This window comes from Phocaeicola sp. ICN-14070, assembly GCF_037892625.1.
Taxonomy (GTDB): domain Bacteria; phylum Bacteroidota; class Bacteroidia; order Bacteroidales; family Bacteroidaceae; genus Phocaeicola; species Phocaeicola plebeius.
In genome coordinates this window covers 1-115,343 of record NZ_JBBKBF010000003.1, presented here as the reverse complement: position 1 = coordinate 115,343, position 115,343 = coordinate 1, and the positions used below count along the sequence as shown (strand labels likewise).

At 43.3% G+C, this 115,343-nt stretch carries 95 protein-coding genes, 1 tRNA gene and 2 pseudogenes (1 of these 98 running past the window's edge); 52 read left to right on the top strand and 46 right to left on the bottom strand.

Features of this window, described 5'->3' with window-relative positions; translation table 11 throughout:
* Positions 1 to 520, top strand: the 3' portion of a protein-coding gene (locus WKT20_RS01795) for a Maf-like protein (RefSeq protein WP_117700713.1). The gene continues 77 nt to the left of window position 1, outside the view; 520 of the gene's 597 nt are visible here — the last part of the coding sequence; its start codon lies off the left edge, out of view; it ends in the stop codon at positions 518 to 520.
* On the opposite strand, the gene WKT20_RS01790 is transcribed toward WKT20_RS01795, so the two are convergent.
* Positions 517 to 1,539 carry a glycosyltransferase family 2 protein gene (locus tag WKT20_RS01790; protein WP_278454090.1) on the bottom strand — a complete coding sequence of 341 codons (1,023 nt, stop codon included), beginning with the start codon at positions 1,537 to 1,539 and terminating at the stop codon, positions 517 to 519. The two genes, WKT20_RS01795 and WKT20_RS01790, sit on opposite strands and share 4 nt — an antisense overlap.
* On the bottom strand, positions 1,536 to 2,852 hold the full coding sequence (mtaB, locus tag WKT20_RS01785; RefSeq protein ID WP_340416721.1) for a tRNA (N(6)-L-threonylcarbamoyladenosine(37)-C(2))-methylthiotransferase MtaB: 1,317 nt from the start codon (positions 2,850 to 2,852) through the stop codon (positions 1,536 to 1,538). Before mtaB ends, WKT20_RS01790 begins: the two co-directional genes overlap by 4 nt.
* Positions 2,853 to 3,154: 302 nt before the next feature.
* On the opposite strand from mtaB, the gene WKT20_RS01780 reads away from it, so the two are divergent.
* Positions 3,155 to 3,355, top strand: a complete 201-nt coding sequence (locus tag WKT20_RS01780; protein ID WP_117700716.1) for a PG1828 family lipoprotein — start codon at positions 3,155 to 3,157, stop codon at positions 3,353 to 3,355.
* A gap of 354 nt (positions 3,356 to 3,709) precedes the next feature.
* On the opposite strand, the gene rplI is transcribed toward WKT20_RS01780, so the two are convergent.
* The 3 genes from rplI to rpsF are packed head-to-tail and all read right to left on the bottom strand — an operon-like array spanning position 3,710 to position 4,797.
* Positions 3,710 to 4,159: a 50S ribosomal protein L9 gene (rplI, locus tag WKT20_RS01775; protein ID WP_340416720.1), complete on the bottom strand. Its 450-nt coding sequence runs from the start codon at positions 4,157 to 4,159 to the stop codon at positions 3,710 to 3,712.
* Positions 4,160 to 4,177: 18 nt separating this feature from the next.
* A complete protein-coding gene (gene rpsR / locus WKT20_RS01770; RefSeq protein WP_005841178.1) occupies positions 4,178 to 4,447 on the bottom strand; it encodes a 30S ribosomal protein S18 in 270 nt (89 codons plus the stop codon).
* 2 nt (positions 4,448 to 4,449) lie between these two features.
* Positions 4,450 to 4,797 (bottom strand): 30S ribosomal protein S6, encoded by a 348-nt coding sequence (rpsF, locus tag WKT20_RS01765; protein ID WP_007563184.1) that lies wholly within the window; start codon positions 4,795 to 4,797, stop codon positions 4,450 to 4,452.
* A 206-nt stretch (positions 4,798 to 5,003) separates the two neighbouring features.
* On the opposite strand from rpsF, the gene WKT20_RS01760 reads away from it, so the two are divergent.
* Both WKT20_RS01760 and WKT20_RS01755 read left to right on the top strand, forming a co-directional pair.
* Positions 5,004 to 5,450: a MarR family winged helix-turn-helix transcriptional regulator gene (locus WKT20_RS01760; protein ID WP_007563189.1), complete on the top strand. Its 447-nt coding sequence runs from the start codon at positions 5,004 to 5,006 to the stop codon at positions 5,448 to 5,450.
* A gap of 190 nt (positions 5,451 to 5,640) precedes the next feature.
* Positions 5,641 to 5,817, top strand: a complete 177-nt coding sequence (locus WKT20_RS01755) for a hypothetical protein (RefSeq protein WP_007563191.1) — start codon at positions 5,641 to 5,643, stop codon at positions 5,815 to 5,817.
* Positions 5,818 to 5,891: 74 nt separating this feature from the next.
* Here WKT20_RS01755 and rprY read toward each other — a convergent pair whose 3' ends face one another.
* The 3 genes from rprY to WKT20_RS01740 form a co-directional block, all read right to left on the bottom strand.
* Positions 5,892 to 6,590, bottom strand: coding sequence for a response regulator transcription factor RprY (gene rprY, locus WKT20_RS01750; protein ID WP_007563193.1), 699 nt, complete (start codon positions 6,588 to 6,590; stop codon positions 5,892 to 5,894).
* Positions 6,591 to 6,593: 3 nt separating this feature from the next.
* Positions 6,594 to 8,144, bottom strand: coding sequence for a sensor histidine kinase (locus WKT20_RS01745; protein WP_117700717.1), 1,551 nt, complete (start codon positions 8,142 to 8,144; stop codon positions 6,594 to 6,596).
* Positions 8,145 to 8,409: 265 nt separating this feature from the next.
* A complete protein-coding gene (locus tag WKT20_RS01740) occupies positions 8,410 to 10,569 on the bottom strand; it encodes an elongation factor G (RefSeq protein WP_340416719.1) in 2,160 nt (719 codons plus the stop codon).
* A 218-nt stretch (positions 10,570 to 10,787) separates the two neighbouring features.
* On the opposite strand from WKT20_RS01740, the gene hemW reads away from it, so the two are divergent.
* Positions 10,788 to 11,921, top strand: a complete 1,134-nt coding sequence (gene hemW / locus WKT20_RS01735; protein ID WP_118243635.1) for a radical SAM family heme chaperone HemW — start codon at positions 10,788 to 10,790, stop codon at positions 11,919 to 11,921.
* A gap of 77 nt (positions 11,922 to 11,998) precedes the next feature.
* A complete protein-coding gene (locus WKT20_RS01730) occupies positions 11,999 to 12,157 on the top strand; it encodes a hypothetical protein (RefSeq protein ID WP_181976277.1) in 159 nt (52 codons plus the stop codon).
* A gap of 120 nt (positions 12,158 to 12,277) precedes the next feature.
* On the opposite strand, the gene glmM is transcribed toward WKT20_RS01730, so the two are convergent.
* From glmM to WKT20_RS01695, 7 genes are all read right to left on the bottom strand, one after another.
* Positions 12,278 to 13,666 carry a phosphoglucosamine mutase gene (gene glmM / locus WKT20_RS01725; protein WP_118163407.1) on the bottom strand — a complete coding sequence of 463 codons (1,389 nt, stop codon included), beginning with the start codon at positions 13,664 to 13,666 and terminating at the stop codon, positions 12,278 to 12,280.
* 25 nt (positions 13,667 to 13,691) lie between these two features.
* Positions 13,692 to 14,360 carry a DUF4827 domain-containing protein gene (locus WKT20_RS01720; protein ID WP_340416718.1) on the bottom strand — a complete coding sequence of 223 codons (669 nt, stop codon included), beginning with the start codon at positions 14,358 to 14,360 and terminating at the stop codon, positions 13,692 to 13,694.
* Between the two features lie 105 nt (positions 14,361 to 14,465).
* Positions 14,466 to 15,503, bottom strand: a complete 1,038-nt coding sequence (locus WKT20_RS01715) for a DHH family phosphoesterase (RefSeq protein ID WP_340416717.1) — start codon at positions 15,501 to 15,503, stop codon at positions 14,466 to 14,468.
* 60 nt (positions 15,504 to 15,563) lie between these two features.
* On the bottom strand, positions 15,564 to 17,453 hold the full coding sequence (locus WKT20_RS01710; RefSeq protein WP_278454192.1) for a ComEC/Rec2 family competence protein: 1,890 nt from the start codon (positions 17,451 to 17,453) through the stop codon (positions 15,564 to 15,566).
* An 87-nt stretch (positions 17,454 to 17,540) separates the two neighbouring features.
* Positions 17,541 to 18,197, bottom strand: coding sequence for a ribulose-phosphate 3-epimerase (rpe, locus tag WKT20_RS01705; protein WP_118163400.1), 657 nt, complete (start codon positions 18,195 to 18,197; stop codon positions 17,541 to 17,543).
* A gap of 72 nt (positions 18,198 to 18,269) precedes the next feature.
* Entirely contained in the window at positions 18,270 to 19,562 is a 1,293-nt protein-coding gene (locus WKT20_RS01700) for a porin family protein (protein WP_118163398.1), read from the bottom strand.
* A 3-nt stretch (positions 19,563 to 19,565) separates the two neighbouring features.
* Positions 19,566 to 20,108, bottom strand: a complete 543-nt coding sequence (locus WKT20_RS01695; protein WP_118163395.1) for an RNA polymerase sigma factor — start codon at positions 20,106 to 20,108, stop codon at positions 19,566 to 19,568.
* A gap of 153 nt (positions 20,109 to 20,261) precedes the next feature.
* Between WKT20_RS01695 and WKT20_RS01690 the strand changes: the two genes are divergently transcribed.
* Positions 20,262 to 20,981, top strand: a complete 720-nt coding sequence (locus tag WKT20_RS01690; protein WP_117700724.1) for a NigD1/NigD2 family lipoprotein — start codon at positions 20,262 to 20,264, stop codon at positions 20,979 to 20,981.
* A gap of 15 nt (positions 20,982 to 20,996) precedes the next feature.
* Here the strand turns inward: WKT20_RS01690 and fmt are convergent, their stop codons facing one another.
* Genes fmt through WKT20_RS01675 form a run of 3 tightly spaced genes read right to left on the bottom strand, consistent with a single transcriptional unit; the run spans position 20,997 to position 24,359 of the window.
* The gene (gene fmt, locus WKT20_RS01685; RefSeq protein WP_270653052.1) at positions 20,997 to 21,968 is read right to left on the bottom strand and encodes a methionyl-tRNA formyltransferase; all 972 of its coding nucleotides are present in this window, start codon (positions 21,966 to 21,968) and stop codon (positions 20,997 to 20,999) included.
* A 15-nt stretch (positions 21,969 to 21,983) separates the two neighbouring features.
* Positions 21,984 to 23,783 (bottom strand): chloride channel protein, encoded by a 1,800-nt coding sequence (locus WKT20_RS01680; RefSeq protein WP_117672573.1) that lies wholly within the window; start codon positions 23,781 to 23,783, stop codon positions 21,984 to 21,986.
* Between the two features lie 12 nt (positions 23,784 to 23,795).
* On the bottom strand, positions 23,796 to 24,359 hold the full coding sequence (locus tag WKT20_RS01675; RefSeq protein ID WP_040313312.1) for an L-threonylcarbamoyladenylate synthase: 564 nt from the start codon (positions 24,357 to 24,359) through the stop codon (positions 23,796 to 23,798).
* A gap of 127 nt (positions 24,360 to 24,486) precedes the next feature.
* Here WKT20_RS01675 and dinB point away from each other — a divergent pair, with 127 nt between their 5' ends.
* Positions 24,487 to 25,593 carry a DNA polymerase IV gene (dinB, locus tag WKT20_RS01670; RefSeq protein ID WP_204505815.1) on the top strand — a complete coding sequence of 369 codons (1,107 nt, stop codon included), beginning with the start codon at positions 24,487 to 24,489 and terminating at the stop codon, positions 25,591 to 25,593.
* A 443-nt stretch (positions 25,594 to 26,036) separates the two neighbouring features.
* On the opposite strand, the gene WKT20_RS01665 is transcribed toward dinB, so the two are convergent.
* Both WKT20_RS01665 and trmB read right to left on the bottom strand, forming a co-directional pair.
* On the bottom strand, positions 26,037 to 27,134 hold the full coding sequence (locus WKT20_RS01665; RefSeq protein ID WP_022052682.1) for an Mrp/NBP35 family ATP-binding protein: 1,098 nt from the start codon (positions 27,132 to 27,134) through the stop codon (positions 26,037 to 26,039).
* A gap of 19 nt (positions 27,135 to 27,153) precedes the next feature.
* The gene (trmB, locus tag WKT20_RS01660; protein WP_118163380.1) at positions 27,154 to 27,912 is read right to left on the bottom strand and encodes a tRNA (guanosine(46)-N7)-methyltransferase TrmB; all 759 of its coding nucleotides are present in this window, start codon (positions 27,910 to 27,912) and stop codon (positions 27,154 to 27,156) included.
* A gap of 133 nt (positions 27,913 to 28,045) precedes the next feature.
* Between trmB and WKT20_RS01655 the strand changes: the two genes are divergently transcribed.
* From WKT20_RS01655 to WKT20_RS01605, 11 genes are all read left to right on the top strand, one after another.
* A complete protein-coding gene (locus WKT20_RS01655; protein WP_340416716.1) occupies positions 28,046 to 29,785 on the top strand; it encodes a fimbrillin family protein in 1,740 nt (579 codons plus the stop codon).
* Positions 29,786 to 29,854: 69 nt separating this feature from the next.
* Positions 29,855 to 30,724, top strand: coding sequence for a hypothetical protein (locus tag WKT20_RS01650; protein ID WP_007563227.1), 870 nt, complete (start codon positions 29,855 to 29,857; stop codon positions 30,722 to 30,724).
* A gap of 11 nt (positions 30,725 to 30,735) precedes the next feature.
* Positions 30,736 to 32,151: a S41 family peptidase gene (locus WKT20_RS01645; protein WP_340416715.1), complete on the top strand. Its 1,416-nt coding sequence runs from the start codon at positions 30,736 to 30,738 to the stop codon at positions 32,149 to 32,151.
* Positions 32,152 to 32,288: 137 nt separating this feature from the next.
* The gene (locus WKT20_RS01640) at positions 32,289 to 33,782 is read left to right on the top strand and encodes a TolC family protein (RefSeq protein ID WP_340416714.1); all 1,494 of its coding nucleotides are present in this window, start codon (positions 32,289 to 32,291) and stop codon (positions 33,780 to 33,782) included.
* A 9-nt stretch (positions 33,783 to 33,791) separates the two neighbouring features.
* Positions 33,792 to 34,775, top strand: coding sequence for an HlyD family secretion protein (locus WKT20_RS01635; RefSeq protein ID WP_117700730.1), 984 nt, complete (start codon positions 33,792 to 33,794; stop codon positions 34,773 to 34,775).
* A 6-nt stretch (positions 34,776 to 34,781) separates the two neighbouring features.
* Complete coding sequence (locus WKT20_RS01630) at positions 34,782 to 35,957, top strand: ABC transporter permease (RefSeq protein WP_022052676.1); 1,176 nt, start codon at positions 34,782 to 34,784, stop codon at positions 35,955 to 35,957.
* Between the two features lie 12 nt (positions 35,958 to 35,969).
* Positions 35,970 to 37,226: an ABC transporter permease gene (locus WKT20_RS01625; protein ID WP_117700731.1), complete on the top strand. Its 1,257-nt coding sequence runs from the start codon at positions 35,970 to 35,972 to the stop codon at positions 37,224 to 37,226.
* Positions 37,227 to 37,354: 128 nt separating this feature from the next.
* Entirely contained in the window at positions 37,355 to 38,668 is a 1,314-nt protein-coding gene (locus WKT20_RS01620; RefSeq protein ID WP_118163372.1) for an energy transducer TonB, read from the top strand.
* Positions 38,669 to 38,692: 24 nt separating this feature from the next.
* Positions 38,693 to 40,891: a S9 family peptidase gene (locus WKT20_RS01615; RefSeq protein WP_118163370.1), complete on the top strand. Its 2,199-nt coding sequence runs from the start codon at positions 38,693 to 38,695 to the stop codon at positions 40,889 to 40,891.
* A 77-nt stretch (positions 40,892 to 40,968) separates the two neighbouring features.
* Positions 40,969 to 41,817 (top strand): lipoyl synthase, encoded by an 849-nt coding sequence (gene lipA, locus WKT20_RS01610; protein ID WP_302462436.1) that lies wholly within the window; start codon positions 40,969 to 40,971, stop codon positions 41,815 to 41,817.
* A 55-nt stretch (positions 41,818 to 41,872) separates the two neighbouring features.
* On the top strand, positions 41,873 to 42,862 hold the full coding sequence (locus tag WKT20_RS01605) for a hypothetical protein (protein WP_118441137.1): 990 nt from the start codon (positions 41,873 to 41,875) through the stop codon (positions 42,860 to 42,862).
* Positions 42,863 to 42,865: 3 nt separating this feature from the next.
* Here WKT20_RS01605 and WKT20_RS01600 read toward each other — a convergent pair whose 3' ends face one another.
* Genes WKT20_RS01600 through WKT20_RS01590 form a run of 3 tightly spaced genes read right to left on the bottom strand, consistent with a single transcriptional unit; the run spans position 42,866 to position 45,446 of the window.
* Positions 42,866 to 43,570, bottom strand: a complete 705-nt coding sequence (locus WKT20_RS01600; RefSeq protein ID WP_118243618.1) for an SAM-dependent methyltransferase — start codon at positions 43,568 to 43,570, stop codon at positions 42,866 to 42,868.
* 19 nt (positions 43,571 to 43,589) lie between these two features.
* Complete coding sequence (locus tag WKT20_RS01595; protein WP_340416713.1) at positions 43,590 to 44,582, bottom strand: gliding motility protein GldB-related protein; 993 nt, start codon at positions 44,580 to 44,582, stop codon at positions 43,590 to 43,592.
* A 6-nt stretch (positions 44,583 to 44,588) separates the two neighbouring features.
* Positions 44,589 to 45,446 (bottom strand): enoyl-ACP reductase FabI, encoded by an 858-nt coding sequence (locus WKT20_RS01590; RefSeq protein WP_007563250.1) that lies wholly within the window; start codon positions 45,444 to 45,446, stop codon positions 44,589 to 44,591.
* A gap of 318 nt (positions 45,447 to 45,764) precedes the next feature.
* On the opposite strand from WKT20_RS01590, the gene WKT20_RS01585 reads away from it, so the two are divergent.
* Complete coding sequence (locus WKT20_RS01585) at positions 45,765 to 46,988, top strand: DUF4861 domain-containing protein (protein WP_340416712.1); 1,224 nt, start codon at positions 45,765 to 45,767, stop codon at positions 46,986 to 46,988.
* A gap of 58 nt (positions 46,989 to 47,046) precedes the next feature.
* On the opposite strand, the gene WKT20_RS01580 is transcribed toward WKT20_RS01585, so the two are convergent.
* Positions 47,047 to 48,021, bottom strand: coding sequence for an ROK family protein (locus WKT20_RS01580; RefSeq protein WP_117700739.1), 975 nt, complete (start codon positions 48,019 to 48,021; stop codon positions 47,047 to 47,049).
* A 148-nt stretch (positions 48,022 to 48,169) separates the two neighbouring features.
* Here WKT20_RS01580 and WKT20_RS01575 point away from each other — a divergent pair, with 148 nt between their 5' ends.
* Genes WKT20_RS01575 through WKT20_RS01555 form a run of 5 tightly spaced genes read left to right on the top strand, consistent with a single transcriptional unit; the run spans position 48,170 to position 53,868 of the window.
* Positions 48,170 to 48,889 (top strand): ABC transporter ATP-binding protein, encoded by a 720-nt coding sequence (locus tag WKT20_RS01575; RefSeq protein ID WP_007563257.1) that lies wholly within the window; start codon positions 48,170 to 48,172, stop codon positions 48,887 to 48,889.
* Between the two features lie 10 nt (positions 48,890 to 48,899).
* Entirely contained in the window at positions 48,900 to 50,150 is a 1,251-nt protein-coding gene (locus WKT20_RS01570; protein WP_117700740.1) for an ABC transporter permease, read from the top strand.
* 2 nt (positions 50,151 to 50,152) lie between these two features.
* Positions 50,153 to 51,397: an ABC transporter permease gene (locus WKT20_RS01565; RefSeq protein WP_117700741.1), complete on the top strand. Its 1,245-nt coding sequence runs from the start codon at positions 50,153 to 50,155 to the stop codon at positions 51,395 to 51,397.
* Between the two features lie 35 nt (positions 51,398 to 51,432).
* Positions 51,433 to 52,530, top strand: coding sequence for an efflux RND transporter periplasmic adaptor subunit (locus WKT20_RS01560; protein ID WP_118163367.1), 1,098 nt, complete (start codon positions 51,433 to 51,435; stop codon positions 52,528 to 52,530).
* A 3-nt stretch (positions 52,531 to 52,533) separates the two neighbouring features.
* Positions 52,534 to 53,868, top strand: a complete 1,335-nt coding sequence (locus tag WKT20_RS01555; protein WP_340416711.1) for a TolC family protein — start codon at positions 52,534 to 52,536, stop codon at positions 53,866 to 53,868.
* Positions 53,869 to 54,058: 190 nt separating this feature from the next.
* Here WKT20_RS01555 and WKT20_RS01550 read toward each other — a convergent pair whose 3' ends face one another.
* Positions 54,059 to 55,471 (bottom strand): methyltransferase RsmF C-terminal domain-like protein, encoded by a 1,413-nt coding sequence (locus tag WKT20_RS01550; protein ID WP_117700744.1) that lies wholly within the window; start codon positions 55,469 to 55,471, stop codon positions 54,059 to 54,061.
* Positions 55,472 to 55,546: 75 nt separating this feature from the next.
* Here WKT20_RS01550 and WKT20_RS01545 point away from each other — a divergent pair, with 75 nt between their 5' ends.
* Together WKT20_RS01545 and WKT20_RS01540 are read left to right on the top strand one after the other, a co-directional pair.
* A complete protein-coding gene (locus tag WKT20_RS01545) occupies positions 55,547 to 56,341 on the top strand; it encodes a thymidylate synthase (RefSeq protein ID WP_007563267.1) in 795 nt (264 codons plus the stop codon).
* 18 nt (positions 56,342 to 56,359) lie between these two features.
* Entirely contained in the window at positions 56,360 to 56,854 is a 495-nt protein-coding gene (locus WKT20_RS01540; RefSeq protein ID WP_270765106.1) for a dihydrofolate reductase, read from the top strand.
* 11 nt (positions 56,855 to 56,865) lie between these two features.
* Here the strand turns inward: WKT20_RS01540 and WKT20_RS01535 are convergent, their stop codons facing one another.
* The 5 genes from WKT20_RS01535 to WKT20_RS01515 form a co-directional block, all read right to left on the bottom strand.
* Positions 56,866 to 57,345: an Lrp/AsnC family transcriptional regulator gene (locus tag WKT20_RS01535; RefSeq protein WP_117700746.1), complete on the bottom strand. Its 480-nt coding sequence runs from the start codon at positions 57,343 to 57,345 to the stop codon at positions 56,866 to 56,868.
* Positions 57,346 to 57,535: 190 nt separating this feature from the next.
* Positions 57,536 to 61,846, bottom strand: coding sequence for a hybrid sensor histidine kinase/response regulator transcription factor (locus tag WKT20_RS01530; protein ID WP_340416710.1), 4,311 nt, complete (start codon positions 61,844 to 61,846; stop codon positions 57,536 to 57,538).
* A gap of 98 nt (positions 61,847 to 61,944) precedes the next feature.
* Complete coding sequence (rhaM, locus tag WKT20_RS01525; protein WP_040313315.1) at positions 61,945 to 62,259, bottom strand: L-rhamnose mutarotase; 315 nt, start codon at positions 62,257 to 62,259, stop codon at positions 61,945 to 61,947.
* A gap of 11 nt (positions 62,260 to 62,270) precedes the next feature.
* Complete coding sequence (locus WKT20_RS01520) at positions 62,271 to 63,917, bottom strand: rhamnogalacturonan acetylesterase (RefSeq protein ID WP_278560251.1); 1,647 nt, start codon at positions 63,915 to 63,917, stop codon at positions 62,271 to 62,273.
* A 216-nt stretch (positions 63,918 to 64,133) separates the two neighbouring features.
* The gene (locus WKT20_RS01515) at positions 64,134 to 65,363 is read right to left on the bottom strand and encodes a rhamnogalacturonan acetylesterase (RefSeq protein WP_340416726.1); all 1,230 of its coding nucleotides are present in this window, start codon (positions 65,361 to 65,363) and stop codon (positions 64,134 to 64,136) included.
* A 237-nt stretch (positions 65,364 to 65,600) separates the two neighbouring features.
* Here WKT20_RS01515 and WKT20_RS01510 point away from each other — a divergent pair, with 237 nt between their 5' ends.
* Complete coding sequence (locus WKT20_RS01510) at positions 65,601 to 67,028, top strand: alpha-d-galacturonidase (RefSeq protein ID WP_418823693.1); 1,428 nt, start codon at positions 65,601 to 65,603, stop codon at positions 67,026 to 67,028.
* Between the two features lie 64 nt (positions 67,029 to 67,092).
* On the opposite strand, the gene WKT20_RS01505 is transcribed toward WKT20_RS01510, so the two are convergent.
* Both WKT20_RS01505 and WKT20_RS01500 read right to left on the bottom strand, forming a co-directional pair.
* Entirely contained in the window at positions 67,093 to 68,334 is a 1,242-nt protein-coding gene (locus WKT20_RS01505) for a hypothetical protein (protein WP_117700749.1), read from the bottom strand.
* A 67-nt stretch (positions 68,335 to 68,401) separates the two neighbouring features.
* Entirely contained in the window at positions 68,402 to 69,832 is a 1,431-nt protein-coding gene (locus WKT20_RS01500; protein WP_118163354.1) for a carbon starvation CstA family protein, read from the bottom strand.
* 177 nt (positions 69,833 to 70,009) lie between these two features.
* Here WKT20_RS01500 and WKT20_RS01495 point away from each other — a divergent pair, with 177 nt between their 5' ends.
* From WKT20_RS01495 to miaA, 9 genes are all read left to right on the top strand, one after another.
* The gene (locus WKT20_RS01495; RefSeq protein WP_340416709.1) at positions 70,010 to 71,668 is read left to right on the top strand and encodes a glycoside hydrolase family 10 protein; all 1,659 of its coding nucleotides are present in this window, start codon (positions 70,010 to 70,012) and stop codon (positions 71,666 to 71,668) included.
* A gap of 82 nt (positions 71,669 to 71,750) precedes the next feature.
* On the top strand, positions 71,751 to 72,920 hold the full coding sequence (locus WKT20_RS01490; protein WP_118163349.1) for an AIR synthase-related protein: 1,170 nt from the start codon (positions 71,751 to 71,753) through the stop codon (positions 72,918 to 72,920).
* 375 nt (positions 72,921 to 73,295) lie between these two features.
* Positions 73,296 to 74,405, top strand: coding sequence for a peptide chain release factor 1 (prfA, locus tag WKT20_RS01485; RefSeq protein ID WP_117700754.1), 1,110 nt, complete (start codon positions 73,296 to 73,298; stop codon positions 74,403 to 74,405).
* Between the two features lie 70 nt (positions 74,406 to 74,475).
* Positions 74,476 to 75,300: an orotidine-5'-phosphate decarboxylase gene (gene pyrF / locus WKT20_RS01480; RefSeq protein WP_340416708.1), complete on the top strand. Its 825-nt coding sequence runs from the start codon at positions 74,476 to 74,478 to the stop codon at positions 75,298 to 75,300.
* 271 nt (positions 75,301 to 75,571) lie between these two features.
* Positions 75,572 to 76,612 (top strand): UDP-3-O-(3-hydroxymyristoyl)glucosamine N-acyltransferase, encoded by a 1,041-nt coding sequence (gene lpxD / locus WKT20_RS01475; RefSeq protein ID WP_117672510.1) that lies wholly within the window; start codon positions 75,572 to 75,574, stop codon positions 76,610 to 76,612.
* A gap of 4 nt (positions 76,613 to 76,616) precedes the next feature.
* Positions 76,617 to 78,002, top strand: coding sequence for a bifunctional UDP-3-O-[3-hydroxymyristoyl] N-acetylglucosamine deacetylase/3-hydroxyacyl-ACP dehydratase (locus tag WKT20_RS01470; protein WP_340416707.1), 1,386 nt, complete (start codon positions 76,617 to 76,619; stop codon positions 78,000 to 78,002).
* A gap of 1 nt (position 78,003) precedes the next feature.
* The gene (gene lpxA / locus WKT20_RS01465) at positions 78,004 to 78,771 is read left to right on the top strand and encodes an acyl-ACP--UDP-N-acetylglucosamine O-acyltransferase (RefSeq protein ID WP_118243397.1); all 768 of its coding nucleotides are present in this window, start codon (positions 78,004 to 78,006) and stop codon (positions 78,769 to 78,771) included.
* Positions 78,772 to 78,816: 45 nt separating this feature from the next.
* Positions 78,817 to 79,374 (top strand): IS1096 element passenger TnpR family protein, encoded by a 558-nt coding sequence (locus WKT20_RS01460; RefSeq protein ID WP_007563307.1) that lies wholly within the window; start codon positions 78,817 to 78,819, stop codon positions 79,372 to 79,374.
* A 110-nt stretch (positions 79,375 to 79,484) separates the two neighbouring features.
* Positions 79,485 to 80,396 carry a tRNA (adenosine(37)-N6)-dimethylallyltransferase MiaA gene (miaA, locus tag WKT20_RS01455; protein ID WP_340416706.1) on the top strand — a complete coding sequence of 304 codons (912 nt, stop codon included), beginning with the start codon at positions 79,485 to 79,487 and terminating at the stop codon, positions 80,394 to 80,396.
* On the opposite strand, the gene WKT20_RS01450 is transcribed toward miaA, so the two are convergent.
* The 3 genes from WKT20_RS01450 to WKT20_RS01440 are packed head-to-tail and all read right to left on the bottom strand — an operon-like array spanning position 80,383 to position 82,067.
* Complete coding sequence (locus WKT20_RS01450) at positions 80,383 to 81,399, bottom strand: AI-2E family transporter (protein WP_118163341.1); 1,017 nt, start codon at positions 81,397 to 81,399, stop codon at positions 80,383 to 80,385. The two genes, miaA and WKT20_RS01450, sit on opposite strands and share 14 nt — an antisense overlap.
* A 24-nt stretch (positions 81,400 to 81,423) precedes the next feature.
* Positions 81,424 to 81,765, bottom strand: a complete 342-nt coding sequence (locus WKT20_RS01445) for a hypothetical protein (protein ID WP_340416704.1) — start codon at positions 81,763 to 81,765, stop codon at positions 81,424 to 81,426.
* Complete coding sequence (locus WKT20_RS01440; RefSeq protein WP_007563314.1) at positions 81,765 to 82,067, bottom strand: FtsB family cell division protein; 303 nt, start codon at positions 82,065 to 82,067, stop codon at positions 81,765 to 81,767. Before WKT20_RS01440 ends, WKT20_RS01445 begins: the two co-directional genes overlap by 1 nt.
* A gap of 120 nt (positions 82,068 to 82,187) precedes the next feature.
* On the opposite strand from WKT20_RS01440, the gene WKT20_RS01435 reads away from it, so the two are divergent.
* On the top strand, positions 82,188 to 84,026 hold the full coding sequence (locus WKT20_RS01435) for a DNA polymerase III subunit gamma/tau (protein WP_340416703.1): 1,839 nt from the start codon (positions 82,188 to 82,190) through the stop codon (positions 84,024 to 84,026).
* A gap of 88 nt (positions 84,027 to 84,114) precedes the next feature.
* On the opposite strand, the gene queF is transcribed toward WKT20_RS01435, so the two are convergent.
* From queF to WKT20_RS01400, 7 genes are all read right to left on the bottom strand, one after another.
* Positions 84,115 to 84,573, bottom strand: coding sequence for a preQ(1) synthase (gene queF, locus WKT20_RS01430; protein WP_007563319.1), 459 nt, complete (start codon positions 84,571 to 84,573; stop codon positions 84,115 to 84,117).
* A 2-nt stretch (positions 84,574 to 84,575) separates the two neighbouring features.
* Positions 84,576 to 85,241, bottom strand: coding sequence for a 7-cyano-7-deazaguanine synthase QueC (gene queC, locus WKT20_RS01425; protein WP_007563321.1), 666 nt, complete (start codon positions 85,239 to 85,241; stop codon positions 84,576 to 84,578).
* Positions 85,242 to 85,246: 5 nt separating this feature from the next.
* Complete coding sequence (locus tag WKT20_RS01420) at positions 85,247 to 85,933, bottom strand: queuosine precursor transporter (RefSeq protein WP_007563322.1); 687 nt, start codon at positions 85,931 to 85,933, stop codon at positions 85,247 to 85,249.
* A 192-nt stretch (positions 85,934 to 86,125) separates the two neighbouring features.
* On the bottom strand, positions 86,126 to 87,661 hold the full coding sequence (locus tag WKT20_RS01415; RefSeq protein WP_340416702.1) for an arylsulfatase: 1,536 nt from the start codon (positions 87,659 to 87,661) through the stop codon (positions 86,126 to 86,128).
* 4 nt (positions 87,662 to 87,665) lie between these two features.
* Complete coding sequence (locus WKT20_RS01410; RefSeq protein WP_340416701.1) at positions 87,666 to 89,480, bottom strand: alpha-L-fucosidase; 1,815 nt, start codon at positions 89,478 to 89,480, stop codon at positions 87,666 to 87,668.
* A gap of 78 nt (positions 89,481 to 89,558) precedes the next feature.
* Positions 89,559 to 91,442: a RagB/SusD family nutrient uptake outer membrane protein gene (locus WKT20_RS01405; protein WP_340416700.1), complete on the bottom strand. Its 1,884-nt coding sequence runs from the start codon at positions 91,440 to 91,442 to the stop codon at positions 89,559 to 89,561.
* A 10-nt stretch (positions 91,443 to 91,452) separates the two neighbouring features.
* Positions 91,453 to 94,671: a SusC/RagA family TonB-linked outer membrane protein gene (locus tag WKT20_RS01400; RefSeq protein ID WP_445323255.1), complete on the bottom strand. Its 3,219-nt coding sequence runs from the start codon at positions 94,669 to 94,671 to the stop codon at positions 91,453 to 91,455.
* A 609-nt stretch (positions 94,672 to 95,280) separates the two neighbouring features.
* Between WKT20_RS01400 and WKT20_RS01395 the strand changes: the two genes are divergently transcribed.
* Genes WKT20_RS01395 through nth form a run of 3 tightly spaced genes read left to right on the top strand, consistent with a single transcriptional unit; the run spans position 95,281 to position 97,873 of the window.
* Positions 95,281 to 96,138 (top strand): nitroreductase family protein, encoded by an 858-nt coding sequence (locus WKT20_RS01395; RefSeq protein ID WP_117672496.1) that lies wholly within the window; start codon positions 95,281 to 95,283, stop codon positions 96,136 to 96,138.
* 12 nt (positions 96,139 to 96,150) lie between these two features.
* A complete protein-coding gene (gene corA / locus WKT20_RS01390) occupies positions 96,151 to 97,191 on the top strand; it encodes a magnesium/cobalt transporter CorA (protein WP_117700762.1) in 1,041 nt (346 codons plus the stop codon).
* 34 nt (positions 97,192 to 97,225) lie between these two features.
* The gene (nth, locus tag WKT20_RS01385) at positions 97,226 to 97,873 is read left to right on the top strand and encodes an endonuclease III (protein ID WP_117700763.1); all 648 of its coding nucleotides are present in this window, start codon (positions 97,226 to 97,228) and stop codon (positions 97,871 to 97,873) included.
* A gap of 64 nt (positions 97,874 to 97,937) precedes the next feature.
* Here nth and WKT20_RS01380 read toward each other — a convergent pair whose 3' ends face one another.
* Together WKT20_RS01380 and WKT20_RS01375 are read right to left on the bottom strand one after the other, a co-directional pair.
* Entirely contained in the window at positions 97,938 to 98,285 is a 348-nt protein-coding gene (locus tag WKT20_RS01380; protein ID WP_007563336.1) for a MerR family transcriptional regulator, read from the bottom strand.
* A gap of 15 nt (positions 98,286 to 98,300) precedes the next feature.
* Entirely contained in the window at positions 98,301 to 99,266 is a 966-nt protein-coding gene (locus WKT20_RS01375) for a M23 family metallopeptidase (protein WP_117700764.1), read from the bottom strand.
* A 133-nt stretch (positions 99,267 to 99,399) separates the two neighbouring features.
* Between WKT20_RS01375 and alaS the strand changes: the two genes are divergently transcribed.
* Together alaS and WKT20_RS01365 are read left to right on the top strand one after the other, a co-directional pair.
* Positions 99,400 to 102,018 carry an alanine--tRNA ligase gene (alaS, locus tag WKT20_RS01370; RefSeq protein WP_118441126.1) on the top strand — a complete coding sequence of 873 codons (2,619 nt, stop codon included), beginning with the start codon at positions 99,400 to 99,402 and terminating at the stop codon, positions 102,016 to 102,018.
* 121 nt (positions 102,019 to 102,139) lie between these two features.
* Positions 102,140 to 103,507 (top strand): MATE family efflux transporter, encoded by a 1,368-nt coding sequence (locus WKT20_RS01365; RefSeq protein ID WP_223804929.1) that lies wholly within the window; start codon positions 102,140 to 102,142, stop codon positions 103,505 to 103,507.
* Between the two features lie 12 nt (positions 103,508 to 103,519).
* Here the strand turns inward: WKT20_RS01365 and WKT20_RS01360 are convergent, their stop codons facing one another.
* Together WKT20_RS01360 and WKT20_RS01355 are read right to left on the bottom strand one after the other, a co-directional pair.
* A complete protein-coding gene (locus tag WKT20_RS01360) occupies positions 103,520 to 103,867 on the bottom strand; it encodes a helix-turn-helix transcriptional regulator (RefSeq protein ID WP_223804928.1) in 348 nt (115 codons plus the stop codon).
* Positions 103,868 to 103,914: 47 nt separating this feature from the next.
* Positions 103,915 to 104,427: a hypothetical protein gene (locus tag WKT20_RS01355; RefSeq protein WP_223804927.1), complete on the bottom strand. Its 513-nt coding sequence runs from the start codon at positions 104,425 to 104,427 to the stop codon at positions 103,915 to 103,917.
* A 157-nt stretch (positions 104,428 to 104,584) separates the two neighbouring features.
* On the opposite strand from WKT20_RS01355, the gene WKT20_RS01350 reads away from it, so the two are divergent.
* The 9 genes and pseudogenes from WKT20_RS01350 (at position 104,585) to WKT20_RS01310 (ending at position 115,261) form a co-directional block, all read left to right on the top strand.
* Positions 104,585 to 105,931, top strand: coding sequence for a TolC family protein (locus WKT20_RS01350; protein WP_278613504.1), 1,347 nt, complete (start codon positions 104,585 to 104,587; stop codon positions 105,929 to 105,931).
* Between the two features lie 14 nt (positions 105,932 to 105,945).
* A pseudogene (locus WKT20_RS01345) lies at positions 105,946 to 107,390 on the top strand (ATP-binding cassette domain-containing protein).
* Positions 107,387 to 108,308: pseudogene (locus tag WKT20_RS01340) on the top strand (ABC transporter permease). The pseudogenes WKT20_RS01345 and WKT20_RS01340 overlap by 4 nt, the downstream one beginning before the upstream one ends.
* A gap of 15 nt (positions 108,309 to 108,323) precedes the next feature.
* A complete protein-coding gene (locus WKT20_RS01335; RefSeq protein WP_340416725.1) occupies positions 108,324 to 108,908 on the top strand; it encodes an ABC transporter permease in 585 nt (194 codons plus the stop codon).
* A 238-nt stretch (positions 108,909 to 109,146) separates the two neighbouring features.
* Positions 109,147 to 111,792 (top strand): DNA gyrase/topoisomerase IV subunit A, encoded by a 2,646-nt coding sequence (locus tag WKT20_RS01330; RefSeq protein ID WP_340416698.1) that lies wholly within the window; start codon positions 109,147 to 109,149, stop codon positions 111,790 to 111,792.
* 6 nt (positions 111,793 to 111,798) lie between these two features.
* Positions 111,799 to 112,647 carry a DUF3316 domain-containing protein gene (locus tag WKT20_RS01325; RefSeq protein WP_007563357.1) on the top strand — a complete coding sequence of 283 codons (849 nt, stop codon included), beginning with the start codon at positions 111,799 to 111,801 and terminating at the stop codon, positions 112,645 to 112,647.
* 1 nt (position 112,648) lies between these two features.
* Positions 112,649 to 113,674 (top strand): S41 family peptidase, encoded by a 1,026-nt coding sequence (locus tag WKT20_RS01320; RefSeq protein WP_117700768.1) that lies wholly within the window; start codon positions 112,649 to 112,651, stop codon positions 113,672 to 113,674.
* Between the two features lie 73 nt (positions 113,675 to 113,747).
* Positions 113,748 to 113,829 (top strand) — tRNA-Leu (locus WKT20_RS01315).
* A 73-nt stretch (positions 113,830 to 113,902) separates the two neighbouring features.
* Positions 113,903 to 115,261, top strand: coding sequence for an MATE family efflux transporter (locus WKT20_RS01310; RefSeq protein ID WP_118441121.1), 1,359 nt, complete (start codon positions 113,903 to 113,905; stop codon positions 115,259 to 115,261).
* The last annotated feature ends 82 nt before the right edge of the window (positions 115,262 to 115,343 follow it).

Sequence of the window (115,343 nt, the reverse complement as noted above, 5' to 3'; positions counted from 1 at the left end):
ATTGCTGAGCGGACTGAATTTAGAATATACGGTCAGGGTACTTCCGGATATAGATGAAAGCTATCCTGATACGTTGAAAGGGGAAGAAATTCCAATGTACATCTCACGTGAAAAAGCGAAAGCTTATCGTAACTCCATGGCGGAAGACGAGTTAATCATTACAGCCGACACGGTGGTGTGCATCAACGAAAAGGTATTGGGAAAGCCCCGGACACAGGAAGAAGCCAAAGAAATGTTACGGGAACTTTCCGGCAAAACACACCAGGTAATTACCGGAGTATGTCTGATGACCTGTGGCCTGCAACGTACGTTTTCGGCTACAACTCAAGTGACATTCGACGTACTGACAGAGGATGAAATTGAATTTTATGTAGAAAAATTCCGCCCACTGGACAAAGCTGGGGCATACGGAGTACAAGAATGGATTGGCTTTGTGGGAGTTTCCCGACTGGAAGGCTCCTATTTCAATGTCATGGGCCTTCCGGTGCAACGTTTGTATCAGGAACTCAAGAAACTTTAATGTGAAAGGGCTGAAAAGTTTTTTCGGCCCTTTACTTTTACCTGCCACACCAAACTGAAGGAATAGCGTTCGGGAATGGTCTTCAATACTGTATGGGCCAGGTTTTGTTGACGGTCGGCAGTAAACTGGCTGCGAATCCGGAAGAACTCCCGACGGGCATTCCACACAGCTTTGGCATTGGCAAAATCTCCTTTCAAAACCCAGACTGCAGCGGCACAATAATCCAGGAAAGTACGGACACGCATCACAGGCTTTAATTCTTCTTCCGGCAGGTTCTTATACAGCATCAGCAAATTGTTTCGGAAATTCAGGAAAGTTTTACGGGGATTTTCCTTTTTCAAGGTAGCCCCTCCCACATGATATACCGTACTTGAAGGAATACAGACAAGCTGATAGTCTCGACTGCGTAAACGCCAGCACAAGTCTATTTCTTCCATGTGTGCAAAGAAACGTCCGTCCAGTCCCCCCACATTCCGATATACGTCCAGACGAATCATCAAAGCTGCCCCCGTAGCCCAGAACACAGGAATCACCTCGTCATACTGCCCTTTGTCTTCCTCTACACTCTCAAAAACGCGTCCACGACAGAAAGGATAACCATAACGGTCAATAAAGCCTCCACTTGCTCCGGCATATTCAAACAGGTTCCGGTGACGATACGCACGAATTTTGGGCTGACAGGCCACAGTCTCCGGATGAGTATCCAAATAATCGACCATTGGCTGAAGCCATCCTTCCGTCACTTCTACATCACTGTTGAGCAGGACAACGTATTCCGCATCTATTTTCTGCAAAGCATAGTTGTAGCCATCGGCAAAACCATAATTCTTGTCCAGGCGTATCAGATGGACAGAAGGAAATTCTTTTTCTACCACCTCACACGAAGCATCCGTGGAAGCATTGTCGGCTACATAAATTTCCGTTCCCTCCAAACGCGAACAAGCAATCACTGAGGGCAAGAACTGGCGAAGCATGGCTTCCCCATTCCAGTTTAAGATGACTACAGCTGTCTTTATCATAAAATAGTTCCTTTAAGCGACGTTCCGTCTTCATTAAAATCACCCAAACGCACTTTTACCAGATGGTTATCCAGTTTTTCATCGTGCGCCAGTTCCACCCGAATGTAGTTTTTCGTAAAACCGTGCATGGGTGTACCTGCTTTAGATTTCTCCATCAGCACTTCTGCTTCTGCACCAATATGACGGGCATAGAAAGCTTTCGTCTTTTCACCTGAAAGCTCCAGTAAACGCTGGCTTCTGGCATGCTTTTCCTGAGCAGGAACCACATAATCAATTTTCAAAGCCTGAGTTCCCGGACGTTCTGAGTAACTGAACACATGCAGCTGAGTTACATCCAACCCCTTAATAAACTCATAAGCTTTTTCAAAATATTCAGGAGTCTCTCCGCGAGTACCCACGATGACATCTACTCCAATAAAAGCATCAGGCATCAGAGACTTTATCTTTGCAATCTTGGCTGCAAACAAAGCCGTATCATAACGACGGCGCATCAACTTCAGCACCTCATCGCATCCGGATTGCAAAGGAATATGGAAATGAGGCATGAAACGACGGGATTGAACTACATATTCAATGATTTCATCCGCCAGAAGATTGGGTTCGATAGAAGAAATACGGTAACGATCAATGCCTTCTACTTCATCTAAAGCCTTCACTAAATCAAAGAAGGTTTCACCCGTTGACTTTCCAAAATCACCGATATTCACTCCGGTCAGCACAATTTCTTTTCCTCCTTCAGCTGCTGCCTGGCGAGCTTGTGCCACCAAATCTTCTATCTTTCCATTACGGCTTCTTCCTCGTGCAAATGGAATGGTACAGTAAGAGCAGAAATAATCACATCCATCCTGTACCTTCAGGAAATAACGGGTACGATCCCCACGAGAACAAGAAGGAGAAAAAGTACGAATATCTTTGGTAGCAGTAACTACAGCCTCTCCATGCATATGTTTCTGCAAGTTGCCTAAATAATTCATCAGCTCACCCTTCTGTTCTGCTCCTAATACCAAATCCACTCCTTCTATATCAGCCACCTGCCCAGGTTTCAGCTGAGCATAGCAGCCTGTTACCACAATAAATGCATCAGGATGCTGACGAGAAAGACGATGAATGGCTTGCCGACATTTTTTATCTGCCATTTCTGTCACCGAACAGGTATTAATCACACAAATATCTGCTTTTTCACCTTTTCTGGCTGTCCGAACTCCTGCTTCCTTTAACGTTTTTCCGATAGAAGAGGTTTCTGCAAAATTAAGCTTACAGCCCAACGTATAATAAACAGCTACTTTATCCTGAAAAATAGTTGTATCAATCATATCTCTTTACAATTTTAGAAGTTTGCAAAGGTACACATTATTCACGATTTCTGAAACGGGTTTCTAAATTTGCAACCTCTATTCACTGCTTCTATACATATTTCTTCATCTTTTAAGAAATTTCTCAGAATACGAAGAAAAAAATTATGTTTTGCAACATATTACAATTCAAGCAAACAGGTTATAAAACATATTTTTTTTGAAAAAAGTGACTAAAAAGAGAACAACGTATTGAAAAAGTCTATATCTTTGCAACGTTTTAAGAAAACAACATAAGTATTACAGATTAAAAAGCAAAGAAAATGAAAAAATTAGTATTCTTGTTCGTAGCATTTGCTGCAGTTTCTTTCGCTTCTTGCGGAAACAAAGCAGCTAACAGTGAAGTTGCATCTGATTCAGATTCAGTAGCAGTAGTTGAAGAAGCAGCTCCGGTTGTTGATTCAGCAGCAGTAGCTTGCGATTCAGCTGCAGTCAGCGCTGACTCAGCAGTAGTAGCTGAATAATCTCGAACATCGGAGAGAATTGAAAGTCTGTAAGCTCAGCCTACAGACTTTTTTTATACCCTTTTGCTAACTACTAATACCCTATCTTATATTTTTATCACACACTTATTCCTCACTCATACAAACATATTTTATCCCCAGATTTATCTTATTCAAGCAACAGCCCCCATTCTTCACTCCACTTTTTTTCACATCATACCTCCATTCACTACTAAACTTTTACAGACTAAAAGAAAGAAGACTCGAAGCCACAGTCGTCACTATGATCAATTTCTCCAATTCCATACAAATAAAAAAACCCCGAACAGATCATTGTCCATTCGGGGGATTTATTAAAGTATTTACAGATACAAATTAAGCTTCTTCTGCAACTACTTCGAAAGGAATTTCTACAGAAACTTCCTTGTGAAGTTTAACCACAGCTTTGTAGTGTCCAACTTCTTTTACGTTATCTTTAACAACGATAATCTTACGATCGATGTTGTGACCCAACTTAGCCAATTCATCAGCAATCTGAATATTACCTACTGAACCATAGATAACACCTGTTGCACTTACCTTTGTAGCGATAGTCAAAGAAACACCCTTCAATGTTTCTGCAACAGCTTCAGCATCTTTCTTAATCTTCTCCAATTTGTGAGCACGCTGTTTCAATTCTTCAGCCAGCATTTTCTTTGCAGCCAGAGAAGCAATCACAGCTTTACCTGTCGGAATAAGATAGTTACGACCATAACCAGACTTAACGGTTACAATATCATTCTTGTAGCCCAAGTTAACTACGTCTTCTTTCAAAATCAGTTCCATATTCTTATTCCTCCTTTATTATTTCATCATATCAGTTACGAAAGGCAGCAAAGCCAAGTGACGAGCTCTCTTAACAGCCTGCGCAATACGACGCTGGAACTTCAATGAAGTACCTGTAATACGGCGCGGAAGGATTTTACCCTGTTCGTTCAAGAATTTCTTCAAGAATTCAGGATCTTTGTAGTCGATGTACTTAATACCGCTCTTTTTGAAACGACAGTATTTTTTCTTCTTAACGTCTACTGAAGGCGGAGTTAAATATCTGATTTCTGATTGTTGCTGTGCCATGATTAGTTTTCCTCCTTTTTAGTTGATTTTACATTTCTTCTCTTAGCAGCGTATTCCGCAGCATACTTATCCATCTTGAAAGTCAAGAAACGGATTACACGTTCGTCACGACGGTAGTTAACTTCCAACTTCTCGATTACAGACGGTTCTGCTTTGAATTCAATCAGTTGATAGAATCCTGTAGATTTTTTCTGAATTGGGTAAGCCAATTTTTTCAATCCCCAGTTTTCTTCATTGATGATCTCCGCACCTTCCTGAGTAAGGATAGCTTTGAACTTCTCTACCGCTTCCTTCATCTGAACATCAGACAAAACGGGAGTTAAAATGAAAACGGTTTCGTATTGATTCATACTATTCGTTAATTAAATTAATTAATAATGATTTTTTATTTGCGCGGCAAAGGTACGACTTTTCAATTAAGAATCCAAGACTTCTCATATATTTATGCAATAAAGATTCTTAAAAAAAGAGAGATTTATCTTCCAAACTCTCCTCTCCCTACTTTATATATAGGTGAAATGTCGTATATTTGCAAAGTTGTTTAAACAATAATTACATGATAGAACAATTCAATTTTGACATTCAGCTGATATTTGCCATTTTAAACGGAAAAGTATCGGCCGCCATTAACAGAAAACTGAGCCGGAACTTCCGATTAAATGACATGGAAATTACACCGGAGCAATGGACCGTGCTACTCTACCTTTGGGAAAAGGACGGAGTTACCCAGCAAGAGTTATGCAATGCAACCTTTAAAGACAAACCCAGTATGACCCGTCTGATCGACAATATGGAAAAACTGCACCTAGTCATACGTGTATCAGACAAAAAAGACCGTCGGACCAATAAAATTCATCTGACAGAAACTGGTAAAAAATTAGAGGAGAAAGCACGCTTTATAGCCAACAAGACATTAAAAGAAGCTTTGCACGGACTAACATTAGAAGAATTGAGAATTAGTCAAGAAGTACTTCGAAAAATCTTCAATAACACAAAAGACTAAAAAACGGAAGTTTTTTACCTATCTGGCATTTAATAGAAACATAAAAATCATTTCATTTGTCAAGCTTTTATAAAACGACCTACATATATGCTCAAATTTCCGTTTTTTTTCACGAAATAATTTTTCGGATAAAAGAATTATGCTTTAATTTGTAACCATGAATAAATAAACCATAAAAAAGAAGACACACATGAAAAGCTTATTACAGAATTTAGGAGTGATATTGGTTATCATCGGTGCTGTGATTCTCATTGCAAGCTATGCAACAGGTAATGTGAACAACAACGCAGTATTGGGAGTTTCTTTGTTACTCGTTGTTGCCGGATTGATTTCATATATCATCCTGAACAAAAGAATTACAGATTGATTTTTCAATCAACAGCAATAAAAAAGCCTGAATTAAACATTCAGGCTTTTTTATTGCTCACTTCCGAAAAGTCTTTATTCACCTTCCGGAGTAATCAATTTATATCCCTTTCCGTGAATATTGATAATTTCAATTGAATCATCTTCTTTCAGGTGCTTACGCAATTTTGTAATATATACATCCATGCTTCTTGCATTGAAGTAATTGTCATCAATCCAGATAGTTTTCAATGCAAAATCTCTCTGAAGAATTTCATTTGCATGTGCACAAAGTAAGCCTAACAATTCAGATTCTTTTGTAGTCAACTTAGTCTGTTTGTCACCAATTGACAAAATCTGTTTCTGAGTATCAAAGGTAAAACGACCAATCTTGTACACTGTACTTTCACGGTTACGTTTTCCACGTACACGACGCAAGATAGCTTCAATACGGAATGTCAGCTCTTCCATACTGAAAGGCTTCGTAATATAATCATCCGCACCAATCTTAAATCCTTCCAGAATATCTTCTTTCAGCGTTTTAGCAGTCAAGAAAATAATAGGAACTTCTGCATTTGCCTGACGAATCTCTTGCGCCAAAGTAAAACCATCCTTTCTAGGCATCATCACGTCAGTTACTACCAAATCATATTTACTCTTCAGAAAAGCCTTGAATCCAACTTCTCCATCTGGGAAAAGATCAGCATTGTAACCTTTTGCCTGCAAATATTCTCTCAAAAGCATGCCAAGATTCTCATCATCTTCGCACAGCAAAATACGCAATTTGTCGTCCATATCTTATTCTTCTTTAAATAATGGTATAGTAATTATAAATTTTGTTCCTACATTCAATTCGCTTTCAGCCCGGATAGAGCCCTTATGATCTGCGATTATTTTTTTCACATAAGCCAAGCCAAGTCCAAAACCTTTCACATCATGCAAGTTTCCGGTATGAACCCGATAGAACTTGTCGAATATCTTTTTCAAATTTTCTTTTTTAATCCCGATACCGTTATCCTCAATAGAAATACATAGTTTTCCACTTTCATTCCACGTACGGATTTTCAATGCAATGTCACGATCCGGACTCTTATACTTCACCGCATTATCTAACAAATTGAATACCACATTGGTGAAATGCATCTCATCCACAAAAATCACCGGATCCTGCGCATTTAATTCCGCCTCTAACGTACCATTGTTTTTCTCTACTTTCAAACGGAAAGTATTCACAACTCCATTGATCAATTCATGCGCGTCAATCTCCTTTTTCTTAAGTGTTACACTCTGCCTTTCAAACATAGACATCTGCAACACCTTTTCTACCTGAAAACGCAAACGCTTTGTTTCATCATTAATAACTCCTGATATATGCTTAAACATTACAGGCGACTTACCTACAGCCGGATCATTCAGCATTTGAGCAGCCAATGATATGGTAGAAATCGGAGTTTTAAACTCATGCGTCATATTATTGATGAAATCATTCTTAATTTCAGTCAACCGTTTTTGACGGAAAATAATATAGATCGTAAAAATGAACGTAATCAACAACACGACTGTAAAGATGATAGACGGAATCATAAACTTCACAGAACTGAATATGTAATTATCCAGTGTGGGGAAGAAAATATTCACAAAGCCCATCTTCGCAGGAGGATCTTTTTCAAAGAGCAAACGAGAGTAGATTTTTTCATCGTCATGCACATAATCCGAACAACGGTACACTTCTTTCCCATCCCGGTCTGTCACCGAAAAGTGATAGGGAATATCGATACCATTATTAAATAGTTCTGTTTTCAGAAAATGATCAAGCTGTTTAAAGTTGACTCTTTCTTTCAAAGGCTTGTCATTTGCCGTATAAAGAATATTGTACACTACCTCATCCAGCAATGCACGTTGATATACATAACGTTCTTTAAGGACCTCCTGCAATGCACGTGATGTCTGCGGAATAGTTCTTCCTGTAGAGATGACCACCTTCGGCACATTTGATGGCCGATTCATAATAGTCTTCAACTCAAAAGTAGAGTAAGTAGAGCCATCAGGTGCCGTAATCGTATACTGATGATGTTCTACCACATTTTCACCGGCTTCATTCTTTTCCTGGTATTGCCTGGACAACAACGCAGCACGTTCTTGTGCCGCTACATCCTTCTCCAAATATTTTTTTGTTTCAACCAGTTCCAAGTTATGCACAGCCTTTCCCAAACTGCGGTTTACATTCTCTTCAAACTGACTACGCCGCATTTTGACCATCTCCTCAATATAGCTTACCTGCAAATAGAGCAAGCTCAAGAAAGACAGTCCCATTACAACTCCTAATATCCAAATAGTCGATTTTTTCATATGGACAAATTTAACAACCTGACAAATACGACGCTAATAGATTAACAAGCTTTAAATAAGATTTTGTCGCATATTAACCATAAATCAAATTTTACCTAATAAAATCTTCACTATCTATTATTTTAAGCACCTATACATTACAAAAATAATAGAATTTTAGATTAATAACAAATAAACAGAGGGTTTTGTTTAAGCTAAGTTAAACAAAAAAAGCCGTGCTTTTTAAGAAACACGGCTTTTTTATCTATAAAAATCACAACTAATATTATGCTTCGTCCTTTTCTTGCTCTTCAAATTCCTTCATCAGCTTGGTCTGTACATCCGTCGGAACCAGTTCATAGCTGGCAAATTTCATAATGAATGAAGCACGACCTCCAGTCAATGAACTCAAAGCTGTAGAGTAATTCGACATTTCTTTCAATGGAACTTTAGCGCTCAACTTTTCATATCCTTTTTCACTGGTCATACCCATAATCATACCGCGACGACCTTGCATGTCACTCATCACGTCACCCAACTTGTCACTCGGAGCGAATACTTCCACATCATAAATCGGTTCCAAAATCTTCGGACCTGCATTCTTAAATGCTTCACTAAACGCATGGCGACCAGCCAGCATGAAGGAAATTTCATTCGAATCTACCGGGTGCATCTTACCGTCGTACACAATAACACGTACATCACGTGCATACGAACCAGTCAGCGGTCCTTGTTCCATACGACTCACGATTCCTTTCAAAATAGCTGGCATGAAACGAGCATCAATTGCTCCACCAACTACACTGTTGACAAACACGAGTTTACCACCCCATTCCAAGTCAATTACTTCCGTACCCTTCACGTTCATCTTATACTCCTGACCGTTGAACTTGTACACTTCCGGAGCAGGCATACCCTCATAATAAGGTTCTACAATCAAGTGAACTTCACCAAACTGTCCGGCACCACCCGACTGTTTCTTATGACGATAGTCTGCACGAGCCGACTTAGTAATTGTTTCACGATATGGAATCTTAGGTTCATAGAACTGAATCTGCAACTTTTCGTTGTTTTCCAGACGCCATTTCAATGTACGCAAATGGAATTCTCCCTGACCGTGTACCAGAATCTGACGCAATTCCTTAGACTGTTCTACAATCCAAGTCGGGTCTTCTTCACGCATACGGTTCAATACCGCCATCATCTTTTCTGTGTCGGCTTCATTTACTGGCTTGATAGCTCTCGTATACTTCGGATTCGGATATTTAATGAAATTGAATCGGTTCTCACAATCCTTGCCATTCAAGGTATTACCCGTCTTCACATCTTTCAATTTTACTGTACAGCCAATATCTCCCGCACGCAGTTCGTCCACTTTTTCACGGTTAGCACCTGCACATACATAAAGCTGTGCCATACGTTCTTTCGAACCTCTGTCAGCGTTGCTCAAATCATCACCTTCATGCACCACACCACTCATCACCTTAAAGTACTGTACATCTCCGATATGAGGTTCCACAGCTGTCTTAAAGAAGTAAAGTGAAGTAGGACCATTCGGATCGGGAGGAACAGGAACACCACGTGTATTGTGAACTACCGGCATTTCATCCACGAACGGTACCACATTACCCAAGAATTCCATCAAGCGGCGCACGCCCATGTCCTTACCTGCACATACACAGAATACCGGGAACATACCTCTGGCAGCCAAACCCTTACGAATACCTTCACGCATTTCATCTTCTGTCAGCGATTCAGATTCAAAGAATTTTTCCATCAGGCTTTCGTCGTGTTCAGCCGCAGCTTCCACCAGCGTCTTATGCCATTCCTGCGCTTTTTCCATTTCTTCTGCCGGAATGTCTTCAATGGTTGGAGCACCGCCGTCCGGTCCCCAAGAATATTTCTTCATTAAAAGTACATCAATCAACGAATTGAAGTCGGGTCCTGTACTAAGCGGATACTGAACCGGAACAACTTTAGAACCATAATTCTCTTTCAACTGTTCAAGCACATGGTCAAAATCGCATTTTTCACTATCCAACTGGTTTACCAGGAAAATCACCGGCTTACCCAGTTTTTCAGTATAACGGAAGTGATTCTGTGTACCCACTTCCGGACCATATTGCCCGTTCAACAACAAAATGGCTGTATCAGTCACATTCAATGCGGTAATGGCAGCTCCCACGAAGTCATCACTTCCCGGACAGTCGATAATATTCAACTTCTTTCCGTTCCATTCTACATGATATACAGTAGAAAATACCGAATATCCGTATTCCTGCTCTACCGGGAAATAATCACTCACCGTATTCTTGGCAGTAATTCTTCCGCGACGTTTTATAATACCACTCTCATAGAGCAAAGCTTCTGTGAGAGTGGTTTTACCTGAGCCATCATTACCGAGAAGGGCAATGTTCTTGATTTCGTTTGTTTGATATACTTTCATGGTATTTCAAGATTTAGTTTAGTAACGAAAGGATATGCTTTTCATATCTCTTATTTTTTAACGAAGCGCAAATTAGAGATTATAATTCAGAAAAACAATAAAAAGTTTCGTGTTACTAAACTATGTTTTCAGACATACAAAATCTGTATTCCTTCTTTCCTCCCATAAATTATCCGTATCTTTACACCCGTAAAACAACTTCTTACAGTAGATTAATTATGGCTGGAATCTATCTTCATATCCCTTTTTGCAAACGACGTTGCATTTACTGCGACTTCTTTTCTACAACAGAAAATGATAAAAAAAGCACATACGTACAGGCTCTGTCCAAAGAACTTGAGCTGCGGAAAGCCTATCTGGATGGAGAAATTATTGACACCATCTACTTTGGTGGAGGTACGCCTTCACAATTAGAAGGAAAAGATTTCATTCAGCTTTTTGAAACCATCTATAAGATATATACTGTAAATCCGGAAGCCGAAATTACAATTGAAGCAAATCCCGACGATCTGACACCTGAATACATAGCCATGTTACGTACCCTCCCGTTTAACCGATTAAGCATGGGCATACAAACCTTCAAGGAAGACACCCTTCGTCTGCTTCACCGCCGGCACACGGCTGCTCAGGCTCAACAAGCATACCAACATTGCCGAGAAGTTGGTTTTCAGAATATCAGTATCGACTTGATGTACGGACTGCCTGGAGAAACATTAGAAGACTGGCAAAAAGACCTTCAAACAGCCCTTCAGATGCATCCGGAGCATATTTCAGCCTATCATCTGATTTATGAAGAAGGCACTCCTTTATGGAACTTGAAAGAAGCACATCAAGTGGAAGAAACGGATGAAGATTTAAGTGTCTCCTTATTCAAGGAGTTGATACATACCCTCAAGAGCAACGGATATGAACATTATGAAATATCCAATTTCTGTCTCCCGGGATTCCATTCACGTCACAACTCCAGTTACTGGACAGGCAAAGAATACCTGGGCTGCGGTCCTTCTGCCCATTCATATGACGGGACTTCCAGACAATGGAACGTAGCTTCTCTTTCTCAGTATATACAAGGTATTCAAAAAGGAACACCTTATCAGGAAAAGGAAGAGCTTGATCTGTATACGCGCTATAATGATTTTATCATTACCCGTCTGCGCACTGCTTACGGTATCCCCACCCATATACTGAAAGAGACATTTGGAGAAACCTTATTCGATTATTGCATGCGCATGGCTTCTCCCCATCTGAAACAAGGATTCCTGACACTCGACAATCACGTCATGAAGCTCACAGAAAAAGGGATATTTATTTCTGATGGAATTATGAGCGACCTGTTATGGGTAGACGATTAGATTATTTAACACTTTTCAGATAGGGGGGATATTCATATTTTGGCGTTTTCATTATAAATCCCTAAAAACAACGCATTATGGAAACTCAAAAAGTTATTCTGCCCTTCTTTTACGCATTATTCCATGCTGGTTTCTCGTCAGAAGAAAACTCGTCCCCTATTCTTTCACCACAAAAAGAATCAGCATTACATTCAGAATTAATCCCCATCCCTTCAGAAGAATCTGAAAAGGAATAACCCTACACACATTTTCTCTATCACACATTCACAAAAAAAATTCCGGAATGAAAACCAGCTAACCGCTTTATTTCATTCCGGAATTCATTTTATTTTCAGAAGAATGCGCTAACGCCTCTCTTATTTAGCCAGACTGTATACAATGTCCATAATCTGCTTACCGATTTCATCAGCAGCTTCCATTGTAGAAGCTTCTGAGTATACACGAATAATCGGTTCTGTGTTACTCTTACGCAGGTGAACCCACTTATCAGGGAAATCAATCTTCACACCGTCAATGTCATTGATTTCTTCATTCTTGTAAAGTTCTTTTACCTTCGCCAAAATAGCATCTACATCTGTTTCCGGAGTCAGATCAATACGATTCTTCGCAATGAAATAGTTAGGAAAAGTAGCACGCAATTCGCTTACTTTCTTTCCTTCGTGTGCCAGATGACTCAAGAACAAAGCAATACCCACCAATGCATCACGTCCGTAGTGAGATTCCGGATAAATCACTCCACCATTACCTTCACCACCGATAACCGCATTAGTAGCTTTCATCTTGGTTACTACATTTACTTCACCCACTGCAGAAGCATTGTATTCCATGCCATATTTGCGAGTGACGTCACGCAACGCACGAGTAGAACTCAAGTTAGAAACTGTATTTCCCGGAGTATGCTTCAATACATAATCAGCTACTGTTACCAGCGTATATTCTTCACCATACATAGCTCCATTTTCACAGATAATAGCCAGACGGTCTACGTCAGGGTCTACCACAAAGGCTACATCACAAGTACCTTTCTTCATCAAGCCCATGATGTCACCCAAGTTCTTTTCCAGAGGTTCTGGATTATGCTGGAAGTCGCCAGTCGGTTCGCAATACAACTTTTCCACATGCTGTACGCCCAGCTGCTCCAACAACTGAGGTAGTACTACACCACCTACAGAGTTCACACAATCAATTGCCACGCGGAAATTAGCCTTACGGATAGCTTCTACGTCTACCAGTTTCAATGCCAATACGCTGTCAATATGTTTCTGGTTGTATGTATTATCTTCACGATACTTACCAATATGTTCGATATCTGCAAATTCAAATTCTTCTGCAGCAGCAATACGCAAAACCTCATTACCTTCGGCCGCATTCAGGAACTCACCATGCTCATTCAACAACTTCAAGGCATTCCATTGTCTCGGATTATGGCTGGCTGTCAGAATGATACCACCACATGCACCTTCCATAGTTACTGCAAGTTCTGTAGTCGGAGTAGAAGCCAATCCGATATTTACTACATCGAATCCCATTCCCATCAACGTTCCGCAAACCACATTCTTCACCATCTCACCAGAGATACGCGCATCACGGCCTACTACAATCTTATTTGATTTATTGGTCGTAGTCTTACGAATCAATGTAGCATACGCTGAAGTGAATTTCACGATGTCCAAAGGATTCAATCCTTCGCCGGCATGGCCGCCTATAGTGCCACGAATTCCGGAAATAGATTTAATAAGTGTCATAAATAAAGGTTTTTAATTATTTAGGTTATCTTGTCATGTTATAGGTCAATTCATAAAAACATGGATATACGGACTGAGTAGCCGAAGAAGTACCTTCACTATGCGGCACAATCAATTTCACACGTGCTATTTTCTCTGCATCATTTGTCCTTCCCGGTTTCAGATAACGCAGCGGAATCAACCACCCAGAAGGAACAGCTACTGTTTTATACATGCCATACATACTATAAGAATCATTACGAGTAAACGAAGCCGAATAAGAATCACCGCTAATTGTCAGTTTAAAATCCTCGCCCTTGATTGTATAAGAAGGATTGGCTACGTGAAAATTAGCCAGCAAAGTATCTCCAGCTGTCATACCTAAATCAGTGCGCGTCTGGAGTGCCACTTCCACAAAACGGGCTACCATATCATAGGTTCCATCTCCCAACACAGCCTGACCAGCTCCTCGATTATCCACATGCATATAGACTCCACTTTCGTCCAACAACACATATTCATTTTCTTTCGTCGTAGAATCCTGTGCAGCAAAATCAGCCTCAGAAATAACTTTTATGTCATTTTCCAAAATGTACTTATTAATGGCATCTGCCTCCTCTTCTTTCATTTCAGCATATGTCTTTCTGTTATTACAACTTTGCAGCGCCAGCATTATCAGGGCAGTTACAGCCCACAGCAAATAATTCTTTTTCATCTTAATAAGCATGTTTACACGGGCAAATGTAGTAAAATGTCTATAAAACATCTTTCCTATTTTGTCCAATTATGTCTAATATTGTTCAAGAATAAAAATTTCTCACTAATTTTTCAATAACAAACTCTCATATTTCACCAAGGCCTGCTTAAATAAATCCACAGCCTCATCCATTGTACCATAAAACTCTCCTCCAGAAGCATTCAAATGCCCCCCTCCGTTAAAGAATTCTGTCGCAACCTGATTACATGGGAAAGCCCCAACCGAACGAAGTGAAACCTTAATCATATTCTTTTCCGTATCTTCACGCAAGAATACCGAAAAGCAGATTCCCTTCATCTGAAGAGGAATATTTACGAATCCTTCCGTATCTCCTTTCACGTAACGGAATCTACCCTGCTCTTCCTTTGACAGACAGATTAAAGCCGCACGGAACTGAGGATATACTTGCATTTTTTCATAAAGCACATACCCCATCAAACGAAGACGACCTTCTGAATATGTATTGAATACTTTACGATAAATATCATCCTTATCAATGCCTTTAGACAGCAGTTCACTTATAATGAAATAAATTTCACGGTTATTGGAATTATAAGTAAAACCTCCCGTATCCGTCATCATTCCGGTATAAATACATTCTGCTCCTTCCAATGTAATGTCATCAAAACATCCCAGACGGCATATCAGCCTAAAAATCAATTCTGAAGTAGAAGATATTTCCGGATGTGAAATAGTCACCCTACAGAATGGTTCCGGATTCAAATGATGGTCAATCATGACCTTTCTCCCTTGAGCTGTTCTGACGGCTTCTGCCATCCGGTCAATACGAGACAAGGCATTAAAATCAAGACAACAAATCACGTCTGCTTCTGCAATCAGTTTATCGGCAAACTCAGCATATTTATCATAACGGATAATATCTTTTGCTCCAGGCATCCATCGTAAAAAGTCAGGAAACGCATTAGGCACAATTACATTTACAGTCTTGTCATGTACAGACAAAAAATGATACAAGCCCAACGAAGAACCCAACGCATCTCCGTCAGGAGAAACGTGAGTCACAATCACCACTTTATCAGCCCGTTCAAAATAAGCCTCAACTTTATCAATATGGGCCTGAAGAATTACTTTTGACAACATATTCTTTTTCTTAAACTTACACTTTTGAAAGGAGCAAAAGTACAAATTTATTTTTAGAAACTACAGCACAACAGAATAAGAACCGTGAATAGAAAGGTCTGTATAAGATATTTTAAGTAATTGACATTCCCTTATAAGCTTTTCTCGGAAAGCATCACTCAATGAACTGTCCAAAATAACCTGCCGAATAACAAACAGTTTGTCCAACTGTGAAAGACTCCCCTTAAATCCCCTACAGATATATGCATATTCCAAAGGTAAACGTAATGAAGACTCACATGTTCTCCAGCGAGCATCATCCAGTACTGCAATATGCACATTTCTGATACATAGCAATCCCGTTTCAGAGCGATGAGTAGAAACACAATCTCTTTTACGGGTGTATACTTCCGAGCGGAAAAAGTACAACTGTTCCGGAGCTTCACCTGTATATTCCACACAAGACACCACTACAAACAGATTGCAAACCATCAGTAAACGAATCCAGTCAGAAGCCTTACGGTGTATACCGGATGCCCAGCATAAATAGAAGCAAATAATTACCGCAGTCAGCAGACAGGCCTGAGAAGAGGATAAATAAACAGAAGTAATCTGAGACCCGTCCAGTTGCTGAACCCACCGGGTGGATTCATTCAAAACCGATGTACACCATTCCAATAAGGTCATCACCGTACTTCCTACCATAGGTACGGAAGCTACACATAATGCAACCAGCGTCAACATCAGTATTCCACCTGCCAATATAACAACAACCAGATTGGCCAGTAGAAAATAAGTCGGAAAACTTCCGAAATAATACAGAATAAAAGGTAGCGTACCTAACTGAGCCGAGATAGATAGGCTGAGTGTGTTCCACACATAACGCAACACACAATTTTTTATGCATAACCAACGTGAAAACAAAGGATAAAACGCCAAAATAGAAAAGACAGCTGTAAACGAGAGTTGAAAACTTATATCAAAAAGAAAAAACGGATTATATATCAACATCAGAAAAGCAGCCAACACCAAGGAATGCATACCCGAAAAACGCTCCTCTGAACAAAATGAAGCAAAAGTATATAAACTATACATTACTACTGCACGTACCACCGACGAACTTAGCCCGGAAATAAAGGCAAAAAGCCATAACAAACAGACTACCAGAAAAGCTAAAATCTTACGCCCATGCTTTAAATAAGTCAACGGATAAAACAACCACAAAAGAATACACGAAAGAATACCCACATGCAGTCCTGATAACGCTAATACATGACTGACCCCAGCTGCACTATACATTGCTTTTAATTCAGGAGTCAAATCCGTTTTCTCCCCAATAGTCAACGCCGATACTACAGCCTGCACGTCCTGATCAAATCCCCAACTCCGATATACATCCACAACCTGTTGTTGACATACCTTTGCCAACTGGCTGACAGATAATGAACGAGGTTTTCCCGTACAACGCCAATTCCCGGCATAAGCCAAAGCCGTTCCGCTAATACTCTTTCGTAAAAGATAGTCACCGTAATCGAATCTTGTCAGTTCTTTCCCAGAAAAAGGATACGAAACTTTTGCATAAAAACACACACTGTCTCCACAAGCCAAAGGTTTTGATAAAGAATCCGGCATCCATGACAAAAGAATATTCCGGTCTATTCTTTTCCAGTTTCCGTTTGACAACCGTTGGACATCTACACGCACTTCCGCCCGAAATGTTTTCCCCCTGACTTCCGGCACACTTTCCACTATACCTTTATATATAGCAGGCTCTCCATCCCAATCATATTGCACTGTTTCTCTTTGATGGACTACCGATATTCCTCCCCATAAGAAAAAAGCCATGCCAGCCATCACTCCAAAGAGCCAGCGCCATCTCCATCGGGAAAACCAAAACACTCCTCCGCAAACAATAACCAAAAGTAACCATATCGCAACCCAATATGACCATGAAAAATTTTCCGGCCACAATGTGTCGAATAAAAAAATTCCGGTTGCCAGACAAATAGTCAACCGGAACAATGGGTATGCTATTAAAGAATGCAAGGCTCCCAATACTTACTCCACATATTTCAATTGCTGAATAGCTTTAATCATGTCTGGAGAATTAAATACAGAACTGCCGGCCACCAGCACATCTGCTCCAGCGCGCCGCAGAAGAGGGGCATTTTCCTGATTAACACCTCCATCCACCTCGATAAGGGCAGAAGCCCCGTTACGCGTTATCATTTCGCGAAGCTGCGCAATCTTTTTAAATGTATTAGGAATAAATTTCTGGCCACCGAATCCTGGATTGACACTCATCAGCAACACCATATCCACCTCTGTGATAATATCCTCCAATACAGATATCGGAGTAGCCGGATTCAGCGTAACTCCCGCCTTCATTCCAGCTTCCTTAATCTGCTGGATAACGCGATGCAGATAAGGACAAGCTTCATAGTGTACATTCATCATCATGGCTCCCAAATTCTTTACTTCACGAATAAATTTTTCCGGCTGCACAATCATCAGATGCACATCCAACGGCTTCTGACTAATTTCAGCCACATATTTTAATACAGGAAAACCAAATGAAATATTGGGCACAAACACACCGTCCATAATGTCCAGATGCAACCAGTCCGCCTCACTTTGATTTATTTTTTCCAAGTCACTCTTCAAATCAGCAAAATTTGCAGAGAGCAAGGAAGGAGCTACCATAATTTTTTCCATCGATTTATTTTAGTTAATCAGATTCTTTTCAACAAAGATAAGCATCTTTTCTAATAAATCAACTATAAAAACTTATTTGGTCACATTGAAGCGTAAGCCTAACTGCAAATTAAAATTAAGAGGGTGTTCTTTTCGTATGGTTTCTACTCCGCTATGGTCATCAAAATAATATGCAATTCCGGGCTCTACATATAATCCAAAACGTGAGGTAAAATTCACTTGCGCTCCGGCTGCTGCAGTCACTGACCACTGAAGCGGATCCACATCCAATGATGTGTTCTCAGACGTACGATTACCTCCATTCGTCACGGTAACAGTTTCCAGCTTACCTGATACACATTTCTCCATTACTCCTCCGGCAGACGCATATACAGAGAGCCAGCTATTTTTCCAAATAGAACGATGCAGTTTTACCGGTATACCCACATAATGCAATTTCTGGGTCTCTTCCACATACGATTTGGAACCGGAATAAATATCTGAAGATAAAAGTGTATAATTTAATCCTGTTTCCAATGCCCAGTCTTTATGAAAATGCCAGGCAACTGTCAGCCCCACCGTGACAGGCATATGATGCTTCACACTCGTCTGAGGAGTTTGTATCGCATTCTCCAACAAGACCTGACTGTAAGCCAGTCCTCCATTACTTATTGGAGACATATTCAAATCAGAAGAAGTATAATAAGCCGAACGAGCCACAAAACTACCCATTCCATCAAATGTATTCAACGAGCTATAAGGCGTATTGCCTGCTCCAACTCCAACCGAGAATCCAGAAGACTTATCCGACTTATTTTTCAGTGCCATGGCATTACGTTCCATACGTTCACGATCAGCTGCCCGATTTTCTTTCATGCTTCTGCTTCGTTCTGTTGGTGTTCTGGTAACCTCTTGTTCTACATTCACATTCTCTTTCGCCACTTCTTCAGGTTCTTCCTGATCCATTTCCGAAATAGCAGAAACTGGATCTACCTCTTCTTTATTCTCCACAGACTGTATAAGCGGAGTATGAGCTAAGAGAGAGACTGATTTTTCAGAAGATGTTTCTACAAGCTCAGTTTCTGCCATCCGCTCCTCTTGAAGAGGCACATACTCTGGCAAAGGAGTATCCTTCACCTTTACGGCCAGTTCCTGATTACGAAAATCAGCCTGCGGAAAAGACCAGAACCAATATGTCAGTGAAGACACCAGCAGCACCAGCACCGCCGCAGCCACTTGCCAACGTTTCCATAGAGGAATTACCTTCGGAACTTTAGGTTCCTCCAGTTCCTTGGACAACTTATCCCAAAGCCCCTCAGGAAGAGGTTCAGAATAGCCCTCCATCTGGTTACGTAAATTATCTATCCATTCTTTCTCGCTCTTCATTGCCTATAATTTCTTTCTATATTCATTTATTTTCTTTGCCAATAAAGTCTTTGCACGATAAAACTGAGAAGAAGAAGTATGCTCAGTTATTCCCAGCATCTGCGCAATTTCCTTATGACTTTTATCTTCAAACACATATAAGTTGAATACCGTACGATACCCATCGGGAAGTCCAGCAATCATTTTCATCAATTCAGCTTGAGGAATATCACCCACTCCCTCATCATCCTCTTCCGTATCAGGCAACTGCTCCATCAAAACTTCCTGCTGAGCCAGTTGATTGCGTTTTCGCAAATGCCCCAACGCTTCATTGACCATCACACGCGAAAGCCAAGCTTTTAAAGAACCTACACCTTGATAAGTAAACTGCCCAATTGATTGGAATATCCGGACAAACCCATCATGTAACACATCCTCTGCAGCCTCCCGGTCCCCGATATAACGAAGACAAATAGCCATCAGCGAACCGCCATACAGCTCGTACAACTCCTTGCGAGCCTGATTATCTGCCAGCTTGCATTTCGACGCTAATTCTTCTTCTGTCATATTCAGCTTATCGTGCTTTGGTTAATAAATGATGAATACACAAAAATACTGCACCTTTTTCTAATTAAAATCGTCATTAAAATGTTTTTAACTAAAAAAGGTGCAGTATCCGAAAATCATTTCATTTATTTACATGAAAAATCCAACTAAATTATGAGATATACAAAATACATCACATACATACTTTTACTTCTACTATACGGACACTTTTCTTCTTGTTCTGTTGAAGAAGAAGACCAACTTCTACTATCCTCAAGCAGTGGCAGCTTTTCCACATTGGGAACTGTAGTAAACACCGAACAACTCACAATAGACTCTGACACTTATGGTGCTTTACTTCCCGTTAACACCCATATCTTTACAGACAACAAAGTGAACATCTTAGGCCAAAGAGTTTTACTAGAAGTTTTATTTCTTGATAAAAATAAACAAAACAATAATTCTGAAGCTAAGAAAGTAGAAATCATCAGCCTTTACAAAGTACTGACAAAAGATGCTGATTGTATAACTCCTGAAGAAACAGTTGAATCAATCAATGATATATTCGGCACAGCCCCGATATGCATTACTTCTTCCAGTATCAGCAAAGAACATCTAAATATCCAATATGAAATTGGAGGAAATAACAGCAACATCAGCCATCGTATCAGTTTACTGGTTCCACAAAATGCCCATCTGGATGAAAATGGATTGCTGCCGGTAGAGTTACGCCATAACCCGGGAGCAGACTTGCAAATCAACTCCTATTGGGGAGTAGTTTCCTTTACGCTTTCCAGCATTCCGCAATATCAGGACTCTGCTTTCAAGGGTTTCCGCATTCTATATAAAATTAAAGAGGGCGACGATATACATACCGTCACCCTGCACAAATAAATATTGCCATATTCTTTATTCTACAAAGGAATTTTCCACGTGGCGGTACCCGCGAAGGAAGTCAGCTACCTCCATTCGTTTCTTACCTGCCAGCTGCAAAGACAGCACTTTGACAAACCCGTCAGTAGAAGCAATCTGAAAACATGTCTTCTTATCGGTTACAATGCTACCGGGCTTCAGATTATGTGCGACAAAGACTTTCTCCGTTTCAAAAATCTTCAATGCCAACGGAGCAGCATCACCCTGATGCAATTTCGTCCATGCAGCAGGATATGGAGAAAGACCACGTACAAAATCATATACCTTTTTCACTCCGGCCTGCCAGTCTATACGACAAGTTTCCTTGAAGATTTTAGGAGCCGGACGAAGTTCCGTAGCAGCAGCCAACTGTTCCTGTGGAATGGTCTTCACATTTCCTTCCAGAATGGCATCCACTGTCTTCACCACCAGGTCTCCCCCTAAGTGCATCAGCTTGTCGTACACAATCTCCACATTATCCGTATCCGCAATGGGCACACGTACCTGATCAATAATCTCACCCGTATCAATCTCATGCTTCAGGAAGAAAGTAGTAATACCTGTTTCTGTTTCACCATTGATTACCGCCCAGTTGATAGGAGCTGCGCCACGATACTGCGGAAGCAAAGAGGCATGCAGATTGAATGTACCCAAACGCGGCATGTTCCATACCACCTCCGGCAGCATACGGAAAGCTACCACAATCTGCAAGTCTGCTTTCAAGTCTCTCAGCTCGGCCAGGAAATTCTCATCCTTCAGCTTTTCCGGCTGAAGTACCTTCAATCCTTGCGACACGGCATACTGTTTCACCGGGCTCGGCTGAAGCACGCTGCCATGCCGTCCCATCGGCTTGTCGGGCATGGTGATGACCCCCACCACCTGATAGCCTCCTTCCACCAGCCGTTTCAAACTCTCCACGGCAAATTCAGGAGTGCCCATATATACAATTCGTAAATCTTTCTTCTCCATATTTCTTTTCGTTGTTTATTCTGCTGAAAAATCCACCATCACCTGACGATAAGTAGAAAGGATGCGCGATTTGGATACAAAACCGATATACTTGTTGTCTTCGTCTACCACCGGCAAATTCCAGGAGCCCGTCTTATCAAACTTATCCATCACGTCTTCCATTGAATCTGTCGTAATAATGCAGGCTTTTGGAGTGACCATAAAATTCTCTACCCGGTATTTGTGATACAATTCCTGACGGAACATGATATTGCGAATGTCGTTCAGTATTACCAATCCAATCAATTCATTGCGTACATCTACCACCGGGAACAGATTACGGCCGGATTTCGAAATGGCCTTCACCATCTCCGCCAAATCCATATCCGGACGAACCACCTGGAAATCTGTTTCAATGACAGTTTCCATGCTCATCATGGTCAAAGCCGCCTTATCTTTATGATGCGTAATCAGTTCTCCACTCTTCGCCAAACGCATAGAATAGATACTGTGCGGCTCGAACACGATAATAGTAAGGTACGCGCAGACCGACACAATCATCAGCGGCAGGAACAAACCGTATCCACCGGTCAGCTCGGCTATCAGGAAGACTCCGGTCAAAGGGGCATGCATGACGCCCGACATCAGTCCCGCCATTCCCATCAGGGCAAAGTTCTTTTCCGGAATGTATGTACCTCCCAACTGGAACTCATTGCACACATAAGAGAACACAAAGCCGGCAATACATCCCAGGAACAAGCTCGGTGCAAAAATACCACCGCAACCGCCACCACCGTTGGTCGCACTCGAGGCAAATACCTTAAACAAGATAATCAACAGCAAATACACCACCAACAGCTGTGAATTTCCGTAGAAAAGAGAGTTATTCATTACCGTGTCCCATTCGGCATTCGACCGTCCATTGAGCAACAGGGAAATGGTGTCATAACCTTCACCATACAACGGCGGGAACAGAAAAATCAATATACTCAGCATGGCTCCTCCAATCAGGAATTTCACATACGGATTACTATAACGGCGGAAAATATTCTCAATCCAGTTCATGGAACGGGTAAAATACCAGGCCACCAGTCCACAGAAAATGCCCAATGCAATGGCATACGGAATACGTTCCAAAGAGAACGGATAATCCAGGTGAAACTGGAACATGGCTTCCGTACCTGTGAGCAGATAAGAAACAGAAGCTGCCGTCACACTGGTAATCAGCAAGGGAAGCAAAGAAGCCATGGTCAGGTCAATCATCAGTACCTCCAGCGTAAAGACCACACCGGCAATCGGTGCCTTGAAGATACCCGAAACCGCTCCAGCGGCTCCACATCCCACCAGCAGCATCAGCGTCTTGTGGTCCATACGGAAAATACTGCCCAAATTCGAACCAATGGCAGAACCGGTCAGCACAATCGGCGCTTCGGCACCGACCGATCCACCACAACCGATGGTAATGGCCGAAGCAAAAACGGAAGACCATACATTATGCCGCTTGATACGGCTTTGCTTACGCGAAATGGCATACAGAATTTTGGTCACACCATGACTGATGTCGTCACGCACCACTTTTCGAATGAACAGTCCGGTCAGGAAGATACCTACCACCGGATACACCAAGTACAACCAGTTTACTCCTGTAGAATCAAAGTTTTCTGTCAGGAACTCCTTGATATACTCTACCAGGAACTTCAACAGACAAGCGGCCAGCGCCGTGCAGATTCCGACTAAAAAGCTTAAAATCAATACAAACTGCTTGTCCTTTATATGTCTCTCCCTCCAACGGAGAAAGCCCTGGAGCAAGCTGTTCTTCTCGTCTACAACTTTCATGAAAGAAAAAATTTATTCTCTAATAATTTTTACCACGCCCCCTTTGCCTAATTTGACAATACTGGACGGTTTGGGGTGACCGGTTTCTTCCCGACGGTAATCCACCACATAATCCACCGCCTGCTTGATTTCTTCCGTGATTTCACTGAACACGGCCGGTGCAGGCTGTCCGCTGATATTGGCAGACGTAGATACAATGGCTTTGCGGAAGCGGAAACAAAGTTGTTTGGAAAACTCCTCCGAGGTGACACGAATACCTACACTGCCGTCGGCTGCAATCAGATTCGGAGCCAGATTTCTCGCTCCATCGTAAATAATGGTCAAAGGTTTCGTAGTCATTTCAATCAAGTCCCATGCTACGGAAGGCACATCCTGTACATAAAAATCCACCTTCACCGGACTGTCTACCAGCACCAGCATCGCCTTGCTGTCAGCCCGCTGCTTTATTTCAAAAACGCGTTTCACCGCCTCTTCATTCGTCGCATCACATCCTATTCCCCACACGGTATCCGTCGGGTAAAGAATCACTCCCCCCTTCTGCAATACCTCGCAGGCTTTCTTAATCTCATCTTTCATCATATTTCTTTATTTTTTGCTGTCAAAAAAGTCATCCAAACCATTTTACAAACAGCAAAAATACAAATGATTTTTAGGATTTCCCAAGAATGTTTTGTTTTTTTGCAGAAAAGCTATCCACTCATTCATGCACACCGAACGAAAAATTATCCACATTGATATGGACGCTTTCTATGCGTCGGTCGAACAGCGCGACCACCCGGAACTACGCGGAAAGCCCATCGCCGTGGGGCATGCAGAGAAACGAGGAGTGGTAGCTGCCGCCAGCTATGAAGCCCGTAAATTTGGCGTACGTTCGGCCATGTCTTCACAGAAAGCGAAAAAACTGTGTCCGCAACTGATTTTCGTGGAGGGACGGATGGAAGTTTACAAAAGCGTGTCTGCACAGATACATGAAATCTTTCACGACTATACCGACCTCATCGAGCCTATCTCGCTGGACGAAGCGTTTCTGGATGTCACGGAAAACAAGAAAGGAATTCCATTGGCGGTGGATATAGCCAAAGAAATCAAGCAACGTATCCGCCAGGAACTTCATTTAGTGGCCTCAGCCGGTGTATCCTACAATAAATTCTTAGCTAAAATCGCCTCCGATTACCGAAAGCCTGACGGACTTTGTACCATTCACCCCGACCAGGCCGATGAGTTTATCCGCCGGTTGCCTATTGAAGCTTTTTGGGGAGTGGGCCCCATTACGGCCAAAAAGATGCACACCTTAGGTATTTATAACGGAGAGACCCTGCGTAAATGCTCGTTGGAAATGCTGCAACGGCAGTTCGGGAAAAACGGATTAATTTATTTCAACTTTGCCCGTGGTATGGACGACCGTCCGGTAGAAGCTGTACGCATCCGCAAATCTATCGGCTGTGAACATACATTGGAAAAAGACCTTTCGGCAGAAATGTCACTCATCATCGAGCTGTATCATGTGGCACGCGAACTCACCGACCGGCTGAAAGCCAAGGATTTTAAAGGGAATACCCTCACGCTGAAAGTGAAGTTCGACGACTTCTCCCAAATCACCCGCAGTATGAGTGTGGAACGGCCACTCCAACGCCTGGACGACATTCTCCCACTGGCCAAACGGCTATTGAAAGGTGTGGACTACAGTCAGCATCCGATCCGCCTGTTAGGCTTGTCGGTTTCCAACCCGAAAGAAGAACATGAGTTAGCCAACGCTGTCCGTTCCAACCCTATCCAATTAAAACTGGAATTTAAAGATGATTATATTTAAAATACTCCCCACGTAGAGAGTAACTCATACACATAAATCCAACCGATAACTATTTCGAACTTTTAAACAAATCGGCAGGCAAAAAAACGCAAGTGCGTTCAATCTAAAACGCAAGTGCGTTTGACTTGAAACACAAGGACGTTTGACCTTAAACGCAAGTGCGTTTTAATTTGAACGCAAGGGCGTTTTGAAAGACAAGAAAAACGGCCCCTAAAGGGAGGAGAAAAAGACGAATCTTGACGGGTTGCCGGGGTTGGCAGGCATTTTTATAAAGTATATATACGCGGGGTGTGGAAAAATACAACGCTTATATTTTTCCACACCTGTATATAGAAAGTTTAAAAAACCGGTGACAACCCCGACAACCCGTCAAGAAAGTGCCTGGAAAGGGCATAAAAAAGCGGTGCGCATTTTCTGCCACCGCTCTTATTTACATTTTTTAATCAATGCGTATGTACGATTTCCGTAGGAGCCATTTCGGCATTACGCTTTTCGGTCTGCGTCACCACATTGCGTGCCAGCTCCATAAAGGCCATACCGGTCATGGAGTTTTCGTCGAGGGCAGCAGGTGTTCCTGCATCACCACTCTCGCAGATGCTCTGCACGATAGGAATCTGTCCGAGCAACGGCACATTCAACTCTTCTGCCAGACGCTTGGTTCCTTCCTTACCAAACAGGTAATATTTGTTTTCCGGAAGTTCTGCCGGAGTAAACCAGGCCATATTTTCCACCAGACCGAGAATAGGTACGTTTACCTTGTCGTTGGTATACATATTGATACCTTTACGCGCATCGGCCAATGCCACCTGCTGCGGCGTGCTGACAATCACGGCTCCCGTAATGGCCAATGTCTGCAACAAGGTCAGGTGAATGTCGCTGGTGCCCGGAGGTGTATCCAGCACGAAATAGTCCAAATCACCCCAGTTGGCATCTGCCACCAACTGCTTCAGGGCGTTGCTGGCCATACCTCCACGCCAGAGTGTAGCCTGGTCGGGGTCTACAAAGAAACCAATGGAAAGCAACTTAATGCCGTATTTCTCTACCGGTACAATCAAATCACGTCCGCCCACTTCTTCTGCATACGGACGGGCATCTTCTACCTGAAACATCTTCGGAACAGAAGGACCGAAAATATCGGCATCCAGCAGACCGACCTTATAGCCTAACTTAGCCAATGCCACAGCCAGATTGGCTGCTACGGTAGACTTTCCTACTCCTCCTTTTCCGGAAGATACCGCAATCACATTCTTCACCTGCGGCAGCATCTTGCCCGGTTCCGGACGAGCGGCCTGCTTGCTTTCGGTAGCAATCGTTACCTCTACCTCTTTCGATACATACGTATGAATAGCGGTTTCGGCCGACTTGACTACCGATTTCATAAACGGGTCGGTCGGTTTCTCAAAAATGAGCGAGAAACTCACCTTCATGCCATCAATGCGAAGATTGTCGGCCACCATCTCCGCTTCTACAATGTTTTTTCCGTTACCCGGATAACGCACCGTAGCCAGTGCGTCCATAATCAATTTCGGATAAAGTGTCATATCTTTTTTCAGTTTTGAATCATTTGCTTGTTTTCAGTCCGCTGCGCTTACTCCGGTTATAGCTCCGGTAATCGTCCAGCTCAATCTCCACATCCGGCTCCTGCAACTCACCATCCTGCGGCAAGCGGAACTGGATGTACTTGATATTCAGTCCGCGGTCCAGCCACTGCTGTTCGTAATAGGTGCGGATGCTGAGAATATCATCGTCCATACCGGAATGATACAAGTCGTCAGTCATGAATTCCACCGGAAAATGATTGGCTTCAATCATGTACTTCGTATAGGTAAACATAAAATTACTGTCCGTTTTTAAATGTATCAGTCCGTCCGGTACCAAGAAACGACGGTAACGGTTCATAAAATAGGTAGATGTCAGTCGCTTAGTCGCTTTTTTCATCTGAGGGTCCGAGAAAGTCAGCCAGATTTCGCTTACCTCTCCCGGGGCAAAGAAACGGTCGATAATTTCAATGTTCGTCCGCAAAAAGGCTGCGTTTGTCAATCCTTCCTTCAATGCATCGGTCGCTCCGGTCCACATACGCGCTCCCTTAATGTCGACCCCTATAAAGTTCTTTTCCGGATAGCGGCGTGCCAGCCCCACGGTATATTCACCACGTCCGCATCCCAGTTCGAGCACAATCGGATGGTCGTTCTTGAAGAAATCACGGTTCCAGTTGCCTTTCATTTCGAACGGCACGTCATCTACCACCGAATACGGATATTCAAACACATGCGGATATTCCGCCATATCTGCGAATTTCGCTAATTTTCCTTTTCCCATATTTTCGTGAAACGTTTCCTTTAATCAATGCAAAGGTAAAGTTTTTCAATGTAATGCACAACTTTGACCAAAATTACCCTCAAAAAGTGGAAACGGAAAAAGGAATTTACGTTAATATAACAAAACTGCAATTATGAAAAGAAACATCTTTTGGACAATACTTTTTTTACTGACGGGTGGATGTACAAATGAAATGATTGAAACCAGCCACCACACATTACACATCAAAGGCAATGAAATAGGGTATTTCAATTCTCATTCACACAGCAGACTCAGTGAAACAAACGAAACATTACCCACAAGAAGCAATATAACCTTTTACAGCCAAGGAGGTATCCATGCCGATGAACTTCTGTTCACCTATAACGGAACTGCCTGGGAAGGAGACACCGACCTGAAATGGGAGGACGCACAACAGCAAGCCATCACAATGTCCTACTATCCTCCTTTGTATCGAAGCCATCAGTCTTTCTATCAGGAAGGTAATTTATGTGACCAGCTTTACGCCTCAAGCACTACCACATATGGAAATGATATCAATCTATCTTTCCGGCATTTGTTTGCACGTATCATATTCAATGTATCCAGCCAACTGAACAGCCTGATTGACCAAATAGAATTTATTCCCTCCCTATCTGTCATAAATATTACGCCTGAAACAGGAGAAATATCCTGCCAGCAATCAGACACCCCCATTCTTATGAAAAAAGACGACGGAGGTGCATACGTTTTCCTGATTCCTCCAGCCACTTTATCCATTGCCATACGCATTCATACTACCACAGGAGAAGTGCATGAAACGCAACTGAATGAATACACCTTTGCATCCGGCCACGAATACACGTGCCCCATAAAGCAAAGCGGTGAAAGCCCCGGAATTTCCACTGTAGAAGATTTCATCGCCTTCACTCATCTAATCAACGGAGAAAGCTACGAAGGCAGAAGTCTGGAAGAATTTGGCGAAAAGACTGGAGAAACCATGACCTATTACCTGCTTAATGACTTGACTTTTACAGCTGAAGAATCAGCGCAAATTCAAATGATTGGAATGTATGGCACAAGCAGCACCTCACAAAAAAGACTATTCAATGATGTGTTCGACGGACAAGGGCATAGTCTGAATGACTTACAATACACCAACCCGACCAGCGGCTATTATTATTCCGGTCTTTTCAGTGGAATATCCGCCGAAGCAACTATCAAAAATTTAATCATAAACCAGGCTGTATACAATAATCCAGATGATACCAACAAATCATCATTTCTGGCAGGTATCAACAAAGGAAAAATAGAGAACTGCATCATACGCAATTGCCAGATTGAACAAATTGATAAAAAGAACGAATTCGGGAGTATATCTTCCCGTAACGAAGGAAATATCATAAATTGTCATATAGGCAACATCAATCTAAAAATCGCGACTAATTATGGTAATGGAATTACACGTTATAATTATGGTGGAAAAATTATGAACTGTGCCGTCAGCAATTGTAACTTCAGCAAAGTACAATTAGGAGGTGGACTTATTTGCAACAGAACCCGAGATGGAGAGATACAGAATTGCTATATCACAGGGAGTGCAAGCAGCACCAGCAAATGTAATGCTATCAGCCTGGTAGCAGAAGAATCCAACATTATTCGTTGTTGTTTCTATCCGCAAGCATATACGAAGGCCCCAGTTGGCACCAATTATACGAGTTCACCCTCCGATTCTCTCATGAAATACGGGTCTCAGCAATCTATTACAGAAGAAACATTGCCCCAAGTATTAAACCAATGGGTATTAGGCAGCGGCTCCCAACTTCATCCCGACCTCTCTTTCTGTCTGTGGAAAAAAGGAGAAAGCCTGCCTGCCATCCTTGTATCCCCATAATTTTTCTAAAAATAAAAAGAAGGTATCTATAAATATTGTATTTTTGCGCCAAATGCAAAAATTGAAACCATGAACAATAAAAAATTTATCATCACCATCATTATATTGGCTGTCATTGTGGCTGCAGTATCATTCTTTGCCGTAAATGAAGCCCGTAAAAACAAAGAAATGAGTCAGCTCTTTGCGGTGGAAAAACAAGAAATGGAAAATGAATACAGCACGTTTGCTACCCAATACGATGAATTGCAGATTCAGATAAATAACGACTCCTTGCGTGAGAAACTGGAAAGCGAGAAATTGAAAACACAGCGCTTGCTGGAAGAGTTGCGTCAGGTGAAGACCAGTGATGCAGCCGAGATTATGCGACTGAAAAAAGAATTGAAAACCGTACGGGCCGTATTGCGAAGCTATGTAATGCAAATAGACTCTCTGAACAAAATCAATGCTGCCTTAATGCAGGAAAATCAGGAAGTAAAAAGTAAATATACTGCTGCTACTGCACAGATTTCCAATCTGTCACAAGAGACAAAGAATCTGAACGAAAAAGTTACACTGGCCGCACAGCTGGATGCTACCAACATTCAAGTGCAGACACTGAACAAAAGAGGACGCGAAACAGAGCGCGTAAAGAATATCAAGAAAATCGCTATTTCATTTACTATTGTCAAGAATATTACTGCACAAACAGGTAACAAGACCCTCTATATTCGTATTGCCAAACCGGATAACGAGATACTAACCAAGAATCCGGGCAACCAGTTTAAGTTTGAAGACCGTAATATCAGCTATTCTATTAAGAAATACATTGAATATACGGGTGAAGAACAGAGTGTCACTGTATACTGGGATGTAGAAGAATTCCTGCCAGCCGGTACATACCATATCTATATATTTGCCGACGGCAATATGATTGGCCAGGGTTCATTCCGCATGAAATAATTTTTAAGCACATGAGAAAGCACATCAGTCACCTGATATACAGCTGCCTTACACTTATGGGGGTGCTATCTTCCTGCGGAGAAGACCGCTCGGGAGAATATTATGCCTTGATTGCTACCAAGACATGGATTTACGAGGTGATGCAGGAAAACTATCTTTTCTATGAAGATATTCCGGCAGAGGAAAAACTGGATTTCTTTAAAAAACCGGCTGAATTTTTAACTTCAGCCGCCTCTTCCAAAGATCAGAAAAACGGGTATGTGTTTTCTCATGTAGACTCCGTGTTTACTACCTCGCGTGCCACCAGCACCTATCCTTGCTTCGGTTTTGAAGCGGCCTTGGTACGTACTGACGGAGGAACAAATGCGCTGAGAGTATTGTACACACAACCTAACTCGCCAGCAGAAGAAGCCGGACTGAAACGGGGTGACTGGATTATTGCCATAGATAACCAGAAAATATCCACAAGTGATTATTCCACTTATATCACCCGACCGACAAAAGCGTACAGTTTTACATTGGGTAAATACAATCCTTATCCGGAAGATGTGGATGACCCGGAATTCAACTACATAGAATTCGATACGCTAGGGGTAGTCCAAATGCCTGAGCCTCGTTATGTAGAAGAGCAGGATGTACTTAAATCTGGCATTATTTCTGCAGGTACACGAAAAGCTTTTTACTTGTTATATAACGAATTCGGAGAAAGCACTGATGCTCTTAAGGAAGTTTTTTCACAATTGAACGGACAGCAGTTTGACGATATAATCCTGGATTTGCGTTATAACCCGGGAGGATACGTAAACACATCTCATCAGCTTTGCTCAGCTTTGGCTCCAACTACGGCAATAGGGCAGCCTTTCCTAAATATGATTTACAACGATAAAATCAACAAAACAGAGACTCTGAACTTTGAGTCCAGTTCATTGACGGGAGAGACAAGTATCTCTTATCAAAATCTATATGTTCTCACATCTGGAAATACGGCTTCAGCCTCTGAAATTGTCATCAATTGCCTGAAGCCTTATATGGAAGGCCGCCTGTATCAGGTAGGAACAGCAACTTACGGAAAGAATGTGGCCCAGCAATTATTTACCAATGCGGAAGCTCCAGGCATAGAGTTGTGGCTCACTACTACCTACTTGAGCAATTCACAAGGATATTATGACTATTTTACAAACGGCCTGTTACCGGATTACGAAATAGAAGAAAACTATGGAGGTGAATTAGGTGATTTCGGCTCAGCCGAAGATCAACTTCTGCAACCGGTACTCTATAAAATGGCCAACGGAAGTTTCCCGGTAATTACTAATCCGGACGAATCAGAAGATGCCACGACTTTAAGCCGTAGCCGGACTTCCAAGCATGTACAATTACTAGTTGACCCCATCGCCCAGAAGCCTCATTACAATCGCATAAAAAAGTAAAAGTAACCGATAAGACACACACTAAGAAAAATTAAATTTATTACTGATTCTTTTCAACAAAACGCTTTGACTATTTGTTCTAATGTCATACATTTGCAATGTTGCATAAGCAACCAAATAAAAAGTCAGCATCAGTAATGAAAAAAATTACAAGTTTACTCTTACTGCTTGGCACAACTCTCAGCAGTTATGCCCAACAAGTACTTACTCTGGACAGTTGCCGGGCACTCGCTCTGGCCAACAACAAGGAGCTGCGAATTTCACAAGAAAAAGTCAATGCCGCCCACTATGAGAAGAAGGCTGCATTCACTAATTATCTGCCCAAGATTGATCTTACGGGGGGATATATGCGCACGCAAAAAGAAATATCCCTGCTCAGTGACGCACAGAAGCAAAGCATCGGCAACATGGGTACCAACTTAGGTAACCAGTTGCAACAAGGTATGCAGTCGGCTGAGTTCCAGGCTGCCATGCAACAACTTGCAGCTGCTAATCCCGGATTGGCTGCCGGCTTACAAGGGTTGCTACCTGGTGCCATAGCCGGATTAACGGATGGCCTGAACGCCGTAGGACAAGGCCTGGTGGATGCATTCCGTACAGATACCCGAAACATGACGGTGGGAGCTGCGACCCTCACCCAGCCTCTCTTTATGGGCGGAAAAATCATAGCTTACAACAAGATTACCAAATATGCAGAGCGCCTGGCTGAATCACAGCACGCCACAGGCATGCAAGACCTTATCCTACAGACGGACCAGATTTACTGGCAAATCATTTCACTCGTCAATAAGAAAAAACTGGCAGAGAATTTTTTAGAGCTGGTACAGAAGCTGGATTCAGACGTAGACAAGATGATAAAAGAAGGAGTGGCTACCAAAGCCGACGGATTAAGCGTTAAAGTAAAGGTAAACGAAGCCGAAATGATGCTTACTCAGGTAGACAATGGCTTGAACCTCTCAAAAATGCTTTTGTGCCAGCTCTGTGGTCTTCCATTGGAAACCGACTTCCAACTGGCCGATGAAAGCATGAAAGACTTACCCCTTCCTAACACCTATACGGAAGCGAACGTCAGCACAGCTCTCAGTAACCGTGAAGAACTGAAGAGTCTGGAATTAGCATCGGAAATCTATCGCCAGAAAGTAAACGTAGTCCGCGCGGACTTCCTTCCTTCTGTGGCATTGACCGCCAATTATCTGGTGACCAACCCATCGCTCGTCAACGGATTTGAAAATAAATTCCGTGGCATGTGGGCTGCCGGAGTAGTAGTAAAAATTCCTGTATTCCACTGGGGAGAAGGTATTTATAAGGTAAAAGCCGCAAAGGCAGAAGCCAACATCGCCCGCTACAAACTGGAAGATATCAAAGAAAAAGTGGAACTTCAGGTGACACAGAACTCCTATAAAGTAAATGAATCGACCAAGAAATTAGCTTTAGCCGAAAAAAACATGGAGAAAGCGGAAGAGAACCTGCGCTATGCCAATTTAGGATTTAAGGAAGGAGTCATTCCAACCAGCAATGTGCTGGAAGCACAAACGGCTTGGTTCTCAGCACAAGCCGGAAAAATAGACGCACAGATAGACGTCAAAATGAGTGAACTTTATTTGAACAAATCAATGGGAATTTTAAAATAATACAGATATATGGAAAAGACTCAACGCAACAATATCATGCTGGCTTTCTTTACATTGTTAGCCGTAATCGTTATCGTCAGCATCATCGGATTCTTCACATTAGGAAAAGGTCCTGAAATCATACAAGGCCAGGCTGAAGCCACAGAATACAGGGTATCGAGCAAGGTACCGGGACGTATCCTGAAATTCTTTGTCAGCGAAGGAGATAAAGTGAAAGCGGGTGATACACTGGCTATTCTGGAGGCTCCAGACGTGATGGCTAAATTGTCACAGGCACAAGCTGCCGAACAGGCTGCACAAGCACTAAATGAAAAGGCTTTGAGAGGTACAAGAAGTGAACAGCTGCAGGCTGCATACGAAATGTGGCAGAAAGCCAAAGCTGGACTGGAGATTGCCGAAAAATCATACAACCGTGTGAACCGCTTATACGAAGAAGGGGTGATGACCGCACAGAAAAGAGATGAAGCAAAAGCGCAATACGATGCCATGAAGGCGACCGAACGTGCCGCCAATGCACAATACACAATGGCCAAGAATGGTGCACAGCGTGAAGACAAGGCCATGGCTGCTGCACAGGTAGAACGTGCGAAAGGAGCTGTAGCCGAAGTTTCTTCTTACGTATCGGAAACTTACCTGGTGGCTGTAGCCGATGGAGAAGTAGCTGAAATTTTCCCGAAAGTAGGTGAACTGGTTGGTACAGGCGCTCCCATCATGAACGTAGCCCAACTGGATGACATGTGGGTGACATTCAACGTACGTGAGGATTTTCTGAAAGATTTCACCGTAGGAAGCAAGATTAAAGCCTACGTTCCTGCTCTGGAAAAGGAAGCTGAATTTCAGGTAACAGTCATGAAGGACTTAGGTACGTATGCCGCATGGAAAGCAACCAAGACCACCGGTCAGTTTGACCTGAAGACTTTTGAAGTAAAGGCAAAACCCGTGCAGCCTGTAGAAAACTTACGTCCGGGTATGTCTGCTATCATTGAAAAATAAATTCACATGTCGACAACCACCTATCAATGTTACCTGAAAGTGATGCGAAGAGAAATTCTCCGCATTGCAACCAAGCCGATGTACCTGTTCTGCATGGTCATCGCTCCATTGTTCTGTTTCCTGTTTTTCACCACCCTGATGGAAAACGGGCTGCCGACCAATCTGCCTGCAGGAGTGGTGGACCTCGACAACACCGCCACGACACGCAACATTATCCGTAATCTGGATGCGTTTCAGCAGACCCAGATTGTAGCTCATTACCCAAGTGTCACAGAAGCAAGGCAGGCCGTACAGCGCGGTGAGATTTATTCGTTCTATTACATCCCAAAAGGAACGACCGAAGAAGCCCTTGCCAGCAGACAGCCGAAAGTGTCCTTCTATGTCAACTATTCTTACCTGATTGCAGGTTCCTTACTCTATAAAGACCAGAGAACCATGTCGGAGTTAGCCTCCGCGGCAGTGGGGCAAGCAACCCTATTAGCCAAAGGAGCTACCGAAGATCAGGCACTTGCCTTCCTGCAACCTGTAGTCATTTCTACCCATGCACTGAACAATCCCTGGCTGAACTACTCGGTGTACTTGTGTAATACTTTATTTCCGGGTATCCTGATGCTGCTTATTTTCCTGACTACCGTATATACCATCGGAACAGAATTAAAAGAAAAGACTTCAAAGGAGCTGATGCAACTGGCCGATAACTCCATTGTGACGGCACTGGTGGGAAAATTGATTCCTCAAACCGTTACGTTCTTTATCATGGCTACGTTCTATAACGTGTACTTATACGGATTTCTGCACTATCCGTGTCATAGCGGGATTTTCCCGATGCTGTTAGCCGGACTGCTGCTGGTGCTTGCCTCACAAGCATTCGGTGTATTCCTTTTCGGATTGTTCGGTTCACTCCGTCTGGCATTGAGTGCGGCTTCTCTGTGGGGAGTCATTTCATTCTCCATCTCGGGATTCACTTTCCCGGTCATGGCGATGCACCCTACACTGCAGGCTTTGTCCGTATTGTTCCCCTTGCGGCATTACTTCCTGCTCTACGTGAATCTGGCCTTAAACGGTTATCCGGTCATTTATGCCTGGCATGCCGTTACCGCCCTGCTGCTGTTCATGCTCCTGCCTTTCTTCTTCCTAAAAAGAATACGCACGGCCATGCTGCATTATGTCTATATTCCTTAACCCTTTGCGTTCATGAAAAAAGAATCGTTAAAACAAACCATACAACAAGGCTTTGCAGGTCTCTTCCATATATGCAAGCAGGAACTGAAAGCCGTTTTCAAAGACCAGGGCGTACTTATTTTCTTCTTGCTTGTCCCGCTGGCCTACCCGCTGGTATATGCCTTTATTTATACCAATGAGGTGGTACGCGAAGTGCCTGTAGCGGTAATAGACAACAACAACACGGCACTCAGCCGCCAGTTTATCCGTACGGTTGATGCAAGCGCCGATGTGCATATCCAGTCGCATTGTGCGGATATGGAAGAAGGGAAAAACCTGTTGAAAGAAACAAGGGTATATGGCATTCTCTACATTCCGGAAAGTTTCAGCAAAGACATCGCTTCCGGCAAACAGACTACAGTCAGTATTTACTGTGACATGAGTGGTATGCTATACTACAAAGCACTAGTATTGGCAAGTACCAACGCTTCACTCACCTTAAATAAAAAAATCCAGATACAGCGGATGGGAAATACAACGGAACGGCAGGATGAAGTCAGTACGGCTCCCATTGAATACGAAGATGTATCGCTATTCAACCCGCAAGACGGATTTGCCAGCTTCCTGATTCCGGCTGTGCTCATCCTGATTATACAGCAGACGTTATTGTTAGGCATCGGACTTTCAGCAGGAACTGCCCGTGAGAATAACCGCTTCAAAGACTTGGTCCCCATCAGTCGGCAGTATCAGGGTACGCTCCGCATTGTAGGCGGAAAGTCATTGGCCTATTTCCTGATTTATGCATTAGTAGCTGCGTATGTACTCTGCCTTGTACCGCAACTGTTTGATTTGGTACAAATTGCACAACCTATGACCTTACTGACTTTTGTGGTGCCTTACATCTTGGCATGCATTTTCTTTGCGATGACCTGCTCCATCTTTATACATCACAGAGAGTCGTGTCTAATGATTTATGTCTTCACCTCCGTGCCGCTCCTGTTTATCTCCGGAATCTCTTGGCCGGGAGCTGCCGTGCCTACATTCTGGAAAGTATTCTCCTGGATATTCCCATCTACGTTTGGTATCAACGGGTTTGTAAGAATCAACAACATGGGCGCAACTCTTCCGGAAGTGTTAGTCGAATATCAGGCACTTTGGATACAAGCTATCGTATATTTCTTCACAACCTGCATCGTCTACCGGCGACAAATCATATTGAGCCGCCGACATGCCATGGAGCGCCTGCGTATGTTCAGGCTACGAAAGCTGGTTGCAAAGACATCCAAATAACCAAACTTTATTCCTATTATCCGGCTTCGTAAATTTTACCAAGCCGGATAATTTATCTTTATTAACACCTGAACAAGAGTGAATACCCCAGAATACTCGTAGCTTTGCGAATATTTATAAACGAGCTTATGAAACACTTTATTTATATATTCGCCGGGCTGATATGTTACCTGATTACATTGACTCAAGTGGGGGCTTCTCCATTAGAAAACAAGAAACAGCGATTCCAAATTACCGTGCTGAATACCGGAGGAGAGCCGCAACAAGGTATCATTCTGAAAGTGGCAGGCTACAGCAACGAGTATATCAGCGACGAACAAGGTCTCATCGATTTCGAACAATCCACTGACAACAATTACGTTCGTACTGCCAATTTCTACTTCCCGACAGATAAGAACAGAACAATCAAATCCTTGCGACTGGACGAAGCAGCACAAGATACGATTATCCGTATAGACCGTCCGGAGGATTTGGCACGCTTCAAGCAAAGCGGCAAGACATTACTGGTAAATGGCGTGCTGAAAGAAGGAGGCAAACCTGTTCCTCATGCAGAAATCAGCATCCAGGGTACAGGAAAACGAACTTTCTCTAATGCACAGGGCGAATTCAGCATTGAAGCGGATTACAGTCATCTGATCATGATAAGGGCAGAACGTATGGAAAACAAATATCTTGACATCGAGTCTTTCTTACAAAACCCTAACCAGCCGTTAGAGATACGAATGACAAAGAAAGGAGCTGACCGAGTGTATCACGTAGTAGAGAAGATGCCAGAGTATCCTGGAGGCATGAAAGCTTTCTTCAACTATATCAGAAGAAAGGCGCATACTACGGAACTGGCCGAGGAAACTCAGAAAGAAGGTGCAGTCATGATTCAATTCATTGTAGAAAAAGACGGTAGTATCACTTCTCCCAGCATTGTAAGAGGGCTAGACGCACGTTTGGATACGGCCGCCTTAGATGCCATCATAGTGATGCCCGACTGGATTCCAGCACAGGAACATGGAGTTAACGTACGCTGTAAATATTCTGTTCCGGTTCCTTTCAAGAAGCCGAAACCAGCTCCTCCTGTTACTCCGAAACCCGCTCCTGAAATAAAGAAAGACAGTATCGCGGTACCTTCAGTTCCGACTGACTCTCTTGCGCAGGATACGATTCTTCAGGTTATCCCTATGCCATCCGCAGACTCACTGGTCACAGATACACTGATCACGGATACAACTTTAGTAGCCTCTGCTGACAGCATAGCCATACAAAAAGAAACAGCTGCATCATTGTCTACTTCTGAAGCCACAGAAGCCAAACCGAAAAAACGGAACTTCATCGTTCGTTTCTTCCGCTGGCTGTTCGGCATAAAAGACAAGGAAAATACGCCCGCAGAACCCAAGGAAGAAAAAACATCCGAAGTTATACCAGAAGAAGGAATTCAGAAAGAAGAATAAATGTAAAACTTAAATAACACAGTCATGAAAAAACTTTTTGTACTTTTTTATGCGCTAATGTGCCTGGTTACTCTGCAGGCACAAAAGGTAACGCTACAGGATGTAGCCAACGGTACCTATCGCGCACAAAGTATACAGGGATTAAAACCGATGCTGGACGGTGAACATTACACCCAAATCAGCAAGGACCACAAACGAATTGTCAAATACTCTTTTAAGACTGGTAAGGAGGTAGCCACCATTTTTGACGTAGCGACTGCCCGCAACCACAAGCTGAAAAGTTTCGATAACTATATCATGTCACCGGACGAAAGCTTGATATTGATTCAAACGGAAACCAAGCCGATTTACCGCCGTTCATTCACAGCTATATATTATATATACAACGTGAGAAACCGTACACTTGAACCTTTGTCAAACAACGGTCCGCAACAGGTTCCTTTGTTCTCACCCGACAGTCATCAGATTGCATTTGTGCGCAACAATAACATTTACCTTATCAAACTGCTTTTCGGTAACAGCGAATCACAAGTAACGAAAGACGGAGAGTACAATAAGGTGCTCAACGGTATTCCTGACTGGGTGTATGAAGAAGAATTCAGTTATAATCGTGCATTCGATTTCAGCGCTGACAGTAAAATGATTGCATATGTCCGCTTCGATGAAAGCCAGGTTCCCATGTACTCTTTCCCATGGTATAAGGGTATGGCTCCGGAAAAAACTGAATATACCACTTATCCAGGAAGCTATGACTACAAATATCCCAAAGCAGGAGTCGTAAACTCAAAGGTTAGCGTACATTCTTTTGACATAAAAAGTCGTGTAACCCGTAAAATGGAACTTCCTGTTGATTCTGACGGTTATGTACCTCGCATCAAGTTTACTGATGACCCAGAAAAGCTAGCCATCATGACATTGAATCGTCACCAGAACCGCTTCGACCTTTATATGGCCAACCCACGCAGTGCCATCTGCAAAGTGGCCATCCGCGACGAGGCTGAACAATACATCAAAGAACAAGCTTACTCAGACATCACTTTCTATCCTGAACATATTGTGATGATGAGTGAACGGGATGGATACAACCACCTTTATCTGTATACCATCGGAGGAAACCTGGTGAAACAAATCACAAAAGGAGAATTTGAAGTAAAAGATTTCCTGGGATGGGACCAGAAAGCAAACGTTTTCTATTATACCAGCAACGAAGGAAGCCCCTTGCGCACTGCGGTGTACAAGATTGACGGCAAAGGTAAGAAGACCAAACTTTCAACACGTACCGGAACAAACAATGCGTTATTCAGCAAAAACCTGAATTATTACATCAACACCTATTCCAGTGCACAGACTCCTACCCTTATTACACTGAACAATAACAAGGGGCAGGAAATGGTTACACTGCTTGACAACAAAAAACTGAAAAGCAAAACAGCGCAGCTGAACATGCCGACCAAAGAGTTTTTCTCTTTCAAAACCAGTGAAGGAGTAGAACTGAACGGTTGGATGATGAAACCAGCCAACTTCAATCCTTCCAAGAAATATCCAGTAATCATGCACCAATATAGTGGTCCTGGTTCTCAACAGGTACTCGACAAATGGGGTATCGGAAGCTTCGGTGACGGGGGTATGTTCGAAGCTGTAATGTGCGACAAAGGCTATATCATGGTCTGCGTGGACGGACGTGGTACCGGAGGTAGAGGAGCTGCATTCGAAAAATGTACTTACCTTTCCATCGGCGTGAAAGAAGCTACCGACCAGGCTGAAGCAGCTAAATACTTATCTACTCTGCCTTACGTAGATGGAAGCCGTATTGGTATCTGGGGCTGGAGCTATGGAGGATACAACACGTTGATGTCAATGAGCGAAGGGTCTGGCGCATTTAAAGCCGGAGTAGCCATCGCTGCTCCGACAGACTGGAGATTTTATGACTCAGTCTATACCGAACGCTTCATGCGCACACCGAAAGAAAATGGTGACGGTTACCAGGCTTCTTCTGCCATTAACCGGGCATCTAAGCTGAAAGGAAAGCTGTTGCTCATTCATGGAAGTGCAGACGACAACGTACACCTGCAGAATTTCATGGAATATAGTGAAGCACTGGTACAGGCAAACATCCAGTTTGACACGCAGATTTACACCAACCGTAATCACAGTATCTTCGGAGGAAATACCCGCAACCACCTGATGAACAGAGTGGCTAATTTCTTCCTACAGAACCTATAATATTTCATTTTAGCAGATGACACCAGCAACAAGAAACTGGTGTCATCTGCTTTTCTTTGTTCTTTTATCTTACCACTATGACACATATCAGAAAGCCTGAATGGCTAAAAATCCAGATTGGCACCAATGCCCGATACACAGAAACCAAACGCATTGTAGATACTCATAAACTTCATACCATCTGCAGCAGTGGACGCTGTCCCAACTTAGGTGAGTGCTGGGGAAAAGGAACCGCCACCTTCATGATTGGAGGAGCCATCTGTACCCGTTCCTGCAAGTTCTGTAATACGCAAACCGGAAGACCTCTCCCATTGGACCCGGAGGAACCGCTCAGAGTGGCTCAGTCCATCCAGCTCATGAAGCTTGACCATGCTGTCATCACCTCCGTCGACCGAGACGATTTGAAGGATTTAGGTGCCTCACACTGGGCGGCTACCCTGATGGCCATCCGAAAATTATGCCCTGACACCACCATAGAGGCGCTCATTCCCGATTTTCAAGGACACAGCGAATTACTGCAACAGGTCATTGAAACACGTCCCGATATTCTTTCACACAACCTGGAAACCGTCCGACGTCTCAGTCCACAGGTCAGAAGTGTAGCAGATTATGATACTAGTCTGAAAGTCATCCACCAAATTGCAGAGAATGGACTAAAAGCTAAATCAGGTATCATGGTCGGACTAGGAGAAACGGCAGAAGAAGTAGAAGAAACGATGGATGACCTTTTACAAAACGGCTGCCAGATACTGACCATCGGACAATACCTGCAACCAACCGCCAAGCACTATCCTGTAGCAGAATATATACATCCAGATCAATTCAAAAAATTTAAAGAAATTGGTGAAACCAAAGGATTTGAAATTGTAGAAAGCGGTCCATTAGTCCGCTCCTCTTATCATGCTGAAAAACATCTACGCAAATGATGAACAATTTACTTTTTTCGATTGTTCAAAATTTATCAACAGATGCTTTTCAACTATGAATCTATTGCTTAAATATAAGGACAAAATTGTATCGTTTGGTTTACTTCCTATCATTATCACACTGATAGGTATTCATTTTTTCCCAACAACAGCAATGCTGGGAATAGGGCTAGCTATCAGCATTGCTGGTTTACTTTATGATGTATTGCGACTAAAAGGACTTAATTTCTTCTTGTTACAGGGGACTATAGGTATTGGTATTTGCTTTTTATTAAGACTGTTCACCGGATATGACTATATTCCGAAGAACAGTCTGACTCCTTCATTAGAATTCATGTTGCTGATATGTGCCTTCATACATGTCACAGCTCCGGAAATTTATCGGAATTTTTTAAGAAAGTTCCACCTGAACTTTACTTCCTCCTATTTATTGGAAGCAAAAATAATCGTGATTTTTTCCAGTGTCCACTTAATTGTTTTGTTCTTCCTCTACAACAAGCTAATACCTTTTTCGCCTGAGAATAACTTTGGAATTATTTATTTGATCCCCACATTAATCTATGTAATCTGTTTGGTTGTCAACATAATAGGAATACAAGTTGCTGCAGCAAACTCACCTCAGGAACAGCATGTTATCCGAATAATTCCAATTTGTAATGGAAAAATCTATCTAGCTCCACATAGCGAAAATAAATCCATTTGGGATGCCCCTATTGCGTCTTTATTTGAAGGACCACTAAGAAAAAGTCAACGCTATGCTAAACATCTGGTCAAAAAACATCAACAAAATCTTCTAAGAAGTTTATATACGAAAAAAAAGTCTCTCCCCAGACTTATTCTGAGCTACAGAGCGCAAAGTATAGCTCCTGCTTTCACACAGTTATATATACTTCCTGTCAGCCATAAAGATGAATTCAAACTCACAGAAGGATGCTTCTTTACTTGTGAAGAAATCAAGCAAAATCCAGAGAAATTCAGCAATGAACTGAGAATAGAATGCGAACGCCTACAGATGGTTGCCCAGGTATGGAAAGAATTCAAATAAATTTTATTTGTAAATCAAGAAAATACAAGGAATCTTATTCAGTTCCGGCAACTTTCCCTTCCATTCCTTCACTGTTTTCGTCTGAATAAATTCTCCTTCACAAGTAATATTGGCAGCAATGCATAACTTAGTATGGGGACGACAAGTTTTCAAGATATCTTCCAACATCTTGTGATTACGATAAGGAGTTTCAATGAATAGCTGAGTCTGATTTTCAGAATAAACACGTCCCTCTAATTCTTTTAAACGACGCATACGCTCAGCAGGCTCTATTGGCAAATACCCATGAAAGGCAAAACTCTGTCCATTGAATCCAGACCCCATCACAGACAGAATAATCGAGGAAGGACCGACAAGAGGAACCACCTTTAATCCCCGTCGCTGAGCAATAGCCACTACATCCGCTCCTGGATCAGCTACGGCCGGGCAACCCGCCTCAGAGATAACTCCCATAGAATGTCCTTCTGCAAGAGGAGACAGATAACCAGATATAGCCTCTGGAGAAGTATGTTTATTTAAAGGATAGAAAGTAAGCTCATCAATACAGATAGATGCATCTACTTTTTTTAGAAAACGGCGGGCTGAACGTACATCCTCTACAATAAAATGTTTTATATTGACAATCACCTCCCGATTATAAGCAGGTAAAACCTTCTCGATAGACGTATCACCTAAAGTGACCGGTAACAAATACAACGCAACTTCCATAAGGAATCCTTTAAGTCAATCAGTTTAATTCTTTTATCATTTCTGCATAATCCGTTCTCTCTAGCAAACGCTTTATAGACAGCTCCGGATGCTTCTTCATATATCGATCTATCACCTTCATACCCAACCATATTCCCAAGAACGGAGGAGTCTTCTCACCATTAAATAAAAGTCGCGTATTAGAAGATATACAAGAACGGATTACCATAGGATCGGTAGTTTCCATATAATGGTTCAGCTTCATTTCTTTCCACAGCTCTTCTTCATGCTGCTCACACCATTTGACTTCCTCTTTGGTGTAACCTAAAGCTGTTTTTCCACTTCTATCTCCTTCAAGCACATTCTCCACTGTCCAGGCTATTTTTCCTCGATACAATAGAATGTCCATTAAAGATCGGTGACCTTCCAGCCACAGAAAAGGATATTGTCCCAGCAGATAAAAAGTAAAGCTGTCAGGCACAATATATTCTGGTGACATCGAACGACGCTGGTTGGCGTAATAATATTTTTTATAGAGAGGATAATCATCTCCCATATACTTATCCAAGCTTATTCCCAAAATACTATCACCTACCACTATAGATTGATTGAGAGCAGAAATCTGTGTATAAATCTTTGGAACAGGTAGTTCACGGATTTCCTTCTTCAAGTTTTTAAATCCATGAGTCAGATTCTCTTCAATGCTACTGACATCCTTGAACTTCTCTCCCACATCTTCCATCAAATGCACCAATATGGAATCTGAGAAATACGTACACAAACGCTCGTTCATGTCTAACATATTTACAGAGCCCAAATCAAGCACATCTTCCACTAACAGACGGGGTTCCTGAGCAAATTCAGTATTCATTCTCTGCAGAGAAAAGAAACTATTTTGCACAGTAGCCTCATACTGCAAACGGTCATATCGGGCTATTTTTATTTCTGAAAACGAAAAATCGTCTTTCTGCTTGTCAGAACGACAAGCAGAAAAGACGATTACACTCAATAATATAAAAATAAACCGATACATTCAATATTATCCGTAAATTATATTGCCATTGGCATCCTTATATTCATCCAGACCTTTTTCATAAGTTGCCATAGCTCTCAAACTCATACCTACGCTAGAGAAACCTCCATCGTGGAACAAATTCTGCATAGTTACCTTACGAGTCAGGTCAGAGAACATTACGATACAGTAATCAGCACATTCATCAGCCGATGCATTACCCAGAGGAGACATGCGATTAGCAAAGTCGAACAATTTATCCATACCTTTTACTCCCGATCCGGCAGTAGTCATAGTAGGCGACTGAGAAATGGTATTGATACGTACATGGTGTTCACGTCCGTAAATATAGCCAAAACTACGAGCAATTGACTCCAGCAAAGCCTTTGCATCTGCCATGTCATTGTAACCATAGAACGTACGCTGTGCAGCGACATAACTCAAAGCAACAATAGAACCGTATTCATTGATGGCATCCAATTTTTTAGCAGACTGGATCATCTTATGGAATGATACGGCTGAAATATCCAATGTTTTACTCAACATATCATAGTCCAAATCGTCGTAAGTACGCTTTTTACGAACATTTGGAGACATACCGATAGAATGAAGTACAAAGTCAATCTTTCCGCCCAATACTTCCATTGAACGTTTAAAGACATTTTCCAAATCTTCTACAGAGGTTGCGTCAGCCGGAATCACTTCACAGTTTAATTTTTCCGCCAAAGCAGAGACCTCACCCATACGTACTGCTACAGGGGTATTAGAGAGTGTGATAACGGCACCTTCTTCTACAGCCTTTTCTGCCACTTTCCATGCAATAGACTGTTCATTCAGTGCACCAAAAATAATACCTCTTTTTCCTTTCAGCAAATTATAACTCATATTATTTTCAATTATAAATTTGGGGCAAAGATACAAACTTTATTTACACTATTTACATTTATTGAGGCAAAATATTTAATCACGTAAAATTATGCTCAGTTTTTTCACTGATAAAATCAAAAATTGCAAGCATATATCAAACAGAAAGCTTATTTTTGCATCCAGAATAAAAAAGGTTTTTCATAATATTATTTAGGTTAGAATTAGATTTATTATCCTCCTGCATGTCCCCTGTGAAGGCAGCATGTTCAGGAGGATAATAGCTTACAGAAACATACGTGAATCACATTAATCTTAATATATAAACACATTATTACAATGAAAAAATTTTCCATTCTTTGTCTCGCCTTCATCTACAGCGGGAGTATGCTTTTCGCTCAAACAGCAGAAAAGACCATCAAAGTAATTGTCGAAAACCCTTGGAAGACAGCTAAAACAGACGAACCAGTAGTCATTGATATCCATTCCTTAAATACAGGGTTTACCGTTAAATCAGCCGTTGTGAAAGAAGGGAACAATGAAATACCTTCACAGCTGGACGATTTAAACTTCGATTTAAGAGCTGATGAACTGGCTTTCGTAACTAATTTGCCAGCGCAATCAAAAAAAGTATTCACCCTGACTCTTTCCTCTGCCAAGACAAACAAGACCTATCCAGCCCGTGTGTTTGCAGAAATGCTGTTCCGCACAGCCAAATCGAATGAATATGCCCACGGTACAGCTGTATACGCTCCAGGCGACAGCTATACTTATACCATTCTACAGCACCATGGCATTGCTTTTGAAAGTGAACTGGTTGCCTACCGTATCTATTTTAACGAAAAGCAGACAACTGATTTATACGGAAAGTTCAATAAAGGCCTGGAAATAGAAGAAAGCATGTTCTATCCTACAGACGAGCAATTACAAAAAGGATTCGGAGATGATGTAATTTTAGTAAGAGGCAGTTGCGGAGCCGGAACATTAAGAGGATGGGACGGTTCACAAGCTACCGACATTCAGCCCGTTGCCTTCCGCGGACAACGCCTCATCGCCAGCGGTCCGGTACGTACCATTGCTGATGCAGAAGTAAAAGGTTGGGAATACCAGGGAAAGGAACTGAACATGATTAACCGTTACACACTATATGCCGGACACCGTGACGCACAAGTAGACGTATTGTTTGACCAGCCTTTAGATAAAGAGACATTCTGCACAGGAGTGCAAAACATCGGTTACAGTGCTACCATGTATTCCGATCACGAAGGACTGGTTGCCAGCTGGGGCACCGACTGGCCCGTAGGCGACACCATCAAATACAAAAAAGAAACTGTCGGCCTGGCTACTTACATTCCGAAGAAATACATCAGAAAAGAAGCTAAAGACAAAGAAAACTTCCTTTATACAGTCAGTGCTCCGCAAGAAAAATGTTTCCGCTACTATACCATGTTTACATCACGCAAGGAAACATTCGGATTTCCAGACTCACAGACCTGGTTCTCTTACACACAAGAATGGAAAAAATCCCTCGAACAGCCCTGCAAGATAACCATTGAAAAGTAATCATAAAAAACAGCCTCGACAAATTGCCGAGGCTGTTTTTTTATGATTACGAAATAAATTAGTTCTCTTTTACTTCCCATCCCAATGCACTAGCACCCAATACGGCTGCATCTGCATCTTTCAACTGAGAAAGCAATAATTTTGTCTTTCCTGCATAAATCTTCAGGATATTCTCATCAATGGCTTTCTGAATCGGTTTCATGATGTAATCGCCAGATTTTGCCAAACCACCGAACAATACAATTGCTTCAGGGCTTGAGAAAGCAATAAAGTCGGCCAAAGCCTGTCCTAAAATACGACCTGTAAATTCAAAGATATCCTGAGCCAGTTTATCTCCCTTCACTGCTGCATCATACACGTCTTTTGACTGAATCTCATCAGCAGGAATATTTCTCAGCAAACTCGGTTCCGTACGCTGTACCAGGAATTCGCGTGCAGTACGAGCCACTCCGGTAGCAGAGCAGTAAGTTTCCAGACATCCCTTACGACCACATCCGCATGCACGACCGTTACGGTCTACAATTACGTGGCCCAATTCACCAGCAAATCCGTCATGACCATAAACCAACTGTCCGTTGATAACGATACCGCTACCAACACCAGTACCCAAAGTAATCATGATAAAATCTTTCATGCCACGTGCTGCACCGTAAGTCATTTCTCCGATAGCAGCCGCATTTGCATCGTTTGTCAAGGCTGTCGGAATTCCCAAACGTTCCTCAAACATTGAAGCCAAAGGAATAATTCCTTTCCATGGCAAGTTAGGTGCAAACTCAATTGTACCGCTATAGTAGTTTCCATTAGGAGCACCCACTCCCATACCTTTTATCTTTTCAGCTCCGCCAAACTGCGACAACAGAGGAAGAAGTTTCTTACATACAGCATCCACATAATCTTCAATGTTGTCATATTGCTGTGTCTTGACAGAATCAGAAGCCAACACATTACCACGTGAGTCTACTACACCAAATACGGTGTTTGTTCCGCCAATGTCCATACCTACTACATAAGGTTTTTCCATGCTTATTGTCATGACATTTCTCTATTTAGGGTTAATTATCTACGGACAAAAGTAAATAATCAGTAAAAACAGAGCAAATTTTTAACGCATTATTTTTCGGAGCATTTCACTTTTCTTATTTTTGCGTAACCTGATAAATGAATAAATTCACACAAACCAAATGATACACTTAAAAAACGTTCACAAAACCTATTACAACGGCACTCCCCTTCATGTACTTAAAGGTATTGACCTCCACATAGGAAAAGGGGAATTTGTTTCTATTATGGGAGCTTCCGGCTCCGGAAAATCTACCTTGTTGAATATTCTAGGTATTCTGGACAACTATGATTCAGGAGAATATTATCTGAACAATGTACTGATTCGCGACCTGAGTGAAAGCAAAGCAGCCGAATACCGTAACCGTATGATTGGTTTTATTTTCCAGTCATTCAACCTTATTTCTTTCAAGAATGCGATGGAGAATGTAGCTCTTCCCCTGTTTTATCAAGGGGTAAGCCGAAAAAAACGTAATCTGCTGGCTATGGAATACCTCGATAAGCTGGGATTAAAAGAATGGGCTCACCATCTTCCGAATGAGATGTCGGGCGGACAAAAACAGCGTGTAGCTATTGCACGAGCATTAATATCAAAACCTGAAATTATTCTGGCAGACGAACCGACCGGAGCGTTGGATAGTAAGACATCGGTGGAAGTCATGCAGATTCTAAAGGAACTGCATGAAAAAGAAGGGCTGACCATCGTAGTAGTAACCCACGAAAGCGGAGTTGCCAACCAGACCGATAAAATCATCCATATCAAAGACGGACTGATAGAGCGCATAGAAGACAACATTGACCACAATGCATCTCCATTTGGCAAAAACGGATTCATGAAATAAAACACTTACCATGACAGAATTAATACAAGAAATCTACGGAACCATCATGCGCAACAAACTGCGCGCCTTGCTGACTGGTTTTTCCGTAGCATGGGGCATTTTCATGCTAATTGTATTATTGGGAGCCGGAAACGGTCTCATCCATGCTTTTGAAAACCAGTCGAAGGGCATGATTATGAACTCCATGAAAATCTATCCAGGCACAACCTCACAACCTTACAAAGGTATGAAAGAGGGCCGCAGCATTTACCTGAAAGAAAGTGACCGCGAACTTACTGCTACATCATTTCCAGATCACATCATTCACACCGGTGCGACCGTCAGTAAAGGAGATGTCATTCTTACTTACGGAAAAGAAGCTGTCAGCATCGGAATCAACGGAGTCTTTCCTAATTATCCTTCACTTGAAGCTATCAAAATTAAAGAAGGACGTTTCGTTAACGTACGCGACATGGAGGAGCGACGAAAGATCATCGTACTACATGAAAAAACGGTAAAGAACCTTTTTCCTCACACTTCTCCTATCGGAAAGTACCTTAATGCGCAAGGCGTATCTTATCAGGTGGTAGGCATCTATACTGACCAGAATAGTTTTTCTCCTTCTGCTCTCGTTCCGTTCACTACCCTGCAAACCATCTATCAAAAAGGCGACAGCATAGACAACATCACGTTTACGACCAAAGGCCTGACCAATGAAGCGACCAACGAACAATTTGAAGCGGAATACCGGCAGGCTTTAGGACTGAAGAAACAATTCTCGCCTACCGATGAAGGAGCCATCTGGATATGGAACCGGTTTACGCAATATCTTCAACAACAGACGGCTACCCAAATCCTGCATACTGCCATCTGGGTAATCGGAATCTTTACCCTGCTCAGCGGTATCGTAGGAGTGAGCAACATCATGCTGATTACTGTCCGCGAACGCACACACGAGTTTGGCATCCGCAAAGCCTTGGGAGCCAAACCCGCTTCCATCCTCTGGCTGATTATCTCGGAAAGTGTGACCATCACGACTTTCTTCGGCTACATCGGCATGGTGGCAGGCATTGCCGTGACGGAATACATGAATCAGGTGGCAGGCAAACAGACCATGAACATGGGTGTATTTTCGATGACCTTTTTCGAAAACCCAACAGTAGACTTATCCATCGCCATAGAGGCTACCTTGACATTAGTTATCGCCGGTACACTGGCCGGACTCTTCCCGGCAAGAAAAGCAGCCAGAATCCGACCTATTGAAGCACTTAGAGCAGATTAATCATGAGAAGATTTGATTTAGATACATGGGAAGAAATTCTTCTCACTATCACCCGCAACAAAACCAGAAGTTTTCTGACTGCCTTCGGTATTTTCTGGGGAATATTCATGCTGATTTCCCTGATGGGAGGTGCCAAAGGATTACAACAAATGCTTTCCCGACAGTTTGAAGACTTCGCTACCAATTCCGGCTTTTTAGGTACAAACAAGACAAGCAAGGCCTACAAAGGTTTTCAACAAGGCAGATACTGGGACTTAGAAAACAAGGATGTGGAACGTGTGAGAAAACAGGTCAGTGAACTGGAAACCGTGACCGCCACCCTCGCCAAATGGGGTATTAATGCCATTTATAACAAAAATAAAATCTCAGGTACGCTGAAAGGACTTTATCCGGAATACCAGAAAATAGAAGAACCGAACATCGTGTTCGGACGGTTCATCAACGACGTTGACATACGCGACCAGCGAAAAGTCTGTGTGATTGGAAAGCGTATTTACGAGACCTTGTTCCCGGGAGGAGAAGACCCTTGCGGAAAGTTTATTGAAGTCAATGGCATCTACTACCGAGTAATCGGAGTAAGCATGGCGGTAGGAAATATTTCCATACAAGGCCAGTCCGAAACGTCGGTCATCATCCCGTTTTCTACCATGCAACAGAACTATAACTTCGGACAGAATGTGCAGCTGCTCTGTTATACGGCCCGTAAAGGATACTCCATCGGTGAGGTAGAGAAAAAGGTAGAACAAGTGGTCAAAAAAGCACACCTGATTCATCCGGACGACGGACAGGCCGTTATTCTGGTCAACGCTGAAGCCATGTTCAGCATGGTAGACAACCTGTTTTCCGGCATCCGGATTCTAGGATGGATGGTCGGCCTTGGCACCTTGCTGGCCGGAGCCATCGGTGTGAGTAACATCATGATGGTTACGGTTAAGGAACGGACCACCGAAATCGGCATACGTCGTGCTATCGGAGCGCGTCCGAATGATATCTTGTCGCAGATTCTCTCCGAAAGTATGGTACTGACCATCCTGGCTGGTATGGCGGGAATCTCCTTCGCCGTATTTTTATTAAACGTGACGGAAATGGGAACCTCCACCCCCACTTCTCCCACTGAATTTCAAATCAGTTTCTGGGAAGCTATCGGCGCCTGTCTTCTCCTGCTAGTTTTAGGACTGCTGGCCGGACTGGCTCCTGCCTACCGCGCCATGAGTATCAAACCCATTGAAGCCATACGCGACGAATAAATAAAACCACAAAACAAACAAAAACCAAAGTTGATATGAAAAAGTACATCAAGATTATCTCGCTGATAGTGATTGCACTCATCTTTATCGGCACATTTGTATTTCTGTACCAAAAGTCACAACCCAAAGATACGGTTTATGACATTCTTCATCCTCAAACCACAGACTTGGCACAAATCACCGTAGCTACTGGAAAAATTGAGCCACGCGATGAGGTGCAAATCAAACCGCAGATTTCCGGTATCATATCCGAAGTCTACAAGGAAGCCGGAGAAACAGTGAAAAAAGGAGAAATCATCGCCAAAGTCAAGGTAATCCCCGAATTAGGTTCGCTCAACTCTGCCGAAAGCCGCGTGCGCCTGGCCGAAATCAACGGCCGTCAGGCAGAAACCGATCTGGAGCGTATGGAAAAGCTTTACCAGAGCAAACTGGTAAGCAGCGAAGAATACGAAAAGACTTTATTAGCAGCTAAACAATCCAGAGAGGAACTCCAGGCTGCCAAAGATAACCTGGAAATCGTGAAGGAAGGTATCACCAAAAGCAGTGCCTCTTTCAGCAGCACACTGATTCGCTCTACAATTGACGGACTGATTCTGGACGTTCCCATCAAGGTCGGCAACTCGGTTATCATGAGCAATACGTTCAACGACGGTACCACCATCGCCACCGTGGCCGATATGAGCGACCTTATCTTTAGAGGAAACGTAGACGAAACAGAAGTGGGGCGTATTCACGAAGGAACTCCTGTAAAAATCACATTAGGAGCCTTGCAGAACATGAAATTCGATGCCGTACTGGAATATATATCTCCAAAAAGTGTAGAAAATAACGGAGCCAACCAGTTTGAAATCAAGGCCGCCATCACGGTACCCGACAGTATCACCATCCGTTCCGGCTACAGCGCCAATGCGGAAATCGAACTTCAGCGGGCCAACAATGCCCTGACCGTACCAGAAAGTACCATCGAATTCAGTGGTGACTCTACTTTCGTATATGTGCTGACGGACAGCGTACCGACACAGAAGTTTACACGCCGACAGGTACAGACCGGCATCAGCGACGGAGTAAATATTGAGATTAAAAGCGGACTGAAAGCCAACGAACCGATACGCGGACTTAAAAAAGAAATGTAAGCCATGAAAATCAATACAAAACTACTGACCGTACTGAGCATCAGTATGCTGTTGGCCAATGGCGCACAGGCTCAGGAGGCATGGGACTTGACTCGCTGCATCGACTATGCCATTGCTCATAATCTGACCGTCAAACAACAGGAGGCAGCTCGTGACAAAAGCGAAGTGGAACTGAATACTGCCAAATGGAGCCGTCTGCCCGACCTGAACGGTAGTGCCTCTCACTCTTTCAACTTCGGACGAAGCTTGCAGGCCAACAATACGTACCAGAGTATCAACACACAGAACACCGGCCTCAACCTGAGTACGAGTGTACCCTTGTTTACCGGTATGCAGATACCCAACAACATTGCGCTCTCCAAACTGAACCTGAAAGCGGCCACCGAAGACTTGAACAAGGCCAAAGAAGACATCAGCATTGAGGTAGCCTCTGCTTACTTGCAGGTGTTGTTCAACGAAGAACTAGTCAAGATAGCCCGGCAGCAGGTAGAGTTAAGCCAGGAAATGCTGACACAAAAGGAGGCCTATTTCAAAAATGGAAAGGCGTCTGAAGCCGAATGGTATGAAGCCAAGTCGCGCGTAGCACAAGACCAGTTGTCGCTGGTGCAGACTGAAAACGACTACCGTCTGTCTCTGCTCGACCTAAGTCAGCTGCTGGAACTGCCCTCTCCCGACAATTTCCGAATTGTCTCTCCCGACATCCAGCCGGAGCAACTGTTCGGTACACTGACTCCTCCTGCCGAAATCTACAGTCAGGCTTTACTGACCAAGCCGTCCATCAAAGCCGCACAATACCGTCTGGAAGGAGCTGCACGCAGCATCCGCATTGCACAAAGTGCCTATTATCCGCAACTAAACTTCGGAGCCGGACTTGGAACAAGTTACTATAATGTATCGGGAAGAGAAAATCCAAGCTTCCACTCTCAGCTGAAAGATAATTTCAGCCAGTATGTAGGACTCTCGTTAAGCATTCCCATCTTCAACCGACTGAGTACACGCAACCGCGTACGCACGGCACGCCTTGAACAGACTACCTTAAACTGGCAACTGGAAGAAACCAAGAAGAAACTTTACAAAGAAATCCAGCAAGCCTACTACAATGCCGTCAATGCAGAAAGCAAATACCAGAGCAGTCAGGTGGCAGATGAAGCAGCAGAAGCCTCTTTCAAGCTGATGAAAGAAAAATACATGTATGGAAAAGCAAATGCTACGGAATACAACGAAGCCCGAACCAACTGGATGAAAGCTGTATCCGACTGCGTACAAGCTAAATACGACTACTTGTTCCGTACCAAGATACTGGATTTCTACAAAGGAATTCCCTTAACCCTAAAATAGAACAACTTTCTATATTTCAGAAAGTTACAAAAACTTCATCAAAACGCTTTAGCTCTTTCAGAAAAACATCTTTATGTTTGGATGAAAACACCAAAGCGTTTTGATTAAAATGAACTTGCGTTTCAAATAAAGCGTACTTGCGTTTGATTTGAAACGCACTTGTGTTTTATGACGAATGTAAAGACGTTTTTTAACCGAATAAATCCGGAATAATTTCCGGCAAATATCCGCTTCGGATTCGCCACTCCTGCGGGTACAGATTATTGGCCCGGTTACCAATATTCTTGGCAAATCCTAACACCTGACCTTGATAAGTAAGCGTCACATATCCTCTCGGCATTTCCGGTGAAAGTACCACTGCTTCTTTCCGTAAATAAGCGATGGCTTGCGAGTAAGTCAGTTCAGCCATCGGAAACGATTCTTTCTCAAAAGCAGTACTCATGGCCAGCGCATGCGAAGGCTGCCAGTCCTTTCCCTTCAATTCCCCTAAAGAAATTCCGGCATGAAGTATGCGCAACTGGCTCTTTAGCAGGTCATACGTATCTTTATAGGCAGCGGGAAAAGCCATCGCTTCATTGTCATTTACCTCAAACACATAGTCTCCGGTTTCCTTCACCCATGCTTTCATCTCCTTAGGCACTTGAAGTGCAACGACCTTACCTCCTTTTCCTTTTTTGGAAGCCTTCCCACCGGTCTTTGTCCGCATACTTACCGCGGGTTCATCCGCTGTTTTCCGCAGAACTGCCAGAAACAGGCCCTCGCCCGTAGTTTTATGAGGCAGGAAACGATAAACCGGAAACTCCGTACCGATCAGATTTCCCGTAATGTGCCAGTCCGGCTGCATTTCCAAAGGAAGTACATCTGCTCCAAGTTCTTGAGCAATCCATGCCACATTGTCCTCATTTTCCTCCCGATTATATGTGCACGTGCTATAAACCAGCAGGCCTCCGGTCTTCAGGCAAGGCCATATATCCCGTAAGATACGGCGCTGACGCTGCCAGCAGGTGTCCACATTCTCTATGCTCCACTCCTGCACGGCCACTTCATCCTTGCGGAACATTCCTTCACCCGAACAGGGCACATCTGTCAGAATCACATCGAACAGCGGTCCCAATTCTGTAAAATCAGCCGGATCATTATTGGTTACAATCACCCCCGGATTTCCCCACTTTATCAGATTCTCGGCCAGCACCTGCGAACGGTTGCGCATCACTTCATTGGCAACCAGCAAGCTGCCTTCCGGAAGCACGCTACGGGCCAAGGTAGATTTCCCTCCCGGAGCCGCACACAAATCGAGCATCGTGACCGGCTCTTGCACATACTGCCGCAGCGCCTGTTCCAGAAACATAGACGAAGCTTCCTGCACATAATAGCAGCCCGCATGAAACAAAGGGTCGAACGTAAACGACGGACGACCGGACAGGTAATATCCCTCACGGCACCAGGGCACAGCAGTGCTTTCCTGCGGAACAAGGTCACTTTTATCCGTATTCATCCGAATACTGACAGGCGTATCTTTTCCCAATGCTTCAGCCAAAGCAGCAAACTCCGCATCTCCCAGCAACTGACGTGTACGGAGGATAAAATCAGAAGGTAAATTCATGTTTCCAGCAATTGATTACGGCGGCAAAAATACAAAAAAATTAGCTACCTTTGCACAAACAAAAAAAATCCAATCATGAAACAATATCTCGATTTGTTGCACCGCATCCGTACGGAAGGAGTACGAAAAGAAGACCGTACCGGAACGGGCACCATCAGCGTGTTCGGACATCAGATGCGCTTCAATCTGGAAGAAGGCTTTCCGCTTGTCACGACCAAAAAACTTCACTTGAAATCCATCATCCATGAACTGCTCTGGTTCTTACAAGGAGATACCAACGTGAAATACCTGCAAGAAAACGGGGTCAGAATCTGGAACGAATGGGCAGACGAAAACGGTGATTTAGGGCACATCTATGGTTACCAGTGGCGTTCATGGCCGGGTTATGACGGCAAGTTCATCGACCAGATTTCGGAAGCAGTGGAAACCATCAAGCATAATCCCGACTCACGACGCATCATAGTCAGTGCATGGAACGTGGGCGACCTGAACAACATGAACCTTCCCCCCTGTCATGCATTCTTCCAGTTTTACGTAGCCAACGGACGACTCAGTCTGCAAATGTACCAGCGCAGCGCCGATACCTTCTTGGGAGTACCTTTCAACATCGCATCGTATGCCCTGTTGCTGCAGATGATGGCACAGGTAACCGGCTTGAAAGCGGGCGACTTTATTCATACACTCGGCGACGCTCATATTTACCTGAATCACCTGGAACAGGTAGACCTGCAGCTCACCCGTACCCCGCGCCCCCTGCCTACCATGAAAATCAATCCGGACGTGAAAGATATTTTCAGCTTCCACTACGAAGATTTCCAGCTGGAGAATTACGACCCCTGGCCTCACATTGCCGGAAAAGTATCTGTATAACATTAAGAACCACCAGACATGACACTATCCATCATTGCAGCCATCAATCAGAAAAGAGGAATAGGCTATCAGAACAAGCTGCTCTACTGGCTGCCTAACGACTTAAAACGCTTCAAGGCACTGACCACCGGACATACCATCATCATGGGACGCCACACGTTTGAATCTCTTCCGAAAGGAGCTCTCCCCAACCGGAGAAACGTGGTACTCAGCCGTCAGGAACTGCACTTTGAAGGTGCGGAATGCTTCCACACACTGGCCGATGCCCTGCATACCTGCAAGGAAGACGAAGAGGTATTTATCCTCGGAGGAGCTACCCTCTACACGGAAACACTCCCACTGGCCGACTGCCTGTACCTTACAGAAGTAGACGATGAGCAGGCACCCGCCGATGCGTTCTTCCCGGAAGTAAGTCCGGAGTTATGGAAAGAAAAAAGTAGAGAATGCCATCCGACAGACGAAAAGCATCTCTACTCCTATAGTTTCGTAGATTACGAACGTACGCAAAAATAAGCCTCGCGATTTTAATCTTCATCATTCGCCAGATCCATTATCGGCATCTGGCGCTTGATAGCTTCACGGAAAGAAATAATTGTTTCCGAGCGCGACAAGCCCAACGGTTGAAGTTTATCGTGGATAATTTCCAGCAAGTGATGATTGTTCTTCGCATAAATCTTGATGAACATGTCATACTGCCCTGTCGTAAAATGACATTCCACTACTTCCGGAATAAACTTCAAAGCTTCCGTTACAGTATCAAACTGCTCCGGATCTTTCAAATACAAACCGATGTAAGCACAGGTTTCATAACCTACCTTTTCCGGGTCAATGATAAATTCTGAACCCTTCAGAATTCCCAGGTTCGTCAACTTCTGAATTCGCTGATGAATAGCGGCTCCCGATACATTACAAGCACGTGCTACTTCCAAAAAAGGAATACGTGCATTGCCTGCGATCATACGCAGAATTTGTTCGTCTAAACTGTCTAATTGATGATGTCCCATCTTCTATGTTTTTGTATTCGTGCAAAGGTAATACTTTTTCTTTATACAATTTCAATATTTATTACTTTTACATGCCTTTAACCATAAACTTTGCAGAAAAACCGACATTTTTCATCAGATATTTATAATATCGGCCGCTCATTTCTAATTTTTGCAAATTCCAAATAGCAAAGAAGAATCAACCTCCAGCTTATTCTTCTTTGACTTCAGAATCAGCATTTGCTTCTTTTTCCTTCTCCCCTCTTCCTCCTTTCTGATAAACGGAAGGAGTCACACCAAACTGCAGTTTAAAACATTTACTAAAATAGAACGGATCGTTAATTCCTACCTGGTAAGAAACTTCGGCCACCGTCAGATTCTCCGGAGAGGAAAGCAGCTCTGCCGCTTTTTTCATTCGCATAATACGTATGTATTCATTGGGAGAATAACCTGTTACCCCTCGCACCTTACGGTAAAAGATAGAACGTCCTACTCCCATCATGGAAGCAAACTCATCCACGGTAAACTGAGGATTACCCAGTTGCGTTTCCATAATGCGCCCCATCTTTTCTACAAAGAATTTATCCTTATCAGAGGAACAAAGAGCCGGACGCACCTGATTCGGGTCATGCGAGAATTTCTCCTTCAGTTTTTCACGCTGTTCTATCAACTTAAACGCACGTGTCAACAACAGTCGCGGACTAAACGGTTTCGTGATGTAAGCGTCGGCTCCACATTCCACTCCTTTCACATGATTGTCTACAGAAGTCATGGCCGTCAGCAGAATAACCGGAATATGACTGGTATTAAAATCAGTCTTCAATTTCCGTGTCAGTTCAAAACCTGAACATCCCGGTATGACCACATCACTGATAATCAAGTCCGCATCATAATTACGCGCACGTTCCAATCCTGCATCTCCGTCGGCTTCTGCTACAACCTCAAAATATACCCCCAGCTCCTCTTTCAGGAATTCACGCACATCATTATCATCCTCCACAATCAAGACCTTGTATTTATTCAGCGGATTCACCGGAAGGACTTCCTCCAGTCCTTCTTCATCTTTCAATACCACATCTGCCAAATGCTTTTCGGCCCTCTCTTCTTCACGCAGAAGTACATTGTTCGGCACAAGAAAATCTTTTTCTTCATATACAGACTTATCCGTTGGCAAAGTCACAATAAAGATGGAGCCTCCTCCCGGATTCTCTTCATACGTAATTGTTCCTTTATGCACATTGACCAGTTCATGTGTCAGATGCAGACCTACTCCTACACTGTCACCAGAGAAATTACTTTGCATGAACCGCTTGAACAATTCTCCCCGTTTTTCTTTAGGAATGCCGACCCCCGTATCAGACACACGCATTTTCAGTTTACCGGCCGCTTCGTCTACATTCACCACAAACTCAATCTTTCCTTTTGAGGGAGTGTATTTAAAAGCATTAGACAAAATATTATATACTACCTTATCTACATTTCCCTTATCAATAAACATCCGGTACGACTGGCAAGAAGGAATAAAACGGAACTCCATGTTTTTTGATTCTGCCGCATCCTTGAAGCTCAAATAAATTTCATACAGGAAAGCTATCACATCTGTCTCTTCCAATGACAAGGCCAGTTTATTATTCTGCATCTTACGGAATTCAAGCAACTGATTAATCAGACGCAACATACGTTCCGTACTCTTGTCCATAATCTTAAGAGAGTATGCCATCTCCTTAGGTACTTTCAAACGGTGAATTTTCTCCAACGCACCTTGTATCAACGTCAACGGCGTACGGAACTCATGTGAAATATTGGTAAAGAACACCAGTTTGTACTCAGTAAGCTGTTCCTCTACCTTAATCTTGTTGCGCAAAGTATTCATATTACGTATAATACGGAATACAATGTACAACAATACAGCTATCACTATCACATACAAAATATAAGCCCACGGTGTTTTCCAGAAAGGAGGATTCACCACAATCTTCAATACAGACTCCTCCGCTCCCCATAATCCGGAAGCATCAGACGCTTTTACATGAAGATAATAGGTCCCGGGAGAAAGATTTTTGTAAGCAGCAAAGTTCAAGGACGAAGGAACACTCCACCCCTTATCATAGTTTTCAAGCTTGTAACTGAATTTAGAACCTCCAGCTCCCGAATAGTCAAACGTAGAAAACTCTACCACAAAAGAACTTTGATAATACTGTAAATTCACCTCTGAGGCATAAGCCAAAGACATATCCAAGGGAGAATCCGGTTCATCGGGACTGACAGAAATGCCATTCAACCGCAAATCTGTAAATGTAACTTTCGTTTTACTTTCCGGATGTTTCACTCTACGCGGATCAATCACCGTCAATCCATAGTTTGTACCAAAGGCAATACGACCGTCATCCAAACTTAGTCCACAATTCTCGGCATACACATTGCCCAGCATATTTATAGAGAAAAAATAATTCTCGAACGTCTTACGAAGTATATCAAAACAAGAAACACCAAATTCTGTGGTAATCCATATTTTACCATTCATATCCGGCACAAAAGTTTGTACCATTCCGTTAACCAAACCATCTTCCGGTCCAAAATGCTCAAACTTCAGTTGACTATAATCCCCGTTTTTCGGAAGAGAACAAACCGAAAATCCGGCTCCCGATTCTGCTACCAGGATATGCCCTTTTCCGTCAGAAGCAATACTCCGGATTTCGTTACTTCTCAGCATTCCGTTATCAAAGGTATAGCTATAATAAGCAGAAGGATCTTTCAACAGCTTATCTGGATGGAACACATAAACACCTTCACTGGTTCCAACCCATATCCAACGGTTATTATCTTCAAAAATCACCCGAACCTGACGCTGTCCGTAAGTGGAAGTTAAAAAATGGCGGAAACTATAACCCGTCTCACCCGGAATAGCCAAATCAAGCCCTCCTTCAAAAGTTCCAACCCATATACGGTTTTTGCTGTCTTTCAACAAACAAAAGACTTGATTTGACCCCAAAGAAGACGAATCAGAAGGATTATGTGTGTACACATGATTGCCTACTATCAGTCCTTTCGTACGCGAAGCATACCATTGAACTCCATCCATATCCTCCACTACTGCATAAATATTACTCCCATAAGCAGTTTCTTCCTTCTTGTTATTCAAATGTGAATCATATGCATACATTTTTCCATCACGGGTTCCAAGAATAATATCTCCCGAAGAACGACGATGTAAGGTACGCACCGTATTCGAACGATTAAACTTCCCTTCTCCAGCCGGGAAAATACGAAGCGTACCTTCATTCAAGACTTCCAAACGGGACACACCCGTATATTCAGAACTTACCCATATATTGCCAGAATGGTCTTCTATGACACATTGCAGAAAATCTGAGCCAATCTGACTTTGCGTATTGTCTGAGTCGGCCACGATATGTTTCATTTGTCTGTTTGCCACATCATATACAAACAGACCGTTTCCATAAGTTCCAATCCAAATAATTCCACGTGAATCGTGTATCACATAATAACGTTCCCGATCCACATAATTGCGTTTCTCTTCCGGCATCAATAAAAAAGGTGTCACCTTCCCCGATTGTGAGTCAATCCAAGTCAGCACTCCATTATTTCCATAAACCCACGATTCTCCTCTATTATCTTTAATAACCTTCGCTCTTTTTATTTGAAGTGCCTCTTCGGCCAAAGTCAAAGCATTCGTATCAAAATCAAAACACCACGTGCTGGTAGCACTAAAAATCAGCCATTTCTTACCTAATATCAGGTTATCATAATAAGTAAAATCTCCTTCAATAGAAACTTCCTTTTTTAATGCCCCATTCCGGAAAGTATAAACCCCTCCTTTATTTGCCAAAAAATAGGTTTTCTGCCCATAAACTGCTATTTTCCTAAACTCCATACGCTCATCTACCGCATGGAGTTTCTTTCCATCCCAATAATAAAGTCCTTTTTCTGTGGCAATCCAGACCCAGCCTTCTGCACCCACCCTCAAATCGCGAATAAGATTTGACGCAAGCCCATTACGAGTATCGAAAGCAATTGAGGTAAAAGTACGGTCCTTCTGATAACGTATTAACCGACATCCTTCTCTTTCTCCCGTTACCCAAGCTTCATTTTTATTGACAAAATAGACATTCCAATAATGACGTAAATATTCACCACTCCCCGTAAAATCTACAAAACAGTCTTTTTTCAAATCGTAGCATCCTACCAGCTCGCCAGTTGTTTTTATCCATAAGAAACAATTTTGATCCTCTACTATTTCCTGTACACGATGATCCGGCAAGGAGGGTTTATTTCCTTTTCGAGGACGGAATGTAACAAAAGAAGTTCCATCAAAACGACTAAGGCCATTAAGGGTACCCATCCAGATAAATCCCTTACTGTCCTGATACATATATCTGACCGAATTGTTCCCTAGTCCAGATGTAGTTGTAAAACGAGTGGAACGTACATCCACCGAAGCCTTAATACCTTCTACACACGATACTATTAAAAAGAATACGAAGAAGAATAACCTGTTCATTCCGCCTTATTTTGTATAAATTATTTGCAAAAATATAAAAAAAGTGCATCACTAAAAAAGCCATGCACTTTTTTCATTCTTTGTATTGAATTACCTGCTTAATCCATGTGGAAAACCTCTGGCAAAGGAATGGTAACCGGAGAATTGTCAGGATTTACTTCCATAATGTCGGCCATATAATCCCACCATTTCTGCACAATCGGGTTATTTCCCATATCCTGTGAAGATTCTTCACCTTTCGTTTTCTGGCAAGCAAACAAGATATTGGTATCTTTATCCCAATAAATAGAATAATCATACACCCCATTTTCAGACAACATCTGTTTCAATTCCGGCCAGATAGCTGCATGACGTTTTTCATACTCTTTTTCAAATCCTGGTTTCAGGAACATTTTAAAAGCTTCACGTTTCATAGTACCTCCATTTATTTTAAGTAGTTTTTCAATGTGCAATCTGTTTCTTTCAAACCTTCTGCAATGCTTTGCGCATTCAAGTGCGCTCCTTTCAATGATGTATGTGTATGGTCTTTACAGAAATAAGGAGCTACATACTTCAGGCCTTGTTCATAACCTATCTGCTGCAATTTATCTGCTGACAACTTATTCAAATCAATAAAATACGCACCTGTAGCTTCAGCAGCTTCCCGTGTCCATTTTCCAAAAGACGTAGTATTACGCTGTATCTCATTATTATCCCACATATTACGTGGCGTATGACTCAGCACAATAGGGATAGCTCCTTTTTCTTGAACATCGCGGATAAATTTACGCAAATACCAGCCAAATGTATACACGACATCATAAGTTTTAGTGGCTTCCATTAGAAAGACTTTACTTTCTTCTCCAGCTCCCGGAAGTTCGGCACGCGCCTTTCCGGTATTAATAGCTCCAGCATCGTTATGTCCAAACTGAATCAATACAAAATCGCCAGGTTGCAAGGCATTATAAACTTTATCCCAGCGACCTTCCTCCAAATAAGTACGCGCACTACGACCCGCTTTCGCACAATTTTCTACAGAAATTCTATTTAAGTCAAACAGTTCGGCAATCACGCTTCCCCATCCCCACTGACCATTCTCGTCTTTGTCCTGGTTACGTACCGTACTGTCACCTACAGTAAATAACACCGGACAACCTTTCTTTCGGGTTGATCCTGTAACTGTATCTTTTTCGACCGGTTTCAGGTAACGAGCCAGTTCCAGTTTTTTATATTCACGAATTCCTTCGGCGGCAGATTCAGCATTTACCCGTGCTCCAAACACACTGGTATGAATGCGATCCAAGTAGAACATATATTTTACCTTTTCCTTGCCAAAAGTCTCAAATTTACGAGCTGTTATCTCATTAAGGTCAATAAAAGGTACATGTTCTTTTTTAGCCACTTGCTTGGCCCACAAACCAAAGGTCTTATTTACACGAGTTATTATGGTACTGTCCTTATCCTCCCAAGCATTGCGCGGAGTAAGAGAAAAAAGAATTGGATGAGCTCCTTTGGCCTTGACTTCACGAATATAACGACGCATATATTCGCCATAAGTATACACTGTTTCCTTAACTCCTGTCTCCTTAATTGTTACTTCGAGACTGTCTTTACCAATGCCAGGAATAGACGCACGTGCCCGGCCGCTATCATACGGTCCGTTATCGTTATGTCCCAATTCGATAATAACCCAGTCACCTTTTTTTACTCCTTTCAGGACATCTTTCCACAAATGAGTATAAAATGTACGGCTACTGGTTCCACCCAACGCATGGTTTTCAACTGTAATCTTATTTTCATCAAAATATTCATGGAAGAAATATCCCCATCCCCACTGTCCGTTATTTCCATTGCCTAACGTTCCGGTGCGCATCGTTGAATTTCCTACCAAGAAAAGTACAGGATTATCCCCTTTACGGGTAGACCCCGCAACCGGACGAGCCGTTTTAGCCTTATTCAAACTATCCAGAGTCAAATCTACGACCTGGTTAACATCTTCCATTGGCGCTTTCACCTTATTTTGCGCATAAGCAGAAAAAGAAAAGCAGGTTGCCCCCAGCAACCAGACTCCCCACATTATGTGTTTTTTCATATACAATATCTAAATGTTTTTTAACTTGCCAAAGATAGCACAAAGAGATTATATCTACATGGAATATCGTACACAATCATGTGCTTTTGTACAGAAACATGTCTGTTAAAAGCATAAGAGCGAGCCGGATGCATACCGGTTCGCCCTTTTTCTCTCTACCCTAAATATTGTTAGTATACCTATTAAAACTTATAATATTCAACCAACTTACAAAAATCAGTTTCCATCAGGTTTTTCAACCTCTGTGAAAGGACTGTCATTCCACTTAAACGTATCTACCCGATCAGGTGCTGCCGGATTAAACGGATGATAATCATCTCTCAAATATTTAACCCAGGGAAGATTCAACTGCTTAATACCTTCAATCACACATTTAGCAATTTCATAAGCTCCATAAGGATTGAAATGGGTATTATCAGCCAGATCCTTCGTTTGGTTCGGATAAGCTCCTGCCGGATAATGTACAAAAGCTTTTTTAGAAGGTTCTACCCCCATAGCTTCATAAAACACACGGGTCATGTCATGCAATTCTATCACCAGCACTCCCTCACGCTGAGCAACCCAACGCATTGCACTAGGATAGTCTTCGTGTGTTTCCTGTATTTTACCAGAATTATCAAATGAACGACGTTGGGTAGGAGTCACAAAAACCGGAATTCCCCCTTTTGCACGTACTACATCTACAAAATATTTCAAATTGCTGGCAAATGAATAATAGGCTCCCTTGCCAGGCCCTTTTAACTTCTGGTCATTATGTCCAAACTCAATAAACATATAATCCCCTTTTTTCATCTGAGTTAAAGCTTTCTTCAAACGACCAGCTTTAATAAAGGTATCGGCACGTTCACCACTTTCCGCATAGTTTGCAAAACATACATGTTCATCAAAAAAGCGCGGAATCATCTGTCCCCAGCTAGCCCATGGCTCATTATCCTGGTCTACTACAGTAGAGTTACCTGCTAAAAAAACGGTCACCACATCATTTATCGGCTCAATTTTCAGACTAGCCAAACAGGGAGCATCTCCATTAAACTCAAATGTCAACTTATCATCCCAGTTCAATTTATTCTTTTCCCGTTCCTTAATCTGTACTTTTTCGCCATCTGCTATTACTGTATTACGCTTATTTACAGTAAAACGATAGGTCAGAAACTCTCCCTTCCGAGTTGGTATATTCTCCAGGAACAAACGTCTGGACTCCGCACGCACCGTGGTAGATCCTGCTTTCCGGGCATTGCCTAAAGTTACTGTTACCAAATAGTTTCCATCAGGAACGTCTACTGAAAAGAAAAAAGGCTCGTTACTTTTCTTCGCTGGTGCAGGTAAAAAATCATACCCGTAACCACCCTCACAAGGATATATGGAATCTGAAGAGATTTGAATCACCCCCTTCTCTACTTTTTTCTTCTCACTAAAATCAAACTGGTAATCTTGTGCATAAGCCATATTTACCAAAAACAGGCTGGCAAGACTAATATTCAGGAATCGCTTTGTTTTCATACATTTTCATCTTAGGTTATTGTAAAGGCAAAATTAGAGGCTTATTACCAAACAGAATGCAGACAAACGTACGGAATCATAGAATATCGTACAAAAATACATTTATAAGGACATTCACACCTGATTTATTTCAAAAAGAATAAGTTTCTTTGCTACCAAAGATATCCTAATTAATATATTACCATGAGAAGCAGAACATTACTTTCTATTTTTGTAGCAAGCCTGATGGCGTATACAACCTCAGCACAAAAGGTGCACGTACAACCTGTACATGTGGAAGCTCCTTTCCCCATGGACTCCGTATACTTATGCACATTCCCCAATAAAGAGTTCCCCATTACAAAATATGGAGCAAGAAAAGGGAACAATCATCTAAACACCCAGGCATTTGCCAAAGCAATTGAAGCATGTCACCGTGCCGGAGGCGGACGAGTGGTAGTTCCTGCTGGAGAATGGTTCACCGGACCTATTCATCTCAAAAGCCATGTCAATCTTTTTCTGGAAGAAGGAGCTGTGGTCAGGTTCTCCGACAATCCCAATGATTACCTTCCAGCCGTAATGACTTCCTGGGAAGGACTGGAATGTTACAACTACTCCCCACTTATCTATGCATTTGAATGCGAAAATGTAGGTATTTCCGGAAAAGGAACACTGGCCCCGGTCATGGATACCTGGCGTACATGGTTTAAACGTCCGGAAGCCCATTTAAACGCATTAAGACAATTATATTCCATGGGGTCAACAGATGTACCTGTAAAACAGCGTCAAATGGTAAAAGGAGAAAATCATCTCCGACCACACCTCATTCATTTTAACCGCTGCAAAAATATATTATTAGAAGATTTTCACATCCGCCAAAGTCCTTTTTGGACCATCCACCTCTATTTGTGTAACAGCGGTATAGTACGTCATCTCGATGTGCAGGCACATGGACACAACAATGACGGAATCGATTTGGAAATGAGCCGGAATTTTCTGATTGAGAACTGTAAGTTCGACCAGGGAGATGATGCAGTAGTCATCAAAGCCGGCCGTAACCAGGACGCATGGCGGCTTAACACACCTAGCGAAAATATCGTCGTCCGGGATTGTGACATCCTCAATGGACATACCCTGCTCGGAATCGGAAGTGAAATTTCCGGAGGAGTACGCAACATCTACATGACCCGCTGTAAAGCCCCACAGAATGTACATCGCTTGTTTTTCTTAAAAACAAACCATCGTCGCGGGGGATTCATCGAAAATATTTACTTGGAAGACATCGAAGCTGGAGATATGCTTCGTACATTTGAAGTAGATACCGACGTATTATACCAATGGAAAGACTTGGTTCCAACTTATGAAACACGTATCACACGAATAGACGGGATACATGTAAAGAATATCCATTGCCAGTCGGCTGATGCCATTTATGAACTAAAAGGAGATGCCCGATTACCAATCCGTAATGTATTTGTTGAGAATGTAAAAGTAGATACGGTACGTCAGTTTATCAATCGGTTATCAAATGTGGAAAATTTTCAGGCTAACGAGGTATCCGCTACTATCTTACTTCACAAAGAAACACCCAGCATTGATTTAGACAAACTATATAAACAAAAAGCGGAATAATAAAATAGCGAGAAGTGGCGCCACATTGCCATCTTCTCGCTATTCCATTATAACTTAATCCAGATTAGAACTGGAACAAAGCTGTAAGAACAATACGGTTATTTTTTACCAAATGAGTATCAGTAACTCTGGCCTTATCAGTATAATCGCCATACCATGCTCCGGTCCAAGTATATTCCGCTCCTAACTTCCAGTTCGGACGGTTATAAGTCAGTTCGGCTCCCAAGGTATTCAACTGATCAATATTTGTCCCTGTACCCAATACTCCGGTCACATTCTTCGACGCCCCCAAGTTTTTGAGATATCCGGCAAAAATTCCTCCACGGAACTTACTTCCATACATCATATTTACCCATGTATGCGATACACGCAAAGGAGTATACTCCTGTTCACCCGTGCGAGAGTCGGTAGACGTAATACCATACCCGCCAATTGTACTGGTTTGCGTCAGGTTTGACCCTAACACGCTCTTGGCTGCCAGCAAGAAACGGCGGTGCACATATTTTACATGTGCCTCAGCTGAAACTCCTGTCACCCGTTCGCTTACCTTATAAATATGCTTATTTAATACCGACTGCGTGCGGGGAGACATGGAAGACACATGCACACCAGCCCCAGCAAGCAATCCGGGACGATTATAATCCATGCCTAAATAAAACTCAGGCAAGCAACCGTTCTTCATAAAGCTCTGGCTTTTAGTCGTAGTAACGGCTCCAGCCTCGTTTGAAGAAGGTCCTACCGACAAATATTGTGACTGCCATATAGCAGCGGCTGTCAGCTTGAATTTTTTGTTCGTAAACCGGTAACGAACCTGCGGTGCACGACTAAAAGGCTGATAAGGTGCTCCCATGTTCAAGTTCAAAATTTCAGGAGCTACATCTCCATACAAAGGATGCCATGTTTGTCCAACCAGCAGAGCCGACTTTCCCCAATCAAGGTTGAAATACACGTGACGAATACGGAACAAAGAATAAGTGGTACCCGAACCACGGAAATCGACTTCCACTTTTGCCGAAGTCTTTGCCTTTCCCCAGGTAGGTCCGGTCACATCCACTCCCAATCTGGTATATAATGTATAGAAGTTACCATCTGGTTTAGCATTCAAATCCTTGCCGTCCGCATCAGGAGCTACATCCTTAGGATACATGTAAAAAAGTCCGTCGACAGTTTCTGAGTTGGAACGGCTATTATAGAATAAGTCGGTCCGCACCTGTCCATAAAATTTATAACCAAAACCTTCTTTCTGAGCCATTACTCCTGCCGAAGCGGCCATCATGACCCACATTAAAAAGCATCTTTTTTTCATTGGAAATTACTTTTATCTTTACTGCCCGCAAAATTATACATAATCTATAGAACAGCCAAACAATTCTTTATAAGGAACGTATCCGGCGGAACCAGCATACAAACCAGACCGCAGCCACCAATGCACAACACAATCCGACAGGATAAGCCACTTCGGCCGACAAGGCCAGCCCTTCGGGAGCAATGAGAATATATGTGGCACAAACACAAGTCATAAACAGAGCCGGTATCAAGGTTACCCAATAGTTTTTTCGTGCACAAACCAGCCAGACCGTAATGGCCCATAAGGTAAAGACTGACAAGGTCTGATTACACCAGGCAAAATATCGCCAGATAATCTTGAATCCTTCCGCATCTCCAAAGCTGTACACCAACAACAAGATAGTAACCAAGAATATGGGGATACAAATGAAAAGACGCTTAGCGATAGAGCGCTGTTCTACATGAAAAAAGTCTGCCACAATCAGACGTGCCGAACGCAAGGCGGTATCACCACTCGTAATAGGAGCCGCCACAATTCCCAATATGGCCAAAATTCCACCGAATGCACCTAACCAGTCTTTTGATATATCCGTAGCAACCTTAGCCCCAGAATAAGCTACTCCAGTCACTTTATCCACAATACCGTTCTCCTGAAAGAAATAAGTTGCCGCTGCAGCCCAGATAAGTGCCACAATTCCTTCCGTTACCATCGCTCCATAGAAAATCGGACGGCAGTGCTTTTCATTTGTAATGCAACGCGCCATCAAAGGCGACTGGGTAGCATGAAAACCGCTGATAGCTCCACATGCAATGGAGATAAACATCATTGGGAAAATCGGGTTCTTCTCGTACTTCGTACCAAATCCCTCCCACATTTCAGGTAAGGCCGGACTTTTGACATACAGCATAACAAGGATGCCTACAGCCATAAACAGCAAGGCAAAGGCAAATAAAGGATAAATGCGTCCGATGATTTTATCAATAGGAAGCATAGTCGCCAAAATGTAATACAAAAAAATCACGACCATCCAGAAATACACATCCAGCGCAGAAGGAGTCATACCGGCCAGCAGCTCTGCAGGTCCTGAAACAAAGACCGCACCAACCAGAATCATCAGCAAGACGGTAAACACACAGGCCACTTTTTTAGTCCGGCTTCCTAAATAGCGACCGATAATTTCCGGAAGGCTTTCTCCATTGTTACGCAACGATAAAGCTCCGGACAAAAAATCGTGTACGGCTCCGGCGAAAATCGTACCGAACACAATCCACAAATAAGAAGCCGTACCAAACTGCGCCCCCATTATCGCTCCGAAAATAGGTCCGAGTCCGGCTATGTTCAAAAACTGAATCATAAAAATTTTCCATGTGGGAAGGGGAATAAAATCCACCCCGTCGGCCATTGTCAAAGCCGGCGTTTTACGTGTGGAATCAGGAGCAAACAAGGAATTGACGTACTTTCCATAAACCCAATATCCCACCACCAATAATACCAATGCGAGAGTAAACGTTATCATATCTATCAATTTATCTTTTATTATCGCACAAAAGTAATAAAAAGAAACAAACCATTACTATTTCCAAGAAAAATTTACTCCAAAGCCCTCATTCTTTCACCTCTTCTTCCGGCTTATTATCTTCTTTCTCTACATATCCGTAATTTATATGTATATTTGCACAAACATTTAAAAGATATGCGCATACTATTAATCGGTCTTCTATTTATAAGCAGCTTGCTTTCCTTACAAGCTCAGCCTAAAGAGGAAATACGCGCCACCTGGCTGACCACTCTTGGAGGAATGGACTGGCCTACACGGAAAGCGAATTCGGCCAAGGGAATTGAAGCACAGAAAAATGAGCTGATCCGGCAACTTGATGCCTTAAAGGCAGCTAATTTCAATACTGTACTTTTTCAAACCCGTCTTCGGGGAGACGTTATCTACCCTTCTGCAATTGAGACCTTTGCAGAAAGTCTTACAGGACATACCGGCAAGAACCCCGGATATGACCCACTGCAATTTGCAATAGAAGAATGTCACAAACGAGGACTGGAACTTCATGCATGGCTGGTGTGTATTCCTATCGGAAACAAGCGCCAAGTAACGTTGTTGGGAAAGAACTGTGTAGTAAAAAAACAACCGGCACTCTGCAAGCAGTTCAATGGGAGCTGGTACCTTGACCCCGGAAATCCAGGAACAGCCGATTACCTGATCCGGATAGCCAAGGAAATCACAAGTCGCTATGACATTGACGGCATCCATTTGGATTATATCCGCTATCCGGAGCAGGGCGAAAAGTTCCCGGACAAAGAAACCTATCGGAAATATGGAAAAAAGCAGGAGCTCAAGCAATGGAGACGGGATAACATTACCCGCATTGTCGCACGAATTTACGCGGAAGTAAAACAACTGAAGCCGTGGGTAAAAGTCAGCAGTTCCCCCATCGGGAAATTCAACGACACACGGCGTTATTCATCCTTTGGATGGAACGCATACAGCACAGTATATCAGGATGCGCAAAAGTGGCTGAATGATGGTATTCAGGATGCGCTTTTCCCCATGATGTATTTCCAGGGAAATCACTTCTACCCTTTTGCACTCGACTGGAAAGAAAACAAGAATGAACGTTGGGTCGTACCCGGACTGGGAATCTATTTTCTTCACCCTAAAGAGCAGAACTGGAAAGTAGATGAAATCATACGCCAGATTTACTTCTCCCGAAGAATAGGATTGAATGGACAGGCGTATTTCCGTAACAAATTCATGCTGGAGAATACCAAAGGAATACTGGATGAACTGACGAGCCATTTTTACACCTACCCGGCAGTAGTGCCTCCCATGCGATGGACAAAAGGCAATCTTCCTTCTCAGCCGACTTCTCCTTCTTTAGTATTAAAAGGAAACAATATCGAAATGAGTTGGAAGGCATCCCCATCTTTGCCGGGAGGAGTTTATTACCGGATTTATGCATCCGCAACTTATCCGGTAAATACAGAGAAAGCTCAAAACCTGATTATTACGCGTACGGACAGTTGTCAATACACTTTTGTGCCGGATTTGTCTACAAAGGGAGGTGTCTATTGGGCGGTTACAGCCGTAAACCGTTTTGGATATGAAAGCATCCCACTGGCTTTAAACGTACCGACTAAAGACAATCCTGTGATTTATTACGGAAGTTTTCCAGCTATCCCAAGCGGATATATGCTCATTGTGAGTGACGCCACAGGCATGGAGATTCTCCGTACAATCCAGCCGGAGAAAGACATTCCTCTGAAAACGGGAAAAGGCTTTTTCCGATTCAGCCTGTTAGCTCCTGACGGCACAATTACCCCTGCCGGAGTGACGGTATACTGATTTTATCCCGAAACGCATGGTAATAAAAGGAATAATCACTAAATTTGCACATTCAATTGAAACAAACAAACTTACTATACTCATGAGCAATCAACGATACATGCAGCGCGGCGTATCTGCATCTAAAGAAGATGTACATAACGCTATCAAGAACATTGACAAAGGTATTTTCCCAAAAGCATTCTGTAAAATCATTCCTGATATTTTAGGAGGTGACCCGGAGTACTGCAACATCATGCATGCCGACGGAGCCGGAACCAAGTCTTCACTGGCTTATTTGTACTGGAAAGAAACCGGTGACTTATCTGTATGGAAGGGTATCGCACAGGATGCATTGATTATGAACATCGATGACTTGTTGTGCGTAGGAGCGGTAGATAACATCTTAGTATCTTCTACCATCGGCCGTAACAAGCTGCTTGTACCAGGAGAAGTGATTTCTGCCATCATCAACGGAACAGATGAGTTATTGGCTGAACTTCGCGAAATGGGTGTCGGCGTATATGCTACAGGTGGAGAAACTGCCGATGTAGGCGACTTGGTTCGTACGATTATTGTAGACAGTACGGTAACTTGCCGTATGAAACGTGCCGATGTCATCGACAATGCCAATATCCGCCCGGGTGACGTAATCGTCGGTCTGGCTTCTTATGGTCAGGCTACTTATGAAAAAGAATATAACGGCGGTATGGGAAGCAACGGTCTGACCAGTGCCCGTCATGATGTATTCAGCAAATACCTGGCTGAAAAATATCCGGAAAGCTACGACAAAGCTGTACCAGAAGAATTGGTCTATAGCGGTAAACTGAAACTGACGGATGCCGTAGAAGGCTCTCCACTGGATGCTGGTAAACTGGTTCTTTCTCCGACACGTACTTATGCCCCGGTGGTTAAGAAATTGCTGGATGCCCTACGTCCGGAAATCCATGGTATGGTTCACTGCTCAGGTGGTGCACAGACAAAAGTATTGCACTTCGTAAGCGACAATTGCCGTGTCATCAAAGACAACCTCTTCCCTGTTCCTCCTTTGTTCCGTACAATTAAAGAACAAAGCGGCACCGAATGGGACGAAATGTACAAGGTATTCAACATGGGACACCGTCTGGAAGTTTACTTGTCACCGGAACATGCAGAACAAGTAATTGAAATCAGCAAGTCGTTCAATATCGACGCACAGATTATCGGACGCATCGAAGAAAGTGACCACAAGGAACTGATTATCCGTTCTGAATTTGGAGAATTCAAATATTAATGACCGAACATAGATGGGCGCAGGGAATTCATTATCCAACCTGCCCCATTATATATATTTATGAAGCCACAAGAAAAGAAAGGATGTCTTATAGGAATCGGGCTACTCGTTTTATATTGTATCCTTACCTATCTTAGCATAAAATTTGACTCCCCAATTCTTAAAACGATAAGTTTCGGGATACCAGGATTCGCCTCTTCATATGTTTTTGGAAAATACTTTGGTATTAAAGATTTTCAATGGAAAGCCCAAAGAGATTTACCTCTTATCTTGCTTGGATTCATAGTATTCATTTTCTTTACTTGGATAGCCTATGGTAGATTATGGTAAATAACTACCTTTTCAATAACCCAACTGTATAAGCATTCCACTAGAATGGCAGAAAACAATACATTATTAGAAAAATTAGAAGGCTTAGTATCACGCTTTGAAGAAGTGTCCACACTAATTACAGACCCAAACGTGATAGCTGACCAAAAACGATACGTCAAACTGACCAAAGAATACAAAGAGCTGGGCGACCTGATGGCTGCCCGCAAGGAGTATCTTCAATGTCTCAACGGCTTGGAAGAAGCCAAAATGATGATGAGCGAGAACGATCCGGAGATGAAAGAAATGGCTCGTGAAGAAGCGGCCTCCTGTGAAGCTCGTATTCCGGAACTGGAAGAAGAAATAAAATTATTGTTAGTACCGGCAGACCCGCAAGATGACCGAAATGCCATTCTGGAAATCCGTGGTGGTACGGGAGGTGATGAAGCTGCTATCTTTGCAGGCGATTTGTTCCGCATGTATTCCAAATACTGCGAATCAAAAGGATGGAAACTGGAAGTATCCAGTGCCAACGAAGGAGCTGCGGGTGGCTTTAAAGAAATTATCTGTTCGGTAACAGGTGAAAAAGTATACGGTACACTGAAATATGAATCTGGTGTACACCGCGTACAGCGAGTTCCTGCAACTGAAACTCAGGGACGTGTACACACCTCGGCTGCATCGGTAGCCGTACTTCCCGAAGCCGAGCCATTCGATGTAGAAATCAACGAAGGTGAAATCAAATGGGATACATTCCGAAGCGGTGGTGCCGGAGGTCAGAATGTCAACAAGGTAGAATCAGGCGTACGCTTACGTTACAACTGGAAAAACCCCAACACCGGTATCGTAGAAGAAATCCTCATAGAATGTACGGAAACTCGCGACCAGCCGAAGAACAAGGAACGTGCTCTCAGTCGTTTGCGTACATTTATTTATGACAAGGAACACCAAAAGTACATTGACGACATTGCTTCCAAACGTAAAACCATGGTAAGTACTGGTGACCGTTCAGCTAAGATACGTACTTACAACTATCCACAAGGACGTATCACTGATCACCGCATCAATTATACCATCTACAACCTAGCCGCCTTCATGGACGGTGACATTCAGGATTGCATCGACCACCTGATTGTAGCTGAAAATGCAGAACGATTAAAAGAGAGCGAATTATAAATACGCATGTACGATTTTATCCCACCCCGCGTACAAAAGAATACATTATTACCATTAAAATAAACGTGTCATGAACAAACATGAATTATTTGAAAACATCAAAAAGAAAAAATCTTTTTTGTGTGTAGGACTTGATACTGATATAAAGAAAATCCCGGAACACCTTCTGAAAGAAGAAGATCCGATTTTCGCATTCAATAAAGCTATCATTGATGCGACAGTTCCCTACTGTATCGCTTATAAACCCAACTTGGCTTTTTATGAAAGTATGGGTGTGAAAGGTTGGATTGCATTCGAAAAAACCGTTGAATACATCAAGAAGAACTATCCAGACCAGTTCATCATTGCTGATGCAAAACGTGGAGACATCGGTAACACTTCAGCCATGTATGCCCGTACGTTCTTTGAAGAACTGAATATTGATTCTGTAACCGTAGCTCCTTACATGGGAGAAGACAGCGTAACTCCATTCCTTACTTACGAAGGTAAATGGGTTATCCTACTGGCACTAACTTCCAACAAAGGCTCACACGATTTTCAATTGACTACTGATACAGAAGGCGAACGCCTGTTCGAGAAAGTATTACGCAAGTCACAAGAATGGGCTAACGACCAGAACATGATGTATGTGGTAGGTGCTACCCAGGGACGTATGTTTGAAGATATCCGCAAAATCGCTCCAAACCACTTCTTGCTGGTACCTGGTATCGGTGCCCAGGGTGGTTCACTGGAAGAAGTCTGCAAATACGGTATGACTAAAGAGTGCGGATTAATCGTTAATTCAAGTCGCGCCATAATTTATGCTGACAAAACAGAAAACTTTGCCAATGTAGCTGCGGAAGAAGCTAAAAAGGTACAACAGCAAATGGAAAAAGAGCTCGCTGCTATTCTTTAAGAAACAATTAGTTTCCACATACAAAGGAGTACAAAGATTCTCAACAGGAATTTTTGTACTTCTTTTTTATCATATAAAAACAACCTTCCGAAGCGTTTGTTATACGATACCAATGAAAATTAATGGTCGTTTCAGGCAAATAATTGCTTTTTTTCACGGATATGTAAAAAAAAAATACGTAATTTGCATAATTAAGTAGTAAGTATGCTTTTTCAGGCAACTAAATATTGAAGAACAACCAAGGAAAACCAAGGAATTAAAGATAACTAATATGGAGTTCTCAGCTAAGCAAATTGCGGAATACATCCAGGGAATTATAGTTGGTGATGAAAATGCCACAGTACACACCTTTGCCAAAATTGAAGAGGGTGTACCGGGAGCATTATCCTTTCTATCCAATCCTAAGTACACTCATTATATCTACGATACGAAATCTTCCATTGTACTGGTAAATAAAGATTTCGAACCTGAACATGAACTTCAGACCACACTTATCAAAGTGGATAATGCATACGAGAGTCTGGCCAAACTCATGGCGTTATATGAAATGAGTATCCCCAAGAAACAAGGTGTAAGTCCGTTAGCATCCATTGCAGAAAGTGCCAAAATTGGAAAGAATGTGTACATCGGTCCATTTGCGTGCATCGAAGACGGGGCTGAAATTGGAGACAATGTATGTATACATCCGCAGGCTACCATCGGAAGCAATGTGAAAATAGGCATGAACACCATTATTTATCCTCATGTAACCATCTATCAGGATTGCAGAATTGGGAACAATTGTATTCTTCACGCCGGAGCCGTAATCGGTGCCGACGGATTTGGTTTTGCTCCGGGAGCAGATGGCTATGAAAAGATTCCACAAATAGGAATTGTGGAGCTGGAAGACAATGTAGAAGTTGGTGCCAACACTTGTATTGACCGTGCCACAATGGGACATACACTTATCAAACAGGGAGTGAAACTGGATAATTTGATTCAGGTTGCCCACAATGTGGAAATTGGGAAACACACTGTGATGGCATCACAAGTAGGAATTGCCGGTTCTGCCAAAATTGGCGAATGGTGTATGTTCGGAGGTCAGGTAGGAGTTGCCGGACACATCAAGGTGGGAGACCACGTCAATGTAGGAGCACAGTCTGGTATTCCAGGAAATACAAAATCAAACACTACATTAATGGGTTACCCAGCAATTGACCCGAAACAGTTCGCTCGTTCTGCCGCTATCTATAAAAAATTACCGGATATGTACGTAGAACTCGGACGCCTGCAAAAGGAAATTGAAGAATTAAAAAAACAACTAAATAAATAAACCCATGTTGAAACAACAAACCTTAAAAGGCAGCTTTTCACTCAATGGAAAGGGACTCCATACGGGAGTTAAACTGACCGTTACGTTCAATCCTGCCCCAGAGCACTACGGGTATAAGATACAGCGAATTGATTTGGACGACCAGCCCATATTAGATGCTGTAGCAGAAAATGTGGTAGACACAACCCGTGGAACAGTTTTAGCAAAAAACGGGGTAAAAGTTAGTACCGTAGAACATGCGTTAGCTGCATTATACGCAGCAGGTATAGATAACTGCTTGATTCAAGTCGACGGACCAGAATTTCCTATTTTGGATGGAAGTGCCAAAGCATACGTAGAATGCATCAAGCGCGTAGGCATCGAAGAACAAGCTGCTCCGAAAGACTATTACATCATCAAGTCAAAGATTGAATTCCGTGATGAAGAAACAGGTTCTTCTATCATTGTACTTCCTGATGACAAGTTCAGCGTCAATACACTGATTTCATACGACTCTAAAATATTGACCAACCAATATGCTACGTTGGAAAATATGGAGTGCTTCCCTACAGAAATTGCTTCAGCACGTACTTTTGTGTTTGTTCGTGAAATTGAACCGTTGCTGAATGCTGGACTCATCAAAGGAGGTGACCTGGATAATGCCATTGTTATTTACGAAAAACAAATGACACAGGAGAACTTTGATAAGCTAGCTGACGTAATGGGAGTTCCTCACATGGATGCCAGCCATTTAGGGTATATCAACCATATTCCATTGGTATGGCCTAACGAACCTGCACGTCATAAATTATTGGACATTATAGGTGACTTAGCATTGGTTGGTAAACCAATTAAAGGAGGTATTATTGCTACACGTCCGGGACATACCATTAACAATAAATTTGCACGTCAGCTGCGGAAAGAAATCCGTATGCATGAGATACAAGCTCCGATTTACAACTGTAATGAAGAACCGTTAATGGATGTAAATCGTATTCGAGAATTACTGCCTCATCGTTATCCATTCCAGTTGGTAGATAAAGTCATAGCTATAGGAGCAAACTATATTGTCGGTGTTAAGAACGTAACATCTAATGAACCATTTTTCCAAGGCCATTTCCCGCAAGAACCTGTAATGCCTGGTGTGTTACAAATCGAAGCAATGGCTCAAGTAGGAGGCTTGCTAGTTTTAAACTCAGTAGACGAACCAGAAAAATACTCAACCTACTTCTTGAAGATAGACAACGTAAAGTTCCGTCAGAAAGTGGTTCCAGGCGATACTTTAATTTTCAGAGTTGAATTGATGGCGCCTATTCGCCGCGGAATATCGACTATGAAAGGATACGTTTTCGTAGGTGAAAAAATTGTCTGCGAAGCTGAGTTTATGGCACAAATTGTAAAAAACAAGTAACATGATCAGTCCTTTAGCATATATAGACCCAGAAGCTAAAATCGGGGAAAACGTAGAAATAGGCCCTTTTGTCTTCATTGATAAAAATGTAGTCATTGGTGACAATAACGTCATTATGCCCAATGCAAATATATTATATGGTTCTCGCATTGGGAGCGGAAACCGCATTTTCCCCGGAGCAGTAATTGGAGCCATTCCACAAGACTTGAAGTTTCACGGAGAAGAAACCACAGCAGAAATCGGCGATAATAATACCATTCGTGAAAACGTAACCATCAATCGTGGCACAGCCGCCAAAGGTAAAACCGTGGTAGGTAATAATAACCTGCTGATGGAAGGAGTACACGTAGCCCATGACACGATTGTAGGAAGCGGATGTATTATTGGCAACCAGACTAAAATGGCAGGAGAAGTGATCATCGATGATAATGCCATCGTAAGTGCTTCCGTACTGATGCACCAGTTCTGCCGTGTAGGAGGCTATGTGATGATTCAGGGAGGATGCCGTTTTAGTAAGGATATCCCGCCTTTCATCATTGCCGGACGTGACCCGATTGCTTATTGTGGTATCAATATTGTAGGCTTGCGACGCAGAGGATTCTCCAACGAATTAATCGAAAACATCCATAATGCTTACCGTATTATCTACAACAGCGGAAAGATGGTGACAGATGCCATAGAAGAAATCAAGCGAGAAGTTCCAATGAGCAAAGAAATTGAATACATCATTTCATTCGTGGAAAACTCACAGCGCGGTATCATCCGATAAAAAAGATTTTGTATATTTACCCCATCAACAAAAGACAAAAAGAAAATGGTATACAAATTTAGAATCATATCTGACGAAGTCGATGATTTTTTGAGAGAAATCCAAATCGACTCTGAAGCTTCTTTCTACGACCTGCACGAAGCTATTCTGAAATCAACTGGATACAAAGATGACCAGATGACTTCTTTCTTCATTTGTGACGATGACTGGGAAAAAGAAACAGAAATAACCCTGGAAGACATGGGAAGCGGCAGTTCGGAAGAAGATACATATATCATGAGAGAAACTCCTTTAAGCGAATTGCTGGAAGATGAAAAACAGAAGATGATATATGTATTTGACCCGCTCGCTGAACGTGTATTCTTCATCGAACTTTCAGAAATCATCACTGGAAAAGATTTGGACAAGGCAGTATGCACTCGTAAAAACGGAGAAGCTCCTCAACAGACCATTGATTTTGACGAACAAATGAATACAAACGCGGCGCTCGACCTTGACGAAAACTTCTATGGCGATCAAGACTACGACATGGAAGACTTTGACCCGGAAGGTTTTGACATCAACGAAGGAAGCGGAAATCCTTATGATGAAGATAAATATTAAACAGAGTTGACACGCAGTTACATCAGTGTAAAACAATATAAGAAATGTCATCCTGGGTCTGACTCAGAATGACATTTTCTTTTTTTTCTACCGACTATACTCGCACACAAATGAAAAAGCCCGTCCTTATCGTACTTATTGGTCCTACCGGTGTAGGAAAAACAGAATTGAGTCTTTCCATTGCCGAAAAGTATCATACCTCTATCATCTCTTCAGACTCTCGCCAGCTGTATAAAGACCTGAAAATTGGTACAGCATCACCTACTCCCAATCAGTTGAAGAGAGTACCTCACTATTTTGTAGGTACCCTTGAACTGACCGATTACTACAGCGCAGCCCAATTCGAGGCGGAAGTACTAAAGAAGTTGGAGGAGTTATTCAAAACTCATCCGGTAGTAGTGATGACTGGAGGTTCCATGATGTACGTTGACGCCGTCTGTAAAGGTATAGACGATATTCCTACGGTGAATAAAGAAACACGCGAACTGATGTTGCGCCGTTATGAAAGTGAAGGTCTGGAGCAACTTTGTGCAGAACTGCGGGTACTTGATCCGGAGTATTACCGTATTGTAGACCTGAAAAACCCTAAGCGGGTAATTCATGCACTTGAAATCTGTTATATGACGGGAAAAACCTACACTTCATTCCGCACCCGCAACACCAAAGAACGTCCGTTTCAAATCATCAAAATCGGACTCACACGCGACCGTGAAGAACTATACCAGCGCATAAACCAACGGGTAGATGAAATGATAAAAGAAGGATTGCTGGAAGAAGCCAAAAGCGTATATGCTTACAAGCACCTCAATTCACTCAATACCGTTGGCTACAAAGAGATATTCAATTACCTGGATGGAGAATGGAAACTTCCTTTTGCGATAGAAAAAATCAAGCAAAACTCACGCATTTATTCCCGGAAGCAAATGACTTGGTTCAAGAGAGACCCGGAAATCACATGGTTCCATCCTGCACAAGCGGAAGAAATTATGAAATTCCTAGAAGAACGAATCAATCAGGCGTAGCCGATTGGTTATCTTCCAGCAAGAATTCTTTCCGGAACATATCCACAAACAGAAGGAACAGCGATACGAGCAACGGACCAAATACCACTCCCATAAAACCAAATAAAGGAAGACCAGCCACTACACCGAAAATCGTAATCAACGGATGCACATCCGCCATTTTTTTCTGAAGCAGGAAACGAATCAGGTTATCGCACTGTGAAACGATGATAGCCCCATATCCCAGCATCATCAGAGCGTTCACCCAGCTCCCTACAATCAGGAAGTAGATGGTAATTGGCACCCATACCAAAGCAGTACCCACCAAAGGAATTACCGAAGCAAAAGCTGTCAACATGGCACTTAGAAATGGATTGGGGGCATCGCAAATCAAATAGCCTCCTAATGATATAAATCCTTGGATAATGGCCAGCAAAGGAATACCAATGGCATTGGAACGCACCATCAGCTGCACTTTCTTCAGTACTTCAATCTTATTCTCTGCCTTAAAAGGCAACAGTGTGGAGACATAGTGTTCCATAGATTTTCCTTCATAAAGCATAAAGAACAACAGCATAATAGCTACGCACAAGTTAACCAGCAGATCGCTCACTCCACTCATCACCGACTGCCCGATGGAAGAAGCTTGTGATACAAAGAACGACAGACTTTTCTCCGACAAAATATCAAAGCCGGTACGGTCTTTGATAAAATCAATCACATGCCATGCCGGACGAATGATAGCCTCCGTATCAAAGTGCATCTTTGAAACCTGACTAACCAGTGCCCAGCCAAACAAAGAAAGTGGTATCAGAATGAAGAGTGTCACTCCAATTGTCACCAGCCATACAGCCAATGCCGGCTTCATCTTGGTCTGAAGCCAGAAAGTGACATTCCGCAACAGCAAATAAAGCGTAAATCCTCCCAAAATACCGTTCAGAAACGGCTGTGCCTGGCGGAACAGCAAATACCCCAATCCAAGGATAAACACAATCAGTGAATATTTCCAATACCTTTCTTTCATGATTCCTTGATTTAAACTGTTACATTAATTCTCTTTTGCTTCTTCCTGCGGAATACGGAATGCCGTGTAAAGTTCCAATACCGCGGCCACCGTAAGGCACACAATCCATTCATTCCGTTTCCACAGCAACATGATTACCCCTGTCAACACCAGCAACATAGCTCCCAAAAGCTGCTGACGGTGCAAACGACGGATAATGATATTCTTTCCTTTATAATCAGAAACCAACTGTACGTAGGCAAACAAACAAGCCCCTACGAGATACACATACGGAGCCCATGCCAGTTTTACGAACTGCAATATCAAGCCAATAAACAACACAATGGCTCCCACTACAGCCAGTTTATCCTTCATCTTTGATTCCATCACTTGTCTTCTTCAAAAATAAAAATATCCTCATTTTCTTTCTTCATCAGGTATTTTTCACGAGCCACCTTCTCTAATGCTTCCTTATTGGAGGTAATCTCCTTCAGCAATTTGCTATCCTCTTCATACTGCTTCCGGTAACGCTCTATTTCCGTATTCAACTGATGAATTTCACGTTTATGTGCAATGCGGCGTATCAGACTATTTTCATCCAACACTCCGATAATCAACAGAAAAGCACCGATGGTTACCCAATACTTATGCCTTCCGATAAAAGCCCATATATTAGCCAGTTTACCCATAAAATACACACTTTATTACCCTTGCAAAGATAGAAATTATTTCCTAGCAAGCCCATGACAAGAAAGAGATTTTATGTACATTTGCAGAAATATCAAGGAATCAAACAAAAGAATCGACACATGGAAAATTATATCGTATCGGCACGCAAATACCGCCCCTCTACTTTCGATACCGTAGTGGGACAACGTGCATTGACCACGACCCTGAAAAATGCCATTGCCAATCATAAACTGGCGCATGCCTACCTGTTCTGCGGTCCGCGAGGAGTAGGAAAGACCACCTGCGCCCGTATCTTTGCCAAGACCATCAACTGTCTTCACCCGACCAGTGAAGGAGAGGCATGCAACGAATGTGAGTCATGCAAGGCTTTCAACGAACAGCGTTCCTATAATATCCATGAGTTGGATGCGGCCTCCAACAACTCAGTCGAAGACATCCGTTCCTTGATTGAGCAAGTACGCATCCCGCCTCAAATCGGCAAGTACAAGGTGTATATCATCGATGAGGTACACATGCTGTCTACCGCCGCATTCAATGCCTTTCTGAAGACACTGGAAGAACCGCCTCAGCATGCCATTTTCATTCTGGCCACCACTGAGAAGCATAAAATTCTTCCCACCATCCTGAGCCGATGCCAGATTTACGACTTTAGCCGCATCACGGTCAACGATACGGTGGAACACCTGGAGAACGTAGCCCGCAAGGAGCACATCGAAGCCGAACCGGAAGCCCTGAACGTTATTGCACAGAAAGCCGACGGGGGTATGCGTGACGCCCTCTCCATCTTCGACCAGGTAGTGAGCTTCACCAACGGGCACATCACCTACCAAAGTGTGATTGAGAACCTGAACGTACTGGACTACGAATATTATTTCAAGCTGACCGATTTCTTCCTGGAAAATAAAGTAGCCGAATGCCTGCTCACGTTCAATGATATTCTTCGAAAAGGATTTGACGGCAACCATTTTATCACGGGACTGACTTCACATTTCCGAAACCTGCTGGTAAGCCGCGACCCGTCTACCCTGCAACTGCTGGAAGCCGGTGCTTCTATCCGGGATAGATACCAGGCTCAAGCGCAGAAATGTACGCCACAATTCCTGTACAAAGCCATGAAGCTGTGCAACGACTGCGACCTGAACTACCGGCAAAGCAAGAACAAACGCCTGCTGGTAGAGCTCACCCTTATTCAGGTAGCACAACTCACAGTCGAACCGGAAGATGCCGGAAGTGGGCATGGCCCTAAGAAACAGTTATCTCCCGTCTTCCATACGGCACAAGCCAGTCAGCCTGTAGCCCCACCCGCACAAGCGACTCCGGCAGCTACAGCTCCGATCTCTCAGCCGACTCCTCAGCCTCAACCGGCGGCAGCAAGTGCACAACCTTATACAAGCACCTTGCAGCAATCGGAAGTACCCTACACCAAAAGCAGTCCACTGCCCAAAGTCAGTACGGAAAGAAAGGCACCTGTCATCAAAGCCGGCAGTTTAGGCATGTCTATCCGCAAGACACAGACGGCCTCCGCAGAACCAGCTGCACGAACAGCATCCAATGCGCCTGTGCAACAGCCTGTGGCAGAGACATGGGAAGATTACATGTTCAATGAAAAAGACTTAGGCTATTACTGGCGTGAGTTTGCCAGTCTGCTACCTAAAGAGGAGGCTGCCAATGCCGGACGCATGATGAACATGCACCCTCACCTGCTAGCCGACCAGCAGACATTTGAAGTAGCGGTGGACAATGACATGGTTCAGAAATACATGCAGCAACTGGCCCCGAAGATAGAAGCCCATCTGCAAGAGAAACTGCATAACCGCAAAATCAGAATGACTACACGGGTAAGCGAAGCCAACGAAAATGTACGTGCCTATAGCCACGTAGAGCGTTTTCAGATGATGAGCAAGAAAAACCCCAGTCTGCTGAAACTCAAGGAAGCCCTCGGCCTGGAACTTTCCTGATGCCGAAGTATCCATAAAAATACGGGCGGAGAAACATTCACATGCTGTTTCTCCGCCCGCATTCTTTTATATTTCAGCAAACTCCGGCTTACAAATCATGATTCTTCATCCGATACTCAGCCAGTTCCTCGTACTTTGTTCCCGGACGACCGTAATTGCAATACGGATAAATGGAAATGCCGCCACGTGGAGTAAAGATACCCGTCACCTCAATGTATTTCGGATCCATCAGTTTAATCAAGTCTTTCATAATGATGTTCACACAGTCTTCATGAAAATCGCCGTGATTACGGAAACTGAACAAATACAGCTTCAAGCTCTTGCTTTCCACCATCTTCACATCCGGCAGGTAGCTGATACGAATTTCCGCAAAATCCGGCTGCCCCGTAATCGGGCAAAGACTGGTAAACTCCGGACAGTTAAAACGTACCCAGTAATCATTCTCCGGATGTTTGTTTACAAACGATTCCAGCACCTCAGGCGCATAATCCTGCTTATATACTGTTTTCTTATTCCCCAACAAAGTGAGTTCGTCTTTTCTTTCCATTCTTACTTATTTTGTTTTGAAGCCAAATATTTTTCCAATCCCTCACGGCGCAATTTACAAGCCGGACAATGTCCGCACCCGTCACCCGGGATTCCATTGTAACAAGTCAGTGTCTCGTTTCGAACCAAGTCAAGCACTCCCAGTTCATCGGCCAGCGCCCAAGTCTGCGCCTTGTCAATCCACATCAGCGGTGTATGAATCACAAACTGTTCTTCCATGGCCAGATTCAGTGTCACGTTCAGCGACTTGATAAATGAGTCCCGACAATCGGGATACCCGCTGAAATCCGTCTGCGATACCCCCGTCACCATGTGATGGATACCTTTCTCACGCGCATAAACCGCTGCAATGCTCAGGAAAAACAAGTTTCTTCCCGGAACGAAGGTATTCGGAAATGAATCTTTCGGCTTTTCCTCATCCATGTGAATAGACGTATCTGTCAGAGAGTTTTTCCCCAGGTGGCCGATAAACGACACATCCATGACTTCAAACTCCACCCCGGCTTTCCGTGCAATTTCACGCGCCAGTTCCACTTCCTTTTCATGCTTCTGTCCGTACAGAAAGCTCAGTGCATATACTTTCTCAAAATGCTTTTTTGCCCAGAAAAGACAGGTCGTAGAATCCTGCCCGCCACTAAATACGACGAGGGCCTCCTTATTATTTACCATATTTCTTAGATTTCCTTGATTCTTAATACATTATACGAGATATGCTCGTCATATACATCTGTATCATCCACCCGCTTGATGTACTTCACTACACGAACAGTTACCGGCAGTACAATCACTTCATACAAAGTCTTGAGTACCACCTGCACCAGCATCATCTTGGCCAGCTCACTCACCGGCATCAGTCCGCCAAAAGCCAGCGGGAAGAAAATCAGCGAGTCGGCTCCCTCTCCGGCTATGGTCGACAATACGGCGCGGGCAGAGAAATTCTTTCCGTGTGAAGCCACTTTCATGCGACTCATCACATACGCATTGATAAACGAACCAACCAGAAAGGCTGTCAGACTGGCTACCGCAATTCGAGGTGCCATGCCGAATACGAAATTGAAGCTTTCTTCTCCCTCCCAGAACGGAGCAGCGGGAAGAGCCACTGCCAACTGTCCCATGGCCACTACCATGAAATTCATGAGGAAACCCATCCAGATAATCAGACGCGCCTTACGGAAGCCCCATACTTCGGCAATACAGTCATTAATAATGTAAGAAATCGGGAAAACAATGAGTCCGGCAGTTACAGAAATCGGACCCAGCTGTACGACTTTGGTTTCTAACAGATTGGCTGCCACCAGGCAGACACAAAACACAATGCCCAAAACCATAAAAGGCACTGATACGAGATTTTCTTTCTTCATCGCTCCTGTTTTTTACGTGGTGTTCTAGAATACACGACCGCTATTCACGGCATCGCATGTAAATGTTCTTTTTTAATCGGCTGCAAAGATACAAAGAAATTTTGAAATCAATCAGAGCTCATCTGCTATTTCTGACAAACAATAATAGTAAGGGCTGCTTCATATTACCACGCAGCCCTTACTATTATAGATTCATTCCTTATACGGTAATGTAATAGGGAACATCGCATTTTCACGATGTTCTTTCCTAATTATATCCATCATCTGTTGCACAATATCCTGATGTAAAGCAGCCATATCATGGTCTTCATGAATATCTTCCGCCAAATTATAATGATGAGGAACTCCCTTTTTTACAACTAATTTCCAGTCGCCCATACGCACAGCAATCTGGTCTGTTTCATGAAACTCCCAATAAAGGTAATCATGTTTCAGCTGTTTCTCATTATTTCCCAACAAAGTAGGAGCAAATGAAATTCCATCAAAACAATCACCTTCAAGTTTCTTGTTAATATACTTTTTAGGGAAATTTTTATCACCAGCCAATTCGCAGAAAGTCGGCATAATATCATAAAAGGCAAGCTGATGATCATTCACGCAACCTGCTTGTATCTTACCAGGCCAACGCACTATAAAAGGAATTCTGATACCACCTTCATAACATTCACGTTTCAAGCCACGCAATTTTCCATCACGTCCAAAGAAGTCTGGATCAGCTCCTCCCTCCTCGTGAGGTCCGTTGTCACTACTAAAAATAACGATAGTATTTTCATCCAGCCCCTTCTCTTTTAATTTAGCCAGTACCTCGCCAACATATTTATCAAGACGCGTAATCATACCAGCAAATTCAGCATGTGTATGCACTACCGCATTATACCTTGACCATTCGTCTCCTCCCCAAGTCTTATCTTGAAAGAACTTTTTCTTATAATACTTCAGAATTGAATCATTGGGCTGCGCCAGTTCGGCATGAGGCAACGTATAGGTAAAGAAGCCATAGAAAGGCCGACTTCCATCCTGAGCGTCAATCCATTTCAAAGCTTCCTGATGAATCATGTCGGCTGAATATTGTGAACGTTTCTTATAATCATCCCCAAACATCGGATATTTAATATTCTCGTCCATCACCACACGTATGGTAGCCGTATCACCTTTCGACTTACTAAATCGGTTCAAAAAGTTTGGATAATACAAATGCGCCTGAAACTGGCAAATGAATCCATAATATTCATCTATGCCACGCTTATCCGGCGTAGAACATGACCCTTCATATCCTCCAGCCCATTTGCCAAACATGCCGGTAGTATACCCATTCTTCTGCATAATTTCAGGAAGAATAATATGGTCCGGATCGTATGGCTCCTGCCCCACCACAGTATATTCTTTATTCACACCATACTCCATCAAAGGTACGTCCTTCCAATATTCTTTGTTCCCACGCACATGAGAATGTCCAGAGTGCTGTCCAGTCATAATGGTGGCACGTGAAGGGGCGCTAACAGGACTGCCAGCATAGGCTTGTGTAAACCGCATACCTTCCTGAGCCATACGATCCAAATTGGGAGTATTTATATATTTCTGACCATAACACCCCAAATCGCCATATCCCATGTCATCGCATAAAATGAAAATTATATTGGGCTTTTCATTCTTTCCAGCAGCCTGCAACGGAGAAATACCCGCAGCCAACAGCCCCGAACAACATATTAAGTGATTTACTATTTTCATATATTTATTTTACTATAATACCTATTTCTTCCATTTCTATTTTTGCCGGCTTATCTTCAGGTGACACAGCGTCTATTTTTATAAACCGAGCCTTTACAGATTTAGGGAATTGAACTGTCTGTGGCAATGGATTATGCATAATATTACTGAATTCACCATTCGTAGGAACCAGCATCCAATTTTTACCGTCAACGCTATTAAAGAATTTGTATTTATAAGCCATGTCCGGTTTAGCCAAAGCATCCTTCGGTACATACGTAAATGAACAGACTTGGAGTACCTTCCCTAAATCCACGACTAAAGGTACATCGCTCAATTTTGTCCACGAGGTACGAGGCCAGTTATTCCAGGAAACTGTCGAGACTTCGTCTTCAAGTACAGGTGCATAATATGCAGCCACATTCATAATTTCCGCCTCCAACCGTGTATTTACCAAACGTATTCTAACAGAATCAGCTATAACCTCCGGAAAACGCAACATTCTTTTATATCCCACGGTAGTTCCCTCGCCTACTTCTTTCCAGCCTGATTTCTCCCGTAATTCTACCTTAAACTTTTCTATTCGCTGCCCATTCGCAATATTTTCCTGTAACATCACTACATTCAGTCTGGATTGTGCTGCAAGAGCATACGTACGGCTGTTTCCACCTTCTGCCTTCCACATAATTTGTCCGTCTATCACCTTATTATCACCAAAAACTCGTTCCCGATAAACTGCAAATTCTTTCAAACGTTCCACATCCTTCTCATGAATAAGCCCACGCGTATCAGGTGGTACATTTAACAACAAAACCGAATTATATCCAACCGACTGAAAATAAATATCCGTAAGATGTTTTAAACTTTTCACCTTCTCATTTTCTTCTTCATGCCAAAACCATCCGGGCCGAATTGATACATCCACTTCCGACGGATACCAGAAAAGTTCCTTAGCATCGACCAGCATTTCCCTACTTCCTAAATCTTTTGCTTTTGGAAATACTCCCAATGCTTTGTTATTCTCTGCAGAACGTGCATAAATACCTGGTGTCAATACCGTTGCACTCCACTCCGTTTCCCTTCCTATTCCCTTTTCATTGCCGACCCATCTTACATCATCCCCCATAATTGCCATAACAGCCTTTGGCTGCAATCGCTGTATTGTTTCATAAAATGCGTCCCAATCATATTCCTGTTTTTTACCGTTGGGTCCCTCACCATTAGCCCCATCGAACCACACTTCATGTACTTCACCATAGTTTGTCAACAATTCAGTCAATTGTGTTATAAAAAAACGATTATATTCAGGTGAATTTCCATAACATTTGGCATTTCTATCCCATGGAGAAAGATACACGCCAAATTTCATGTCATATTTTGTACATGCATCCCTCAGTTCCTTTACCACATCTCCTTTACCATCTTTCCATGGCGAAGATGCAACTGAATGTGATGTTGTCTTTGTGGGCCATAGGCAGAATCCATCGTGGTGTTTGGCCGTAATAAGCACCATCTTAAAACCTGATTCCTTTAAGACGCGTACCCATTGCTCTGCATCCAACTCTGTCGGATTAAATAATTGAGGTTCTTCCGTTCCATCCCCCCACTCTCTACCCGTAAAAGTATTAATTCCAAAATGCAAAAATGCCGTAAGTTCCATCTGTTGCCATTCAAGCTGTTGAGGAGAAGGTACAAGATGGGCAGCCATGCTGACTTTCTGTTCCAACGTAGCCTCTTTTGGAAACACCAGATGTTTTACAAAACGAGGTTGAGAGCGCTCTCCACATGCCCCTAACGCCAGTAAGCCTAAAGCTACTGCCAGATATTTCATGATGTTCATAAAAGATATATTATAAATTGTGAAAAGCCCGCCATATTCTGACGGGCTCCTGTTAAATTCTATACTCTGTTAAGTTTATTACCATCCCGGATTGTTTGGCGCCAAATTTGGATTCAAAGCAATTTCATTTGTAGGTATCTGATAAAGATAATACTTATCAAGCCATCCCTTTCCTGCTTTTACAGGATCGTTATACATATAAATATAACCTTCTGTTTTAGTATTATCTGCAAATCCCGTATTTAAGTCAACAAATGTACCTTGTTCGCCAATCTGGTTTTTTGTTGCCCACTGACCATATTGAAGTTTGTTCACATACCAGTCTGCAACTTTCCATCTTCTGACATCGTAGAATCCAAATCCTTCTCCCATCAGTTCTATCATACGTTCACGTCTGATTTCCCACAACACAGGATCTACTCTTGGATCTCTATTCGGATCAAAATTAGCATCAACCTGGCTCACATCCATTTTTGCAATTTTACCGAACTGTGTTCTCAGACGGTTAATAGTTGCTTCCGCTACATCTTGATCAAATTGATTTAACTCATACTTTGCTTCTGCATAGTTCAGCATCACTTCATCAATTTTGAAAAGAGGTACATCCGATGTTCCTTCATTTTCTCTAGAATTGTCCCATACGTTATAATAACGGTACACATAATTTCCACTTCTTGCCACTAAAAATCCTTGTCCACCATTATTTGTAAAGAAATGAGGTACTTCTTTCAGAATAGAAGCACTCCAATTCATCAATGGCAAAACCTTGTGCTTACCAGCCTCTCCAGGACCACCACCATATCCCGTAACAGTAGTGCTACCCATCATATCAATATACTCTTTACTTGCCTCATCTGCAGGTTCCCAAGATGTATCGCCTGGACCAGGTATTACTTTATAAGGAGGAGCAACTGTTTCTAAAAGACGACGGTCACGCTTCCTAAAGGTAGAATACATTGTTTTATCCGTCTTTCCCCATTCATAATCACTGCTTCGGTTGATAGTTTTTCCATCTGTACAAAGATACATATCAATAATATGCTGCGGCATTTCCACATTGTGAGTAGAAGTACGTTCAACATGAGAAAGAACGTAATTCGTCATCTCTTTTGTCACATATTCTTTATACAATATAATACCATTCATACCTTTCAAGTCTGAAGTAAGCATTTCTCCCCAATCTGAATGCAAATCAGGGAAGGAAGCCATCAGTTTCTCTGAATAAGTCACGCAATCTTTAAAATAAGATTCATAATCACCCAATTCATGGTATTTTCTCCATGAACCTTCGAACAAACAGAATCTTGACAACAGTGCTCTTACGACATGCACGTTGATAGTATTTTCTCCATCACCATTTTCTTTAATGTGCTCTTCAGCATATTTCAAGTCTTTCAATACATTATCTGCGACCTGTTTTCTAGGAGTTCTTGGACCATAAGCTGTTTCAGTATCATTATCACTTAAGGTTTTATCAATCCATGGGACATCACCAAATCTGGCTATCAATTCAGCATAATAATAAGCACGGAAAAAATACCCTACTGAACGCCAATGTTCTTTTTCTTCATCCGTCATAGAGGAACCATCAATATTATCCAGCATAACATTTACATTTCTCACATAAGAGAAGTCCCATCCATTTCCAGATGCAACACTTGCTATATTCTGAAATGCATAAGGGTTACCGCTTCCCTGGCGTTCCATTAAATAACCTGCATAAATATCGCTCTTGTAACTTAATGCACTGCTATATCCTCCAACCCCCGGTCTTCTCAGGATGTTATCATTTGTAAATACACCATACAGCCCCCATGCGTATGTTTTAAACGTATTGTAATTACTAAACACAGTACTTTCTGTAAGTTCAGTATCAGGATACTGGTCCATAAATGAATCGTTACATGAACTCATAGAAAGAGCCACTGCAACTGTAGCTATGCTATATATAAATTTTTTCATATTCGTTTGTTTATAAAGTAACATTAATACCAAATGAAATTGTACGGAAGAAAGGATATCCCCAAGACAAACGTTCCGGATCATATCCGTCAGGTAAATGATGGAATGTATGCAAGTTTTCACAGCTCACAAATGCTTTCAAAGATGAAAGATGAATTGGAGTAATCAGCTGTTTCGGGAATGTATAACTTAATGTTACATTCTTAATTCTCAGATATGCACCATTCAACAAATATTTCGTCTGTGTACGTTTGTTATAACCTGCATTTTCCATCTGTCCATACAATCTAAAATATTCAGCATTCGGATTGACAGGCTCCCAGTCTCCATTTGCTGCATCTTTCGGCTGCCAATAATCAAGCTGATCACTAAAAATCTGTCCAAACTGTCCAGAATCAAACGGCCATCTACGGGCATCACTAATCCATACATCTCTTTTTCCGACTCCTTGTAAGAGGATGCTCAAATCAAATCCTTTATAATTTACACCTAATCCAACACCATACTGCATTCTCAGAGCATCATTTCCTATTATCTTTCTATCACCTGGATTGGCTAATGTTCCATCACCTTCATCAATCTGGTTAGTACTATTCTCGTCGTCGCGTAAATTTTTGTATTTGATGTCACCTGGACGAGGAGAAACACCTTGAACCGTAGGAACATTATCTTTTAAGATCCAAGCATTAGTATCCTTAAAATCATCAACTGTATAGAAACCATCTGTTTCATATCCCCAGATAGAACCTATTTCATATCCCTCATAATAATTGTTCGTACCATCACTCTTCTTGATGATCTTTGATTCATTATTGTATTTTGTAACTACAGTCTTTGAATCATACAAATTGAAACTAACATTATACCCCCAATCACCAATCTGATCTCTCCAACTTAATGCAAGCTCCCATCCTTTTGTTCGAAGGTCTGCTACATTCTGCAAAGGAGCTGATGCACCAATTAATGCAGGAAGTTCCAATCCGGGTGCAAGCATATCTTTTGTATCTCTACGATACCAATCGAATGTACCATGCAAACGTCCATTAAAAGCTGCCACATCAAGACCAAAGTCCAAAGTTTCAACGGTTTCCCATGTAAATATCTCACTAACAAGTCCCGGAGACTTCACTGAAGCCGGTTTTTGACCATTCACGAGCCATGGAATATCATTCTTTGCATAAGAATCCATGATAGGAGTATATTGATAAGGATTAATAGCTTGATTACCAATCTGCCCCCAAGATCCTCTTAACTTAAGTTCACTCAAGTAATTTCCAATCACTTTTTCCATGAATGATTCACGGGCAATATTCCATCCTACAGATACAGATGGGAAAAATCCAAAACGATTTTTCTTCGGGAACTTGGATGAACCGTCATAACGCCCATTCGTTTCAATCAGGTATTTCCCTTTATAATCATAATTAATACGGTAGAAGGCTCCACGTACAGTATACACTTGATGATCTTCAGTTATCACCTTATTTTCACCAACAGAGGTGTTATGAGAAGGATATGAATCATTAATCATATCGTATGAATACGCATATAAGCTTTTATAATCGCTCGATTCCTGATTAAAACCTGCCATAACAGACAAATTGTGAGCATCATTAAACGAATGACTATAAGTAGAATACAAGTTGATTGCATTATAATCAGTTGAACCTTTCGTAGATTCTAAGGTAGAAGTATTGGCTGTCTGTATTCTTGCCAACTCCACAGATGTATAATCCCGCACAGCCTTATTCTTGCGGCGGTCTGTAGTTGTTTTATCAAATGTGTATTCAAACACAATATCCCATCCTTTTAAAGGTTTTATCACCGTCTTCGATAAAATACGAGCATTATCCGTAATAGTATTATCATCTGTAGCCAGTTGCAAGATGTTATAAGGCGTATTGGTCAAAAGTTCCGTCCCATCAGCCAAAGTCAACGATCCTTCAGGATATACTCCCGGAAGTCTCATATCATATAATCCAGTCTTATCAGAAGTAACAGGCATATTCCTATCACTTTGAGCATAGCGAATATCAACAGACTGTGTCAACCAAGAAGTTACCTCTGCAGAAACATAAGCACTTCCTGTCATACGACGATATTTATCTTTATCTGTAGCCAAAATACCCTTTTCACTAGAATATCCAATTGACATTCGATAATTAATCTTGTCAGTTCCACCACTTAAAGAAGCATTATGTGACTGCAAGAATCCAAAATCGTCTAAAATGTTATCATAAATTTTTTTATCATTCAGATAATAATTCAACCCGTCTTCAGGGCTCACATAAACTCCATCTCCAGTCGTTTTAAAATTTCCTGGATTTTTTTGATATTCTTGCAAATATCCCATCCATCGCCGCATATCCTGACCTGTATAATATTTACCAGCATTAAACTCAGCATCCAAATATGCTTGCATCCATTGAAGAGAAGTTGCAGTTTCTGGTCTATTAATAGATTTCTGAAAACCAAAATTGTTATTATAATTTAATTGTGCTTTCTGTCCTGTTTTTCCTTTTTTTGTAGTGACAAGAATCACGCCAAATGCAGCTCGTGCACCATAAATTGCAGAAGATGCCGCATCTTTCAATACTGAAATACTTTCAATATCTTCGGGATTAAGCATATCAATATCGCCCGGAACATTATCGATAAGTACCAACGGAGAACCACCATTGATTGAGGTTGTTCCACGAATATTAAATGTCTTAGCCTGACCTGGTCCTGCCGCATCTCCATTAGGCGTAATCTGCAAACCAGGCATTGTACCTTGCAATGCACTCATAGCATTTACTACAGGACGACTACCCAGCACATCATCCATCTTTACTTGTGAAACAGCTCCCGTTAAATTTTCTTTCTTTTGAGAACCAAATCCCACAACTACCACCTCTTCGAGAGCCTGAGTATCTGTTTTCAACACTAGATTTATAGGCTGTCCATCCCATACAATCTCTTGAGATTTATAACCGATGTATGAAACTTCAATTACATCACCTCTCTTCAAATTACTCAATGTAAAGTTACCATCAATATCGGTAATTGTACCATTGGTAGTACCTTTCACCACAACTGATGCACCGATAATAGACTCACCGGTTTCATCCTTTACAACACCTTTACAGATGTTACCCTGCTGAATGACATTGACTCCTGCCACATATTCACCCGATACAGATGAAGAAAAAGCAGTTTCAGCCGATAATAGGCCTAAAGAACACAGCATATAAGCTGCCTTAATGTTTTTAATCATAGTATATTTTAAATTTTGGGTTTAAAATGCCAATTTAAGGTTTTCTTCTCCTAATTTTAAAAGTCTTAATAAACCACAGAGTAGATTAGCTTATTTTAGACTTATATAGGTTAAATATTTGCAAATAAAAAATATTTACAGTTAAAACCAACAAAGATATTTTTTTTAACTAAAAATAGAAACCATACATAACCCTGCCAAACATAACTTCACATGATAAAATGCAATAACAGTTTAACAAAAAACTAAATTCCTAATAACTGTATTCACTTTGATACACAATTCATAAAGTACAACAGATGAAAACAATAAAAATAATTACTAACTCTTTCTTTATTTATTCACTTAACCCTTCTTCATTTTCTATGTTTCCCGATGCAGAACCCTATGTTTTCCTTACGTGAAACCTACGTTTCCCGATGCGGAAACGTAAGTTTTACCAAAAGGAAACATAGAAAAGGAAGCAGCACCCCAAAAACGTCACAAGGTCAATCTCCGAATACCGTTTTCTCCTTACGCTTACAGAAAAAACAAATAAAAATCGTACCTTTGTGAATAATGTATCTAAATTTATTCCACACTATGGCTCAAATACATATCAATCAGAATACATGCATACGCTGTAAGAAATGCGTCAGAATATGCCCCTCCGCTCTGTTTACCCTTCAGGAAGATAAAGGTATTGAAGTGAATGCCGACGACTGCATCAGTTGCGGACACTGCGTGGCCGTTTGCCCGACCAACTCCATTGAGCATGCTGATTTTCCACCCGAGAAGGTTCATACCATCGACCGCAGCCAACTTCCCACTGCCGACCAAATGGAACTGCTCATCCGTTCCCGCCGCTCGAACCGTGCGTTCTCCAAAGAAAAAGTCTCGGAAGAGTTGTTACAGCGCATCATAGAGGCTGCCCATCGGGCCCCGACGGCAACCAATGCACAAGAAGTCAAAATGGTATTGGTCACCCGTCCGGAAACCTTGAAGGAGGTCAGCCGTATCACCATCGGCACTTTTATGTCGATAGTAAATCTGGTGGAAAATCCGTTGTTGAAATTGATACTGAAGCCGCTTATGCCTTCGGGCTATCGCTACGTGCCGGTGTTCAAAAGACTGCATGAGGAATTTGAACGAGGTAACGACGGTATTTTAAGAGGGGCCACAGCTGCCATCTTTTTCTATACCGACAAAAAAGAACGTTTCGGATGTCAGGACTGCAACCTTGCCTACCAGAATGCTTCACTCATGGCAGAAGCAGCAGGGGTCTCACAGTTCTACACCGGATTCGTATGCAGTGCAGCAGGAATGGACCGGAAAAGAAAGTTGCAAAAGCTATTAGGTATTGAAGGAACCGTTCATGCCGGTATTGCATTAGGCATGCCGTCTTTCCGCTTCGATAAATACATCGACAAAAAAGAGGTGGTATTGAAACGTATTGATTAAACCGAAAGTGCCATGACAAGAAACAACCTGCTAAGCGAAAAGCTGAATTATACGGGAGCCAGCCATACGCCGACTCACCTGCATTTCTGTACATACAACACAGAAATTCTGGAATACCATCAGGGAGCTTCCATCAAAGAGTTTTCTCCTTTCATCCGGCCGGATGCCATCAACTGGGTACAGATTCACGGATTGCAGAATACAGAAATCGTGCAGGAAGTCTGCGATTTTTTCCACATCGATTTTCTTACCACACAAGATATTCTCAATGCGGAGCATCTGACAAAAATTGAAGAGCATGACACCTACAATGTGGTCATCCTGAAACAGTTGTCGGTAGACGAAGAAAACACGTACACTCCCCAACAGCTTTGCATTGTGCAGGGAAGTAATTTCGTACTTACCTTCATGGAACACGACAGCGATTTCTTCAATGAGATTCACACGGCACTGAAAAACAATACCCTGAAAATCCGGAATCGCCAGTCCGATTTTCTGCTGAGCGTCATGCTAAACAGTGTCATGGCCAGCTTTATGTCTATCATATCCCGAATGGAAGACCAACTGGAAGACATGGAGGAATCATTGCTGTCACCGGAAACCAGAAGTGGACTGGCATTAGAGGATATACAACCCTATCGAAAGGACGCTCGCCTCATCAAGAAATGCATCCTTCCTCTTAAAGAGCAGATGAGCAAGTTGTTTCATGCCGACAATGTACTGCTTCACAAAGCCAACCGTCCGTTCTTTAACGACGTAAACGACCATCTGCAATTCGTACTACAGACTCTCGACGGCTGCCGCGACATGATTTCGGCCCTAGTAGACCTTTACCTGTCGAACAATGACCAGCGGATGAACAACATCATGAAGCAGCTCACCATCGTATCGACCATCTTCATTCCGCTGACATTCTTAGCAGGTATCTGGGGAATGAATTTCGAATGGATGCCCGAACTGGGATGGAAATATGGTTACCTGATGGCCTGGGGAGTAATGCTGGTTACCGGTATCGGAGTATACCTGTTCTTTAAGCGGAAAAAATGGTATTAATCACAAACTTTTCACCTAAATTATTCTACACAGTATGCGAAAAAAAGAACTTTATAAGAAAGTCATTGAATATTTTCAGACGGCCATGCCCGTAGCCGAAACGGAACTGCACTATAGCAACCCGTTTGAACTGCTGATTGCTGTCATCCTCAGCGCACAATGTACCGACAAGCGGGTCAACATGATCACTCCTCCCCTGTTTAAGGATTTTCCTACTCCCGAAGCTTTGGCTGCCACCACTCCGGAAGTTGTGTTCGAATACATCCGCAGCGTGAGCTATCCCAACAACAAGGCCAAGCATCTGGTAGGAATGGCACAGATGCTGGTACGCGATTTCCAAAGTACCGTACCCGACACACTGGAGGAACTAATCAAACTGCCCGGTGTAGGACGTAAAACGGCAAATGTTATCCAGAGCGTGGTATTCAATAAGGCTGCCATGGCAGTCGATACCCACGTATTCCGCGTGAGCCATCGCATCGGACTGGTTCCCCGCACGTGTACCACTCCGCTGGCAACTGAAAAGCAACTGGTAAAATACATCCCTGAATCGCTTATCCCGACCGCACACCACTGGCTGATTCTCCACGGACGTTACGTTTGTACGGCACGCTCCCCTAAATGTGAGAGTTGCGGACTGAATGGAATTTGTAAAGAGTCTTTGAAATCTTTTCAAAAATAAAGAATGGCATGTGAGATCGTATGCAAATCTCACATGCCATTCTTCTTACTATAATATTAAAAACTCACGTCAAATAATCCAGCTCATTCCGCATACTCACCAGTTCCTCCCGAATACGCTTCAAGCGTTCCACCACATTAGCCGTTTGCATGGTTCCTTCCCTGTTCTGCCGTAACCGTTGCTTGGCACCGGCCAGCGTCATCCCTTTTTCTTTCACCAGATGATATACCAGACGAATGTTCTCTATGTCTTCTTTTCGGTACTGACGCACATTCCCCCCTGTTTTCTTAGGAGAAATCATCGGAAACTCTTTTTCCCAATAACGCAGCAATGATTCATTCACATCAAACATTTTTGCCACTTCGCTGATAGAATAATAAAGTTTCAGTTCTTTATCTGTTTTCAAAGCCATAACAAGCAATTCTTTTTAATCAAATACACGACCGTGGTTGGCAGCCAGTTCAATCATCTTTTCATAATCGTCGGCATTCAAATCCATGAAATAATAGTTCACCGGATTGACAATCTTTCCTTTCACACGCACTTCATAATGTAAGTGCGGACCGGTACTCTTTCCCGTAGAGCCTACCTGACCAATCACTTCCCCACGCGCCACATTCTGGCCCACTTTCACTTCAATCTTATTCAAATGAGCGTAACGAGTCACATAACCAAATCCATGATCAATAATGATACAATTTCCATACAATCCGTCCCAGCCAGCCTGTTTTACCCGTCCGTTTCCTGTAGCATATACCGGCGTACCAACATTGGCAGAAAAATCCATTCCTGCATGAAACTTCACGGTCTTATAAATCGGATCTATACGCATACCGTATCCAGAAGCTGTCTGTTTCAGATTCTTGTTTGAAACCGGCTGGATGGCGGGAATACAGGCCAACATTTTGTCATGCTGTTTACAGAGCCCAACTACTTCATCGAAAGATTTGGACTGGGCATAAATCTTTTTCTCCAAATCATCCATTTTCTGCAGTGTATGGATAACCAGCCGACTGTTAGCCATGTCCATCAGTTCATTATAACGTGCATTATTTGCGGTAGCCGAACGCTGTTCATCTGGTAACGGGTCTGCCTGCATCATTACGCGGTAGATGTTATCGTCACGTTGCTGCAGGCGTTGCATCACTCCTTCCGCCTCATCCAAACGAGAAGACAGAATAGCATATTGCGACAAAAGTCGGGAGTTTTCCGTACGAAGGTCTTTTTCCGAAGGAGAACCGAAAATCCACAACAGCAGGATAAAACTGCCTGCCCCCAGTCCCATACCGACAAAGAGTTGACGCAGATAACTCAAAGCCCGCTGGCGCACGGTGGGATAAATACGGTCGTAAGTACGAGTTTTCGGATTATAAATATAATAGACTTTACGCATGTCGTTCGATTTTGGAAATTTTTAAGCAACAAAACATCAAGTTTTTGCTCCAAACATACAGACAAAAATAATAAAACCAATTATCTTTGCAAATCAATTTTGAGAATATTAACTACAAGACAATATAACGATTATGTTGACAGCAAATGAAATCCGCGACTCATTCGTGAAATTCTTTGAGTCGAAAGGACATCAGATTGTGCCTTCTGCACCAATGGTTATCAAAGATGACCCTACCCTGATGTTCACTAATGCCGGTATGAACCAGTTCAAGGATATCATACTTGGAAACCACCCTGCTAAATACAAACGCGTGACTGACTCACAGAAATGTCTTCGTGTGAGCGGAAAACATAATGACTTGGAAGAAGTAGGCCACGATACCTATCACCACACCATGTTTGAAATGTTGGGTAACTGGTCATTCGGTGACTATTTCAAAAAAGAAGCTATCAGCTGGGCATACGAATACCTGGTAAGCGTGCTGAAGCTTGATCCGAAAGATTTATATGTGACTGTTTTCGAAGGTAGTCCAAGCGAAGGCATCTCACGTGATGACGAAGCTGCAAGCTACTGGGGACAGTTCTTCCCTGAAGACCATATCATCAACGGAAACAAGCATGACAATTTCTGGGAAATGGGTGACACAGGTCCCTGTGGTCCGTGCTCTGAAATCCACATCGACTCTCGTTCTGCAGAAGAAAAAGCAGCTGTTCCGGGACGCGAACTGGTAAACAAGGATCATCCGCAGGTTATCGAAATCTGGAACCTGGTGTTCATGCAATACAACCACAAGGCAGACGGAACTTTGGAACCACTTCCTGCGAAAGTAATTGATACCGGTATGGGATTTGAACGTCTGGTACGTACACTGCAAGGAAAAACATCCAACTATGATACAGACGTATTCCAGCCTATCATCAAGGTGATTGGTGATTTGTCTGGCAAGAAATATGGAAACGACGAAAAGACAGACGTGGCTATGCGTGTAGTTGCTGACCACATCCGTACCATTGCTTTCTCTATCACAGACGGTCAGTTGCCTTCAAATGCAAAGGCTGGTTATGTCATCCGTCGTATCCTGCGTCGTGCTGTTCGTTACGCTTACACCTTCCTCGGACAGAAACAGGCATTCATGTACAAGCTGGTTCCGGTGCTGATTGAAAACATGGGTGGCGCTTACCCTGAACTGAAAGCTCAGCAGGCTTTGATTGAAAAAGTGATGAAGGAAGAAGAAGAATCATTCCTCCGTACCCTGGAAACAGGTATCCGTCTGCTCGAAAAGACAATGAACGAAACCAAAGCTGCCGGCAAGACAGAAATCAGTGGAGTAGATGCCTTTACACTATATGATACATTCGGTTTCCCATTCGACTTGACTGAACTGATTTTGCGTGAAAACGGTCTGACAGCCGACGTGAAAGGCTTCGAAGCTGAAATGCAGAAACAGAAAGAACGTGCCCGCAATGCCGCTGCAGTAGAAACTGGTGACTGGGTTACCCTGAAAGAAGGTGAAACCACTTTCGTAGGTTACGATTATACAGAATATGAAACTAGCATCCTGCGCTACCGCCAGATCAAACAAAAGAACCAGACTCTCTACCAGATTGTATTGAGCGAGACTCCGTTCTATGCAGAAAGTGGTGGTCAGGTAGGTGATACTGGTGTATTGGTAAGCGAATTTGAAACTATCGACATCATTGATACAAAGAAGGAAAACAACCTTCCTATTCACATTGCCAAGAAACTTCCGGAACACTTGGAAGCTCCGATGATGGCATGTGTAGATACTGATAAGCGTGCCGCTTGTGCAGCTAACCACTCTTGTACGCACTTGCTAGACGAAGCTTTGCGTCAGGTATTAGGTACTCATGTGGAACAGAAAGGTTCTCTTGTAACTCCTGATTCACTGCGTTTCGACTTCTCTCACTTCCAGAAAGTGACTCCGGAACAGATTCGTGAAGTAGAACACCTGGTAAATGCCAAGATTCGTGAAAACGCACCTTTGACTGAATACCGTAACCTGCCGATTGAAAAGGCTAAGGAACTGGGTGCTATCGCTCTGTTCGGTGAAAAATACGGTGACGAAGTTCGTGTCGTACAGTTCGGTTCATCTATCGAATTCTGTGGAGGTACACATGTATCTGCTACCGGAAAAATCGGTATGGTGAAAATCATTTCTGAAAGTTCTGTAGCTGCAGGTGTACGCCGTATTGAAGCAATTACCGGTGCGAAAGTAGAAGAGATGTTCGATACCGTACAAGATACTATTAACGACCTGAAGGCATTGTTCAACAATGCACCCGACTTGAAGGCTGCCATCTCCAAGTACATTGAAGAAAACGCTGGTCTGAAGAAACAGATGGAAGAATTCATGAAGGAGAAAGAAGCTGCTGTCAAGAACAAACTGATTGAAGGCGCTAAAGAAATTAATGGCGTAAAAGTAATCAAAGCTGTACTTCCGATGCCGGCTGACGCAGTAAAGAACATTGCATTCCAGTTGAAAGGACAGTTCACAGAAAATCTGTTCGTAGTTATCGGTAGTGTATTTGAGAACAAACCGTTGCTGACTGTAACCATGAGCGAAGATCAGGTAAAAGCCGGACTGAATGCAGGCCAGTTGGTACGTGAAGCCGCCAAGCTGATTCAAGGTGGTGGCGGTGGTCAGCCTCATTTTGCAACTGCAGGTGGTAAAAATCCTGACGGATTGAATACGGCAGTTGACAAAGTGGTTGAACTGGCTGGATTCTAATTTTCAGAAAACCCTATCAACACTTAATTTTTTACTTTTCATCCCCCCTTATTTGCCCTTTTTAGGAAAATGAGGGGGATTTTTTTCGTACTTTTGCTCACATTCTACAAGCAGACAACCTATGCCTCAAGACAAATATACGCTTATGACCACAGCACCGGTACCTCGCCTTATCCGAGGATTGGCCGTTCCTACCATCATCAGTATGCTGGTCACGTCTTTCTATGTCATGGCCGACACTTATTTTGTCGGGAAAATCAATACTCAGTCTACTGCGGCTGTAGGTATTTCTTTTTCCATCATGGCCATTGTTCAGGCATTCGGTTTTTTCTGCGGACATGGTTCAGGTAATTTCATTTCCAGAAGATTAGGTGCACGTGACTATCGCAGTGCGGAAAAGATGGCGGCTACGGGCTTCTTTAGCGCATTCCTTATCGGTTGTGCCATCGCGCTTGTCGGCCTGCTTTTTCTGGACCCTATCTGCCGGGCATTAGGTTCTACCCCCACCATTCTTCCATACGCCAAGACCTATTTAGGAATTATCCTGTTGGGAGCCCCTTTTATGGCCTCCTCGCTGGTGCTCAACAACCAGATGCGATTTCAGGGAAACGCCGTTTATGCCATGATAGGCATCATTGTGGGAGCCGTACTCAACATCGGACTTGACCCATTATTGATATTCGTATTCGACATGGGAATTGCAGGAGCTGCCTGGTCGACCTTCATCAGTCAGGTATGCAGCTTCACCATCCTGCTTTTCATGGACCGGAAAGGAGAAAACATCCGTATCCATTACCGACACTTTACTCCGACTCCAGCCTATCTGAAAGAAATCGTATACGGAGGAAGTCCTTCTCTTTGCCGTCAGGGTCTGGCCAGTGTATCGACTATCCTATTGAATGTAGCAGCCGGAAACTTTGGAGATGCTGCCATTGCCGGAATGTCCATTGTAACCCGCATCTGCATGTTCATCAATTCCTTTGTCATCGGTTTCGGACAGGGATTTCAGCCGGTATGCGGATTTAACTACGGAGCAGGATTAAACCGTCGTGTCCGCCAAGGATTCTGGTATTGTGTGAAGGTAGGCGTTATCTTCTTGGCTATCTGCTCCCTCATCGGCTACATTTATGCCCCAGAAGTAGTCTCCTGGTTCCGGAAAGAAGACCCACAAGTTATCGCCGTAGGAGCCGAAGCTCTACGCTGGCAACTCATCACGCTCCCATTAGGAGCCTGGGTGATACTGTGTAACATGCTGCTACAAACTATCCGCCAGCCTCGCCGGGCCGTCATTCTTTCCTCCTCCCGCCAAGGTTTATTCTTCATCCCCTTGATACTGATTCTGCCGTACTTTTTGCAGTTGCAGGGTGTGGAAATGTGTCAAGCCGCAGCCGACCTATGCTCTTTTCTACTGGCTCTTCCTCTTACCATTCCAGTATTGAAGTCACTGCGCGTAGACAGGACTCCCATGAAAGAAGAAAACACCCGATAAACACGAAACTCCTTATTCGTCTTTTCTTCGATAATCATTAGGAGTCATTCCAGCCATTCGCCGAAAATATTTACTGAAAAATGACGCATTGGGAAAGTTCAATTCATCGGCAATCTGATACACCAGCTTATCCGTGTGGCGCAACATCAGTTTAGCTTCCTGCATTACCGCCTCATTTACCCAGTCCATCACCGTGCGTCCGCTGGCCTGACGAACCAGTGTACTCAGATAACGGGGTGTCAGAAAAAGCCGGTCGGCATAAAACGCAATGCTTCGCTCGCGAACTGCATATTTGTTGACTAATTCCAAAAAACGATTGAAAATGTCCTCCTGACGCGTATGCTGCTGACGTTCGGTCAATTGGCTTCTTTTCCTGACAAAATCCAGTTGATGAAAGTACAGAGAAATCAGACTCTGCACGGAAGCTCTCGGAAAAGGCCGATCGTGTACGACTTCCCATAACAAGGCAAACAACTGCTCCATGCGCTGCCTTCCTTCGCTGTTAAAGATAGATGCAAAAACAATCTACCCTGCAAATAGGTCTGCAACAAATCCTCTTTCTGCCAGTTCTCCATTAAGCTGTTTGAAAAGGCCAGCATAGCTAAATCCAAATCAGATGATATATAAAGGAACTCAAATACCGTTCCCGGAGATACAGCCAGCAAATCGCTCTCCTTAAATTCCACTTCACGAAGGTTGATACGCAGCCGAAGCGTCCCCGCACGAAAAAACACCACTCGCCCCTCGGTCAACCGATAAGGCTGTCCTTCTATCGGGATAAAATGAATTACATCGGCTATCCCCTGAATGGAACGAAGCAATCCCAATTCGGAAGTAAGAAAGCGGGAGGTGTTCGTCCCTTCTCCCACATGCTCACGCACTTTCTTCAATGCCAGCAACAACAGATGATTCGATTTCATTTGACACCTTGCTTTCCTGCAAAGATAATATTTCAAGCCTTTTTTACAGCAAAGACAAACATTTATCGAACAAAAAGAACATTCCATCACACATATAGGACCGAAAGATTACACAAAACCCTCTATCTTTGTCATATAACCTTTTAATAAACACCCAATGCCTATGATACGAACATTTCTCCTTTTGTGTGCATGGAGCCTGAGTGTGATAAGTCAGGCACAAATCACCTTGGAAAGTTGCAAGCAGCAGGCCCGTGAAAACTATCCGCTGGTACGACAATACGACTTGATTCAACTGTCCGAACAATATACGCTATCAAATGTAGCGAAAGGCAATCTGCCCCAAATCAGCGTGAGCGGAAAAATATCTTATCAAAGCGAAGCCACTACCTTTCCTTTCGAGATTCCGGGATCGGGCATGAGGGGACTACCGAAAGACCAGTATCAGACATTGATTGAAATCAAACAAAATATATGGGACGGAGGAAAAATCCGCAACCAAAAAGCTCAGGTCAAAGCCGAAGCAGAAGCAAACGAGCGACAGCTTGATACCAGCCTTTATGCACTGGAAGAAAGGGTGAATCAGGTATTCTTCGGTATCCTGTTACTGGACGAGCAGCTGGCACAAAATGTATTATTAGAAGAAGAACTCGCACGCAACCAGAAAACGGTGGAGGCTTATCGGATAAACGGCACCGCCAATGATGCGGACGTAGACGCGGTAAAGGTAGAGATTCTTCAAACCAAGCAACAGCGTATCCAGTTGGGAAATAACCGTATGGCCTATCTGCGCATGCTGTCCTTACTTACAGGAAAAGAACTTCCGGCACAAACCCAGTTAGTACGTCCAGCCCTTGTGGAAACGAATGCATCTGAATTCAACCGCCCTGAACTACGGTGGTATGAAGCACAAGAACAGACCGTCGCCGTACAACGAAAGGGATTGCAAACGGGTTATCTTCCAGCTTTTAGTCTTTTTGCGCAAGGAGCCTATGGCAATCCGGGACTGGATATATTGAAAGACAAATTCAGAACCTACTACTTAGTCGGAGCCCGGTTTACCTGGAATTTCGGAAGCCTGTACACTCTGAAAAACGACCGGAAAAACCTGGACAACCGCATCCAGCAAATTAGAAACGAACGCGACTTATTCTTATTCAACACACACTTACAACTGGCAGAAGAAGACGGCACCATCCAAAGTCTTCGGCAGCAGATGAAAGAAGACGAGGAGATTATCCGATTACGGGAGAACATCCGACGGTCTGCCCAAGCCAAAGTAGCCAACGGCACCATGAGCGTCAGCGACATGCTAAAGGAAATTACAGCCGAGAATCTCGCGCGCCAAGCCAAGGCCGTACATGAAGTACAATTGCTTATGCATCTACACCAAAGAAAACACCTGACCAACGATGAACGGGACAACCAGGTATATGCCGTCAAAATAGCCGTCGAAAACGACGGACACATCAAACTGGGCATGTACGGGAAAGTCAAATTCTGAAAACCGAAAGTGACATGAAAAACCTTATCGAAGTCAGCCATGTAAGCAAAAGCTACGGAAAGGTACAAGCCCTGCGCGATGTATCCTTCAGCGTAAAGCAAGGAGAACTGTTCGGCCTCATCGGTCCCGACGGAGCCGGAAAAGTACCCTGTTCCGCATCCTGACCACCTTGCTGCTACCGGACCAGGGAAGTGCCCGGGTACTGGATGCGGATGTACGAGCCGACTTCCGTACGATACGGCAGAGCGTAGGGTACATGCCGGGGCGCTTCTCCTTGTATCAGGACCTCACGGTAGAAGAAAACTACGAGCGGATACGCGCCATTTATGAACAAATTGCCCCCTTCAAGCAGCGTCGGGCAGGTGCATTGTCGGGAGGAATAAAGCAGAAACTGGCTTTGTGCTGTGCACTGGTTCACGCGCCGAAAGTCCTCTTTCTGGATGAACCGACTACCGGCGTAGACCCCGTTTCACGCCGGGAGTTCTGGGAGATGTTAGCCTACCTCCGACAGGAAGGTATTACCCTTGTCGTATCCACTCCTTTCATGGACGAAGCCTTGCGATGCGACCGAGTGGCGTTTCTTTACGAGGGAGAAATTAAAGGCATCGACCGTCCGGAAGCCATACTGAAGCAGTTCAGCGAGATTATATGCCCTCCCGGCCTGCAACGAAAAGCCGTCGATAAACATACTCCGCCCATTATTCAGGTGGACAACCTCGTCAAACGGTTCGGCTCGTTCACGGCTGTCGACCACATTTCATTTTCTGTACAACGGGGAGAAATTTTCGGCTTCCTAGGGGTCAACGGGGCCGGAAAGACTACCGCCATGCGTATCCTGTGCGGACTCAGTCTCCCCTCTGAAGGAAAGGCTGAAGTGATGGGGTTTGACGTACGGACACAAAGCGAGGAAATCAAAAAACGAATCGGCTACATGAGCCAGAAATTTTCACTTTATGAAGACCTGACCGTACGCGAAAACCTCCGTCTGTTCGGAGGTATCTATGGTGTCAATGCCAAGGAAATCAGCAAGCGTATGGAAGAAACCTTACAGCGTATCGGACTCTACGAGGAACAACATACCCTGGTGCGTTCGCTGCCTTTAGGATGGAAGCAACGACTGGCCTTTTCAGTAGCTATCTTCCACCGTCCGGAACTGGTTTTTCTGGACGAACCGACAGGAGGAGTCGACCCGGCTACCCGCCGTCAGTTCTGGGAGCTGATTTATCAGGCCGCCAACCGGGGGATTACTATTTTTGTCACGACGCACTACATGGACGAAGCTGAATATTGCGACCGTATTTCCATGATGGTGGACGGACATATTCGGGCACTGGATACTCCCGACGGACTGAAACGCCGTTTTGATGCCCGAAACATGGACGAAGTCTTCCAGAAATTAGCACGTGAAGCCCAACGAGGAGAACATGCTTTTACTCACACGCAAACAGAACAGCCATGAAACAGTTTATCGCTTTTGTCAGAAAAGAATTTCATCATATCCTGCGCGACCGGCGTACCATGCTGATACTGATAAGCATGCCGATTGTACAGATTATCCTTTTCGGCTTTGCCATCTCGACTGGTCACCCGACGAAATCGAACGGCTGTTCCGGCGCAACCTCATAGAACTGGCCGTAGTTTTTCCTTCCGACCTGCATCGCCTGCGTTTCGATTCGGAAGAGATACAGATTTTAGCCGATGCCACCGACCCGAGCCTGGCCGTCACACGGAGTACGTATGCACAGACAATTCTAAGGCAAGCCCTACAAACCATCCGTCAAGCTACAACCACCCCAGCCTATTCACACCCGGATAAACAGCCTGTCATGGTGTACAATAAATGCTCTATAACCCGCAGATGAAGAGTGCCTACAACTTTGTACCAGGAGTCATGGGATTGATTCTGATGCTGATTTGTGCCATGATGACCTCCATCTCCATCGTACGCGAAAAGGAAACAGGCACGATGGAAGTCCTGCTGGTCTCTCCCGTCAACCCGCTGTTCATCATTCTGTCGAAGGCAGTTCCCTATTTCGTGTTGTCCCTACTGAACCTGACGACCATCCTGCTGCTTTCCGTCTTTGTGCTCGACGTACCGATAGCCGGAAGCCTGCCCGCCCTGTTAGTGTCGGCCATGGTGCTGATGATACCCACCATCATCCTGTCGGGCATTATCTTCCCGATAGAAAGTATGCCGGGCATTCTGCAGGTCCTCTCCTGCCTTATTCCCGCACGCTGGTACGTAGAAACCGTCCGCCGGCTGATGATTGAAGGTGTACCACTGGTGTATGTATGGAAAGAAGTGGCAGTGATGTGCCTCATGGCAGTGGTACTGATTACGGCTACTGCTCGCAAGTTTAAGAACCGACTGGAATAAACCGCCAAGCCTATGATGTTACGTTACCTGATAGAAAAAGAATTCAAGCAGTTGAAACGCAACAGTTTCCTGCCCCGCCTTATCCTGCTTTTTCCCTGCATGATGATGCTGGTCATGCCCTGGGCCGCCACACTGGAAATAGAGAACCTGCGCATTGCCGTCATTGATAACGACCGCAGTCCTTCTTCCGAAAGGCTGGTGCACCGCATCGAAGCTTCCCGTTATTTTCAATTGACGGCACTTCCCCCGTCCTACGCACAAGGACTGCAAGCCATCGAGACAGACCAGGCCGACATGCTGCTGGAAATTCCACGCGACTTTGAGAAAGCGCAAGCCAACGGACAAAGTCCGGCGGCACTCATTGCAGTCAACACCGTTAACGGCACGAAAGGCGGAGTGTTTACCCCCATCAGCAGCATGCCGGAATGGGCACAAGGCATCACCTACCTCAATCCGTTACGCTACTTTATGGAAACCATGCGCATGGTCTACCTGAAGGGAAGCGGCATCTGCGATATCGGCTTCCAACTTTCCGTACTTTCGTCCTTTGCCTTTCTGCTCTATGCATGGGCCATACGCAGCTACCGCAAACAGCAATAAGCCCAAACGCGCCTGCCATCTTACCTCGACACGTACGTGCGGAGCTCTCATCACGTACGTGTCAAGGTCTCGTCACCTTCGTGTCAACACCTCGTCACGTACGTGTCGAGGTATTTACGCCAAGAAATTTCTTCAAAAATGCCCTTTTCGGGGGTAAGAATTGTAAGTCAATTATTTCCACCACACAGAATTATTCAGTAACTTTGCCCGAATCTCTTTACATAGGAACCATTTTAATATGAGCGAAGATACTTTTGACAAGGACGAAAAAGAAATGGCAAACTTGCCCGAGAAAGAAGAACACTCTGACTACAAACCGGTATCGACCACTGACGAGGCAGTAAAGCACCAGTTGAGTGGCATGTACCAGAACTGGTTTCTGGACTATGCTTCATACGTTATCCTGGAGCGTGCCGTACCGCATATCAACGATGGATTGAAACCGGTGCAGCGACGCATTCTCCACTCCATGAAACGGCTGGATGACGGACGCTACAACAAGGTGGCCAACATTGTGGGACACACCATGCAGTTCCACCCTCACGGAGATGCTTCTATCGGAGATGCCCTTGTACAATTGGGACAAAAGGACTTACTCATTGACTGCCAGGGAAACTGGGGTAACATCCTGACGGGCGACAGTGCGGCTGCTTCCCGTTACATCGAAGCCCGGCTTTCCAAGTTTGCGCTGGATGTGGTGTTCAACCCGAAAACGACCGAATGGCAGGCTTCCTATGACGGCAGAAACCGGGAGCCGGTCACACTGCCAGTCAAATTCCCGCTGCTACTGACCCAGGGGGTAGAAGGTATTGCCGTGGGACTTTCTTCCAAGATTCTTCCACATAACTTCAATGAACTGTGCGATGCGGCCATCGCATACCTGCACGGAGAAAACTTCCAGCTTTATCCGGATTTTCAGACAGGTGGTTCGATTGACGTATCACGCTACAACGACGGCGAGCGAGGAGGCGTAGTGCGCGTGCGTGCCAAAATCTCCAAGATTGACAACAAGACCCTTTGCATCAGTGAAATCCCTTATGGAAAGACTACTTCTTCGTTGATTGACTCCATCCTGAAAGCCATCGAGAAGGGAAAAATCAAGGTAAGAAAGGTGGACGACAACACGGCCGGAAAGGTAGAAATCTTAGTACACCTTACTCCTGGCGTATCGTCCGACAAGACACTGGATGCCTTGTATGCCTTTACTGACTGCGAGGTAAACATCTCGCCCAACTGCTGCGTCATCGACAACAAAAAACCGCATTTCCTTTCAGTGAGCAAGGTGCTGAAGAAATCGGTCGACAATACGCTGGCACTGTTACGCAAGGAACTGGAGATACAACGGGACGAAACACTGGAAACCCTGCACTTTGCTTCGCTGGAAAAAATCTTTATCGAGGAACGTATCTATAAAGACAAGCAGTTCGAACAGGCTGATTCCATGGATGCGGCTTGCGAGCACATCGACGAACGTCTGACGCCTTACTACCCGCAGTTCGTACGCGAAGTGACCAAAGAAGATATTCTCCGCCTGATGGAAATCAAGATGGCACGTATCCTGAAGTTCAACAAGGACAAGGCAGATGAGTTCATCGCACGCCTGAAAGCGGAACTGAAAGAGATAGACAATCACCTGGCGCACATCACGGAATATACCATCGACTGGTATCAACGCCTGAAAGAGAAGTATGGTAAAAACTTCCCGCGCCGCACGGAAATACGCAACTTCGATACCATCGTGGCTACCAAGGTGGCCGAAGCCAACGAAAAACTGTATATCAACCGTGAGGAAGGTTTCATCGGTACCGGACTGAAGAAAGACGAGTATGTATGCAACTGTTCTGACATCGACGATGTAATCATCTTCTACAAAGACGGTAAATACAAGATTGTCCGCGTGTCCGACAAATTGTTCGTCGGAAAGAACATCTTGTACGTCAACGTATTCAAGAAAAACGACAAACGTACCATCTACAACGTCATCTACCGTGACGGAAAGGAAGGTTATTATTATATCAAACGCTTCAATGTTACTTCCATCATTCGTGACAGGGAATACGACGTAACGCAAGGTACTCCGGGCTCTAAAATCGTGTACTTCACCGCCAATCCGAATGGAGAGGCAGAAGTCATCCGTGTAGTACTGCGTCCTACGCCCCGCATTAAGAAGCCTACGTTTGAAAGGGATTTCAGTACCATCAATATCAAGGGAAAACAATCCATGGGTAACTTGCTGACCAAGGCTGAGGTACACAAGATTTCCTTGAAACAGCGAGGGGGCTCTACGCTCGGAGGCAGAAAGGTGTGGTTCGACCACGATGTGCTCCGACTCAACTACGATGGAAGAGGACAATACCTGGGAGAATTCCAAAGTGAAGACAGCATCTTAGTGGTACACAAGAACGGAGAATTCTATACTACCAACTTCGACCTGAGCAACCATTACGATCCGGATATTCTCTGCATCGAGAAATTCAATCCTGACAAGGTATGGACAGCCGTGCTCTACGATGCCGACCAGCAGAACTATCCTTACCTGAAACGCTTCACCTTCGAAGCAACCACAAAAAAGCAGAATTTCCTGGGAGACAACAAACATACACAACTTATCCTGCTGACCTGTCAGGTGTACCCGCGCATCCAAGTGGACTTTGGTGGACACGACAGCTTCCGCGAAGCACTCATTCTGGAAGCCAGCGACTTTGTAGGCGTGAAGAGCTTCAAGGCAAAGGGTAAGCGACTGACGACTTATACCGTCGGCCAGATTACGGAGCTGGAGCCAACCCGCATGCCGGAACCGGAGCCGGAAGAGCCTGAAAAGGAAGAAGAAGGCATGGAGGAAGATGAAAACCAGAAAGACGACGGACAAATGAAACTCTTTTAAAATCGTATGAAACTACGAATTTACCTTATACTTTGCGCATGCTGGGCTGCTTTTTCGCTTCAGGCACAAGAAGACAGCCTGCGTGCCACACGTTACGTAATGCGCTCCGTACTCTATGGAGCGGGAATGAGTAACGTGCTCGATACGTACCTTTCACCCTTGGAATACAAAGGACCGGAGATTCGTATCCTTCGCGAAAACATGCGTATGACCCGGTTAATGAACGGAAACGTTTCGGCCCAAAATCTGTTGCAGGCTAATGTATCGTACACGCATAATCCGAGCCAGACCGCCAATATGTATGCCGGACTCGTAAACTGGACCTATGCACTGCACTATCAGTTTCGCCTGAACGAGCAACTGAAACTGCTGGCAGGTCCGATGATTGACCTGAACGGAGGATTCGTGTACAACACACGCAATTCCAACAATCCGGCACAGGCAAAAGCATACGGAAGTGTAGGTATATCCGGAATGGCCATCTACAAGTTCCGTATCGGAAACTATCCGCTGGTGGTACGTTATCAGGCCAATCTTCCGCTGTTGGGAGCCATGTTCTCTCCTGAATTCGGACAGTCATACTACGAAATGTTTTCCTTGGGACACAAAGGAAAGAACGTACTGTTTACTTCGCTTCACAACAACCCGTCGCTCCGACAGATGTTGACGCTTGATTTTCCCATCCGGAAAGTCACCATGCGCGTGGGGTACATCTGTGACCTCCAGCAAGCGAAAGTCAACCACCTGAAATACCATACTTATTCACACGATTTCATGATTGGCATCGTGAAAAACTTCTACCTGCTGAAAGGGAAGAACCGTATTTCCATGCCTTCAAACGTTACGCCTTATTGATATGAAACGGATTTATCATTGCTACTTATATGGCCTTCTGCTGATGCTGTCCTGCTTCACATTCTCTTCCTGCATACGGGAAGACATTCAGGGTAATTCTCCAGAAGCCAACTTTGAATCGCTCTGGAAAATCATCGATGAGCAATATTGTTTTTTGGACTATAAGCACGAGACGTATGGACTGGACTGGGATGAAGTACATACCCGCTATGCCAAGCGGATTTCTTCCTCCATGAGTTGGGAATCACTTTTCGAAGTCTTGTCGGAAATGGTCAATGAATTAAGAGACGGACACGTCAACCTGAGCAGTTCATTGGGTACATCGCAATACCGGGAATGGTTCGATGCTTATCCACGGAATTTCAGCGACAGCATCCAGAGCAACTACCTGAAAAAGGATTACATCATTACCTCCGGACTGACCTACCAGATTCTGGAAAATAACATCGGTTACATCTATTGTGAAAGTTTCTCCGACGGTATCGGCGACGGAAACCTGGACCAGATGCTGAAGAAACTGGAGATTTGTGACGGACTGATTATCGACGTACGCAATAACGGAGGAGGCAACCTGACTACAGCACAGAAACTGGCCGCACGGTTTACAAATGAGAAAGTACTGGTCGGCTACATCCGTCATAAAACAAGTCCGGGCCATAATGATTTCTCGGACCCTGAACCTGTATATCAGGAACCATCCAACAGTATCCGCTGGCAGAAAAAGGCAGTAGTATTAACTAACCGCCGTTCTTACAGTGCCACAAACGACTTTGTGAATACCATGCGTCAATTCCCCAATGTAACTACCATGGGAGATACCACCGGAGGAGGATCTGGTCTCCCCTTCAGTTCGGAAATTCCCAACGGATGGTCCATCCGTTTCTCTGCCAGCCCGATGTTCGACCCGGACATGAACCAATTGGAATTCGGTATCGAACCAGACGTGAAAGTAGATATGACCAGCGAAGATATGCAGCAAGGAAAGGACACCATTATCGAAACCGCCATCAAAAAGCTAAAGAATTAAGGTGCAGTATTTGGAGAATATGAAAATTCTTCCTATCTTTGCCCTCGCAAAACAGAAATACATATTTCTGCATGCGCCTGTGGCGTAATTGGTAGCCGCGCCAGACTTAGGATCTGGTGTCGTGAGACGTGTAGGTTCGAGTCCTATCAGGCGCACACGAGAATGGATTTAATAAAACCGGAAAAAAGGTTTATTAAATCCATTTTTATTTATGTTCCAATTACCACTATGCAGACCAGTCGCACGCAGGACCTTACTTCAGGAAGCATCACACAAAGCATGCTCAACCTTGCCTATCCGCTTATTTTAGGAAACTTGCTCCAGCAAGGATACAATATTGCCGATACATTCATCATTGGAAGGACATTGGGCGCAAAAGCCTTAGCTGCTGTGGGTTCTTCATACACACTCATGGTCTTTATCACCTCCATCTTCATCGGATTATGCATGGGATGCAGTGCATTGTTCTCCATGCGTTACGGAGCAAAAGATTACGAAAACCTGCGACGTACACAAGCTGCTTCCCTGCTGATTACAGGAACTTCCACACTGATTATATTCGCCTTCTCCTGCTACTATATACAAGATATTATCACCCTCATGCAAACTCCACAAGAGTTGCAGGATATGACCTACGACTACCTAAAAATCATTTTCATGGGAATCTGGTTTGTCTATCTTTATAACTACTATGCGTATCTTCTACGCGCATTGGGTAATTCACTGACTCCTCTTATTTATTTAGCCATTTCCGTGGTATTAAACATTGTACTGGATATATGGTTTATTGTAAAACTTCATTACGGAATAGAAGGAGCTGCGGCAGCAACCATCATTTCCCAAGCTGTTTCGGCTATTGGTTTGTGCTTCTATTGCTGGAAAAAAGTTCCAGAAACCAGACTCTCCAGAAAGGATTTCAAGGTCAGCAGACAGCTCCTGAAACAAGTTTTTTCATACGCCTCACTGACCTGCATCCAGCAATCTGTCATGAATTTCGGTATCCTCATGGTTCAAGGCCTTGTCAACAGCTTCGGCACAGCCGTCATGGCCGCTTTTACAGCAGCCGTAAAGATTGATTCGTTCGCCTATATGCCTGTACAAGATTTCGGGAACGCCTTCTCTACTTTCACTGCACAAAACTACGGAGCCGGCAAAAATACCCGCATTCTGAAAGGTATAAAAAGTGCATTTGGAATAACCACTCTCTTCTGCCTGCTTCTCTCATTGGCAATCTTCCTGTTTGCACCGCAACTGATGCAAATCTTCATCTCTCCTGAAGAAACGGAAATTATCCGTATCGGTACTGAATACTTGCGGATAGAAGGCAGTTTTTACCTCGGTATTGGGTATTTATTTTTATGGTACGGATTCTACAGAGCCGTCTGCAAACCGGAAATGTCCATCATTTTAACGATTCTCTCTTTAGGAACCCGAGTGGTGTTGGCCTATGCACTGGCTGCCATCCCTTCCATAGGTGTACACGGCATCTGGTGGTCAATCCCTATCGGATGGGCATTAGCCGATATATATGGCTGGATGTATTACTGGAGAAAGAAGAATGCTATGCTTTCCTTCCCTACCAAATAAAGAATAACACTTTATATCTATCTTTCTACCACTGAAAATAGTATATCCTCGTATCAACTATCGGAACTACACGCAAATAGTG

What these genes read in the sequence shown, in the direction of transcription:
- glmM (WP_118163407.1), bottom strand. Translation starts at nt 13,666, where the DNA reads ATGACACTTATTAAATCTATTTCCGGAATTCGTGGCACTATAGGCGGC.
- WKT20_RS01675 (WP_040313312.1), bottom strand. Translation starts at nt 24,359, where the DNA reads ATGAAAGATGAGATTAAGAAAGCCTGCGAGGTATTGCAGAAGGGGGGA.
- WKT20_RS01400 (WP_445323255.1), bottom strand. Translation starts at nt 94,671, where the DNA reads ATGCTGTGTTCTTTAGGCCTATTATCGGCTGAAACTGCTTTTTCTTCA.
- trmB (WP_118163380.1), bottom strand. Translation starts at nt 27,912, where the DNA reads ATGGGAAAAGGAAAATTAGCGAAATTCGCAGATATGGCGGAATATCCG.
- WKT20_RS01605 (WP_118441137.1), top strand. Translation starts at nt 41,873, where the DNA reads ATGAATCTATTGCTTAAATATAAGGACAAAATTGTATCGTTTGGTTTA.
- fmt (WP_270653052.1), bottom strand. Translation starts at nt 21,968, where the DNA reads ATGGAGAAGAAAGATTTACGAATTGTATATATGGGCACTCCTGAATTT.
- WKT20_RS01510 (WP_418823693.1), top strand. Translation starts at nt 65,601, where the DNA reads ATGAGAAGCAGAACATTACTTTCTATTTTTGTAGCAAGCCTGATGGCG.
- alaS (WP_118441126.1), top strand. Translation starts at nt 99,400, where the DNA reads ATGTTGACAGCAAATGAAATCCGCGACTCATTCGTGAAATTCTTTGAG.
- WKT20_RS01700 (WP_118163398.1), bottom strand. Translation starts at nt 19,562, where the DNA reads ATGAAGAGCGAGAAAGAATGGATAGATAATTTACGTAACCAGATGGAG.
- WKT20_RS01740 (WP_340416719.1), bottom strand. Translation starts at nt 10,569, where the DNA reads ATGAAAGTATATCAAACAAACGAAATCAAGAACATTGCCCTTCTCGGT.
- WKT20_RS01560 (WP_118163367.1), top strand. Translation starts at nt 51,433, where the DNA reads ATGAAAAAGTACATCAAGATTATCTCGCTGATAGTGATTGCACTCATC.
- WKT20_RS01745 (WP_117700717.1), bottom strand. Translation starts at nt 8,144, where the DNA reads ATGAAAAAATCGACTATTTGGATATTAGGAGTTGTAATGGGACTGTCT.
- WKT20_RS01760 (WP_007563189.1), top strand. Translation starts at nt 5,004, where the DNA reads ATGATAGAACAATTCAATTTTGACATTCAGCTGATATTTGCCATTTTA.
- WKT20_RS01460 (WP_007563307.1), top strand. Translation starts at nt 78,817, where the DNA reads ATGGTATACAAATTTAGAATCATATCTGACGAAGTCGATGATTTTTTG.
- WKT20_RS01595 (WP_340416713.1), bottom strand. Translation starts at nt 44,582, where the DNA reads ATGTATCGGTTTATTTTTATATTATTGAGTGTAATCGTCTTTTCTGCT.
- corA (WP_117700762.1), top strand. Translation starts at nt 96,151, where the DNA reads ATGACAAGAAACAACCTGCTAAGCGAAAAGCTGAATTATACGGGAGCC.
- WKT20_RS01655 (WP_340416716.1), top strand. Translation starts at nt 28,046, where the DNA reads ATGAAAAGAAACATCTTTTGGACAATACTTTTTTTACTGACGGGTGGA.
- WKT20_RS01380 (WP_007563336.1), bottom strand. Translation starts at nt 98,285, where the DNA reads ATGGCTTTGAAAACAGATAAAGAACTGAAACTTTATTATTCTATCAGC.
- WKT20_RS01780 (WP_117700716.1), top strand. Translation starts at nt 3,155, where the DNA reads ATGAAAAAATTAGTATTCTTGTTCGTAGCATTTGCTGCAGTTTCTTTC.
- WKT20_RS01630 (WP_022052676.1), top strand. Translation starts at nt 34,782, where the DNA reads ATGTCGACAACCACCTATCAATGTTACCTGAAAGTGATGCGAAGAGAA.
- WKT20_RS01440 (WP_007563314.1), bottom strand. Translation starts at nt 82,067, where the DNA reads ATGGGTAAACTGGCTAATATATGGGCTTTTATCGGAAGGCATAAGTAT.
- WKT20_RS01720 (WP_340416718.1), bottom strand. Translation starts at nt 14,360, where the DNA reads ATGAAAAAGAATTATTTGCTGTGGGCTGTAACTGCCCTGATAATGCTG.
- WKT20_RS01415 (WP_340416702.1), bottom strand. Translation starts at nt 87,661, where the DNA reads ATGAAAATAGTAAATCACTTAATATGTTGTTCGGGGCTGTTGGCTGCG.
- pyrF (WP_340416708.1), top strand. Translation starts at nt 74,476, where the DNA reads ATGAACAAACATGAATTATTTGAAAACATCAAAAAGAAAAAATCTTTT.
- WKT20_RS01600 (WP_118243618.1), bottom strand. Translation starts at nt 43,570, where the DNA reads ATGGAAGTTGCGTTGTATTTGTTACCGGTCACTTTAGGTGATACGTCT.
- prfA (WP_117700754.1), top strand. Translation starts at nt 73,296, where the DNA reads ATGGCAGAAAACAATACATTATTAGAAAAATTAGAAGGCTTAGTATCA.
- WKT20_RS01565 (WP_117700741.1), top strand. Translation starts at nt 50,153, where the DNA reads ATGAGAAGATTTGATTTAGATACATGGGAAGAAATTCTTCTCACTATC.
- WKT20_RS01730 (WP_181976277.1), top strand. Translation starts at nt 11,999, where the DNA reads ATGGAAACTCAAAAAGTTATTCTGCCCTTCTTTTACGCATTATTCCAT.
- WKT20_RS01355 (WP_223804927.1), bottom strand. Translation starts at nt 104,427, where the DNA reads ATGAAATCGAATCATCTGTTGTTGCTGGCATTGAAGAAAGTGCGTGAG.
- WKT20_RS01410 (WP_340416701.1), bottom strand. Translation starts at nt 89,480, where the DNA reads ATGAACATCATGAAATATCTGGCAGTAGCTTTAGGCTTACTGGCGTTA.
- WKT20_RS01650 (WP_007563227.1), top strand. Translation starts at nt 29,855, where the DNA reads ATGAACAATAAAAAATTTATCATCACCATCATTATATTGGCTGTCATT.
- WKT20_RS01555 (WP_340416711.1), top strand. Translation starts at nt 52,534, where the DNA reads ATGAAAATCAATACAAAACTACTGACCGTACTGAGCATCAGTATGCTG.
- WKT20_RS01310 (WP_118441121.1), top strand. Translation starts at nt 113,903, where the DNA reads ATGCAGACCAGTCGCACGCAGGACCTTACTTCAGGAAGCATCACACAA.
- WKT20_RS01450 (WP_118163341.1), bottom strand. Translation starts at nt 81,399, where the DNA reads ATGAAAGAAAGGTATTGGAAATATTCACTGATTGTGTTTATCCTTGGA.
- WKT20_RS01715 (WP_340416717.1), bottom strand. Translation starts at nt 15,503, where the DNA reads ATGTTGTCAAAAGTAATTCTTCAGGCCCATATTGATAAAGTTGAGGCT.
- WKT20_RS01375 (WP_117700764.1), bottom strand. Translation starts at nt 99,266, where the DNA reads ATGCGTAAAGTCTATTATATTTATAATCCGAAAACTCGTACTTACGAC.
- WKT20_RS01550 (WP_117700744.1), bottom strand. Translation starts at nt 55,471, where the DNA reads ATGAATTTACCTTCTGATTTTATCCTCCGTACACGTCAGTTGCTGGGA.
- WKT20_RS01515 (WP_340416726.1), bottom strand. Translation starts at nt 65,363, where the DNA reads ATGGCTTATGCACAAGATTACCAGTTTGATTTTAGTGAGAAGAAAAAA.
- WKT20_RS01490 (WP_118163349.1), top strand. Translation starts at nt 71,751, where the DNA reads ATGAGCAATCAACGATACATGCAGCGCGGCGTATCTGCATCTAAAGAA.
- WKT20_RS01545 (WP_007563267.1), top strand. Translation starts at nt 55,547, where the DNA reads ATGAAACAATATCTCGATTTGTTGCACCGCATCCGTACGGAAGGAGTA.
- WKT20_RS01500 (WP_118163354.1), bottom strand. Translation starts at nt 69,832, where the DNA reads ATGATAACGTTTACTCTCGCATTGGTATTATTGGTGGTGGGATATTGG.
- WKT20_RS01620 (WP_118163372.1), top strand. Translation starts at nt 37,355, where the DNA reads ATGAAACACTTTATTTATATATTCGCCGGGCTGATATGTTACCTGATT.
- WKT20_RS01335 (WP_340416725.1), top strand. Translation starts at nt 108,324, where the DNA reads ATGTTACGTTACCTGATAGAAAAAGAATTCAAGCAGTTGAAACGCAAC.
- dinB (WP_204505815.1), top strand. Translation starts at nt 24,487, where the DNA reads ATGCACACCGAACGAAAAATTATCCACATTGATATGGACGCTTTCTAT.
- WKT20_RS01470 (WP_340416707.1), top strand. Translation starts at nt 76,617, where the DNA reads ATGTTGAAACAACAAACCTTAAAAGGCAGCTTTTCACTCAATGGAAAG.
- rpe (WP_118163400.1), bottom strand. Translation starts at nt 18,197, where the DNA reads ATGGAAAAAATTATGGTAGCTCCTTCCTTGCTCTCTGCAAATTTTGCT.
- rhaM (WP_040313315.1), bottom strand. Translation starts at nt 62,259, where the DNA reads ATGAAACGTGAAGCTTTTAAAATGTTCCTGAAACCAGGATTTGAAAAA.
- WKT20_RS01590 (WP_007563250.1), bottom strand. Translation starts at nt 45,446, where the DNA reads ATGAGTTATAATTTGCTGAAAGGAAAAAGAGGTATTATTTTTGGTGCA.
- miaA (WP_340416706.1), top strand. Translation starts at nt 79,485, where the DNA reads ATGAAAAAGCCCGTCCTTATCGTACTTATTGGTCCTACCGGTGTAGGA.
- rpsR (WP_005841178.1), bottom strand. Translation starts at nt 4,447, where the DNA reads ATGGCACAGCAACAATCAGAAATCAGATATTTAACTCCGCCTTCAGTA.
- WKT20_RS01330 (WP_340416698.1), top strand. Translation starts at nt 109,147, where the DNA reads ATGAGCGAAGATACTTTTGACAAGGACGAAAAAGAAATGGCAAACTTG.
- WKT20_RS01420 (WP_007563322.1), bottom strand. Translation starts at nt 85,933, where the DNA reads ATGAAGAAAGAAAATCTCGTATCAGTGCCTTTTATGGTTTTGGGCATT.
- WKT20_RS01395 (WP_117672496.1), top strand. Translation starts at nt 95,281, where the DNA reads ATGGCTCAAATACATATCAATCAGAATACATGCATACGCTGTAAGAAA.
- WKT20_RS01365 (WP_223804929.1), top strand. Translation starts at nt 102,140, where the DNA reads ATGCCTCAAGACAAATATACGCTTATGACCACAGCACCGGTACCTCGC.
- WKT20_RS01680 (WP_117672573.1), bottom strand. Translation starts at nt 23,783, where the DNA reads ATGAAAGTTGTAGACGAGAAGAACAGCTTGCTCCAGGGCTTTCTCCGT.
- WKT20_RS01535 (WP_117700746.1), bottom strand. Translation starts at nt 57,345, where the DNA reads ATGGGACATCATCAATTAGACAGTTTAGACGAACAAATTCTGCGTATG.
- lpxD (WP_117672510.1), top strand. Translation starts at nt 75,572, where the DNA reads ATGGAGTTCTCAGCTAAGCAAATTGCGGAATACATCCAGGGAATTATA.
- mtaB (WP_340416721.1), bottom strand. Translation starts at nt 2,852, where the DNA reads ATGATTGATACAACTATTTTTCAGGATAAAGTAGCTGTTTATTATACG.
- rpsF (WP_007563184.1), bottom strand. Translation starts at nt 4,797, where the DNA reads ATGAATCAATACGAAACCGTTTTCATTTTAACTCCCGTTTTGTCTGAT.
- WKT20_RS01405 (WP_340416700.1), bottom strand. Translation starts at nt 91,442, where the DNA reads ATGAAAAAATTTATATATAGCATAGCTACAGTTGCAGTGGCTCTTTCT.
- WKT20_RS01540 (WP_270765106.1), top strand. Translation starts at nt 56,360, where the DNA reads ATGACACTATCCATCATTGCAGCCATCAATCAGAAAAGAGGAATAGGC.
- rprY (WP_007563193.1), bottom strand. Translation starts at nt 6,590, where the DNA reads ATGGACGACAAATTGCGTATTTTGCTGTGCGAAGATGATGAGAATCTT.
- WKT20_RS01325 (WP_007563357.1), top strand. Translation starts at nt 111,799, where the DNA reads ATGAAACTACGAATTTACCTTATACTTTGCGCATGCTGGGCTGCTTTT.
- WKT20_RS01495 (WP_340416709.1), top strand. Translation starts at nt 70,010, where the DNA reads ATGCGCATACTATTAATCGGTCTTCTATTTATAAGCAGCTTGCTTTCC.
- WKT20_RS01580 (WP_117700739.1), bottom strand. Translation starts at nt 48,021, where the DNA reads ATGACAATAAGCATGGAAAAACCTTATGTAGTAGGTATGGACATTGGC.
- WKT20_RS01575 (WP_007563257.1), top strand. Translation starts at nt 48,170, where the DNA reads ATGATACACTTAAAAAACGTTCACAAAACCTATTACAACGGCACTCCC.
- WKT20_RS01520 (WP_278560251.1), bottom strand. Translation starts at nt 63,917, where the DNA reads ATGAAAAAACACATAATGTGGGGAGTCTGGTTGCTGGGGGCAACCTGC.
- queF (WP_007563319.1), bottom strand. Translation starts at nt 84,573, where the DNA reads ATGGAAAGAAAAGACGAACTCACTTTGTTGGGGAATAAGAAAACAGTA.
- rplI (WP_340416720.1), bottom strand. Translation starts at nt 4,159, where the DNA reads ATGGAACTGATTTTGAAAGAAGACGTAGTTAACTTGGGCTACAAGAAT.
- WKT20_RS01695 (WP_118163395.1), bottom strand. Translation starts at nt 20,108, where the DNA reads ATGACAGAAGAAGAATTAGCGTCGAAATGCAAGCTGGCAGATAATCAG.
- WKT20_RS01585 (WP_340416712.1), top strand. Translation starts at nt 45,765, where the DNA reads ATGAAAAAATTTTCCATTCTTTGTCTCGCCTTCATCTACAGCGGGAGT.
- WKT20_RS01320 (WP_117700768.1), top strand. Translation starts at nt 112,649, where the DNA reads ATGAAACGGATTTATCATTGCTACTTATATGGCCTTCTGCTGATGCTG.
- WKT20_RS01690 (WP_117700724.1), top strand. Translation starts at nt 20,262, where the DNA reads ATGAGATATACAAAATACATCACATACATACTTTTACTTCTACTATAC.
- WKT20_RS01640 (WP_340416714.1), top strand. Translation starts at nt 32,289, where the DNA reads ATGAAAAAAATTACAAGTTTACTCTTACTGCTTGGCACAACTCTCAGC.
- WKT20_RS01665 (WP_022052682.1), bottom strand. Translation starts at nt 27,134, where the DNA reads ATGACACTTTATCCGAAATTGATTATGGACGCACTGGCTACGGTGCGT.
- nth (WP_117700763.1), top strand. Translation starts at nt 97,226, where the DNA reads ATGCGAAAAAAAGAACTTTATAAGAAAGTCATTGAATATTTTCAGACG.
- WKT20_RS01350 (WP_278613504.1), top strand. Translation starts at nt 104,585, where the DNA reads ATGCCTATGATACGAACATTTCTCCTTTTGTGTGCATGGAGCCTGAGT.
- WKT20_RS01445 (WP_340416704.1), bottom strand. Translation starts at nt 81,765, where the DNA reads ATGGAATCAAAGATGAAGGATAAACTGGCTGTAGTGGGAGCCATTGTG.
- WKT20_RS01790 (WP_278454090.1), bottom strand. Translation starts at nt 1,539, where the DNA reads ATGATAAAGACAGCTGTAGTCATCTTAAACTGGAATGGGGAAGCCATG.
- WKT20_RS01755 (WP_007563191.1), top strand. Translation starts at nt 5,641, where the DNA reads ATGAAAAGCTTATTACAGAATTTAGGAGTGATATTGGTTATCATCGGT.
- lpxA (WP_118243397.1), top strand. Translation starts at nt 78,004, where the DNA reads ATGATCAGTCCTTTAGCATATATAGACCCAGAAGCTAAAATCGGGGAA.
- hemW (WP_118243635.1), top strand. Translation starts at nt 10,788, where the DNA reads ATGGCTGGAATCTATCTTCATATCCCTTTTTGCAAACGACGTTGCATT.
- WKT20_RS01505 (WP_117700749.1), bottom strand. Translation starts at nt 68,334, where the DNA reads ATGAAAAAAAGATGCTTTTTAATGTGGGTCATGATGGCCGCTTCGGCA.
- WKT20_RS01570 (WP_117700740.1), top strand. Translation starts at nt 48,900, where the DNA reads ATGACAGAATTAATACAAGAAATCTACGGAACCATCATGCGCAACAAA.
- lipA (WP_302462436.1), top strand. Translation starts at nt 40,969, where the DNA reads ATGACACATATCAGAAAGCCTGAATGGCTAAAAATCCAGATTGGCACC.
- WKT20_RS01615 (WP_118163370.1), top strand. Translation starts at nt 38,693, where the DNA reads ATGAAAAAACTTTTTGTACTTTTTTATGCGCTAATGTGCCTGGTTACT.
- WKT20_RS01635 (WP_117700730.1), top strand. Translation starts at nt 33,792, where the DNA reads ATGGAAAAGACTCAACGCAACAATATCATGCTGGCTTTCTTTACATTG.
- WKT20_RS01625 (WP_117700731.1), top strand. Translation starts at nt 35,970, where the DNA reads ATGAAAAAAGAATCGTTAAAACAAACCATACAACAAGGCTTTGCAGGT.
- WKT20_RS01530 (WP_340416710.1), bottom strand. Translation starts at nt 61,846, where the DNA reads ATGAACAGGTTATTCTTCTTCGTATTCTTTTTAATAGTATCGTGTGTA.
- WKT20_RS01435 (WP_340416703.1), top strand. Translation starts at nt 82,188, where the DNA reads ATGGAAAATTATATCGTATCGGCACGCAAATACCGCCCCTCTACTTTC.
- WKT20_RS01645 (WP_340416715.1), top strand. Translation starts at nt 30,736, where the DNA reads ATGAGAAAGCACATCAGTCACCTGATATACAGCTGCCTTACACTTATG.
- queC (WP_007563321.1), bottom strand. Translation starts at nt 85,241, where the DNA reads ATGGTAAATAATAAGGAGGCCCTCGTCGTATTTAGTGGCGGGCAGGAT.